The 93,103-nt window shown below is 48.7% G+C and carries 94 protein-coding genes and 8 tRNA genes; 11 read left to right on the plus strand and 91 right to left on the minus strand.

Features of this window, described 5'->3' with window-relative positions; genetic code table 11:
* Positions 1 to 693 (plus strand): GntT/GntP/DsdX family permease (locus tag IV54_RS10095; RefSeq protein WP_272947296.1); only part of this gene is annotated, 693 nt, incomplete at its 5' end.
* A gap of 150 nt (positions 694 to 843) precedes the next feature.
* Positions 844 to 2,169: an APC family permease gene (locus IV54_RS10100; protein ID WP_164479008.1), complete on the plus strand. Its 1,326-nt coding sequence runs from the start codon at positions 844 to 846 to the stop codon at positions 2,167 to 2,169.
* Positions 2,170 to 2,217: 48 nt separating this feature from the next.
* On the opposite strand, the gene IV54_RS10105 is transcribed toward IV54_RS10100, so the two are convergent.
* The 16 genes from IV54_RS10105 to IV54_RS10180 all read right to left on the minus strand — a co-directional run bounded on the left by IV54_RS10105 (position 2,218) and on the right by IV54_RS10180 (position 22,341).
* Positions 2,218 to 3,174 carry a substrate-binding domain-containing protein gene (locus IV54_RS10105; protein WP_057879207.1) on the minus strand — a complete coding sequence of 319 codons (957 nt, stop codon included), beginning with the start codon at positions 3,172 to 3,174 and terminating at the stop codon, positions 2,218 to 2,220.
* 14 nt (positions 3,175 to 3,188) lie between these two features.
* Positions 3,189 to 4,166, minus strand: a complete 978-nt coding sequence (locus IV54_RS10110) for an ABC transporter permease subunit (protein WP_057879208.1) — start codon at positions 4,164 to 4,166, stop codon at positions 3,189 to 3,191.
* On the minus strand, positions 4,163 to 5,647 hold the full coding sequence (locus IV54_RS10115) for a sugar ABC transporter ATP-binding protein (RefSeq protein WP_057879209.1): 1,485 nt from the start codon (positions 5,645 to 5,647) through the stop codon (positions 4,163 to 4,165). The genes IV54_RS10110 and IV54_RS10115 overlap by 4 nt, the downstream gene beginning before the upstream one ends.
* A gap of 31 nt (positions 5,648 to 5,678) precedes the next feature.
* Positions 5,679 to 6,074: a D-ribose pyranase gene (gene rbsD, locus IV54_RS10120; RefSeq protein ID WP_057879210.1), complete on the minus strand. Its 396-nt coding sequence runs from the start codon at positions 6,072 to 6,074 to the stop codon at positions 5,679 to 5,681.
* A 232-nt stretch (positions 6,075 to 6,306) separates the two neighbouring features.
* On the minus strand, positions 6,307 to 7,827 hold the full coding sequence (locus IV54_RS10125) for a gamma-glutamylcysteine synthetase (RefSeq protein ID WP_057879211.1): 1,521 nt from the start codon (positions 7,825 to 7,827) through the stop codon (positions 6,307 to 6,309).
* A 178-nt stretch (positions 7,828 to 8,005) separates the two neighbouring features.
* Complete coding sequence (gene rlmD, locus IV54_RS10130; RefSeq protein ID WP_057879212.1) at positions 8,006 to 9,373, minus strand: 23S rRNA (uracil(1939)-C(5))-methyltransferase RlmD; 1,368 nt, start codon at positions 9,371 to 9,373, stop codon at positions 8,006 to 8,008.
* 63 nt (positions 9,374 to 9,436) lie between these two features.
* Positions 9,437 to 10,453, minus strand: a complete 1,017-nt coding sequence (locus IV54_RS10135) for a diacylglycerol kinase (RefSeq protein ID WP_057879213.1) — start codon at positions 10,451 to 10,453, stop codon at positions 9,437 to 9,439.
* 18 nt (positions 10,454 to 10,471) lie between these two features.
* On the minus strand, positions 10,472 to 11,893 hold the full coding sequence (gatB, locus tag IV54_RS10140; RefSeq protein ID WP_057879214.1) for an Asp-tRNA(Asn)/Glu-tRNA(Gln) amidotransferase subunit GatB: 1,422 nt from the start codon (positions 11,891 to 11,893) through the stop codon (positions 10,472 to 10,474).
* A complete protein-coding gene (gene gatA / locus IV54_RS10145; protein WP_057879215.1) occupies positions 11,893 to 13,362 on the minus strand; it encodes an Asp-tRNA(Asn)/Glu-tRNA(Gln) amidotransferase subunit GatA in 1,470 nt (489 codons plus the stop codon). Before gatA ends, gatB begins: the two co-directional genes overlap by 1 nt.
* Positions 13,363 to 13,674 (minus strand): Asp-tRNA(Asn)/Glu-tRNA(Gln) amidotransferase subunit GatC, encoded by a 312-nt coding sequence (gatC, locus tag IV54_RS10150; RefSeq protein ID WP_057879216.1) that lies wholly within the window; start codon positions 13,672 to 13,674, stop codon positions 13,363 to 13,365.
* Positions 13,675 to 13,832: 158 nt separating this feature from the next.
* Entirely contained in the window at positions 13,833 to 15,005 is a 1,173-nt protein-coding gene (locus IV54_RS10155; RefSeq protein WP_057879217.1) for a CamS family sex pheromone protein, read from the minus strand.
* Entirely contained in the window at positions 15,002 to 17,035 is a 2,034-nt protein-coding gene (gene ligA / locus IV54_RS10160; protein ID WP_057879218.1) for an NAD-dependent DNA ligase LigA, read from the minus strand. Before ligA ends, IV54_RS10155 begins: the two co-directional genes overlap by 4 nt.
* Positions 17,036 to 17,057: 22 nt before the next feature.
* The gene (gene pcrA, locus IV54_RS10165) at positions 17,058 to 19,286 is read right to left on the minus strand and encodes a DNA helicase PcrA (RefSeq protein ID WP_057879219.1); all 2,229 of its coding nucleotides are present in this window, start codon (positions 19,284 to 19,286) and stop codon (positions 17,058 to 17,060) included.
* A 202-nt stretch (positions 19,287 to 19,488) separates the two neighbouring features.
* Positions 19,489 to 20,628, minus strand: a complete 1,140-nt coding sequence (locus tag IV54_RS10170) for an ATP-grasp domain-containing protein (RefSeq protein ID WP_057879220.1) — start codon at positions 20,626 to 20,628, stop codon at positions 19,489 to 19,491.
* A gap of 138 nt (positions 20,629 to 20,766) precedes the next feature.
* The gene (locus IV54_RS10175) at positions 20,767 to 21,342 is read right to left on the minus strand and encodes a xanthine phosphoribosyltransferase (RefSeq protein WP_057879221.1); all 576 of its coding nucleotides are present in this window, start codon (positions 21,340 to 21,342) and stop codon (positions 20,767 to 20,769) included.
* 90 nt (positions 21,343 to 21,432) lie between these two features.
* Entirely contained in the window at positions 21,433 to 22,341 is a 909-nt protein-coding gene (locus IV54_RS10180; RefSeq protein WP_057879222.1) for a 1,4-dihydroxy-2-naphthoate polyprenyltransferase, read from the minus strand.
* A gap of 106 nt (positions 22,342 to 22,447) precedes the next feature.
* Here IV54_RS10180 and IV54_RS10185 point away from each other — a divergent pair, with 106 nt between their 5' ends.
* Positions 22,448 to 23,425 (plus strand): polyprenyl synthetase family protein, encoded by a 978-nt coding sequence (locus tag IV54_RS10185; protein ID WP_057879223.1) that lies wholly within the window; start codon positions 22,448 to 22,450, stop codon positions 23,423 to 23,425.
* Between the two features lie 384 nt (positions 23,426 to 23,809).
* On the opposite strand, the gene cydC is transcribed toward IV54_RS10185, so the two are convergent.
* The 4 genes from cydC to IV54_RS10205 all read right to left on the minus strand — a co-directional run bounded on the left by cydC (position 23,810) and on the right by IV54_RS10205 (position 29,921).
* Positions 23,810 to 25,552 (minus strand): thiol reductant ABC exporter subunit CydC, encoded by a 1,743-nt coding sequence (gene cydC, locus IV54_RS10190; protein ID WP_057879224.1) that lies wholly within the window; start codon positions 25,550 to 25,552, stop codon positions 23,810 to 23,812.
* Positions 25,549 to 27,285, minus strand: a complete 1,737-nt coding sequence (gene cydD, locus IV54_RS10195; RefSeq protein WP_057879225.1) for a thiol reductant ABC exporter subunit CydD — start codon at positions 27,283 to 27,285, stop codon at positions 25,549 to 25,551. The genes cydC and cydD overlap by 4 nt, the downstream gene beginning before the upstream one ends.
* A 181-nt stretch (positions 27,286 to 27,466) precedes the next feature.
* Positions 27,467 to 28,477 carry a cytochrome d ubiquinol oxidase subunit II gene (gene cydB, locus IV54_RS10200; protein WP_057879226.1) on the minus strand — a complete coding sequence of 337 codons (1,011 nt, stop codon included), beginning with the start codon at positions 28,475 to 28,477 and terminating at the stop codon, positions 27,467 to 27,469.
* On the minus strand, positions 28,470 to 29,921 hold the full coding sequence (locus tag IV54_RS10205) for a cytochrome ubiquinol oxidase subunit I (RefSeq protein WP_057879227.1): 1,452 nt from the start codon (positions 29,919 to 29,921) through the stop codon (positions 28,470 to 28,472). The genes cydB and IV54_RS10205 overlap by 8 nt, the downstream gene beginning before the upstream one ends.
* Positions 29,922 to 30,208: 287 nt before the next feature.
* On the opposite strand from IV54_RS10205, the gene IV54_RS10210 reads away from it, so the two are divergent.
* Positions 30,209 to 31,156 carry an NAD(P)-dependent oxidoreductase gene (locus IV54_RS10210; protein ID WP_057879228.1) on the plus strand — a complete coding sequence of 316 codons (948 nt, stop codon included), beginning with the start codon at positions 30,209 to 30,211 and terminating at the stop codon, positions 31,154 to 31,156.
* A gap of 79 nt (positions 31,157 to 31,235) precedes the next feature.
* On the opposite strand, the gene IV54_RS10215 is transcribed toward IV54_RS10210, so the two are convergent.
* The 6 genes from IV54_RS10215 to IV54_RS10240 all read right to left on the minus strand — a co-directional run bounded on the left by IV54_RS10215 (position 31,236) and on the right by IV54_RS10240 (position 37,929).
* The gene (locus IV54_RS10215) at positions 31,236 to 32,312 is read right to left on the minus strand and encodes an LCP family protein (protein WP_057879229.1); all 1,077 of its coding nucleotides are present in this window, start codon (positions 32,310 to 32,312) and stop codon (positions 31,236 to 31,238) included.
* 188 nt (positions 32,313 to 32,500) lie between these two features.
* Positions 32,501 to 33,925: an APC family permease gene (locus tag IV54_RS10220; RefSeq protein WP_057879230.1), complete on the minus strand. Its 1,425-nt coding sequence runs from the start codon at positions 33,923 to 33,925 to the stop codon at positions 32,501 to 32,503.
* Between the two features lie 162 nt (positions 33,926 to 34,087).
* Positions 34,088 to 34,750 carry a potassium channel family protein gene (locus IV54_RS10225; RefSeq protein WP_057879231.1) on the minus strand — a complete coding sequence of 221 codons (663 nt, stop codon included), beginning with the start codon at positions 34,748 to 34,750 and terminating at the stop codon, positions 34,088 to 34,090.
* A 12-nt stretch (positions 34,751 to 34,762) separates the two neighbouring features.
* On the minus strand, positions 34,763 to 36,127 hold the full coding sequence (locus IV54_RS10230) for a TrkH family potassium uptake protein (RefSeq protein WP_057879232.1): 1,365 nt from the start codon (positions 36,125 to 36,127) through the stop codon (positions 34,763 to 34,765).
* A gap of 184 nt (positions 36,128 to 36,311) precedes the next feature.
* Positions 36,312 to 37,100 (minus strand): CAP domain-containing protein, encoded by a 789-nt coding sequence (locus IV54_RS10235; RefSeq protein ID WP_157054405.1) that lies wholly within the window; start codon positions 37,098 to 37,100, stop codon positions 36,312 to 36,314.
* Between the two features lie 40 nt (positions 37,101 to 37,140).
* Positions 37,141 to 37,929, minus strand: a complete 789-nt coding sequence (locus tag IV54_RS10240; protein WP_057879234.1) for a CAP domain-containing protein — start codon at positions 37,927 to 37,929, stop codon at positions 37,141 to 37,143.
* A gap of 429 nt (positions 37,930 to 38,358) precedes the next feature.
* Here IV54_RS10240 and IV54_RS10245 point away from each other — a divergent pair, with 429 nt between their 5' ends.
* Positions 38,359 to 38,670 carry a helix-turn-helix domain-containing protein gene (locus tag IV54_RS10245; protein WP_057879235.1) on the plus strand — a complete coding sequence of 104 codons (312 nt, stop codon included), beginning with the start codon at positions 38,359 to 38,361 and terminating at the stop codon, positions 38,668 to 38,670.
* A gap of 137 nt (positions 38,671 to 38,807) precedes the next feature.
* Here the strand turns inward: IV54_RS10245 and rpsI are convergent, their stop codons facing one another.
* The 39 genes from rpsI to rpsL form a co-directional block, all read right to left on the minus strand.
* The gene (rpsI, locus tag IV54_RS10250; protein ID WP_057879236.1) at positions 38,808 to 39,200 is read right to left on the minus strand and encodes a 30S ribosomal protein S9; all 393 of its coding nucleotides are present in this window, start codon (positions 39,198 to 39,200) and stop codon (positions 38,808 to 38,810) included.
* 13 nt (positions 39,201 to 39,213) lie between these two features.
* Positions 39,214 to 39,657, minus strand: a complete 444-nt coding sequence (gene rplM / locus IV54_RS10255) for a 50S ribosomal protein L13 (RefSeq protein ID WP_057879237.1) — start codon at positions 39,655 to 39,657, stop codon at positions 39,214 to 39,216.
* A gap of 137 nt (positions 39,658 to 39,794) precedes the next feature.
* A complete protein-coding gene (truA, locus tag IV54_RS10260; RefSeq protein WP_057879238.1) occupies positions 39,795 to 40,592 on the minus strand; it encodes a tRNA pseudouridine(38-40) synthase TruA in 798 nt (265 codons plus the stop codon).
* An 8-nt stretch (positions 40,593 to 40,600) separates the two neighbouring features.
* Complete coding sequence (locus tag IV54_RS10265) at positions 40,601 to 41,401, minus strand: energy-coupling factor transporter transmembrane component T family protein (protein WP_057879239.1); 801 nt, start codon at positions 41,399 to 41,401, stop codon at positions 40,601 to 40,603.
* The gene (locus IV54_RS10270) at positions 41,394 to 42,266 is read right to left on the minus strand and encodes an energy-coupling factor ABC transporter ATP-binding protein (protein ID WP_057879240.1); all 873 of its coding nucleotides are present in this window, start codon (positions 42,264 to 42,266) and stop codon (positions 41,394 to 41,396) included. Before IV54_RS10270 ends, IV54_RS10265 begins: the two co-directional genes overlap by 8 nt.
* Positions 42,242 to 43,081, minus strand: a complete 840-nt coding sequence (locus IV54_RS10275) for an energy-coupling factor ABC transporter ATP-binding protein (RefSeq protein WP_057879241.1) — start codon at positions 43,079 to 43,081, stop codon at positions 42,242 to 42,244. The genes IV54_RS10270 and IV54_RS10275 overlap by 25 nt, the downstream gene beginning before the upstream one ends.
* A gap of 324 nt (positions 43,082 to 43,405) precedes the next feature.
* A complete protein-coding gene (gene rplQ, locus IV54_RS10280) occupies positions 43,406 to 43,789 on the minus strand; it encodes a 50S ribosomal protein L17 (RefSeq protein ID WP_057879242.1) in 384 nt (127 codons plus the stop codon).
* Between the two features lie 30 nt (positions 43,790 to 43,819).
* Complete coding sequence (locus IV54_RS10285; protein WP_057879243.1) at positions 43,820 to 44,770, minus strand: DNA-directed RNA polymerase subunit alpha; 951 nt, start codon at positions 44,768 to 44,770, stop codon at positions 43,820 to 43,822.
* Positions 44,771 to 44,857: 87 nt separating this feature from the next.
* The gene (rpsK, locus tag IV54_RS10290; protein ID WP_057879244.1) at positions 44,858 to 45,247 is read right to left on the minus strand and encodes a 30S ribosomal protein S11; all 390 of its coding nucleotides are present in this window, start codon (positions 45,245 to 45,247) and stop codon (positions 44,858 to 44,860) included.
* A 17-nt stretch (positions 45,248 to 45,264) separates the two neighbouring features.
* A complete protein-coding gene (gene rpsM / locus IV54_RS10295) occupies positions 45,265 to 45,630 on the minus strand; it encodes a 30S ribosomal protein S13 (protein WP_057879245.1) in 366 nt (121 codons plus the stop codon).
* Positions 45,631 to 45,657: 27 nt separating this feature from the next.
* The gene (gene rpmJ / locus IV54_RS10300) at positions 45,658 to 45,777 is read right to left on the minus strand and encodes a 50S ribosomal protein L36 (RefSeq protein ID WP_008855781.1); all 120 of its coding nucleotides are present in this window, start codon (positions 45,775 to 45,777) and stop codon (positions 45,658 to 45,660) included.
* 30 nt (positions 45,778 to 45,807) lie between these two features.
* A complete protein-coding gene (infA, locus tag IV54_RS10305) occupies positions 45,808 to 46,026 on the minus strand; it encodes a translation initiation factor IF-1 (RefSeq protein WP_057879246.1) in 219 nt (72 codons plus the stop codon).
* Between the two features lie 162 nt (positions 46,027 to 46,188).
* Positions 46,189 to 46,839, minus strand: a complete 651-nt coding sequence (locus tag IV54_RS10310) for an adenylate kinase (RefSeq protein ID WP_309296920.1) — start codon at positions 46,837 to 46,839, stop codon at positions 46,189 to 46,191.
* 92 nt (positions 46,840 to 46,931) lie between these two features.
* Positions 46,932 to 48,242, minus strand: a complete 1,311-nt coding sequence (gene secY / locus IV54_RS10315; protein ID WP_057879248.1) for a preprotein translocase subunit SecY — start codon at positions 48,240 to 48,242, stop codon at positions 46,932 to 46,934.
* Entirely contained in the window at positions 48,242 to 48,676 is a 435-nt protein-coding gene (rplO, locus tag IV54_RS10320) for a 50S ribosomal protein L15 (RefSeq protein WP_057879249.1), read from the minus strand. The genes secY and rplO overlap by 1 nt, the downstream gene beginning before the upstream one ends.
* A 35-nt stretch (positions 48,677 to 48,711) precedes the next feature.
* Positions 48,712 to 48,894 (minus strand): 50S ribosomal protein L30, encoded by a 183-nt coding sequence (rpmD, locus tag IV54_RS10325; RefSeq protein WP_057879250.1) that lies wholly within the window; start codon positions 48,892 to 48,894, stop codon positions 48,712 to 48,714.
* A gap of 14 nt (positions 48,895 to 48,908) precedes the next feature.
* Positions 48,909 to 49,412 (minus strand): 30S ribosomal protein S5, encoded by a 504-nt coding sequence (gene rpsE, locus IV54_RS10330; protein WP_057879251.1) that lies wholly within the window; start codon positions 49,410 to 49,412, stop codon positions 48,909 to 48,911.
* A 22-nt stretch (positions 49,413 to 49,434) separates the two neighbouring features.
* Positions 49,435 to 49,800, minus strand: a complete 366-nt coding sequence (gene rplR, locus IV54_RS10335; protein WP_272947297.1) for a 50S ribosomal protein L18 — start codon at positions 49,798 to 49,800, stop codon at positions 49,435 to 49,437.
* A gap of 31 nt (positions 49,801 to 49,831) precedes the next feature.
* Positions 49,832 to 50,368: a 50S ribosomal protein L6 gene (gene rplF, locus IV54_RS10340; protein ID WP_057879253.1), complete on the minus strand. Its 537-nt coding sequence runs from the start codon at positions 50,366 to 50,368 to the stop codon at positions 49,832 to 49,834.
* A gap of 30 nt (positions 50,369 to 50,398) precedes the next feature.
* Entirely contained in the window at positions 50,399 to 50,797 is a 399-nt protein-coding gene (gene rpsH, locus IV54_RS10345) for a 30S ribosomal protein S8 (RefSeq protein ID WP_057879254.1), read from the minus strand.
* A gap of 33 nt (positions 50,798 to 50,830) precedes the next feature.
* Positions 50,831 to 51,016, minus strand: coding sequence for a type Z 30S ribosomal protein S14 (locus IV54_RS11635; RefSeq protein ID WP_083488579.1), 186 nt, complete (start codon positions 51,014 to 51,016; stop codon positions 50,831 to 50,833).
* A gap of 18 nt (positions 51,017 to 51,034) precedes the next feature.
* Positions 51,035 to 51,577 carry a 50S ribosomal protein L5 gene (rplE, locus tag IV54_RS10350; protein WP_057879255.1) on the minus strand — a complete coding sequence of 181 codons (543 nt, stop codon included), beginning with the start codon at positions 51,575 to 51,577 and terminating at the stop codon, positions 51,035 to 51,037.
* 25 nt (positions 51,578 to 51,602) lie between these two features.
* Complete coding sequence (gene rplX, locus IV54_RS10355; RefSeq protein ID WP_057879256.1) at positions 51,603 to 51,914, minus strand: 50S ribosomal protein L24; 312 nt, start codon at positions 51,912 to 51,914, stop codon at positions 51,603 to 51,605.
* Positions 51,915 to 51,948: 34 nt separating this feature from the next.
* Positions 51,949 to 52,317, minus strand: coding sequence for a 50S ribosomal protein L14 (gene rplN / locus IV54_RS10360; RefSeq protein ID WP_057879257.1), 369 nt, complete (start codon positions 52,315 to 52,317; stop codon positions 51,949 to 51,951).
* A gap of 50 nt (positions 52,318 to 52,367) precedes the next feature.
* Complete coding sequence (rpsQ, locus tag IV54_RS10365; RefSeq protein WP_057879258.1) at positions 52,368 to 52,634, minus strand: 30S ribosomal protein S17; 267 nt, start codon at positions 52,632 to 52,634, stop codon at positions 52,368 to 52,370.
* Between the two features lie 25 nt (positions 52,635 to 52,659).
* Entirely contained in the window at positions 52,660 to 52,854 is a 195-nt protein-coding gene (rpmC, locus tag IV54_RS10370; protein ID WP_057879259.1) for a 50S ribosomal protein L29, read from the minus strand.
* The gene (gene rplP, locus IV54_RS10375; RefSeq protein WP_057879260.1) at positions 52,844 to 53,278 is read right to left on the minus strand and encodes a 50S ribosomal protein L16; all 435 of its coding nucleotides are present in this window, start codon (positions 53,276 to 53,278) and stop codon (positions 52,844 to 52,846) included. The genes rpmC and rplP overlap by 11 nt, the downstream gene beginning before the upstream one ends.
* Position 53,279: 1 nt before the next feature.
* Positions 53,280 to 53,939 (minus strand): 30S ribosomal protein S3, encoded by a 660-nt coding sequence (rpsC, locus tag IV54_RS10380; RefSeq protein ID WP_057879261.1) that lies wholly within the window; start codon positions 53,937 to 53,939, stop codon positions 53,280 to 53,282.
* 3 nt (positions 53,940 to 53,942) lie between these two features.
* Positions 53,943 to 54,299, minus strand: a complete 357-nt coding sequence (rplV, locus tag IV54_RS10385) for a 50S ribosomal protein L22 (RefSeq protein WP_057879262.1) — start codon at positions 54,297 to 54,299, stop codon at positions 53,943 to 53,945.
* A gap of 17 nt (positions 54,300 to 54,316) precedes the next feature.
* Positions 54,317 to 54,598 (minus strand): 30S ribosomal protein S19, encoded by a 282-nt coding sequence (gene rpsS / locus IV54_RS10390; RefSeq protein WP_057879263.1) that lies wholly within the window; start codon positions 54,596 to 54,598, stop codon positions 54,317 to 54,319.
* Between the two features lie 78 nt (positions 54,599 to 54,676).
* Positions 54,677 to 55,525: a 50S ribosomal protein L2 gene (gene rplB, locus IV54_RS10395; protein WP_057879264.1), complete on the minus strand. Its 849-nt coding sequence runs from the start codon at positions 55,523 to 55,525 to the stop codon at positions 54,677 to 54,679.
* Positions 55,526 to 55,551: 26 nt separating this feature from the next.
* The gene (rplW, locus tag IV54_RS10400) at positions 55,552 to 55,839 is read right to left on the minus strand and encodes a 50S ribosomal protein L23 (protein WP_057879265.1); all 288 of its coding nucleotides are present in this window, start codon (positions 55,837 to 55,839) and stop codon (positions 55,552 to 55,554) included.
* Complete coding sequence (gene rplD / locus IV54_RS10405) at positions 55,839 to 56,462, minus strand: 50S ribosomal protein L4 (RefSeq protein WP_057879266.1); 624 nt, start codon at positions 56,460 to 56,462, stop codon at positions 55,839 to 55,841. The genes rplW and rplD overlap by 1 nt, the downstream gene beginning before the upstream one ends.
* 21 nt (positions 56,463 to 56,483) lie before the next feature.
* On the minus strand, positions 56,484 to 57,134 hold the full coding sequence (gene rplC / locus IV54_RS10410; RefSeq protein WP_057879267.1) for a 50S ribosomal protein L3: 651 nt from the start codon (positions 57,132 to 57,134) through the stop codon (positions 56,484 to 56,486).
* Positions 57,135 to 57,173: 39 nt separating this feature from the next.
* On the minus strand, positions 57,174 to 57,482 hold the full coding sequence (gene rpsJ, locus IV54_RS10415; protein WP_057879268.1) for a 30S ribosomal protein S10: 309 nt from the start codon (positions 57,480 to 57,482) through the stop codon (positions 57,174 to 57,176).
* A gap of 437 nt (positions 57,483 to 57,919) precedes the next feature.
* Positions 57,920 to 59,257 carry an MATE family efflux transporter gene (locus IV54_RS10420; protein WP_057879269.1) on the minus strand — a complete coding sequence of 446 codons (1,338 nt, stop codon included), beginning with the start codon at positions 59,255 to 59,257 and terminating at the stop codon, positions 57,920 to 57,922.
* Positions 59,258 to 59,369: 112 nt separating this feature from the next.
* Complete coding sequence (fusA, locus tag IV54_RS10425; protein WP_057879270.1) at positions 59,370 to 61,469, minus strand: elongation factor G; 2,100 nt, start codon at positions 61,467 to 61,469, stop codon at positions 59,370 to 59,372.
* Positions 61,470 to 61,659: 190 nt separating this feature from the next.
* Positions 61,660 to 62,130, minus strand: a complete 471-nt coding sequence (rpsG, locus tag IV54_RS10430) for a 30S ribosomal protein S7 (RefSeq protein ID WP_057879271.1) — start codon at positions 62,128 to 62,130, stop codon at positions 61,660 to 61,662.
* Positions 62,131 to 62,203: 73 nt separating this feature from the next.
* Positions 62,204 to 62,617: a 30S ribosomal protein S12 gene (rpsL, locus tag IV54_RS10435; RefSeq protein WP_057879272.1), complete on the minus strand. Its 414-nt coding sequence runs from the start codon at positions 62,615 to 62,617 to the stop codon at positions 62,204 to 62,206.
* Between the two features lie 274 nt (positions 62,618 to 62,891).
* Between rpsL and IV54_RS10440 the strand changes: the two genes are divergently transcribed.
* On the plus strand, positions 62,892 to 63,545 hold the full coding sequence (locus IV54_RS10440; protein ID WP_057879273.1) for a prepilin peptidase: 654 nt from the start codon (positions 62,892 to 62,894) through the stop codon (positions 63,543 to 63,545).
* Positions 63,546 to 63,556: 11 nt separating this feature from the next.
* Here IV54_RS10440 and IV54_RS10445 read toward each other — a convergent pair whose 3' ends face one another.
* The 18 genes from IV54_RS10445 to IV54_RS10530 form a co-directional block, all read right to left on the minus strand.
* On the minus strand, positions 63,557 to 64,543 hold the full coding sequence (locus IV54_RS10445) for an IS30 family transposase (protein WP_057879274.1): 987 nt from the start codon (positions 64,541 to 64,543) through the stop codon (positions 63,557 to 63,559).
* 155 nt (positions 64,544 to 64,698) lie between these two features.
* Positions 64,699 to 68,346: a DNA-directed RNA polymerase subunit beta' gene (gene rpoC / locus IV54_RS10450; protein WP_057879275.1), complete on the minus strand. Its 3,648-nt coding sequence runs from the start codon at positions 68,344 to 68,346 to the stop codon at positions 64,699 to 64,701.
* 21 nt (positions 68,347 to 68,367) lie between these two features.
* Positions 68,368 to 71,991: a DNA-directed RNA polymerase subunit beta gene (rpoB, locus tag IV54_RS10455; RefSeq protein ID WP_083488581.1), complete on the minus strand. Its 3,624-nt coding sequence runs from the start codon at positions 71,989 to 71,991 to the stop codon at positions 68,368 to 68,370.
* 228 nt (positions 71,992 to 72,219) lie between these two features.
* Positions 72,220 to 72,819, minus strand: coding sequence for a TetR/AcrR family transcriptional regulator (locus tag IV54_RS10460; protein ID WP_057879277.1), 600 nt, complete (start codon positions 72,817 to 72,819; stop codon positions 72,220 to 72,222).
* Positions 72,820 to 72,963: 144 nt separating this feature from the next.
* Positions 72,964 to 75,459 (minus strand): ATP-dependent Clp protease ATP-binding subunit, encoded by a 2,496-nt coding sequence (locus IV54_RS10465; RefSeq protein WP_057879278.1) that lies wholly within the window; start codon positions 75,457 to 75,459, stop codon positions 72,964 to 72,966.
* Positions 75,460 to 75,476: 17 nt separating this feature from the next.
* Positions 75,477 to 75,944: a CtsR family transcriptional regulator gene (locus IV54_RS10470; protein WP_057879279.1), complete on the minus strand. Its 468-nt coding sequence runs from the start codon at positions 75,942 to 75,944 to the stop codon at positions 75,477 to 75,479.
* Between the two features lie 199 nt (positions 75,945 to 76,143).
* Positions 76,144 to 76,217, minus strand: a tRNA-Pro gene (locus IV54_RS10475).
* 37 nt (positions 76,218 to 76,254) lie between these two features.
* Positions 76,255 to 76,328 (minus strand) — tRNA-Pro (locus IV54_RS10480).
* A gap of 31 nt (positions 76,329 to 76,359) precedes the next feature.
* Positions 76,360 to 76,433 (minus strand) — tRNA-Arg (locus tag IV54_RS10485).
* Between the two features lie 20 nt (positions 76,434 to 76,453).
* Positions 76,454 to 76,539, minus strand: a tRNA-Leu gene (locus tag IV54_RS10490).
* A gap of 12 nt (positions 76,540 to 76,551) precedes the next feature.
* Positions 76,552 to 76,623, minus strand: a tRNA-Gly gene (locus IV54_RS10495).
* Between the two features lie 27 nt (positions 76,624 to 76,650).
* A tRNA-Thr gene (locus IV54_RS10500) sits at positions 76,651 to 76,723 on the minus strand.
* Between the two features lie 38 nt (positions 76,724 to 76,761).
* Positions 76,762 to 76,843 (minus strand) — tRNA-Leu (locus IV54_RS10505).
* Between the two features lie 37 nt (positions 76,844 to 76,880).
* Positions 76,881 to 76,953, minus strand: a tRNA-Val gene (locus IV54_RS10510).
* 297 nt (positions 76,954 to 77,250) lie between these two features.
* Entirely contained in the window at positions 77,251 to 78,522 is a 1,272-nt protein-coding gene (serS, locus tag IV54_RS10515) for a serine--tRNA ligase (RefSeq protein ID WP_057879315.1), read from the minus strand.
* A gap of 276 nt (positions 78,523 to 78,798) precedes the next feature.
* Positions 78,799 to 79,431 carry a deoxynucleoside kinase gene (locus IV54_RS10520; protein ID WP_057879280.1) on the minus strand — a complete coding sequence of 211 codons (633 nt, stop codon included), beginning with the start codon at positions 79,429 to 79,431 and terminating at the stop codon, positions 78,799 to 78,801.
* 228 nt (positions 79,432 to 79,659) lie between these two features.
* Entirely contained in the window at positions 79,660 to 81,150 is a 1,491-nt protein-coding gene (locus tag IV54_RS10525; protein WP_057879281.1) for an amino acid permease, read from the minus strand.
* 328 nt (positions 81,151 to 81,478) lie between these two features.
* A complete protein-coding gene (locus tag IV54_RS10530; protein ID WP_057879282.1) occupies positions 81,479 to 82,009 on the minus strand; it encodes a GNAT family N-acetyltransferase in 531 nt (176 codons plus the stop codon).
* A gap of 128 nt (positions 82,010 to 82,137) precedes the next feature.
* Between IV54_RS10530 and IV54_RS10535 the strand changes: the two genes are divergently transcribed.
* Entirely contained in the window at positions 82,138 to 82,932 is a 795-nt protein-coding gene (locus tag IV54_RS10535) for a lp_1002 family arylesterase (protein WP_057879283.1), read from the plus strand.
* A gap of 524 nt (positions 82,933 to 83,456) precedes the next feature.
* Here IV54_RS10535 and IV54_RS10540 read toward each other — a convergent pair.
* From IV54_RS10540 to IV54_RS10570, 7 genes are all read right to left on the minus strand, one after another.
* The gene (locus IV54_RS10540) at positions 83,457 to 84,122 is read right to left on the minus strand and encodes a phosphatase PAP2 family protein (RefSeq protein ID WP_237756718.1); all 666 of its coding nucleotides are present in this window, start codon (positions 84,120 to 84,122) and stop codon (positions 83,457 to 83,459) included.
* A 99-nt stretch (positions 84,123 to 84,221) separates the two neighbouring features.
* Entirely contained in the window at positions 84,222 to 84,671 is a 450-nt protein-coding gene (locus IV54_RS10545) for a threonine/serine exporter family protein (RefSeq protein WP_057879285.1), read from the minus strand.
* Positions 84,672 to 84,683: 12 nt separating this feature from the next.
* On the minus strand, positions 84,684 to 85,475 hold the full coding sequence (locus IV54_RS10550; protein WP_237756719.1) for a threonine/serine exporter family protein: 792 nt from the start codon (positions 85,473 to 85,475) through the stop codon (positions 84,684 to 84,686).
* 79 nt (positions 85,476 to 85,554) lie between these two features.
* Entirely contained in the window at positions 85,555 to 86,202 is a 648-nt protein-coding gene (locus tag IV54_RS10555; RefSeq protein WP_057879286.1) for a metal-dependent transcriptional regulator, read from the minus strand.
* Positions 86,203 to 86,244: 42 nt separating this feature from the next.
* Positions 86,245 to 87,144: a cation diffusion facilitator family transporter gene (locus tag IV54_RS10560; RefSeq protein ID WP_057879287.1), complete on the minus strand. Its 900-nt coding sequence runs from the start codon at positions 87,142 to 87,144 to the stop codon at positions 86,245 to 86,247.
* A gap of 145 nt (positions 87,145 to 87,289) precedes the next feature.
* Positions 87,290 to 87,853: a GNAT family N-acetyltransferase gene (locus IV54_RS10565; RefSeq protein WP_057879288.1), complete on the minus strand. Its 564-nt coding sequence runs from the start codon at positions 87,851 to 87,853 to the stop codon at positions 87,290 to 87,292.
* Positions 87,854 to 88,382: 529 nt separating this feature from the next.
* On the minus strand, positions 88,383 to 88,784 hold the full coding sequence (locus tag IV54_RS10570) for a MerR family transcriptional regulator (RefSeq protein ID WP_237756720.1): 402 nt from the start codon (positions 88,782 to 88,784) through the stop codon (positions 88,383 to 88,385).
* A gap of 262 nt (positions 88,785 to 89,046) precedes the next feature.
* On the opposite strand from IV54_RS10570, the gene IV54_RS10575 reads away from it, so the two are divergent.
* Entirely contained in the window at positions 89,047 to 90,531 is a 1,485-nt protein-coding gene (locus IV54_RS10575; RefSeq protein WP_057879289.1) for an MDR family MFS transporter, read from the plus strand.
* Complete coding sequence (locus IV54_RS10580; RefSeq protein ID WP_057879290.1) at positions 90,531 to 91,256, plus strand: DUF4811 domain-containing protein; 726 nt, start codon at positions 90,531 to 90,533, stop codon at positions 91,254 to 91,256. The genes IV54_RS10575 and IV54_RS10580 overlap by 1 nt, the downstream gene beginning before the upstream one ends.
* A gap of 507 nt (positions 91,257 to 91,763) precedes the next feature.
* Here IV54_RS10580 and IV54_RS10585 read toward each other — a convergent pair.
* On the minus strand, positions 91,764 to 92,003 hold the full coding sequence (locus tag IV54_RS10585) for a MerR family transcriptional regulator (RefSeq protein ID WP_164479007.1): 240 nt from the start codon (positions 92,001 to 92,003) through the stop codon (positions 91,764 to 91,766).
* 179 nt (positions 92,004 to 92,182) lie between these two features.
* On the opposite strand from IV54_RS10585, the gene IV54_RS10590 reads away from it, so the two are divergent.
* Positions 92,183 to 92,887 carry an AzlC family ABC transporter permease gene (locus IV54_RS10590; protein ID WP_057879292.1) on the plus strand — a complete coding sequence of 235 codons (705 nt, stop codon included), beginning with the start codon at positions 92,183 to 92,185 and terminating at the stop codon, positions 92,885 to 92,887.
* The coding region (locus IV54_RS10595; RefSeq protein WP_083488582.1) for an AzlD domain-containing protein at positions 92,878 to 93,103 on the plus strand (226 nt) is incomplete at its 3' end. The genes IV54_RS10590 and IV54_RS10595, both read left to right, overlap by 10 nt.

Here is a 93,103-nt window from a genome sequence, read left to right on the forward strand (position 1 = left end):
TTTCTATACAATTCAGAAATCTTTTATGCATTTACACAAGATATTTTACGCTCTCTGATGGCCATCACGACTATCTACAAGATGACGGTGGATGGCGGTGCAACACCAACCAAGAACGCCAGCATGTTAGACCAAATTGTGGCTTTGATTGGTGACCCTGCGATTGCGATGTTAATCTCACTGATCGTGGCAATGTTCACGATGGGCTGGGGTCGGAAGCGTAAGACTGCCGACATCATGGCAACGTTGGAAAATGCCGTTAAGTCAATTGCAATGCTGCTGTTAGTTATCGGTGGTGGTGGGGCCTTCAAACAAGTCCTCATCGACGGTGGTGTTGGTAAAGAAGTTGCCAAGATCTTTATCGATTCCAACATGTCCCCACTGGTCTTAGGTTGGTTGGTCGCCGTGGTTCTGCGTGTCGCTTTAGGATCCGCTACCGTGGCTTCCTTGACTGCCGCCGGAATTGTGGCCCCATTGATGGCCCAAGCCGGTGTTGACCCTGCCCTGATGGTTCTGGCCATCGGTGCCGGTTCCTTAGCCGCATCTCACGTGAACGATGCTGGGTTCTGGATGTTCCGCGAATACTTCGATTTGACTGTTAAGCAAACCTTGAGTATTTGGACCGTCTTGGAAACCGTGATCGCCGTGGTTGGGTTGGTAATTGTTCTTCTCTTGAACATGGCCTTCCACTAAACTGATTTTTAATGAAAACACCGCTGAGAGCGATCTCAGCGGTGTTTTTTTGTAGCGTTTGACACCTCTCTCAGCCATTTTTAACCATCATGAAAAGGTCAACGTGCTATAATGTAAAAATCAGTCAGTCGCGAGTGTAAAGGAGTTTTGATATTGGCAAAGGAGTTACGCCGTGAAATCGGCACGTTTACTGCCCTAGCCACCGTCATGGGAACTGTGATCGGTGGTGGGGTATTCTTCAAGACGGCGAGTGTTGTCGCCGCCAACCATTCCGCAAATATGACCCTGGTCGCCTGGATTCTCGGGGGTCTATTGACCATCTGTGCCGGTCTGACCAGCGCAGAACTAGCTGCCGCCATTCCCCGGACTGGTGGTGCAATGCGCTACCTCGAGTACGCCTATGGCAAACCCGTGGGCTTCCTCATGGGATGGGCCCAGATGCTGGTCTACTACCCCGCGAATATCGCGGCTCTGTCGATTATCTTTGGCGTTCAGTTCGCCGCTCTCTTCCACCTCGATAGCAATTGGAAGCTACCGGTCGCTATCCTATGTGGTCTCAGTATCACCCTACTGAACTTTCTCGGCGCCCGAGTTGGTGGATCCGTCCAATCAATCGCTTTGGTCTTTAAGCTTATCCCCATCGCCGTTATCGTCATCTTCGGTCTGATGGCTCCGGCGCACACAGTCCTGCAATTCTGGCCCATTGCCACCGGAGACCACTTGAACTGGGGGAAGGCCTTTGCATCTAGCCTACTGGCAACGATGTTTGCCTACGATGGCTGGATCAGCATCGGGAATATTGCCGGCGAGATGAAACATCCCGAACGAGACCTGCCTCGGGCGATTGTACTAGGTCTGGCCCTCATTACTATCATCTACACCTTAATTAACTTTGTCTTCCTCAAAACCCTACCCGTCGACCTGATTGCGGGTAACCAAAACGCCGCAGCCGATGCATCTACGCGGTTGTTCGGTGAGTTCGGTGGCAAATTGGTCACCATTGGCATCCTTATCTCGGTTTATGGGGCCATCAACGGCTATACCCTAACTGGGATGCGCGTTCCTTTTGCCATGGCTGAGGAGGACAGTCTGCCCTTCTCAGGGCGTTTCCGTCAGCTCTCACGTACCACCTATGTCCCTTACTTTGCCGGGACTGTGCAGTTCCTGATCGCCCTCCTTATGATGTTCATGGGGAGCTTCGACATTCTGACCGACATGTTGGTCTTCGTCATGTGGGTCTTCAACTGTCTGATTTTCTTGGCCGTTTTCCGATTACGACGGACGGAGCCGGAACTCAACCGACCATATCGGGTCCCTTGGTTCCCGATTATCCCCATCATTGCCTTAATCGGGGGGATCTTCATTCTCGTCACGACCATGGTCACGGAAACTGGCCTAGCCGTCACTGGCCTAGGTCTGACCCTGATTGGTCTACCCGTTTACTTCTGGCATCAAAAGCACCGCAAACAAGTCTAAAAAAGCTCCCAGGATATTATCCTGAGAGCTTTTTTTAGTTATTAGAGACTATTCGAACTTGTCGACGTTCTTCTTAGTAACCAAGTGAATTGGTGAAGGCGTGGCCTTTTGAACCTTTTGGCCCTTAAAGTGCTTGTAAGCAGCCTTAACAGCTAATTCCCCTTCAACCTTTGGTGATTGGGCAATGATACCGGTAATCTTACCAGACTTAACGGCCTTGAGTCCTTGTTCCCCACCATCGATGGAGACCACAACCATATCTGGGTCGTTGATAGCCTTGATAGCACCTAAAGCCATTTCATCGTTTTGAGCGAAGACACCCTTAATCTTAGGGTGAGCTTGTAAGATGTTTTCAGTAGTAGACATCCCTTGCGCACGGTCAAAGTTGGCAGTTTGCTTAGTGACGATGTTTAAAGTACCCTTAACCGTGTTGTTGAAACCTTTCCCACGTTGGATAGCGGCATCGGCACCTGGGGTACCTTCAAGTTCGGCGATTTGGTCGTTCTTGTTTAACTGGCTCATCATAAACTTACCAGCCATCTTCCCGGCCAAAACGTTATCAGAAGCAACAGTCGTTAACAACTTACCACCGTTAGACCCACGGTCACAGGCGATAACTGGAATACCAGCGTTGTTAGCATCCTTAACAGCAGTAGCAATGGCGTCAGAGTCAACAGGGTTGATGATAATAACGTCAACCTTCTTTTGAATTAAATCTTCAACGTCGTTAGATTGCTTGGCACTGTCGTTTTGAGCATCGAAGATTTGAGTTGAGCTCCCGTTTTCCTTAGCAACCTTCGTAATCCCGTCACGGACGGAAACGAAGAATGGGTTACTCAAGGTTGACAGTGAAACCCCAATCTTTAAGTCTTTTTGACTCTTCTTGGCAGTTTTAGTTGTTCCGAAGGATGGTGGCGTCAAGGAGACGGCTTTACATCCGGCAAGGAACATTGAGAAGCCAGCAAATACGGTCAGTAGTACGACTAAATATTTTTTCCCTTTCATAAGGAACCTTCCCCCTAAGCTTTAGCTTGTTTTCTATCGAGTAAGACGGCAACTAAGATCACGATACCTTTTACGATTTGTTGGTAGAAACTGGAGATACCCAGTAAGTTCATCCCATTGTTCAGGACACCAATAATCAAAGCACCAATTAAGGTCCCAAACATACGACCTTTCCCACCGGCAAGACTAGTCCCACCTAAAACAACGGCGGCGATGGCATCCATTTCGTAGGCATTCCCGGCATCAGGTTGTGCGGAAGCTAAACGTGAAGTCAAGATAGCACCGGCAACGGCTGATAAGAAACCAGCAATCGTGTAGATTAAGATAATCATCTTGTTGTTCTTAACACCAGCAACGAAGGCAGCCTTAGGGTTACCACCTAAAGCATAAGTCTTACGACCGAACGTGGTCCGGTGTAACAGAATGTAAGCACAGATGTAGAAGATAGCCATAATGTAAACTGGAAATGGAATTCCGAATAAGTAACCTTGGCCAAAGAATTGGAAGCCGAAGTTGTTACTCATCTTAGTCCCAGTGATTGGGTTACCTTTGGTGAAGACGTAAGTAGCACCCCGCAAAATGGTTTGCGTTGCCAAAGTGGCGATGAATGGTGCAGCTTTCCCATAGGCGATGATAACACCGTTGATGGCACCGAAGATGGCACCGGTTAACATCCCGATTAAGAGAGATAAGAGCGTTGGCACACCGGCTAATACCAGTTGAGCAGTGAAGGCACCACTCAAGGCAACGATGGCCCCAACGGATAAATCAATCCCACCGGTTAAGATAACAAATTCCATCCCGAAGGCGATTAAAGCGTTAACTGAAACTTGACGTAATAAGTTCAGTAAGTTTAACGGATCCAAGAACGAGAAGTTAAGTACTGAAACTAAAACAATCAATACGATTAAGGCGACCATTGGTCCTAGTTTCTTGTAGAAGTCGCCAAAACTAAATTTTTTCTTTGCCTCTGCTTCTGTTTGATTACTCATTCGTTTTTCCCTCCTGTTGCTAACGTCATAATACTTTCTTGCGTAGCATCCTTAGTATCGACGACATCCATCAGGTGACCTTCGTAGACCACCGCGATCTTGTCAGAGAAACCAAGCACTTCATCCAAATCACTCGAAACCATAATAATAGCTGTTCCACGATCGGTTAATTCGTTCATGAGGTCATAGATTTCACGCTTGGCACCAACGTCGACACCACGAGTTGGTTCATCCAAAATCAGAACTTGCGAACCAGATCCAACCCACTTAGCCAAGACAACCTTTTGTTGGTTACCACCAGAGAGGCTACCTGCTTCATCATCACGACCGTTAGCCTTAACGTTCAGGCGTTTCAGTAACATGTCAACGAAGTCTTTGTCGGCCTTTTCGTCGATTAAACCGTGCTTGGAGAACCCGTCGATACTTGGTAAGTCAATGTTATCAGCTAACGTTGCATCGAGGATTAAACCTTCCGTTTTCCGGTCTTCAGTTAAGAATCCAACGTTATGACTGATAGCGTCGTTAGGATTCTTGATGACCAGTTCCTTACCGTCAACCTTGATGGTCCCGGCATCCAACTTATCAATTCCGAAGATCGCCCGCATAATTTCAGTACGACCGGCACCCATCAAACCTGAGAAGGCGAGGACTTCACCGGAACGAACTGAGAAGCTGACATCCTTGAACTTGTCATTCGTCAAACCAGAAACTTCCAACATGGTCTTGCCGTACTTAGGATGACGTTCTGGATAGAAGTCCCCCATGTCCCGACCAACCATGTCGTGGACGATTTGCTTAACGTTCGTATCAGCCGTGTTGTACGTATTAATGGTTAAACCATCACGCATTACAGTAACGCGGTCGGCGATTTCAAACAATTCTTCCATACGGTGAGAGATGTAAATCAACCCAACACCTTGGTCACGAAGCTTGCGGATAACGACGAATAACTTTTGAATTTCATCTTGAGTTAAAGCCGCCGTTGGTTCGTCCATGATGATGATTTTGGCATCGGTCATCAGTGACTTGGCAATTTCAATCATTTGTTGTTGTCCAACCGATAATTCACCAATTGGTTGAGAGAAGTCAACCTTCATGTCCAGTTGATCCAAGGCTTTTTGTGCAATCGTTTTCATTTTTGCATTGTCAATCAGGCCGAAACCCTTCTTGATTTCCTTGTTCAAGAACATGTTATCCAGAACCGGCATCTCACCGAAGTTGTTCATTTCTTGGTGAATGAATGCGATCCCGTGTTGTTCGGCTTCCAACGCGTTGTCAAAGTGGGTTTCTTTACCGTCAACCAAGATAGTCCCGCTATTTGGTTCCAGCAACCCGGTAAGAATGTTCATCATCGTCGACTTACCAGCACCGTTTTCGCCCATGAGCGCGTGAACCTCGCCGCCCTTCACGGAGAAATTGACATCTTTTAAAACTTCGTTAGAACCGAATGATTTTGAGATATGCTGCATATCAATTTGCATTTACGCCAAACCTCCTTTTGCAAGTCGCAGCTTAAAACGTTACGCCGCTTTCCAATATAATGTTTGAGAACGGTGTCATTTCGCCTGTACGGACGAATGCGTGACACTTACTCAAGTCTTGCTTCATTTGATCATGTGGGATGAACTTAACATCGACATCCGGTAATAATTGCTGAACCGCTGATAATTGGTCCGGATTTTCGGTCTTCATCTCTTCTGCCAAATAAATGCGTTGTACCTGTAACTCAGCTAAAACATTCTTTAGCACGTCTAAGAAACTTGGAAGTTGCTTAGTCACTGCTAAATCAATCTTTTCGGTTCCCTTAGGAACTGGCATTCCGGCATCACCGATAGCCAACGTGTCGAAGTGTCCCATTTGGGAGATGACCCGTGACAAATCAGAATTAATCACTGTTGTCTTTTTCATTCCTGCCTTATCCACCTTTCAGAACACTTGCAGATTCTTCATAAGGTAAATGGTTTTACCTACGCCACTAGAACACGCAGCTTGAACCGAGACACCATTCGTAAAACCGTTTACATTATTTCTACAAGACCTAAGATACAACAAAAGAAAAGCGCTTTCAATAAAAATTCATAAGTTTTTCAAAAAAAACGCGCATCACTTGGATGCGCGTTCTCATCATTCTAATACTATTCTAATAGTGTAAAGGCTCCGGTAACGCCGGTAGATCAGGGAACAGGCGCCGTAGCTTGTCCTCTGGATGAGTATCCTGAGTGTCGCGCTCCTGAAGAACCTGGGTGACGCCATTAAATGTAAACATCAGCAAATCTTCACCTTCCTCGTCGCGAACCTGAAAGAATTTCACGCCAAGTTGCAAGGCAGTCATGACAAAACGTTGCGTCTGATCACTAACCTGCTTCAGGCGAGGCAACAATGTCTTCGCCTCGACCCGTTGACGATACCAGTCGGCCGCAATCTCCTGACCATACGCCATGAGGCTCCCATCCTGCAAGTGACCTACCATCTTGGCAGATGGCGTTAACTCGGGGTGGGTCAGCACTTCTTCGAGATCGTCAATAACAGAGGTTTGCTCCGCATGAATCTGGAGCTGATCGGTCATCTCTCGTAATTCTCGGAAGACCCGTTCGCCATCGGCCTGATATTGCGTCGGTGCCAAAGGATTCTCCAAAGCCACCCGCTGATTTCGGGCCTGCGCCTCGGCGAGCTGTTGTTCCAGATCTTTAGCCGGCAAAGCCTGTGTTAAGAGATAAATCATGAAGACCTTTAAAAAGTACAGTGCGTGCCGACTGACCCCATTCGGTGTGAACGGCGTGTTATCGAAATCTCGTAATTCCAGATAGCGAATACCACCGGCAAGGTAGTCCCGCTGATTAGCCTGCCCTCTGAGCCGTACAGGCCCGTAGAACTCGTGGGCGGAGAAATAGGTGCCATTGTCTATCAAACGCTGGAGCTGGTTTAGATGCGCTTCTAGGGACGTGTACGTCACCTGCTCATCTGGCCGATTCACAAATCCGAAACGACTGTTGCGAATACTCCGCACTGGTTGGGTCAGTTCCGATGGCATCGGGTCAAAGAACCCCTCTTCAGCGACAGGACTAGCCCCAAAGAGATACGTCAGTAGCCATTGGTAGCGCACAAAGTTCTGGGCCAAACGGAAGTACAGGGCATTCTTGAAGGCCACAATGGACGTGAACTCCTGCGTATAGTGGCTGAATAGCCGATGTAAGACTGGATCCGGCAGACTGTAATTCACATGGACGCCGGTCAGACTACCATGCTGTAACCCATACTTCTTGACCAGATAAGACCGGTAAGGCCGAATGGCTGGTCGATCGAAGTGATCGGCTAAGAACTGCCAGTCGGTGTCATCCATCTTGGGTGGCGTACTAAACGGCCAGATACGGTCATCCCCTTCTAAGGAACGGTAAGCCACCGTTTGCAGGGTATCCAATTGGTCTAACGTTCCCCCAATGTTGGGATTGGGGTCCGTAATAATTTCCAGTTGGCTTTCAGTAAAGTCCGTTTGAAAGTACGGGTGGAAGGTCCGGGAACCTAAGGTACTGGGATGGGGACGACGACTCAGCCGACCATGCGGATCGATTCGTTGTTCTTCAACTTCCACACCAATTAAACTGTGATACAACTGTTCTGCTAAATTTTCTTCACGAATAACCGCTAATAGATTTTCTAACATGGCGGTAACATCCCCTGACCTTAGACTTGGTTTACTAAAGTGTAAACAAAAATTGCGACGCTGTCACTGATATTGTTCCTTTTTGCGAAATAAATTTTTGTGAACTTCCCTAACCCATGGTCAAGGATAAAAAAGGTGCCCGGACTCACGTCCAGACACCCTATAACAACTTAATCAATTACTTCTTAACTAAAACGGTGACACTTTCCACATGTGGCGTTTGTGGGAATTGGTCGACCGGCTGGATAGCCCCGTCGATGTCGTAGCCGAGTTCTTGGAAGCGAACCACGTCACGAACCAACGTTGCTGGGTTACAGCTGACGTAGACGACCTTCTTAGGCCCCATCTTGGCAGTGGAATCGATCAGGCTTTCGGCCAGACCCTTACGTGGCGGATCAACTACCACGACGTCGGGCTTGATGCCGTCTTCTTGCCACTTAGCCATTTGTGATTCAGCCTTAGCCACTTCAAAAGTGACATTGCTCAAGTGGTTCTTCTGCGCGTTAACCTTGGCGTCTTCGATGGCTTCAGGAACCACATCGACCCCGTAAACCTGCTTAGCGTGCTTAGCCAAAGCCAGTGAAATCGTCCCGATCCCACAGTAGGCATCGATCACGGTTTCTTCACCGGTTAAGCCAGCCTTGTCGATGGCCATTTGGTAAAGCTTTTCGGTCTGTTGGGGGTTCACTTGGTAGAATGACCGGGCCGAAATGGCGAAGGTCAAGCCTAACAGGCTATCCTCGATGGTTGGCTTGCCGTACAGCGTCCGCGTCACGTTACCCATGATGACATTCGTCTTCTTGGCGTTAACGTTTAGCACGATGCTGGTAACTTCTGGCAAGGCCTTGTGAATCTGATCGACCAGTTGAGCCTGACTAGGAATCTTTTGCGTCCGGCTAACCAGGACAATCATCATTTCATGACTGTAGTAACCCCGACGAACCATGATGGTCCGCAAGACACCCTTGTCACTAATTTCATCGTAGGCGGGAATCTCAAACTGGCGGAGCAAATCGCGAACCTTGACGATGGCCGCATCGATGGCTGGGTCCTGAATGTAGAAATCCGTCAATGGAATGAGGTCATGGCTGTGTTGCCGGTAGAAACCGGTCTCCAACTGTCCCTTAACCTTACGAACGGGCACTTGGGCCTTGTTCCGGTACTGGGTTGGGTTAGCCATCCCTAGCGTTGGGGCAACGTCAACATCGACGTGGGCCTTACTGAAGAGTTCCGCAATCTGGTGTTGCTTAAAAGTCAGTTGGGCTGGGTAAGCCAAGTGTTGCAGGGGCGCAATCCCAGTCTGACGGTATGTCTTGTCGACATCCTTAACCCGGTCAGGCGATTCCGTCTTCCAAGTCACGGCACGAGCAAAACCATAGTGGCTCTGCACCTTCGTCACTTGAATCGTGAGTTCTTCACCTGGTAAGGCATTTTCGATAAACAGAGGGAAATCATCAACCTTAGCGACACCCATTCCCTGATAAGTTAAATCGGCAATGGTGACGTCGAGGCGTTCGTTCTTTGTTACGGGTGCTTTAGTTTTCATTCGTTCTCCTTAATGAGAAAGGGATCTTGCCCTGAAAATGCCGTGCAAAATCCCTTCAGTATCTTAATCTTCCGTTGATGTCGTTGATCCGTCGGGTAAGCTTTCCACTTGCTTGACGAATTTTTCTTCGGCCTCAAGGATCTCCGGTGATTCATTGGTAACCGCCGCATCTGGAATGTCGTCGAGATTGGCGTACATTTCAATGTGTTGGGCCAAATTGGTGAATTTCATTGGCGCATCGCCACCATATTCACCGTCCAGGTTAATCATCATGCGGTCTTCAACCGGCCGTGCAATGACCTTACTGGTCTTCTTGTAAATAATGTGGGGATCGTTGATGTGCTTTCCGCCGTTTAAGACGAGACCCATCAACCGCAGGATTTCCGGCATGCTGGCGGTCTTCACGATAATCATCGTAAATTTACCATCGTCCAAGGCAGCGTCAGGCACAATCTGTTCAAAGCCCCCGATGGAGTTGGTCAGCGCCAAGAGAAACATCGACGCCTTCCCCCGGAAATGGCCGTCATCATAGGTCAAGTCCATATCAATCGGCTTAATCCGTGGCAACAACTCGGCCCCCTTCAGCAGGTAGGCCAAGTAGCCAAAGATCGACTTTAAGTTGGATGGCACATCGTAGGTTAACTCGGTCAGTAAGCCCCCACCGGCAATGTTAATAAAGTAGGTTTCGCCCGCCTGACCGATGTCCATCTTGATGGTTTGATTCTTCAGGACCACCTTGGCTGCCGCTAACGGATCCTCACGTGGAATGTGTAAGGCCCGCGCATAGTCATTGGTCGTTCCGGCCGGAATGATCGCCATCTTCGGACGATGGGGTAATCCCGCAATCCCGTTCACAACCTGGTTGATGGTCCCATCCCCACCGGCAGCCACAATGAGTTCAAACCCGGCCTTAGCGGCGCGCGTTGCCTCATTCTGTGCCGAATCCGGGGCAGCAGTTGTTGCATATGCACTGGTTTCATAACCGGCCTGTTCAAACACTGCCAGAATATCAATCAGATCTTTTTTTAATGCCTCACGCCCTGAGGTTGGATTGTAGATCACCCTTGCCCGTTTACGCATGTTGTGCCTCCATTGTTCTTATTGCTTTAAGGCTGTCATCAGTAACTGATTGACAACCTGCGGGTTAGCTTGTCCGTGGGTTTGCTTCATGATTTGACCAACCAGGTAACCAACGGCACGTTTCTTCCCGTTGTTAAAGTCTTCAATCGATTGTGGATTAGCGTCTAAGACGTCATCGATAATCGGTTGGAGCTTAGCTGGATCGGACAATTGAACCAGGCCATGTGCTTCGACGAAGGCCTTAGGTTCTTCACCGTTGGTAATGGCCTTGAAGACCTTCTTGGCCATCTTGCTAGAAATGGTCCCGTCGGAAATCAAGTTGATCATGCCGGCCAAGTTAGCTGGCGTCAGCTTCGTGGCTTGTAAATCGACATGGTTGTCATTCAGGAAGGCGTTAACGTCCCCTTGTAGGTAGTTAGCGGCCATCTTAGGGTCAGCCTTCAAGGCAACCGTTGCATCGAAGAAGTCTGACATTTCCTTGGTTTGGGTGATAACCATGGCGTCATAATCTGTCAAACCAAGCTCGTTAACGTAACGTTCCCGCCGCTTAGTTGGCATTTCTGGCATGGCATCCCCGAGTTCCTTGATCCACTCATCACTGATGTTCAGTGCTGGCAGATCGGGTTCTGGGAAGTACCGGTAGTCATCGGCACCGGCCTTGACCCGCATCAGGATCGTTTCGCCGGTCTTTTCGTCGAACCGCCGCGTTTCTTGTTGAACCGCGCCGCCAGACATTAAGACCTGCTGTTGCCGCTTTTCTTCGTACTCGAGCCCCCGTTGCACGTAGTTAAAGGAGTTCAAGTTCTTCAATTCGGTCTTAGTCCCAAACTTTTCTTGACCCACCGGACGGACAGAAATGTTAACGTCGACCCGCATGGATCCTTCTTCCATCTTCACATCGGAGATCCCAGTAAATTGGATCCGTTGACGTAAGGCTTCCAGGTAGGCATAGGCTTCAGCTGGTGAAGCGATGTCTGGCTTAGAAACGATTTCAATCAATGGCGTCCCTTGCCGATTTAAATCGACGTAAGAATAGTCGCGTTCGTGGGTGTTCTTCCCGGCATCTTCTTCGATATGCATCTCGGAGATCCCGATTTTCTTCTTCACACCATCCACGTCAACTTCAACCCAGCCATCGTGACCGATAGGCTTGTCGGATTGCGTGATTTGGTAGGCCTTCGGGTTATCCGGATAGAAGTAGTTCTTCCGGTCAAAGTGGGTGTGTTGTTCTACGGTCGCATGCAGTGCTAAAGCTGCGATGATTCCGTCGGCGACAACCCCCTTGTTGGTCGTTGGCAATACCCCAGGGTATCCCCAATCGATCACGTTGGTGTTGGCGTTCGTTTCGGCCCCATAGGCCACGGGTGATGGGCTAAAGATCTTTGAATGGGTCTTTAACTCGATGTGGACTTCAAGTCCAATAGTTGTTTCAAAGTTCATTAGTTTTGACCTCCTAACGTTGGCAGTTGGGTATGGAAGTCTGTGCTCTGTTCGAACGCGTACCCGGCCCGGTAAAGCGTGCTTTCGTCAAATGGACGGCCGATCAGTTGCATCCCAACCGGTAAGCCATTACTGAAGCCAGCTGGCAGGGAAAGACCTGGCAATCCAGCTAAGTTAACAGGGATCGTCAAAACGTCATTCATGTACATCGTGATTGGATCCTTGATTTCGTCACCCAAACCAAAGGCTGGTGTTGGGGCAACGGGACCCATGATGAAGTCATGATCCTTCAAGATTGCCTTGAAGTCATTCATGATCACCGTCCGGACTTTGGCAGCCTTCAAGAAGTAGGCGTCATAGAACCCAGCGGACAGTGAGAACGTCCCCAACATGATCCGGCGCTTAACTTCATCGCCAAAACCTTCGGAACGCGACTTCACGTAAACGTCTTCCAAGTTCTGAACATCCTTGGCCCGGTAACCATAACGAATACCATCGAAACGTTGCAGGTTAGAGGAAGCTTCGGAGGACGCAATGATGTAGTAGGCAGCAACGCCATACTTGTTGTGTGGTAACGAAACTTCGTCAACCGTGGCCCCTAACTTACGGTAGGTGTCGGCAGCGGCCAGAATTGCGGCCTTGACGTCATCGCTGACCCCGTCCGCCAGGTATTCCTTAGGCAAACCAATCCGCAAGCCCTTAACGCTCGTGGCATCGTTTAAGTCGGCGGCAAAGTCAGGAACGGCTTGCGTCGAACTGGTTAAATCGTGGTCGTCATGGCCGGCAATGGCACTCAAGACCGTGGCATTATCCTTAACACCATGAGTCAAAGGCCCGATTTGGTCCAAACTTGACCCGAAGGCAATCAGCCCCCAGCGAGACACCCGACCATACGTTGGCTTGATGCCGACGATCCCGTTAAAGGAAGCGGGTTGCCGAATCGAACCACCGGTATCTGAACCCAGGGCAACTGGCACTTGACCAGAAGCTACTGCGGCCGCAGAACCACCAGAAGACCCACCGGGAACCTTGGTTTGGTCCCAGGCATTCTTCGTTGGCTTGAAGGCTGAGTTTTCAGTTGAACCACCCATGGCAAATTCATCCAGGTTGGTCTTTCCGACTGTGATCATTTGTGCAGCGGCCAACTTTTCAGTAACCGTGGCATCATAGACCGGCTTGAAGTCCGCTAACATCTTAGAAGCAGCGGTTGTCGTCAGACCCTTGGTCACAATATTATCTTTTAAAGCCACAGGAATCCCGGCCAATGGCTGGTCATCACTGATACCGGCCTCATCAATCTTAGCGGCCTGAGCCAAGGCGGCGTCTTCATTGAGGTTTAAGAAGGCGTCAATCTTGGTATCCGTGTCCTTGATGTTGTCGAGTGTCGCTTGGGTTAATTCCTTGGCACTGACCTTTTTGGCAACCAGGTCGGCGTGGAGGCTAGCGAGATCTTGGTTAAAGTAGTTCATCTATTCATTATCCTCGCTTTCATCGATGATGGCTGGTACCTTGATGAAGCCGCGGGCAGCGTCCGGCGCGTTCTTTAACAACGCCTCACTTTGTCCCCAGTTATCGGCGACATCTTCACGCATCACATTTAATTGGTCAGAAACACTACTGGTTGCTTCGACACCGGTCGTATCGACTTCACTCAGTGTCTCAAACAGGCCAATAATGTCGTCAAGTTGGGGCGTAAACGCGTCCAACTGGGCATCCGTAAATTCAAGCTTTGCCAATCCGGCAACGTGTTGAACTTGTTCTCGAGTAATTCGATTAGCCATCAATTATCCCTCTTTCTAATTTATCCGCATTCACCATTTACCTTCTAAAATCCAAAGATAAACATACATTGCCATTTTACCATATATCCACGTCAGACAAAGGATAATGACAAAAAATCGGCAACCGTTCAACTGACGGCCACCGACTCGCAATCTGTTTAATAACTATTAAAGACGTGACTCGCAAATTTCTTTTCGCCACTTGCCCGTGACAAGTAACTCTGAACGCCGTCAGTTGAGGAAACCTTGACGTCGATCGGAACCCCCGTTGGCAGATATTTCTGTGCCGCCGTCTGGAGATATTGCGTGAAGCTAATGATTTCCGTTTGACTGTAGAACTGGGTGTTGATATTAACGTGCATCCCCTGTAACGTGTTCCCATCGTATTGGGCTTGCGCCGTCACCCCACTCAAGTTCGGGAAGAAGTTCTCGACCTGCGACTTAAAGTTAGTAAAGGAGCTGGCATCGTTACTGTTAGGGGCACTCTGTCCACTTTCAACTGGGAAGACCACGTTCTTCTGACCCAAAGCCGTCCAATCCTTAACCGTCGTTGCCCCGGCCTTATTCTGGGAGTAAGCCATGAAGGTTCCCCCAACCAGACTATCGTTAGAGGCTTGCCGGTAAATAGCAATCACAATCGGCACGTTCTTCAAAGCCGACTTCTGACGCATCCGTTGCAGGACGGTATTGGCGGCCTTCTTGGCATATGCCAGGCCGGCTGCCTTGCTGATCTTGGTCTCGTAAGTGGCCCCGTACTGTTCCTTCTTGTAGTAGTCCACAGAGTTCACGGCGATCCCAACAGTCACCCCACTAAGTGAGAGCTTGTTGTTCTTTTGCGTCATGTAGTCTTGTTCTTCCAACGCCTGGATGTAAACTGGATTTCGCTTATCAGGAGATTTTGAGCCATTGTCTTTGGGATTCAATCCCGTGTCATTAGACTTTGACTGACGGTCTAACCAGTTCTGAACCGTGGATGAACTCAGGTATTGCCCTTCCTGGAAGACGTACTTCTTGGTTGAGAAGACTTTCTTGGAGACGTTCAACATCCCCGATTCAAAGCTCTTCAAATTGTAGGTATTGCCGGAGTCCTGACTGTTCGTGACCCCCCGTGACTTACTGGTCTGGTAGTGGCCACTCTTAATGACCCCTTCGTAGTCGCCATCCGTCGACTGGCCGGTCAGTTGGGTACTCCCCGTCTTGCTGGAACCCGAACCAGAAGACATGTTGGAACTACTTAAATTACCACACGCAGCCAAAAATAACGGTACTGTGGCTAACGCAATCAAGATTCGTAACCGTTTCACGACTTGTTTCCTCCTAAAGGTCTTCATTTGTTTTCATTCATCGCTGCTAACAGCCGGGCCTCATCCCAAATGGGAATGTCGAGGCTCTGGGCCTTCGTGAGTTTGCTCCCAGCGGCTTCCCCCGCGATCAACAGGTCGGTCTTCTTCGAAACACTGCCGGTAACGGTCGCCCCGTGTTGTTCCAACCAGGCCGTGGCTTCTGGCCGCGTCAGCTCATTGAGCTTTCCCGTCAAAACCACGCGTTGATTGGCAAAGGTGCCCGTCGGATCGACTGGCTCGCTTGGACCACTGGTGTAGGTGAGGTTAACGCCGACCGCGGCCAGCTCGTGCATCAAAGCCTGAACGGGGGCACTGCTGAAGTAGGTCACGACGCCATCGGCAATGATGCCCCCGATGGTGTCAATGGCCGCAATCGTTTCACTATCGGCGGCCATCAGGCTGTCGAGATCGCCAAAATCTGCGGCCAAGGAACGCGCCGCCTTAGCACCCACGTGACGAATACCTAACCCAAATAGCAAACGTTCTAATGAATTATTGCGACTATTGTCAATGGCTGTCAAGAGGTTTTGGGCCGACTTCTCCCCAAATTTATCTAAAGTTAATAATTGGTCCGCCGTTAATCGGTAAAGACTGGCCACATTGGTCACCAGCTTCCGGTCGAATAATTGAGCCACGATCTGGGGACCTAGACCCGCGATGTTCATGGCATTTCGGGAGGCAAAGTGATTCATGCCTTCGGCCAATTGTGCCGGACAGTTCGGGTTGATACACCGTAAGGCGACTTCCTCGTCTAAGTGGACCAACTCGGCCCCACAGGAAGGACAGTGTGTTGGAATCGGATAGACTTCGGCATCTGCTGGCCGTTTATCCGCCACGACCTGTGAGATTTCTGGAATGATATCTCCGGCCTTGTGCAGCAGCACCGTATCGCCCAGGCGAATATCCTTAGCCTGCAAATAATCTGGATTGTGTAATGAGGCTCTGGCCACTGTACTTCCGGCCAAAACCACGGGATCCATGACAGCGGTTGGCGTCACAATCCCCGTCCGACCAACCGTCCATTCGATATCTTCGACAATCGTTTGGACCTCTTCGGGTGGAAACTTGTAGGCAATCGCCCAGCGAGGCACCTTCACCGTCGCCCCGATCGCTCGTTGAAGGGGTAACGAATTGGCCTTAATGACGATCCCATCGATCCCATATGGCAGATCAGAACGTTGGGCCTGGTAAGTGTCGATATAGGCATTCACCTCGTCCATGTTGTGGGCGACTCGATAGGCGGGATTGGTCGTAAAGCCCAACTCTGCCAACTCGTCGAGTAACCCACTCTGGGTCCGGGTATTCAGCGGTTCATAGTCGGCAATGTTGTACATAAAGGTCGCCAATTTACGGTCCGCCGTCACCTGGGTATCCAGTTGACGCAACGAACCCGCGGCGGCATTCCGTGGGTTGGCAAATGGCGCCTGCCCAGCGGCCTCACGACGTTCATTAAGCGCAAGAAAGGCCGCCTTAGGCATGTAACACTCACCGCGCACATCGATGGTCAACGGCCGACTCAGGGTCTGTGGGATGGACGGAATCATCTTGAGGTTGGCCGTAATGTCTTCCCCAATTTGCCCGTTTCCTCGCGTGGATCCCTGAATGAATTTTCCGTTCTCATAACGTAGGGAAATCGCCAGGCCATCAATCTTTAATTCACAATTATAGTCAAAGTCCTCGTCCACGTTGGACCGCAAGCGATCGTTAAACTCACTCAGTTCTTCCAAGGAGAAGACATCCCCCAGGGAGAGCATCGGAATCGCATGCGCCACCTTAGGTAAATCACCACGGGTGGTGCCACCCACGTGCTGTGTCGGCGACTCCGGGGTCACGATGGCCGGAAAGGCTTCTTCCAGGGCCACCAGCCGCGCATACACACGGTCGTAGACGTCATCTTCCACCGAGGGCGCGTCGGCGTCGTAGTACTGTTTTCCCCAGGCTAAGAGCTGAGGACGGAGATTAGCGGCCTCGGTGGCGGCCTGTTCTTTCGTTAAAGTATTAGTAGGTTTGTCAGTCATTGTTTTCCTCCCACGTTAACTTCTAGTCATCCACTCGTTTGATTGGGGCAAACGCTGCTAAGAGCCGCTTAACACCCTGTTCTGGAAAGGCAATATCGAGTTCGGCATCTTCACCGGTTCCGTTAACCTTAACCACGGTTCCGATACCCCACTTCTTGTGGCTGGCCTTGTCACCCACACCCCAAGAAACCTTACCAGCACCAGTTCCGCCAGATTCACTGACGCGACCGGTCTTCCCATGATAAGGCGTCGCAACGGCACTGGCCGTCCGCCGTTCAAATGGTAAGTCACGCCGACTTGGCGTCAAGCCGGACTTCGTTTCACTGTAATCCAGATGGAGCAGTTCTGGTTCGATTTCGGTCACAAAGCGCGACTGCGGATTCGTTTGCCGGCGACCGTAAAGCATTCTAGAATACGCATTCGTCAAATAAAGCTTGGTCTGAGCCCGCGTGATACCCACGTAAGCCAACCGCCGTTCTTCCTCGAGCTCATCGTCTTCGAGCATGGCTCTGGACAGGGGGAAGATTCCCTCTTCCAGTCCCATGAGGAAGATAACTGGAAATTCCAGTCCCTTAGCCGCATGCAACGTCATTAACGTGACCTCAGCGGGTTCTTCCTCTACGTCGTCTTGGGCAGAAACCAAGGCCAAATCAGCTAGGAATTCAACCAACCGGTCCTCATCCTCGTCGTGATCGGCGTTGTCCCAATCCGTATCAAACTTCTGGGTCACGGACAGGAATTCCTCAATATTTTCAATTCGGGTTTCGGCTTCCAGGGACTTAGAGGCTTTCAAAGCCTTCATGTAGCCCGTCTCATCTAGAATTTGGTTGGTAATATCGGAGACCCCACTGGTTGGCGCGGCCTCTTGAATGGCCTTGATGGTCAATCCAAACTTCTCCATCGAATTGCGAATTCGGGTCCCCAGGTTATTGGCCAGACTAATGTTCTGGGTGGCTTCGAGTTCCGTCCAATCGTTAAATTCGGCGAACTCCCGGAGTTTGGTCAGACTCGTGGCCCCAATCCCCCGTTTTGGTTCGTTAATAATCCGTTCGAGACTCATGGAGTCCGCGGGATTAGCCACTAACGTCAGGTAAGCCAGGACGTCTCTTATTTCCTTACGGTCGTAGAACTTGTGGCCCCCGACCATGGTGTAAGGGATATTCGCCTTGACCAACGTTTCTTCAATCACTCGTGACTGCGCGTTGGTTCGGTACAGAATCGCAAAGTCCCCATAATCGTGGTGATTCTGCGTTCGTTCTTCTTGAATCTTAGCCACGACATAGTGGGCTTCGTCGTTTTCATTTTGACCCCGGTAATAGGAGATCTTGTCCCCTTCGGGATTCTCGGTCCACAGATCCTTCTTCTTCCGGTTAACGTTCTTCTGAATCACATCGTTAGCGGCCTGTAAGATGGTCTTAGTTGACCGATAGTTCTGTTCCAACAGTGTCACGTGGGCACTGGGATAGTCATGTTCAAAGTTCAGGATGTTTTCCATGTTGGCACCCCGCCAACCGTAAATACTTTGATCGCCATCCCCAACAACACAGAGATTGCCATGCTTCTTAGCCAGCATATTTACCAGCGTGTACTGCGCATCGTTGGTATCTTGGTATTCGTCAACGTGAATGTACTGGAACTTTTCTTGGTAGTAGCCCAGCACATCGTCATTTTCCTTAAATAACTTGATGGTCAGCATGATCAGGTCATCGAAATCCATGGCCTGGTTTGCCTTAAGTTCACGCTGATAGTTCTCGTAAACATTCGACACCGTTTCCTCGAAAGGATTACCAGCGGCTGCACGCATCATGGCCGGTGTCTGTAAGGCATTTTTAGCGTTTGAAATGGCCCCTAAAACGGAACGGGGATCGAACTTCTTCACATCCAAATTCAAGTCTTGTAAGACTCGCTTAACCAAGGTCCGTTGTTCACCGGGATCGGCGATTGTAAACGCCCGATTGTACCCTAATTTATCGGCATCGCGACGCAAGATCCGGACACACAACGCATGGAACGTGGAAACCCACACGTCGCGGCCATCGGGGCCCAAGAGCTTGGCCACCCGCTCCCGCATTTCCTTAGCCGCCTTGTTCGTAAAGGTAATCGCCAGAATCCGCCAAGGCATCACACTATTGTGTTCAATGAGATACGCCACTCGGTGCGTCAATACTCGGGTCTTGCCACTACCGGCACCCGCCAATACCAACAGAGGGCCCTCCGTTTGGAGAACGGCCTCCGTCTGCTTATCATTCATGCCAGTTAACAATTCTTCTCCTGCCACCGTGAACACAATCCTCTCTGTAATTAGTCTTGACCATTATAGCAAAAAAACATACGTTCTGCGAGGTGAACTCCCCTAGTTTACCAGGTCGTTTTTGCCCATGAAAAAGGGTCGAGACCGCTGCCTCGACCCCCACTCCTTCGGGTCATTTGGCAACCCTTAAAGAAGTTCTAAATTAAGACTCCGCCGGCGTGTTCCAAATTCCGGTATCATCCAATTGATCTAAGATCGTTTTAACCGTTTCACCCTGAACCGAGATGTGACCCATGACTTCATCCGACGCCTGTTTCTTCAGGTGATAGAAGGTGAAGTGCCAGTTAGACTTCAACTGCCACTGCGTCCGAATGGCTGACAGCTGATCGGTGGTAAAGGCCGCCGTAACTGCTGGCGTCAAGATTTCTGGGGTGGCCAATGGTAAACCGGCGATTGCCCGCAGATGTTGTTCAAATTCATTGACCGTGGCAGAGGCATCAAAGATGTAGCCCGTCTCACTCGGCGCTGGCACGATCTTCTTCACGTAGATGGTGCCACTGCTGGTCAAGTAGAAGGAGACCTCAAAGACGCCCACATAACTAACGTGCTTGGCGACTTCGTTGGCAATCCGGTGAATCTCACTGGCAACCGCGTCGTCGACCTGCGCCGGCACCCAAGTCTTCACTGGCCGGTCGGACACAGAGGCTGTTTCCGTAATTGGAAAGTCCTGCTGGTTGCCGTCCTGATCACGGGCAACGATGATTGAATATTCCCGGTCATAGGCGATTTGGGATTCCAGGATGTAGGTTCCCCAGTCCAAGAGACCCGCTGCCTTCGCAATATCGGTCTGCGTCTTAATCACAAGTTCTCTGCCGTGCGACCATTCCTTTTGAATAGGCTTCAACACGCAAGGATACCCGATAGAGTTAACGGACTGGTAAACGTCATCCAGGTTGATGATCGTGGCATATGGCGCGATGTTGACATTGAGTTGTTCGAAGAAGGCCCGTTCAAGCAACCGGTCTTGCATCATTTCCAGCATATCTGTCCCCTGAGGAATCCGCGTATACTGAGACAAGAATTTCACAACATCGGTACTGACCTGTTCGGAATCATAGACGATAGCCGCACAGCTCTCGGCAAAGTGCTGAAGCTTGTCATGATCCTTGCGCGTCCCAACTGCCTTGAAATCAGCCAATTGGAGAGCTTCGCTAGTTTCGTCGGGACCGTAAGCCCCCACGCGTAACCCCATCTTTCGAGCCGTGGTCACCAACATTGCTGCGTTGGCGCTATTTCCAATCACGCCAATTGTATCTCCCGGATATAAGACCGTGTTCGCCAATTTGCTCCCTACTTTCTGACTTAATATTATCTAAACAATGATCACTGTCACTAAATCACAAGATCCAAGCGGACGCTCGTGTTCAGATCTTCACTATAAGTTTAAAGTTTGCCTGACAATTACACAAGTATCCGTCCCCTAATCTTGGGCGAACTGGACCTCGTTGTGGTCAAATGAAGCGATGCTCGCCAAGGCTTCCAACTGAATGCCAGCATCCACAACTAACTGATGTCCCTTTTGGAACCGCTTCTCGATCACGACACCAACCCCGGCGACCGAAATCTGAGCCGTTTCGGCAATATCCAAGAGACCCTGAACGGCCTGCCCATTGGCTAAAAAGTCATCGATAATCAGCACCCGATCCTTGGCATCCAGGAACCGCCGGTCAATTGAGATATCGTTGTTTACCCGCTTGGTGTAGGAGTAAACCTTGGCCGTGTACAGGTGATCCGTTAGCGTCAGACTCTTGTGTTTGCGGGCGAAGATGACCGGCACATTGAGATGTAACCCGGCCATGACAGCTGGCGCAATCCCAGACGATTCCACTGTTAGGATCTTGGTAATCCCGGCATCGGCGAACCGGCGCGCAAACTCCGCGCCCAATTCATTCATGAGTTGGGGGTCAATTTGATGATTTAAGAAATTATCCACCTTAAGAACGTCACCCGGCAACACTGTGCCGTCACGTCGAATTCGATCTTCTAAAATTTTCATGTCTTCGCGGCCTCCATCACTTTGTTTTGTTTATATTCTACCCGATTGAACCTTAAAAAAACAACGGTCGACCGCCACATTTTACCAGGCTTAACCGAAAAATAATCCAATGACCTCGGCTAAAACCGTCGTGGCAGCCAAAATTGCCAGATTTCGCACGGCTAAAATGAAGGTCTGCTTCTTCACCTGAACGGCAAAGAAAGCTCGGACATTGCGGTAAACTAAGGGAATACTGAGTAAGGCCAGTAGCGACCACTTCGGCAGATCACCGACAGCCACCGATCCCACGAGTGCCAAGTAACCCACAATATAAAAGGCAGCAAATAAAATGAGCGACCCCCGTTTTCCCAGATAATAAACGATCGTCCGACGGTTTAGGGCAAGGTCTTCCTGGGCATCACAGATGTTGTTAGCCAAGAGCAAGGCCGCAATCGCCGTCACCGCAATACCGGATGCTAGTAAGACTCGACCGGCGAGTGACCAAGACAATCCCCCACGCTGGTAGACGTTGAGGTACACCGTGATCAACGTGATCAGGTAACCCATGGTAAAGCCGGCAAAAAATTCTCCCGTTGGTGTCCCGGATAACGGCCGCGGTCCGCCGGCGTAAAGATACCCAACTAAGAAACACCCGACGCCCATGATCAGGAGTGGCCAACCCGTGGCCCAGACCAACCAAAGGCCCAGTGCCCCAGCGATGACCACGAAGGTTGCCATGAGGCCGAAGACTCGCGCCATCCGCAGGTGTTGGACGCCAATAATGTTGGTTTCACGTTTCCACCGTTCGGCTTGCGTCCCGGCATGACGGTAATCCTGATAGTTATCGTTAATATCAACCGCCATGTTAAAGAGAAACATGGCCACGAAAAAGACCCCGATCACGTCCCAATTCACGTGATTAAAGTTAAAGGCCACGAAGATCAGCCCCAATAAAAAGGGCCAAACCGATGCAATCTTAGCCTTAATTTCCACTAATTCTAAAAAGTTTTTGACCGTCACACAAATCCCCCCGAATATCTTTTCTAAATTCGATGATAACCTTTATTTGACAACGTTTCCACTTGTCGGTAAGATAAATTTTAACGGGTACATAGTGAGGTGCAGTATGGATCAACAACTTTGGCGGCGATTCCCTTCAGTGGCGCCGCAGTTAAATGACTTGCAGGCCTATTTATTGGCTGCCATTCAACTCGACAATCAACCGATTCATCACAAAATTATCAGTCTGTTAACATCCGGTGGCAAGCTTCTCCGCCCCGGATATTTTTACTTATTTAGTGCCTTCGGCCAACCAGTGGATCCACTGGCGCTTCAGGCTGGAGCGGCGGCACTCGAAATTCTCCACGTTGGGACCTTGATTCACGATGATGTGATCGATGAGTCTCCGACTCGGCGTGGGGTCCGCACCATTCAGATGAAATATGGCCAGCGGAACGCAATCTATGCCGGAGACTTCATGTTCACGGTCTACTTCAATCAGGTTCTAAAGTCTACTGGTGACCGGGCCCTGGTCCAGGACCACATTGATTCGATGCACCGCATCCTACAAGGTGAACTTCATCAAATGGCGCTGAACTACCGCGAAGACGTGACCCAGGAAAGCTACTTAGAAGAAATTGCTGGAAAAACGGCGGAACTCTTTGCTCTCAGTTGCTATCAAGGGGCGGCGCTGACCAATGCCCCACAGAGCGTGATCACTCATGCTCGCAAGATTGGGTTGGCCATCGGGAGCGCCTACCAAATCTTGGACGATATTCTGGATTACACTGGTGATCCCCATAAGACCCGCAAACCCGTACTCGAGGATCTGCGGTCAGGGGTCTACTCACTACCCTTGATTCTGGCGATGCCCCTGGCGCGCAAAGATTTCCATCAGCTCCTAAAGAAGCGTCATGACATGACCGCGGCCGACATCATTGCCGTTCAACAGCTGGTCACCCAACACGGTGGCGTCACCGCGGCTAAGGCGTTGGCAACTCAGTTCACAGAACAGGCACTTGACGATATTCAGGCATTACCGGCCGGAACGGCTCGCGATGATCTCGCCAAACTGACGACACTATTGTTGCAGCGCGACCATTAGTGAGTTGTCGTAGCCCTCAACTTGGATTTAAAAGGCCGCCTGCGGCTGCCAGGGATTGCGCCTGCTGTGGGGACGCTTCAGCCCCTTGGGCTTCTCGCTCGATTTGAAGCCTCGCCAAGAACGCGAGTCTTCAAAATCGCCCGTGGTGTAAGGCCGAGAGAACCACTCGGTCTAACTCCACCTCCACGGCCGGCTCCATCCCTGGCCTCCTCCGGCTTTGATCGACCGGTGCCGCAACGTAACAGTACCGCATGCTAATCACGGTTAACCTTAAACAATTTGTGATTAGCTTACACAGGCCCACCATCCATCTAGATAATTAAACAAAAATCCTGCTTGACCTAACCGTTACTGGTTAAATCAAGCAGGATTTTTTCATTTCACTTAATCGTTATGTCCTCGGTCCAAGTCATAGAGCGACCGGAAGCGCGCGTTATCGCGGTAAAGTTCCGCCGGTGTCCCTTGCATATCAAACGACCCATCTTCGATGAAACGAACCTGATCGACATGGTTGATTCCAGCCAGATGGTGGGTCACCCAGATAATCGTCTTGTCCTTAAGAACATCGAAGACCGTGTCTAAGAGATGCTGTTCCGTGATTGGATCTAGACTCACAGTTGGTTCATCTAAAATAATAATTGGTGCATCTTGCAGTAGGATCCGGGCCAGCGATAACCGTTGCTGTTCCCCACCAGAGAACCGGCTACCGGCTTCTTGAACCTGCGTCTCGTAGCCCATCGGCAGGCGAGAAATCAGATCATCCAATTCAACCGCCTTGATGGCCGCGCGAACTTGTTCATCGGTCGCGTTGAGGTTCCCCAAACGAACATTATTCATGACCGTCGTATTGAAGAGGTATGGCTGTTGGTCCAGGACACCAAAGAGTTGGGCGCGCTGTTGTTGTAATCGTGCGATAGGTACCTCGTTTAGATGCACCGTCCCACGCGTTGGGGCCTCATCCCCGAGAATTAATTTCAATAACGTACTCTTCCCGGTTCCACTCGGCCCCAGTAAGGCCAATTTTTCACCAGCATGGACCGTCAATGACAGATCGCGCAAGACCTGGCGCTGAGCACCCTGATACTGAAAATCAACGTGATCAATAGCCAACGTTTCAAAGTCGCCGATCGTCGTCTGTGCCACCTGCTTAGGTTCCGATTCATCCAAGGCATTCACCCGTTGAATCGAATCCCGGTAGACTGGCCACTCACTGACCCCCTGGCTCATATCGGCAAAGGGTTCCACCGTTGGAAAGAGGGCTAACCCGAAGGCCGCGACCCAGTTAGCCTGCGCCTGACTCCCAGTAAAGGTCAACCCGGCCCACCACACAATGAGGATCACAGCGGCCCCGAAGATCACCTGAATGGCAAAGTTACGCCACCACTGGAAATGATGGTCACTACGCCGTAAGGTCGCAATCTGGTCGATGGGAGCGTCTTGTTGGTCTAGGAAATCTTGACGCCGACCGGAAATCAGCCAGTCACCTAACCCTAATACGGAATCGGTCAGTTGTGTGTAGAATCGCCGCTGAATCTGACGCGCCTGAAATTCTCGCCGACCATTAGCGGCGACCGACAAGAGTTGCATCACGATGACGATGACGCCCAACAAGACCAGCATTAACAAGCCAAAGGCCCAGTTGAAATACCCAATGCCTAACACCACAAATAGATACAGTAACCACCCAATAACTAGTGGAAACACGGTCCGTAGGTAGAGATTCTCAATATGATCGATATCCTCGGCCAGGATACTCAGGACATCCCCGGTCTGGTGCGTCTGACGAATCGCCACCGCTTGTTTTTCCACGGCCTGATACAGTCGCTTACGAAAATCAGAGACGATGCGGAGAACCCAGTTGTGACTGGTCAAGCGTTCCGCATAACGGAAGGCTGGCCGACCAATCCCAAAGGCCCGTGCCAACACAATTGGCACGTAAATCATGAGAATGTTGTAAGGATGAGTCGCCGCTCGGCTAATCAGGTAGCCAGAGTTAAACATCAACGCTCCACCACAGAAGAACGTCATGAATCCTAGGAAGAGCACTAATCCCAGCAACTTCCGGTAGCGACGGAGGTATGGCATGACCCAGTGATCGTGCTTAAATGTCTCGAAGAATCCTTTCATTTCACCGTCGCCCCTTCCATCTCTGACCGCAATCTGACGTAGGCCCCATTCTTCTCCTGCAGTTCAGCAGGGGTCCCCTGTTCCACAATCTGGCCGTGATCCATGACCAGAATATAATCCATTTCATTCATCCAATGTAATCGGTGCGTGGCAAAGAAGACCAGATGGTGGTCAAAGACCGGCATCATCGTTTGCTTCAGACCGACTTCGGTTTCAATATCCAAGTGCGCCGTGGGTTCATCGAACAACAATACGCGACGCGAATCGTCCAGAAAGGCCCGAGCCAACGCAATTCGTTGGGCTTGGCCCCCACTGACGCCTCGTGAACCTTCACCAATCGCCGTCTCAAGTCCTTCAGGCAACGTGGCAATCCAGTCACTCAGCCCGGCCTTAGCTACCGCCGACTGAACGGCTGTCTCACTGGCCTGAGGATCGTAAAAGGTAATATTTTCTCGCAGACTCGCATGGAACAGATAAGGGGCTTGTGGTATGTACACAAAACTCCGCTGCCAGGCCTTTTGATCCAGATGAGGCACCGCAGTCCCCCGAACCGTAATCTGGCCGTCCTGGGGGCTGAGAAAGCCACCTAGGGTGTTAATCAGCGTCGACTTGCCGGAACCCGAGGCACCTATGATGCCGACCTTTTGAAACCCTTTGATTTTAAAATTAAGATCCTGTAGAGTCGCCTGCTTCGAATCCCCATATTTAACGTTCACGTGATCGAAGGTCAGCGTATCCTGGTCTTCCCAAACCGGATCACGCAATGGCAATTGTTCGCGATCCTTTGGTGTCGGTCGCTGTAGAATATCAAGCACTGCGGTCAACGCGTTCTTCCCGTTCAACGTTGCATGATAATCGTTGGCAAAGTTACGAATTGGCGCAAAGTAATCTGGTGCTAGGGTCAAAATAATTAAGGCTGGCAACAGTTGAATCGTGCTATTCATCAACCCAAATCCTAGAAATACCGCAATAATGGCAATTGATAAGGTGGTAAAAAAGTCCAAGGCAAAGGTCGAGGTCATCGCGATCACCAGCGTTGCCATGGTTTTCTTCCGATAGTCCTCACTGACCTGATAGACGTTATCCGCATACGCCTTATTCAAACCCAGTTGTTTCAGTGTTGGCAAGCCCCGTAAGGTATCCACAAAGTGATTAGATAGCCGTTGGTAACCGGCATATTGTCGGTCGGCCTTGGCCTGCGCCGCCAAGCCCAGGATAATCATGAAGAAGATAATTAAAGGATAGATGGCCAGTAGGAACAAGGCTTCTTCCCATTTGATAAACCCAATATAAATCAGAATCAGCCACGGGGTAATCCCGAGATCCAAGACCTTACCGATAATCATCATGAGATAGGTCTGAATCTTATCGATCCCTTCCAGTCCCATGGTGACCACATTTCCAGTCCCCTTCTGAGCCACCACACTGGGTCCCAGATCGAAGAGCTTCGCCATGAATTGCTTACGCAACGTTTTGGTGGTGGTCTCTACAAACGGATACAGCAGCCAATTTTTTGATAGCGTTAACAAATGACGGGCTAAGAAAACGACTCCAAAAACAGCCAAGGGCATCACAATCGTGTGAATTCCCTTCAGCTGCCAGAGATTGACGATGGCTAGCGATAGGTACTTGGCTTGCAGGATAATCATCCCCGCCTGAATCAGGGTCAAAACGGCCATAATCAGTGCGGCCGGCTTCACCCCCGGAAACTTAAAAACCCGTTGATCAATCAATAAAAGCGCCCCCTTGTAACAAGTGATCTCTCTTACTGCCATGATACAGCTTTCATGCTTATTAATCGAGTTCGGCGTGCGCCAGAAAGCGTTAAGCTAACCCACGTTTCGCCAATAGACCCTCAGAGATAACAAAAAGGATGTGACCGAGATCACATCCCCTTAAAATTAACTGTTAGACTTAAGCATTTTGCTTTGGTGAAGCCAACCGTTTGTAGAAGACCCAGTAACTCCAGATGAAGTAAACCAGGACAATTGGCAGGATACTAAAGGCCAAAATGGTCATCAGCTTTAACGTGTATGGTGAACTTGACGAGTTCTTAATGAGCAATGAGTAAGCCGAGTTATTGGCAATCATGACCCGTGGGAACAAGCCATTAAAGATGAGCACCACAACACTGATTAAGGACAACCCACTACCGATAAATGACAGCCACTCGTGGTTCCCCAGAACGCCCCAGTAAGCCAGGACGGTGAAGATCACCAAGGCCACGACAATCGCGGTCGTTGACAATGGCTTCTTATCAAAGAAATCGGTGGAGAAGAACAGTAAGATGGCAAAGACCACTTCACCAGCGAACAACACTGGATACAGAATCTTATTCCAAGATAAGGCCCGTTCTCGCAATTCGCCAGACGTCTTCAACCGCATAAAGTTCAATCCATGAACCAGGCAGAGTACCGTGACAGCCACCCCACCAACCACAGAGAACAGGTTGACGTAATCCAGGAAGTGCGCAGTCATGTCGCCATTCTTGTCAATTGGCATCCCGGCGATCATTGACGTAAACAGCATCCCGAAGAGAAACGCCGCACAGAGACTCCCGATGGTGCCGGCCCAGCCCCAGAAATTCCGCCATTTAGCGGTTTCCATGTTAGCCCGGAACTCAAATGAAACGCCACGGAAGATCAGCGAAGCCAAGATGAGGAACAGAACCAAGTAATAACCTGAGAATAATGTGGCGTACCACATTGGAAATGAGGCAAACATTGCCCCACCAGCCGTAATTAACCAAACTTCGTTACCATCCCAGTGAGGCCCAATGGTCCGAATGACCACGTCCTCTTCAGCATCGTTACGTGCAAAGCTCTTGATCAGCATTCCCACACCGAAGTCAAAGCCTTCAAGGAAGAAGAACCCACTGAAGAGCACCCCGATGAGGATGAACCAGATTAATTGAAAGTTAGTCATGGTTGAACGCCCCCTTCGAATATGGGTCAATCTCCTTGTCACCTGCTGCATAACCATCGATGTTGGCGGCATCAGGGCCAGCCTTCAACGTCCGGTGACACAAGACAACCATGACAAGTCCCATACCGGCAAACATCAGGAAGTAAACAATATTAGACGTCAGCAGCGAGGCTACTGAAACGTTTGGTGAGACGGCATCCGCAATCGTTAACAGCCCATAAACAACCCATGGGTAACGACCAAATTCGGTGACAAACCAACCCGCAGTGTTAACCACGAATGGTAACCACAGACACAGCCCCAAGATGTACAGGAACCAACGTTGCTTCATAATGGCCTGCGACTTCTTACGGTTCATAATCAAACCGACAACCGCCAACAGGGCAAATAAGGCGCCGGCACCGGCCATGATCCGGAAGCTCCAGAACAAGGTCTTGGTAGGCACGTAATAGTTAATGTCATTACCAAATTTCTTATCATATTTGGCATGTAATTCTTTGTTAACCTTATTCATGCCTTTAACGGTCCCAGTCGTCTTGTGGTAACTCAATAAGTTCAAGACATAAGGCACATCGACTGACCAAGTGGATTTATGATTCTTCGTATCAAATCCCCCAACGGCCGTCCATTCCCCTTTGTTCGTGGAATCCTTGTACAACCCTTCCATGGCAGCAAATGTCATCGGGTGGTTGTTAATTAAGTAACGGGTCTGTAAGTCCCCACTGGCAATGGAACCCAGGGAGAAGATGAGACCAATAATCAAGGCGACGTTCAGTGACTTCCGGTAGAAGGTCACATGGTCACGCTTGAGTAACCGCCAAGCTGAACAGCCGGCAATCACGAACGCTGCGGTGACGAAGGCCCCAAAGATCACGTGAGGAAATTCGTTCCACAGTTGTGGGTTACTCAACACCTTCGAGAAGCTAACCATTTGAACGTGGCCAGTTTGCTTGTTAATGATGTAACCCAATGGGTTTTGCATAAAGCTATTGGCTGCCAGAATCCATAAAGCGGAAAGTGAAGACCCGAACATGACTAACCAAATAAAGAGTGTGTGGACCCACTTGTTAAAGCGGTCCCAGGTAAACATCCACATTCCGATGAACGTGGATTCAATGAAGAATGCTGCAAGGGCTTCGATGGCCAGTGGTGCACCGAAGATGTCCCCCATGAACCGTGAGTACTCCGACCAATTCATCCCGAATTGGAATTCTTGAATAATCCCAGTCACAACCCCAACGGCAAAACTATAGAGGAACATCTTGCCCCAGAACTGTGCCATGCGTTTGTAATCCTGGTCACCCTTGATGGCATACATGGTTTCCATGACTGCCACAACAAAGGCCAACCCGATTGAAAATGGAACGAAGAAGAAGTGAAAGACAGTGGTCATTCCAAATTGAAATCGCGCGAGGCCCAGGATATCCAGACCTAGATTTAGCATTTTTCCAACCTCCCCAAACGTTTTTGGTGTGAATAAATAATTGCTATCCTGGTTTCATTATATCGAGTGATAAGTCAACTTTCAATGATTGACCACTAATATACTGAAAGTTAATGGCTAATATTCGAAATTACTATGGGGATTGTTCGTTAACTTTCGTAACACTTTCTGGAATGTGTGCTATTTGTTGTCAGATTTTTATTGCTAGTTCGTGAAATTATGTTCAAAAACTATCAGATCTCGTGCTAGAATGAAAGTAAGTACAAGGTATGAGGAGGTTTTTCACTATGACAGAACGAATTCTTGCCTTACAACCATTAACCACGGAACAACGGGAACGCCTGGCCAAAGCAAACGTCGAAATTGTTGACGCCGCCGACTGGAAGTCCGCCGAACCAATCACAGTCATCTTTGGTTGGGACCCTGAAGTGGGCCCTGCCGCTCTGATGGCACCTAATAATCAGGTTCGCTGGATTCAAACAACCAGCGCCGGGATCGATTACCTGCCATTGGACTGGATTCGCGCACATGACATCGCCGTCACCAACGCCAGCGGGGCCTTTTCACCGGCCATCGCTGAATCCACCATTGGCTACCTGCTTTACTTCTTACGGGGCTTCAATGAAGCCGTTAAGAACCAAGCCGGTCACTTCTGGCAGCGTCCCCTTCGTAGTGACTTGGCCATGATCGGTAGCCAAACTATCGTTATTTACGGGACTGGTAGCATCGGTCAGGCAATTGCTAAGCTCCTAAATGGCTTTGGCAATCAACCAATTGGGGTTAACCGGACCGGTCATGATGTGCCTGGTTTCCAATCAGCCGTCTCCCTGGATGATGACAGCTCAGTTATTAAAGATGCTGACATCATCATTAACGCAATGCCGGCAACCACTAAGACGGTCGGTTACTTCAATGAGCGTTTCTTCAAACAACTCGATGGTCTCCGCATCTTCGTTAACGTGGGCCGGGGGAAGTCCGTCGATGAAAAGGCACTGATGAACGCATTGCTCTACCAAAACGTGCTTCACGTTGCCTTAGACGTCTTCGAGACGGAGCCCCTTCCAAAGACCTCACGTCTCTGGGACTACCCGAATGTCTTGATTACGCCACACCAAACCGGATTCGCCAAGGACGATGAAAAGCCAATCTTCGACATGTTCATGAAGAACCTGCAAGGTTGGTTGGCTGATGGCAAGCTTACCGTCAACGTCACCAATCCAACGCAAGGCTACTAAAAACATTAACAACTAAAATAAGCGCCCCCTTCACCAATTGGTGGAGGAGGCGCTTTTCAGTTAGCTCTTTATTTCGCAACTATTCTTTAGTACCCGTACCACCAGCGTTATTGCTGTCGGTATTCGATCCATCGGAAGAGTTTGACGTGGTGCTCGTCGTACTGGTTGTGCCCGTCGTCGAATCAATCTGGGCAATCGTTCCAGTCGCCTTATGCTCCAAGCTCAGGCCAGCGCGGATGTAGTCCGTCACCCGCTGAAGTTCGGTCCTCGTCATCACTTCCATACTCTGACCGTCTAAAGTTTCACCGGTCCCCTGCAAGTGTGTCGTCTTGATGTGCTTCGTCGCCGACAGATAGTCCTTGGCCAACGCCGTCAAGTCATTAAAGGTCAAGTCAGTTTGCGTTTGCTTGGTTAATGAACTGACGAAATCCTGATTCAAGAGAGTTGAAACGGAGCCGGACTTGTGAAGTAAGGCCATGATGACCTTTCGTTGACGCGTCTGACGGCCGTAGTCACCTTGCGGATCATCGTCACGCATCCGTGAGTAAGCCAAGGCTTTCTTCCCATTCATGTGGGTCTTAACACCCTTTTCAAACGTATAGCCACCGTAGCTGAAGCTCAACGTTGGCGTCAGCGTCACCCCGCCAACCTCATCAATAATCTTCTTCATGCCACCCATGTTGATGATCGCGTAGAAATCAATCGGCACATTTAACATCTTTTGAACTGATGTAATCGCCGTCTTGGACTTCCCATAAGCATAGGCCGCATTAATCTTGGAAAGACCATAGCTTTCGTAGCCGGGAATGGTCAAGGCCGTATCACGTGGAATGCTGGTAATCGTGGTCTTATCGGTCTTCGGATTAATCGTGACAACCATCATGCTATCGGTTCGGCCAGCAAAGGTCCGGCCCAGGGCGCCGGTATCAGTACCCATCAACAGAATCGAAATAGGTTTCTTGTTCTTCAATTGCTCATCAACATTACGAAGCTTGGTCACACCGGAGGGCTTGTAGGCACTCTTGACGGTGTTTTTTAGGTTCTGGTAACGATGCATGCCATATGCGGTACCCCCGACGAGCAGGGCTAGAATCAACGTTAAAATAATATTTCGGATTGGATGATGCTTTCTAATCGGTCGTTGTCGTTTCTCCATGGTATTGGTTAAACCACCTTTCGTCCACCGGCTTAGTTACCAGATGGGGTTAATTTGTTCTCGTATTAATCGACTTAACTATTATAGTGGGCTTTTCTTAACGCTACCTAAGCCGGCCCTAATCTTTACCAAAAAGCAAGGGGTCATCGGCCAAGCCGTAACACCCCTTGCTGTCTAATGTTGCGTCATTAAGCTTGTGAGTCTTGTTCGGCGAGCGCCCGCACTCGGCTGTGACGATAACCATAGGCCGCGTACACGACCATCCCGATGGCGACCCAGATACCAAATGCTTGCCACGTGAATGGCTGTAGCTGCGTCATCAGGTATACGCAGGCCAGAAATGACACAATGGGTAGGACAGGATAACCAGGCACCTTAAACGACGTGTCAAGGCCCTTAAATCGCTCGTCATGTCTAAGGAAGACAATCCCTAGGGAAACCATGGCAAAAGCAGACAACGTCCCGATATTCACCAACTCGGCAATCTTGTCGATGGGGATGAAAGCAGCGAAGACACTCGCGATGATCCCGAAAATCCAGGTATTGGCTACGGGCACGTGCGTCTTCGGATTGAGCTTCCGCAAGGATTGGGGTAACAGACCATCACGACTAATCGCAAAGAGCAACCGCGTCCCCCCGTAAGACATCACAATGAGCACCGTGGTCATCCCCACAATTGCGCCAAATGAGATGACCCCGGCCGCCCAATTCTGGTGAATCAGACTGAGCGCTAAGGCCACGGGATCGGCCACGCCTAATTTGCTATAGTGAACGACGCCCACCAAGACGGCTGAGAGACTGATATAGAGCACGGCAGCCACCAATAGTGACGAGATAATCCCAATTGGCATATTCCTTTTAGGATTCTTCACTTCTTCACTGGCGGTGGAAACGGCATCGAACCCGATGTAGGCGTAGAACGCCACCGCGGCCCCCTTGAAGATCCCATGAACCCCGAACGGTAAGAATGGCCGGTAGTTCGCTGGTTTAACATAGAAAACGGCAATCCCGATGAACAGCAGGATCACGAGAATTTTAACAATAACCATGATGTTGTTGATACGAGCGGATTCCCGAATCCCCTTTGAGAGGAGCCAGGCAACGAGTAGCGTAATCGCTAGCGCCACAATGTCGACGCCCCCGCCCTTAACGCCAACCGTCCCCGCAGCCGCTTGTAAGTACGGTGGTAGGTTCAAGCCGAAGCCCGCTAAGAGATTCTGAAAGTACGACGACCAACTCACGGCCACCGAGGAGACCGCAAAGAGGTACTCGGAAATCAACGCCCACCCGAGGATCCAGGCCAAGAATTCGCCAAAAACCGCGTAGACATACGTGTAGGCACTTCCAGCCAGTGGAATCGTCGAGGAGAACTCGGAATAACACAGGGCAGCCATGGCACAGACTATGACGGCGATCAGGTAGGAAAGCATCACTCCTGGTCCCGTGTAGTTGGCGGCAATCAGTCCCGGTGTGATGAAAATCCCGGACCCGACAATGGCGCCAATCCCCATTGTTGTCAGACTAAACGCCGTGAGCGTCTTTTCTAGTCCTGTTTTCTTATACAGGTCGGTCTGGACCTGTTTCTTGATAAATAGGTGCATGGGCTTAGCCATGGCGCAGCCTCATTTTATGAGTAAATGATGAGATTTCGATTAATCCAATTGTAATAGTGTAATTTTTTTTGGCCCGAATGTCAATAGAAAATTGCCCAAGACAACCGATTCGGCCCACATTAAAGGGGCCCCACATTGTGAGGCCCCTTCGCGTAAACTTTCTTATTTTTTAAGGGTGGCGTCGAGTTCTTCAACACTGTCGATTGGTCCCACCACCGTTAACACATCATGGAGCCGGACGACATCCGTTGGTTGTGGTGAAATGTTAATGTCCTGCCCATGCTGAATGGCAATCACGGTCAGGTCAAAACGTTGCCGCAGGTTTAGCTTGATCAGATCCTGGTCCACGAAGGTGGGATCGGTAATCACCAGTTCGGCCAGCGTGTATTTATCACTCAGATCGATAAAATTCAAAATGTGATTCGACAGGAGCTTGCGGACAATGCCGTGGCCCATGTCGCGTTCTGGAAAGACCACCTGATCGGCCCCAACTCGTTTTAAGACGCGACCGTGGTCGTTGGTTTCGGCCTTAGCAATGACCTTCTTCGCCCCGAGTTCCTTGGTCAACATGGTCGTCAGGATACTGGCCTCCATGTTATTCCCAATTCCCACGATGACATAGTCAAAGGTATCGATGTTGAGGCCACGCAGGACGTCCTCATCACGGGTATCCGCAATCAACGTCTGAGTGGCAATATCCATCACCTCATTGACGGGCTCCTCGCGAACATCGACGGCCAATACATCTTGATTGGTCTCTGCCAACGTTTCAACCACGCTCTGACCAAAACGGCCGAGACCCAGCACTGCAAAACTCTTCTTCATCGTTTCGACTCCTTAACCAATTAGAATATTTTCTTCCGGATAGCGAATTAGATTCTGTTTAACTTGTCGCTTCGACAGTGAGTACAGCGTGGTGAAGATGCCGACTCGGCCGATGAACATCAGCAACATGATCACAACTTTGCCAATGACCGTGAGATGTGGCGTCAGGCCGAGACTGAGGCCCACGGTCCCAAAGGCCGACAAGACTTCAAAGACAATGTACTCCAACCCATAACGAGACGGAATCGTTTCCGTCTGCGTCAGAATCAGCGTTGCTATCGAGATGACGACACTCGCCATAAAGATCAGGAGAAGTGCCCGACTCACGTTGGATTGGCTGAAACGCCGATGGGCGAACTCCGCATCTTTTTTCCCCCGCAGTTGTGCGATACTTTGAATCATCAGAACCCCAAAAGTCGTGGTCTTAATCCCCCCGGCCGTCGACCCAGGCGTCCCCCCAATAAACATCAGAATCATAATCAGGAAGATACTCCCAGCATGTAGACTGTCGGTCGGCAGTGAAATCAGCCCCGCCGTTCGGGGTGTCACACTGAGGAACAACGTGTTAACGGTCCGATTAAACCAGGATGTCCCCGCTGGTAACCAGTGGAGGTTACGCTCCGTGACCAGCAACATCAGAAAACCTACAATAAAAAGTGAAATCGTCGTTGTTAGGGTCAGCTTGGAATTTAGCGTTAAACGATGCCGTTCATGATAAAGTAAGAGATCCCGCCAAACCAAGAACCCCAATCCACCGGCGATAATCAGAACCGTCGTCACCAGGAGTAGGTAGGAATCATTGCGAAAGCTCATGAGGCTATTTCCGAAAACGTCAAAACCCGCGTTACAAAAGGACATCACCGAATGGTACCCAGAGACGTACAACCCCCGGCCCCAACCAAAACGTGGCACCAGATCGAAGGCAAACAACGCCATCCCTAGTAACTGAAACAAGGCGGACAACCCGATCACGTAGCGCATCACACTCTTCGTGTCGTGTAAATTTTCCAAGTTCAAGGATTCCTTGACCATGATCTGCGTCGACAAATTCAGATTGCGGCGCATCACGTTAAAGAGCAGGACGGCGAAGGTCATGTAACCCAACGCCCCGATCTCTGCAATGACCATGATGACGACTTGACCGAACGTGGTCCAGTTGGCCGCCGTGTTCACCACCGTTAGCCCCGTAATACAGGTTGCCGAGGTGGCCGTAAAGAGCACGTCAATAAATGCCGTCCCCTGCCCGCTACGCGTCGCAATCGGTAAGCTAAGGAGTACCGTCCCGATTAAAATAATCAGTAGGAACCCCGCCACCATTTTCTTCGACAAGGTATCAAAGAAAATCGAATAGAATTTTGAATGTTGTATTTTGTCCATAACCGCCCTTATCCCGTCTAACTATACTTATCCTTAAGTCTAAGACATCCCCAGAGGGAACACAACACCCATTCCGGAGAATTCTAGAGTTAGCGGTGACACTAAAAAAAGCACCGCTAATTCAGTTACAGAATTAGCGGTGCTTCGGATGTCACCATCCCGTTAATTAACATCATTGTTGAAATTAGTCTTTATGGGAAAACAGAACAAACTCGTAGACGGCTTCACCGTGTTGCGTTCCGCCCAAACCGATTGACGTGTGTTTGGCACTCATCAGATACGGAACAGCAAAGGCCGGACGGTCAATGTCACTTCGATGCATCCAAGAGTTTTCAGACCCAATTCCCCATTCTCGGCCATTTTTGTAGTGCACGATTGGATTGGATTTAGGCGCAATATAGTGGTCTTGAATCCAGCCAGCATGCGGGGTGCCCTCAGGGTCTCGCTTAAACTTACTGCCATCCTTGAGCATCCGATCACTGTTCTTTTGCGCAATTTTGTCCAACTTAGGATCTTCCTTATAGGGTTTTAGGCCTTGGGCGACACGATCCTCGTTGATAGCTGCGACAGCGCTCTTCCAGTAAGCCTTCACACTGTACTTACCATAGCCCCACTTGTTCCAAACATAGGTCGAAGCCACGTAACCTTTGACCTTGCCATCCTTAGATTTCAAGTAATTGTACGTGGCCACTTTCCCATTGGCCTTGCGCAAGGTAACCTTCTTAGTCGCATAGAATTTAGTGTAAAGGTATTTGGTCATGTGGTGAGTCTTGTGGGTGAGAGTTGTATTTGAATACATCCAGCTCCCACGGACGTGGACCTTACGCTTGGACTTGTAAGTTGTGGTCTTAACCATCTTGGCAGCCTTAGCCTTGGCTAACGCCGTGTCAGCTGGTGTCGTAATCGCCGACAACCCCATGACAGCTATTCCCAGTACAGTTAAGGTCGAGAAAATTATTTTTTGAGCTTTCATGACTGCTTCCTCCAAATTATGTCCTTATCGAAACCGATGCTTAGTCTTTATGCGACAGGATAGCGAAATCATAGAGTTCTTGACCATGCTGCATCCCACCAAAACCAACCTTGGTTTGCTTAGGATTCATCAAATGAGGGATGGCGCCAATGTCACGCCATCTGTCGGTAATCCGCATCCATGAAAGAATCTCCCCTTGACCCCACTGCGATCCATTCTCATACGCAATAATTGGGATCGATCTAGGCGCAACATAGGCATCTTGAATCCAACCAGCGTGTGGCGTATCTTCGACATTGCCCTTAAAAGACTTCCCTTCCTTGCGCATCCGGTCCGCATTCTTCTGGGCAATTTTGTCCAGCTTAGCGTCTTCCTTTAGCGGTGCGGCGCCATTCTCGGCCCGAAACTTATTGAGCTCCTTCACAGCGCTTTTCCGGTAAGCTTTCACGCTATACTTACCATACCCCCACTGACTATAAACATATTTTGTCGAGACGTAGCCCTTCGTCTTACCGTCCTTGGACTTCAGGTAATTGTATGTAACTTTCTTGCCATTGGCCTGACGAATCTGAACTTTCTTCGTTGCATAGAACTTAGTGTAGAGGAACTTCGTCATGTGGTGATTCTTACGCGTCAACTTCGTGTTTGAATACATCCAACTGCCAGTGACGTGCACTTTTTTCTTCGATTTATAAGTGGTCGTCTTCAAAACCTTTGCCGCTTTAGACTTGGCAAAAGCCATGTTCGCGCCAGTCGTTACGGTGGTGAGCCCCATGGCAGTCACACTGAGAACCGTGAGTGCCGAAATCATCATCTTTTTCGCTTTCATCCTTGATACCCTCCATTTATGTTATCTGAATCAAAATTAGCAATGCCTACATCCGAACAAAAAAGTTAGCTATCACTTTGCTTTCTGTGGCCGCGAACTGGGTTCCACTAGGATTCTAGGACTCACTCTCGACTTAGGTTGGATCGCTTCTTTGGCCCGTCGCTGCGCGCTAAACACCAACGTTTAGCAAACTTATCGTCAAAGAAAGTCACCCATTAATAGAGTACATCCCCTTAAATATAAAATACAACGAGCAAACAAGTTGACTCGGTAATCCATCAAAATGTTTTCGGGTTAAAAATATATCTCAGGATGATACTTCATATGTCCAATATTATCAATAAATCACGGAAAAATCAATATTACATATACCTAATGCGTGTAATTCTGTTACAAGTTTTTGCTACCCTAAACGGAGGGTGAAAACTCATGACTGTACAATTCTTTGGCGAGAGGTTAAAAGCCGTTCGCAAACACAAGCGTTTAACGCAACTCGAACTATCTCAAAGGCTTGAAGTCAGCAAGGGAACGATTTCGGCTTACGAACAAGGCCTGTCCTATCCCTCGATTGAAACACTGACCAAGATCTGTGATGTCTTGGACACCTCATCAGATTACCTACTTGGCAGAACCGATGATTTACCCTTTAGTCTCGGGGGGCTGACTGATGAACAAGTCGAAAGTGTGTTACGGTTCGTTGCCTTAATTGAACGTGCCAATGAGATTATCGACAAAGCATAGATCAATGTAACAGGCTGTCTTCTACAGGAAGGCTGGCCTGTTTTTTTATGGTTTGTTCCAGCCCCAATCCCTGATTGCACAAAAAAAGCCCCCACCATAATGGTGAGAGCTTTCCCCAAATAGATAATATCGAAATATTAACGCTTTGAGAATTGGGAAGCTTTCCGGGCCTTCTTGAGACCTGGCTTCTTCCGTTCCTTCATCCGTGGGTCACGAGTCAAAAGACCCGCACGCTTCAGCGGACCACGGAAGTCTGGGTCAACTTCGAGCAATGCCCGAGCGATCCCATGACGAGTTGCACCGGCTTGACCGGAGAAACCGCCACCGTGAACAGTAACTAATGCATCGTAGTTACCGAGCGTTTCCGTAACGTTGAATGGTTGTAAAACAACTTCACGAATGCTAGCAAATGGGATGTAATCCTCAATTGCCTTCTTGTTCATAACAATCTTACCTGAGCCTGGTACTAAACGCACCCGAGCAGAGGAGTTTTTACGACGGCCAGTGCCGCGATATTGAACTTGTGCCATTTTGGTTTCCTCCTTAGATTAGGTTAGTGATGTCTAATACTTCCGGCTTTTGGGCTTCGTGCTTGTGGTCTTCACCAGCATACACATGAAGCTTCAATGCCATCTGATGACCTAAGGAGTTCTTAGGAAGCATACCTTGGACAGAAGTTTCGATCAATTTTTCTGGGTTTTGGGCCCGGAAGTTACCAGCAGTACGGGACTTTAAACCACCTGGGAAACCAGTGTGGTGGTAGTAAATCTTGCCCGAAGCCTTACGGCCAGTCAAAGCAATCTTGCTTGCGTTGATAACAATTACGTTGTCACCAGTGTCCACGTTAGGGGTGAACGTTGGCTTGTTCTTGCCACGTAATACAGAAGCAACGACTGAAGCAAGACGTCCTAAACTAACGTCGGTTGCATCAACGATGTACCATTTGCGGTTAATATCGTTGGGTTTTGCCATATAAGTTGTACGCACGTTATATTCCTCCATAAATCTGAGTTTGTCTGACACCAAGTAAACTTTCCGGGGCTTATCGTGGGGCAAACAATACCAATGACCATAATACAAAGTTTTCACCCTAAAGTCAATGATTGTTTATGCCCTCAGCGAAATTAGCGCTGTCTTTGCGGTAATTTTGTCGGATGTTCGGGGTCTTCCCCCTGGTAATACACATGTTTTAAGTAAAGTCCAGCTGCGGGTACCGTTCGCCGGGCCTGCTTGCGATCCTTGACCTGATAGAGGCGAAGGATATCATGAACGGGTCGGGTTCCGGAACCAATTTCGACCAATACCCCAACCATAATCCGGACCTGATTGTACATAAAGCCATTTCCATAAAATTCGAAGACGAGCTCGTGGTTCGCCTCGTCAATATGGCAGGTTGCCTCATAGATGGTCCGCACGAAGGTCCGAGTCTGGGCTCCAGAGGCCACGAAACTGGTAAAATCGTGTTCTCCGACGAGATCACCCAAGGCCTGATTAATCTTATCTAAGTCAACTGGGAACTTCCAGTGGCCCGTATAGTTGCGTTTAAAGGGATTACGGAATTCCCCCATGTCCATGCGATACAAATACCGTTTGCCGGACACGTCGTAACGGGCATGAAAAGTTGCCGGAACAATCTCAACGCGTCGAATCTCCATATCCATGGGTAACATGCTATTAAGGCCCTTGCGCATACTCTCTTCCGGAATCGTAAAGGGAAAGTCGAAGTGGACCACCTGAGCCAAGGCGTGCACGCCGGCATCCGTTCTCCCCGACCCATACACAAGAATCTTGGGATCTGGATTCTTAGCCATTTTGTTAATGACCTGAGTCAAGACACTTTCGACGGTCCGGCGATCCGGTTGGCGTTGAAAGCCCGCAAAGTTTGTTCCATCATACATCAAAGTAATTTTATAACGTGGCATGTTTCCTCCTACCAACGACGTGTTGCTAACATGGCCGCTACGACCATGAGAAAGACAATCCAGGTCATCGTATCCCGCCGTTGCCAAGTTAAAATACGATATTGACTGCGATGCTCGCTGTCGCGATAACCGCGAGCCTCCATGGCTGTCGATAAATCTTCTGCCCGGTTAAAGGCACTCATAAATAGTGGCACCATTAAGGGAATGAAGGACTTGGCCTGCTTGATCAGACCACCTTCACCAAAGTCCACGCCCCGTGCACGTTGGGCATTCATAATTTTAGTTGCTTCATCCATCAACGTGGGCACAAACCGTAGCGCGATCGCCAGCATCATTGCCAGCGTATCTACAGGAATGCGCACCCAACGTAGCGGTCTCATCAGCGAGGACAGCCCCGTGGCAATATCCAGAGGTTGCGTTGACAAGGTCAAGAGTGTGGACATCATGATAATTAATAAAAACCGAATGAAAATCACACCCGAATTCACCAGACCCGCTTGAGTAATGTTAAGAATTGTCCAGTGAAAGTAGACGTGGCCCCCCGCCGGACTGAATAGCAGCTGAACCACCACGGTAAAGGCGATCAGCCACAACATGGGCCGGAGTCCCTTGAGAAAGAATCCCAAACTGATTTTAGACGACAAAATAGCCGCCAAGGTAAACCCAATCAGGATGGCATAGCTCAACCAAGAGTTGGCGAGAAATACCACAATGAGATAGCAGAAACTCAATAGGAGCTTTGACCGCGGATCCAGGCGATGGACAGTGGAGTTCAAGGGTAAGTAACGCCCAAAGATAAAATTACTCATGTTGGGCCCCCATTCCTGGCCAATGTTGCACCAATTGATCGGCCAACTGATCGGCGGTTAGGGGTAACTGATCCCACTTGACGCCTCGCTTGTCGAGTTGTTGCGCAAACTTCGCTGCCCGAGGAACCGCAATGTCACTGCTCTGAACCCATGCTGGGTCATTAAAGACCTCCTGAGGGGTCGCACAGGTCAGGAGCTTACCAGCCTGCATCACCGCCACCTCATCGGCATAGGCGGCCACATCCTCCATCTGATGCGTGACCAAGATGATGGTGAGTCCCTGTTCCTGGTGCAACCGATTGAAGAGCGTCATCATTTCTTGACGTCCCTGGGGGTCCAGTCCCGCGGTCGGTTCATCGAGAACCAAGACCTTAGGCTGCATGGCCAATACGCCAGCGATCGCCACCCGACGCATCTGTCCCCCGGACAGTTCGAATGGTGAGCGGTCAGCAAAACTCTCGTCTAACCCTACCGTTTTTAACATGTCCAAGGCGCGTTGATTTGCTTCTTCCTCACTCAAACCAAAATTCTGTGGTCCAAACGCGATGTCCCGCTGAATCGTCTCCTCAAACAATTGGCTTTCCGGAAATTGGAAAACCATACCTACATGGCGGCGCAAGGGTTTCAAATCGGCATTCGTCGTCTGGGGAGTAATCGTGAAGTCATCGACGGTAATTTTTCCCGTAGTTGGCTTCAAGAGGGCATTGATCTGTTGAATCAGCGTGGACTTACCACTCCCGGTATGACCGATAATCGCCAGGTAGCCATGGTCGGGAACGGTAAAGGAAATATCACTCAGTGCAGGGGTCGCCATCGGCGTGCCGGCCTGGTAGGTATACCCTACGTGTTCGAAAGTGATTGCCACAACCATTCCTCCATTTCTGTCGTCGTTTGATAACCCGTAGGAACCGTAATTCCCCGGTCTTGTAAGGCTTGTTTTAATTTAGCAGTGAATGGCACGTCTAAGCCCAAATGAATTAGCCGCTCACCCTGAGCAAAGATTTCGGCCGGTTGCGCTTCTTCCACGAGCTTGCCATCATCAATCACCAGGACACGGTCGGCACTGGCGGCTTCGTCAATGTCATGGGTAATGGAAATGACCGTCAGATGCTTCTCTTCGCGGAGACGTTGCACCAAGGCCAACATATCTCGCCGCCCTTGTGGGTCCAGCATGCTGGTCGCCTCGTCCAAGATCAGAATGTCAGGGGCAATCGCCACAATTCCGGCTAAAGCCACCCGCTGCTTCTGCCCACCGGACAAGGCCCCTGGTTCGCGCTGTGCGAACGTCTGCATGCCAACCTCATCGAGGGCCGCTTTAACACGTGGAACCATCTCAGCACGCGAAATTTGCCGATTCTCGAGACCAAAGGCGACATCGTCCTCAACCGTGGCCCCAACGAACTGATTATCGGGATTCTGGAAGATCATACCAATCTTCTCGCGAACTTCCCAAACCGTTTCCGGGGTTAACTTAATCCCCCCTACGGTGACCGTCCCCTCACTGAATGGGAGAAGACCATCAACGGCTCTCGCCAATGTAGACTTACCACTACCGTTATGACCGACCAGCGCCAACCACTCCCCCGCCTTCACGGTGAAGCTAATATCATCCAAAGCCGGCCGGCCATCAGTATCCTGATAACGGTAACTCAAGTGTTGTACATCAATAATATTTTCCATTAGCGCTGTCGATTCTCCTTTTGAAAAGTCACCGGTAATTATACCAAATATCTCGACATTTACGAAACTTTCGGGTCCTTTAGCCACCAGGAGAAACAGGTAGCCGCCAACCAGTCAACGGCCTATGTAATCGGCCCATCTCAAATTTTGGGCACAAAAAAAATCACTAACAAACCAGCGGCGCTGAGGCGATTGCCCCCATTCAAGCTAGACTCGGAAAAAATCCATCATCATAACGCTCTATACCACATGATCCTAGTGATTAATTTGTAACCGTGAGTCGTTTAAGGGACGACCCACCCTTTGACCATTGCCTAATTAAAATTAGTCAACGAATTCTAAGATAGCCATTGCGGCACCATCACCACGACGAGGCATCGTCTTCAAGATACGCGTGTAACCACCTTTACGGTCTGCGTACTTAGGTGCTAATTCGCTGAATACCTTTTGTAATGCACTGGTAACAACAACATCGTCGTCATCTTCTTTAACATCTGCAACAACGTTACGGATGAAAGCAGCAGCTTGCCGACGAGCATGTAAATCGCCTTGCTTACCTAAAGTAATCATTTGGTCAGCCGTCTTGCGAACTTCTTTAGCACGTGCTTCAGTCGTTTCGATGCGGCCGTTTAAGATTAAACTAGTGGTCAAATCACGTAATAATGCGCGACGTTGTGAACTAGTCCGTTGTAATTTACGGTAACTCATAACCAGAAACCCTCCTTTGAGTGTCTAAAATTAGTCTTCCTTCCGAAGTGACAAACCTAAGTCAGCTAACTTAGCTTTAACTTCTTCGAGGGACTTGCGACCCAAGTTACGAACCTTCATCATGTCTGCTTCAGTCTTATTAGTCAATTCTTGAACCGTGTTGATACCAGCACGCTTCAAACAGTTGTAAGAACGTACGGACAAGTCGAGCTCTTCGATGGTCATCTCAAGCATCTTTTCCTTGTGCGTCTCTTCTTTTTCAACCATGATTTCCGCATTCTTAGCTTCGTCAGTCAAGTCGACAAACATTGCCAAATGTTCGGTTAAGATCTTTGCAGCCAGAGCAATGGCTTCGCTTGGATTAATTGAACCGTTTGTCCAAACATCCAGGGTCAATTTATCGTAGTCAGCCCGTTGGCCAACCCGTGCATTCTCTACTTGGTAGTTAACCCGTTCGATAGGGGTATAAATGGAATCAACGGCTAAGACACCAATTGGCATGTCCGTGTTGCGAGTCTTATTCTCGTCAGCAGAAACATAACCCCGGCCCTTATCCGCCGTCATCCGCATATGGAACGTTGCCCCATCGGCAACCGTAGCAATGTACAGATCTGGGTTTAAAACGTCAACGTCCGCACCTGCAACAATGTCACCGGCAGTGACCTGTGCTGGTCCTTTAACGTTGATTTCCATGGATTCTTCTTGTTCGTCAGAACCGTTGAGTTTCAGCGCAATCTTCTTAACATTCAAGATGATTTGCGTGACGTCTTCAACAACACCTTCGATAGTTGAAAATTCATGTAAAACCCCGTCGATTTGAATGCTGGTAATAGCTGCACCAGGTAATGATGAAAGCAGAATCCGACGTAAGGAATTACCAAGCGTTGTCCCGTAACCACGTTCCAACGGTTCGACAATGAACTTACCGTAGTTACTGCTTTCGTCAATTTTATGAATGTTAGGCTTTTCAAATTCAATCATTCTTATCGTTTACCCCTTTCAAACCGCGTTGAGCTTCTATAAGTCAATCCCATCATGAAGGTTGCCCTCATTAATGAAACGCTCACGTTAAACCCGACGGCGCTTTGGAGGACGAGTCCCATTATGAGGCACTGGCGTAACATCGCGAATAGCGGTGATTTCGATACCAGCAGCTTGGATGGCCCGGATAGCAGCTTCACGTCCTGAACCAGGACCCTTAACAGCAACTTCTACGGACTTAACACCGTGTTCCATTGATGACTTAGCAGCGGCTTCAGCAGCCATTTGCGCAGCAAATGGTGTTGACTTCCGACTACCCTTAAAGCCCAAGGCACCAGCAGATGACCAAGCAATAGCATTCCCTTGAACGTCAGTGATCATAACTAATGTATTGTTAAACGTAGCATGAATGTGTGCAACACCGGATTCAATGTTCTTCTTGACCCGACGCTTGCGACTAGTTTTTCTAGTAGCCATAAAGTGATAACCCTCCTTTACTTCTTCTTACCGGCAACGGAAACGGCTTTACCCTTCCGAGTGCGGGCATTGTTTTTAGTGTGTTGACCGCGAACAGGTAATCCGCGACGGTGACGCATTCCACGGTAAGAACCAATTTCTTGTAAGTTCTTGATGTTCAGCGTAACCTCACGCCGTAAGTCACCTTCAACTTTGTAGTTGTCGACTTCGGCACGGATCTTGTCTTCTTGGTCGGGAGTTAAATCACGAACCCGAACGTCTTCAGAGACACCGGCAGCAGCAACGATCTTGTGAGCCGTGTTGATACCAATCCCAAAAATGTAAGTTAAACCATAAGCGATACGCTTATCACGTGGTAAATCCACTCCAGCAATACGTGGCATTGAATGTACACCTCCTATAAATTGAAATTACTTACCCTGGCGTTGTTTATGCTTAGGGTTGGCTGAGCAAATAATCATAACTCGGCCCTTACGCTTGATAACCTTGCAGTGTTCGCACATTGGCTTAACTGATGGTCTTACTTTCATGAATATCCCTCCTACATCTGTCCAAACCGATTACTTGAAACGATAAGTAATCCGGCCTTTAGACAAGTCATACGGTGACATTTCAACAGTTACTCGGTCACCAGGCAGAATCCGGATGTAATGCATCCGAATCTTACCGGAGACATGAGCAAGAATCTCATGACCGTTTTCTAATTCGACTCGAAACATTGCATTAGGTAATGTTTCGGTAACTTTACCTTCGATTTCGATGACATCGCTTTTCGCCACGAAAGTACCTCCCTTTTAATTGCGTGCATACACACGTAAAAGCGGTCGGGCCGCGGATGCGGCACCCACCTAGCACCTGTGAATTGCGACAGCGCGCCATTTACAGGCTAAACCTGAATAAGTCTACCATAATTCTTACGTTGACGCAAGAATTACCTCGACTTACAGGGCCTTCAAGATCTTTTCAATGTCGACGTAAACGTCATCGATATCTCGATTACCATCCACCGTAAACAAGAGGTTCTTCTTCGTGTAGTAATCAACCAAAGGCGTGTTGGCCTTTAAGTTAACTGCTAAACGATTCTTAACCGTTTCCGGCTTGTCGTCTTCACGTTGGTAAAAGTCATGGTGACCACAAACATCACAAGTTCCTTCAACCTTAGGGTTGTTGTAGAGCTTGTGGTAAGTTGCCCCACAATTCCGGCAAATGTAACGACCCGAGAGTCGTTCGATTAGAACATCCGGTTCGACGTGAATATTAATCACGGCGTTGATGGTCCGATCCAGTTCTGGGCCAAAGCTATCTAAAGCTTCGGCTTGAACAATGGAACGGGGGAACCCATCCAACATGAACCCCTTAGCCGTATCGGCTTCGGCTAACCGTTCCTTAACAATGCCATTAGTGACTTCGTCAGGAACCAATTCACCTTTGTCGATGTAGGTCTTAGCGGCCAAGCCCATCTTCGTTTCATTCTTCATTGCCGCGCGGAAGATATCTCCCGTTGAAATATGTGGCAAGTGGAACTCATCGATGATCTTTTGGGCTTGTGTCCCCTTACCGGCACCCGGTAAGCCCATGAGAATTAAATTCATTGCTGTCATGTTCATGCTCCTTACTTCGAAATTATTCGCCTTAAAAACACAAGCAGGTGTGCTAAGAGATCAACACACCCGCTGGAAACTCATTAAGCTGGTTCTGGATCTTGGATAAAGCCAACGTATTCGCGCTTCATCATCAATCCGTCAACTTGGCGCATGGTTTCAATGGCAACCCCAACCACGATTAGGAGGCTGGTACCACCCAAACCAATTGACTCATCTAAGTCCCAAAGGTTTTGGGCTAATAACGGAATTAAGGAAATGAATCCAAGGAACAAGGCCCCAACAGTGCTGAGACGCATAAGTAATTTGGAAACATATGACTGCGTTTCATGTCCTGGCCAAACGCCTGGAATGTAGCTTCCCTGCTTTTGCAGGTTCTCAGCTAACTTTTCAGGGTTAACCTGAACAAACGCATAGAAGAACGTGAACACAACGATCAGAACGGTGTACAAAATGGCACCATCCAAGGTTTGCATGTTAAAGATGTTCGAGAGCGTTTGATACCAACCATCCGTTGAGTGCGTATTTTGGAACGCCATCAAAATAGTTTGAGGCGTCGCAATAAACGAACTTGCGAAGATAACTGGAATAACACCAGCAACGTTAACCTTCAAAGGAAGGTAGCTGCTATCCGGCGAACCAGATACTCGACGTGTGTATTGCATCGGTACTCGACGTTCAGCCTGTTGAACCCACGTCGTAAACGTGACGATCATCAGAACCAAAACAATCAAGCCCAAGATGAACAAAACACTCTTCCACATGTCACCTGATGCAATGTCGACAAAATAAGTTTTGTAAAGTTTGTAGACGGAGTTAGGGGTCCGAGCAATGATACCCGCAAAGATAATCATTGAGATCCCATTACCTAACCCACGGTCGGTAATCATGTCACCCATCCAGGTGGTCAACATCGTCCCACCGGTCAGGATTAACCCAATCGAGAGGTACGTTGTGACACTCGGGTTCTGGACCAGCTTCAGTGAACTTAAAGCACTGAAACCAGCCGTGATCCCGATAGACTGAACGAAAGCGAGAAAAATCGCCAAATATCGTGTGGCTTGGTTTAACTTCCGACGACCAACATCACCCTGCTTACTCCATTCAACGAAGCGCGGTACGATGTCCATTTGTAACAATTGAATAACGATTTGTGCCGTGATGTAAGGTGAGACCCCCATCGCAAAGATGGAGTAGTTACTCAACCCACCACCACTAAAAGTATCTAGAATACTAACCAACCCAGAAGACGCGACGCTTTGAAGTGCCTTCGCGTTAATGCCGGGGACAGTAATGTAGGTACCCAACCGAAAGACAATCAAAACCAGAAGAGTAAAGAGTATCTTATTACGAATGTCTTTAATCTTAAAGGCGTTTTTCAAGCTTGATAGCATTAGATCACCTCAGTCTTACCACCAGCAGCTTCGATAGCTTGTACAGCTGACTTGGAGAACTTAGCGGCCTTTACCGTCAACTTCTTCGTTAACTCACCGTTACCCAAGACCTTGATACCGGCCTTTTCGTTCTTCACGATACCAGCTTCTACCAAGTTAACTGGAGTTACTTCGGCGCCGTCATCGAAGACGTTCAAAGCGGATACGTTTACGACAGCAAATTCCTTACGGTTAATGTTGGTAAACCCACGCTTTGGAATACGACGGTAAAGAGGCATTTGGCCCCCTTCAAAACCCAAACGAGTCTTGCTACGAGCCTTCTGACCCTTTTGGCCACGACCAGAGGTCTTACCATTACCAGAAGAATCACCACGGCCAACTCGGTTACGAACCTTCCGTGAGCCTTCAGCAGGTTTTAATTCATTCAACTTCATGCTATTGCGCACCTCCTTATTTAATGATATGAGTACTACTTAACTTCTTCAACCTTAATCAAATGTGCGATTTGGAAAAGCGCACCGCGAGTTGCTTCGTTATCAGGCTGTACCACTGAGCTGTTAACTCGGTGTAAGCCCATAGCTTCCACAATCTTCCGCTGTTTAGGGAGGCGGTGAGCGACACTATGAATTAAAGTAACTTTTAATTGAGCCATTTTAATACCCCTCCTTATTCAGCTAAGTGTTGAAGAGAGACACCACGGAGAGCGGCAACTTCTTCAGCACGCTTCAATTCAGTCAGGCCAGCAAAAGTGGCACGAACTGCATTGACCGGCGTGTTAGAACCTAAACGCTTTGAAGTAACGTCAGCGATACCTGCAAGTTCCATGACGGAACGAACGGCACCACCGGCCGTAACTCCAGAACCTTCAGCGGCTGGCTTGAGCATAATCTTGCCACCACCAAATGTTCCCAGTACTTCGTGAGGAATGGTCGTTCCCACGACTGGAACTTCGATCAAGTTCTTACGAGCGGCTTCAACAGCCTTACGAATGGCTTCTGGGACTTCTTGTGCTTTACCAGTACCAAAGCCAACGTGGCCGTTCTTATCACCAACGATTACTAAAGCAGAGAACCGAAGACGACGGCCACCCTTAACAACTTTGGTAATTCGGTTGATAGCAACAACGTTGTCTTCAAGTTCTAACTTGTCGGGATCAATAAATTTTGCCATGTGTGGTTATTCCTCCTTACTGTTAAAATTTCAACCCGTTTTCACGAGCAGCTTCTGCTAATGCTTGTACCCGGCCATGATATAAGTATCCGCCACGGTCAAACACAACATTGCTAATCTTCTTTTCGACAGCGCGCTTAGCAACTAAAACACCGACAGCCTTAGCTTGTTCAGTCTTGTTGTCACCAGTCACTTCGCTATCTAACGTCGAGGCACTAACAAGCGTGACACCCGCTACGTCATCAATGACTTGAGCGTAGATGTTTTTGTTAGAGCGGAAAACGTTTAAGCGTGGGCGTACTGCATCTCCAGAAATTTTGTTGCGGACACGCATATGACGCTTTTGACGTGTCTTGTTCTTATCTGGTTTCGTAATCAAAATAGTCACCTCTTTGTAGAATTATCAGCATTAAGCTGCTTTACTTACCAGTTTTACCTTCACGAATGCGAACAAATTCGTTTTCGTAACGGATACCCTTACCTTTGTAAGGTTCTGGTGAACGGACGGCACGGATTTCAGCAGCGAAGTCACCGACTTCTTGCTTACTAATGCCTGAAATGTTGATAGTGGTGTTGTCAGGAACCTTAACTTCTAAAGTTTCTGGAATAGCCATTTCAACAGGGTTAGAATAACCAACGCTCAATACCAAGGTCTTACCCTTAGCCTGAACACGGTAACCAACACCGACTAACTTCAAGGTCTTTGCGAAGCCATTGACAACACCTTCAACCATGTTGTTCAAGTTAGCTCGTTGCGTACCATGAAGGGCCCGCGTCTTGTTGTTGTTATCTGGACGGTCGAAATCAACGGCACCGTCACTGATCTTCATCGTAATGAAGTCAGAGAAAGTACGGGTTAAAGAACCCTTAGGACCTTTAACCGTAACTTGATCGCCATCGCGCTTAACATCAACGCCAGCTGGGACTTTGACAGTTTTATAACCAATACGACTCACTGTAAGGCACCTCCTATCTTCTTAAAAGTTTTACCAAACGTAGGCGAGTACTTCGCCACCGATTTTCTTGGCACGCGCTTCTTTATCAGTAACTACCCCTTCAGAGGTGGAGATAATAGCGATACCTAAACCGTTTAATACCTTTGGAACAGCATCGGCCTTAACGTATGAACGTAAGCCGGGCTTTGAAATACGCTTCAAACCACTGATAACACGTTGGTTGTCTTTACCGTACTTGAGGAATACGCGGATGATACCTTGCTTGTCATCATCGATGTATTCAACGTTACGGATGAAACCTTCGCGCTTCAGGATTTCAGCGATGTCACGTTTAATTGTTGATGCAGGTACTTCGAGTGATTCGTGGCGAACCATGTTCGCGTTACGGATCCGAGTCAAGAAGTCTGCAATAGGATCAGTCATGGACATTAACGATTTCCCTCCCTTTGTTTAAAATTCGTATTACCAGCTAGCCTTCTTCATACCAGGAATTTGACCCTTGTGGGCAAGTTCGCGTAGGCATAAACGGCAAAGGTGGAATTTTTGATAAACAGAGTGTGGACGTCCACAACGTTCGCAACGAGTATATTCCTGAGTAGAGAACTTCGCAGGACGCTTGTTCTTAGCAATTTGTGATTTCTTAGCCAATTTGTGTGAACCTCCTTTTTAGTGTGTAAACGGCATACCGAATTGAGTCAACAATTCACGTGATTCTTCATCGGTGTTAGCCGTCGTCACGATAACAATGTCCAAACCACGAACACGGTTAACGTTATCAAAGTTAATTTCTGGGAAGATCAATTGTTCCTTGATCCCCAAAGTGTAGTTACCACGGCCATCAAAGGCACGGGAACTAACACCATGGAAGTCACGAACACGTGGCAATGACACGTTGATCAATTTATCCAGGAATTCGTACATGCGGTCCCCGCGGAGGGTAACCTTAGCACCAATTGACATGCCTTCACGAAGACGGAAGGTTGCGATTGACTTCTTGGCCTTAGTAACCAATGGCTTTTGACCAGAAATCAAACCAAGCTCTTCAACGGCTTCATCAAGGTTCTTAGCGTTGGTAACGGCGTCACCAACACCCATGTTCAAAACGATCTTGTCGATCTTTGGTGTTTGCATAACAGAACTGTAGCTGAACTTTTCCACCAATGATGGGGTAATTTCATTAACGTACTTTTCTTTTAAACGAGCTGACATGAAATTATGTTCCTCCTTTCAGTGATTATTTGTCGATGGTTTCGCCGGACTTTTTAGCGAACCGGACTTTGTGACCATCTTCAACTCGAACGCCAAGCCGGGTTGGTTCGTTGTTCGAAGGATCAATGAGCATTACGTTGGATGCATGAATTGGTGCTTCAATATCAATGATCCCGCCTTGTGGGCTAGCTTGAGAAGCCTTTTGGTGCTTCTTGATCATATTGACGCCTTTAACGATCACGCGGTTCTTGGCGTTCAGAATCTTAGATACAGTTCCTTCTTTGCCTTTGTCTTTCCCAGCGATCACGCGGACCTTGTCACCAGTTTTAATAAGCATTCTGTGGGCACCTCCTTGTTTACACGATTCTTAATTACAGTACTTCGGGTGCTAATGAGATAATCTTCATGTAGTCGTTGTCTCGTAATTCACGAGCAACTGGCCCAAAGATACGAGTCCCTTGTGGGCTCTTGTCATCTTTAATCAGCACAGCAGCATTTTCATCAAAACTGATGTATGAACCGTCGTTACGACGTACACGAGACTTCGTACGAACAACGACCGCCTTAACAACATCACCCTTTTTGACAACGCCACCTGGTGTTGCTTGTTTGACAGTAGCAACGATGACATCACCGATTCCGGCGTAGCGACGCTTTGAGCCACCCAGAACCTTGATTGTCAGAATTTCACGGGCGCCAGAGTTATCGGCTACCTTTAAGCGACTTTCTTGTTGGATCACGGCTAGTGTCCTCCCTTCAGTTCTAGTTCAGAATACGATAAAAACGACACTTAAATGATTACTGCTTTTTCAACAACGTCGACTAAGCGGAACCGCTTGGTAGCAGACATTGGCCGCGTTTCCATGATTTCAACAATGTCGCCGGTTTGGGCTTCATTCTTTTCATCATGTGCCTTGTACTTCTTAGAGTACTTGACACGCTTACCGTATCGTGCATCCGTTTTTGTCGTTTCAACGACAACAGTGATCGTCTTGTCCATCTTGTCAGACACGACACGACCACGGTATACCTTGCGGTGATTACGTACATCACTCATGTATTGTGACCTCCTTTATCGTATTCTAGTTGTTCAGTTCTTGTTGGCGAAGAGCGGTTTTAATCCGCGCAATGTTCTTACGAACTTGCTTCAACCGAGCAGTGTTTTCCAGTTGGCCAGTGGCTAATTGGAAGCGCAAGTTGAATAATTCGTCCTTATAGCTCTTTTCTTTATCGAGCATTTCGGCAGTGGTCAATTCGTTAATTTCCTTAGCCTTCATTAGATTCGCCACCTACTTCCTCTCGGGTAATAACTTTCGTACGAACGGGAAGTTTCATAGCAGCAAGGCGTAATGCTTCGCGAGCGACTTCTTCAGAGACGCCACCGACTTCGAACATTACTTTACCACGCTTAACTGGGGCTACCCAGCCAGCAGGCGTACCTTTACCATTACCCATCCGGACCCCAACACCTTTTTCAGTGTAGGATTTGTGAGGGAAAATCTTAATCCAAACTCTCCCACCACGCTTCATGTAACGAGTGATTGCAACACGGGCTGCTTCGATTTGACGGTTAGAGATCCACTTGGAATCTAATGACTGCAAACCGTAGTCGCCGAAAGCAACACTCTTGCCACCCTTGGCTTCGCCACGTAGCTTACCACGGTGGACACGACGGAACTTTACTCGCTTAGGTACCAGCATGTTATTTCCCTCCTTGTCCGTTAGTTTGTTTCTTTTCAGGCAAGATCTCACCACGGTAGATCCAGGTCTTAACACCCAGAGAACCGTATGAAGTGTGAGCTTCTACCCAAGCATAATCGATATCGGCACGCAACGTGTGCAGAGGAACCGTACCTTCAGCGTAACTTTCAGTACGAGACATATCAGCACCGTTCAAACGACCAGCGACTTGCGTCTTGATACCCTTGGCACCAGAACGCATAGTCCGTTGCATCGTTCCACGCATAGCCCGACGGAAGGCAACACGACCCTCCAATTGACGAGCGATGTTTTCGCCGACCAATTTTGCATCTAAATCTGGCTTCTTGATTTCAACAATGTTGATGTGAACCCGCTTGCCAGTTAAGTCGTTCAATTCCTTACGGAGATTTTCGACTTCAGAACCACCCTTACCAATAACCATCCCTGGTTTAGCAGTGTGGATTGAGATGTTGACGCGGTTTGCAGCACGCTCGATCTCAACAGTTGAGACAGAGGCGTCAACGAGACGCTTTTCAATGAATTTACGAATTGCAAGGTCTTCCTTGAGGTAAGCAGCAAAGTCTTTTTCAGCATACCACTTTGCTTCCCAGTCGCGAATGATACCGACCCGTAATCCAGTTGGATTTACTTTTTGTCCCACGCGTTATCCCTCCTTCTTTTCAGATACAACAACCGTAATGTGACTCGTACGCTTGTTGATTGGTGAAGCAGAACCCTTGGCACGAGGACGGAACCGCTTGAGGGTTGGTCCTTCGTTAACGAAGGCTTCGCTGACAACTAGATCTTGACGATCTAAGTCAAAATTGTTTTCTGCATTAGCAATCGCAGAGTTTAAAACTTTTGCCACAACCGGTGAACCACCACGCGGTGTGAACTTTAGAATAGCTAGCGCTTCAGCTACGCTCTTGCCGCGGATAAGATCGATGACAAGGCGGAGTTTGCGAGCAGCAACTCGAACCGTTTTGGCGGTTGCTTGCGCTGATGTAACTTGTTCAGCCATTTAGTTAATCCTCCTTATCAAAGAGTTGTTTTCTTATCGTCACTGCTACCATGACCACGGAACAATCTAGTCGGTACGAATTCACCGAGCTTGTGGCCAACCATATCTTCTTGCACGTAAACTGGGACATGCTTCCGTCCGTCATAAACTGCAATGGTGTAACCTACGAAGCTAGGGAAAATAGTAGACCGACGTGACCAGGTCTTGATGACGGTCTTCTTGTCTTGATCCTTTTGCGCATCAATCTTCTTGAGCAAATGCGCATCGGCAAAAGGTCCTTTTTTCAAACTACGACCCATTATGAAACCTCCTCTACTTGTGGCGCATCGTTATACACGATGATCACCAGGTCTCTTAACATCCGGATTACCGGATGATTACATCTTGGAACCCTTACGACGACGAACGATGAACTTGCTAGTCTTGTTCTTCTTCTTCCGCGTCTTCTTACCAACGGTCTTCTTACCCCATGGAGAAAGAGGAGATGGTAAACCAACAGGTGCTTTACCTTCACCACCACCATGTGGGTGATCGTTAGGGTTCATTACAGAACCACGAACATGTGGACGTTGACCAGCCCAACGATTACGGCCAGCCTTACCGACAACAATCAATTCGTGTTCTTCGTTACCTACGGCACCGATAGTAGCACGGTTAACGTTCAAGATCATCCGAACTTCACCAGATGATAAACGAACCAGTACGTACTTTTCATCGTTGGCCTTACCTAATAATTGAGCTGAAGTCCCAGCAGAACGGACCAATTGGCCACCCTTACCAGTTTTCAATTCAATATTGTGAATAACAGTTCCGAATGGAATGTTCTTCAATGGTAATGCATTACCAACTTTGATATCAGCATCTGGACCTGACTGAACCTGAGCACCAACCTTCAAGCCCTTAGGTGCAATGATGTAAGACTTTACACCATCAGCATATACTAATAAGGCAATGTTGGCAGTCCGGTTTGGGTCATATTCGATAGCCTTAACGGTTGCAGGAACGTCATCCTTAATCCGCTTGAAGTCGATGATCCGGTATTGACGCTTGTTACCACCGCCACGATGACGGACAGTCATCTTACCAGCGTTGTTACGGCCGGCTGAGTGACTTTGTGAATCAAGCAATGACTTTTCAGGAGTCGTCTTAGTGATGACGTCTTTGTAAACCATGCTGGTCATGTTACGACGACCATTGCTTGTTGGTTTGTATTTCTTAATCGCCACGTTATTTCCCTCCTATATCTGAGATTTTATTCTTCGTTGAATAACTTGATTTCTTTAGAGTCGGCAGATAAGCTGACAATGGCCTTACGACGCTTCTTAGTTAAGCCTTCGTAACGACCTTGACGCTTCTTCTTACCCTTCAAGTTCATGATGTTGACCTTAACAACCTTAACGTCAAAGATGTCTTCAATGGCATGCTTGACTTGAGTCTTGGTTGCTCGTACGTCAACGTCGAACGTGTAACGCTTGTCATCCATAGTAGCCATTGATGCTTCAGTGACAACTGGACGTAAAATAATATCGCGTGATTCCATTATGCGAGTACCTCCTCTACTTGAGAAAGTGCTGGTTGGGTAATCACTAACTTGTCGGCGTTAGCAATATCAAGGACGTTCAAGCTCTTGGCAGGAATTACCTTAACATTTGCTAAGTTCCGGGCTGCTAATGCGGCCTTAACGTTGTCGTCTTCAAGGACAACCAGCGTCTTAGTTGTGACGTTCAAACCAGCCAGCATATCAGCGAATTCTTTCGTCTTAGGGGTGTCGAATGATAATCCGTCAACTACGACGAAACTGTCATCGAGAACCTTCTGGGAAAGAACGGACTTCAATGCTAAACGGCTAACCTTCTTAGGAAGGTGGTAACTGTATGAGCGAGGGGTTGGTCCAAAGACCACACCACCACCGACCCATTGTGGTGAACGGATGGAACCTTGACGTGCACGACCAGTTCCTTTTTGACGCCATGGCTTCTTCCCACCACCACGGACAGCACTCCGGTTTTTAACGGCGTGAGTTCCTTGGCGCATGGATGCCCGTTGCATCAAAATCGTGTCGAACACGACGTTTTCGTTAGGTTCAATACCGAAGATATCGGCATTCAACGTTACGTCGCCGTTTTGGCTACCATTTTGTTTGTATAATGCTACGCTTGTCATTTAATTATCCTCCCTTCCTAATTAGTTATCTGAATGCTTTTCACGTGGTGGGCGAACAGCACTCTTAACAGTAACGAGTGACTTGTTGGCACCTGGCACGTTACCCTTAATCAACAGAACGTTGTTTTCAACATCTGCCTTAACAATTTCAAGGTTTAAGATAGTAACTTGCTTGTTACCCATCCGGCCTGGAAGCTTCATACCAGGGAATACCCGGTTAATGATAGCACCCAGAGAACCTGGACGACGGTGGTAACGAGAACCGTGAGCCATAGGACCACGACGTTGACCATCTTTATGAATGTTACCTTGGTAACCATGACCTTTAGTCACACCAGTGACATCAACGATGTCTCCTGCTTGGAAGGTATCAACTTTAACTTCGTCTGCTACCTTGTAATCTCCCAGCTCAACATCTCTGAATTCACGAATGAAGCGCTTAGGAGTCGTGTTTGCTTTTGCTACATGACCTTGTTCGGGCTTGTTGCTGAGTACTTCACGCTTGTCTTGGTAACCAAGTTGAATGGCATCGTAACCGTCGTTTTCCATTGTCTTAACTTGCAACACTACGTTTGGGGTTGCTTCGACAACAGTAACGGGGATTAATTCGCCAGCATCAGTGAAGACCTGCGTCATCCCGACCTTTTTCCCTAAGATTCCTTTTGTGGTCATGAGTACACCTCCGATTATATTGTATTTATTTTGAAGAAATTATAACTTGATTTCGATGTCCACACCACTAGGCAAGTCGAGCTTCATTAATGAGTCAACTGTCTTTGGCGTTGGGTTAACGATATCGATCAAACGCTTGTGAGTCCGCATTTCGAACTGTTCACGTGAGTCCTTAAACTTATGTGGTGAACGTAATACGGTGTAGATCGTCCGTTCTGTTGGTAATGGAATAGGACCTGAGATGCCGGCACCAGTTCTCTTAGCAGTTTCAACGATCTTCTCTGCTGATTGGTCGAGGATACGATGTTCGTAAGCCTTCAACCGAATCCGAATTTTTTGTTTTGCCATTGTGTTCCCTCCTTCGTCTATTTTAAAAATAAGACTAACTCCGTGGAAATTCCCGCCACGCCCTCATGGCAAAGCGGCCGGGCGTGTCGCAATCTCCCACATCATCGCTTAAACTTTTTGGCGATCCCCAGGGGGCGCAAATGTCCCCTCAGAAATTCAGCACTTAACTATCATACTAAATAAAGTGCCATATGGCAAGGGTTTTCGCGAAATTGCTTGCGATTTGTCTTAAATAATTATTGGCTATTCCTAGCATAACCTGGAAGTTTTAATCAACTTTCTTCTAATTAAATACAATTTAACTGAATTCAATGAAAAAGAACGACTGGTCATCCAGTTTTTCCCAATTAAGGCCAACGCGTGTTATTATACCTTATCTTTGACAATTTTCCTAATGAATTTACCGCAATTCTCTTAAATAGTCTGTGCTGTGGTGACTAGTCCTTCTCCTCACCCCACTGTTGCTTAAAGGCTGCCCGGGCCAGGAGCCAGCCTAGTAGACAGGTCACCACATCAGCAGCCGGTTGGGCCCAAATAATCCCGTGATAACCCAGTAGTCCCGCCCCAACAACAATGAATAAGTAGAAAGCAACTCCCTGCCGTGAGATAGACATCAAGAGAGCCGCTAGAGCCTTCCCTGTGCTCTGGAAGACCGTCGTGTACACTAACACTGCGCCTACGAACGGTGTCGTCGCGAGGAAGACGCGAAGCATATAGGTCCCCGCTGTGATGACGGCCTGGTCATGAAGAAAGAGGCCGATGATTTGTGGCGCGAAGACCATCAGGAGAACAGCAAAGACTAAGGCGTATCCGACCTCTACCAGAAGATCAAAGCGGAGCACTTGTTTGAACCGTTTCTGATTTCTCGCCCCATAGGTATAACCAATCAACGGCTGGGCACCGAAGGCAAAACCAATCATGACCAGCATGATAATCATATAAACCTTGAGGACAATTCCCATCGCCGCCACCCGTGTCGGGCCAAAACTCACCAGATAGCGATTCAAAACGGCCGTTCCGAATGCCTGCATTAGATTAGTAATTGAACCTGGAATCCCAATCAAGAGCACTTGTCCTAAAAGTTGTCGGTTAATCCGACTCTGTCGCACATCAATCGTCACGACCTGGCAATAGTGCCCGGTAAGCCAGACCAATAGGATGGCCGATATGCTATAACCAATCATCGTTGCCAAGGCAGCTCCGGCAGCCCCCATGCCGGCGGAAAAAATCAAAATAGGATCAAGAACAATGGTAACCACCGTTCCCACCATCGTTCCTATCATTGACTGGGTCGCAAACCCTTCAGTTCGAATCAGATTCCCTGGGACCATTGACACCATGATTGGCATGGCACCGAAGGTCATGAGATGGTAAAACTGCTCAGCATAGTGGTAAGTGGCCGGTGTTGCCCCGAACATCACCAGAATGGGGCGGGTAAAGGCTAGCAGAAGAACCGTCACCAGTAGTCCTACCACAATCGCCCCGTAGAGACAAAAACTACTGACCCGCCTGGCCGTCTGATAGTCCTTTTCCCCAAGCAGTCGCGAAATCAGGGAACTTCCCCCTAAACCGAAGATATCGCCGATCGCAATCAGAAGTGAAAATAATGGTGTGCAGAGTGCCACCCCGGCTACCAACGCCGTATTCTGCGTCTGTGAGACAAAGTATGTATCCGCCAAATTGTAAATCATACTAGCCACCATGCCCAGTACGACAGGCAATGCCAGCTTAAAGTAGGCCCGCGGAACCGGTGCTTTTTCAAACAATTCTTCCATTATATGGTCACTTCTCTCTTTTAAACTTATGCCTCACAAATTATAACACGCTACCAAGGTACAAAAAAACGCCCCACCGTGAGGTAGGACGTTCCTTTAAAGAAGAGTCGGACTAGTCTTCGACTGGAGTACCGCCGTTCTTCTTGATAATATCAGCTTGAACACTCTTTGGCGTTGGTTCGTAGTGGTCAAACGTCATGGTAAAGGTACCACGACCTTGAGAAGCAGAACGTAACGTCGTAGCGTAACCGAACATTTCGGATAACGGAACGAAGGAGTGAATCATTTGTGCGTTCCCACGAGCTTCCATACCATCGACCTTACCACGACGTGCGGTAACTTGGCCCATGATATCACCCATGTAGTCTTCTGGTACTAAAATATCAACCTTCATGATTGGTTCAAGGATGACAGGACCAGCAGACTTAACAGCGTTACGTAAAGCCAATGATGCGGCAACCTTGAAGGCTGCTTCACTAGAATCGACTTCATGGTAACTACCATCGTATAACTTGGCCTTAACATCAACCAATGGGTAACCGGCTAACACACCGTTTGCCATGGCTTCTTGCAGACCTTGGTCAACTGAAGGGATAAATTCACGAGGAACAACCCCACCAACGATAGCGTCTTCGAATTCGTAACCCTTACCACGTTCGTTAGGTGTGAATTCGATCCAAACGTCACCATATTGACCTTTACCACCAGATTGACGAACGAACTTACCTTGGACCTTAGTTGGCTTCGTGAAGGCTTCACGGTAAGCAACTTGAGGAGCACCAATGTCCGCTTCAACCTTGAATTCACGCTTCATACGGTCAATGATGATGTCCAAGTGAAGTTCACCCATCCCAGCAATCAGAGTTTCACCAGTTTCAGGGTTAGTTTCAGCCTTGAAAGTAGGGTCTTCTTCAGAAAGCTTTTGTAAGGCGTTGTTCATCTTGTCTTGGTCAGCCTTCGTCTTAGGTTCCACGGCAACCTGGATAACTGGATCTGGGAAGTTCATGGATTCCAAGTGAAGTGGGTGATCAGGATCAGTCAAAGAGTCACCAGTAGTGGTGTTCTTCAAACCAATGGCCCCGGCAATATCACCAGAGAAGACTTCTGGAATTTCTTGACGGTGATTGGAGTGCATTTGCAGCAGACGTCCAACACGTTCACGCTTGTCTTTAGTGGCGTTCAAGACATATGAACCACCTTCCAAGGTACCGGAGTAAACCCGGATGTAAGTCAAACGACCAACGAATGGGTCGGTGGCAACCTTGAATGCTAAGGCAGCGAATGGCGCGTCATCATCGGCACGCAACGTAACGGCTTCATCAGTGTCAGGAACAGTAGCGTTGTATGGCTTAACATCCAATGGAGATGGTAAGTAGTCCACAACGGCGTCCATCAACATTTGAACACCCTTATCCTTGAAAGCAGAACCAGCGAAGACTGGGAACATTTCCAGCTTCAAAGTAGCACGCCGGATAGCGGCCTTTAATTCTGCCTTGGTGATTTCTTCACCTTCAAGGTACTTTTCCATGATTTCATCATCAACGTCAGCGACGCTTTCGATGATGCCTTCATGGCGCTTTTCAGCTTCTTCCTTCATGTCGGCAGGAATTTCAACAGTGTCCCATGAGGAACCCAGTTCATCCTTGTCGTACACGTAGGCTTTCATTTCGATTAAGTCAACAACACCGGCGAAATCATCTTCGGCACCGATTGCCATTTGTAAAGCAACCGCGTTGGCTTGTAACCGGTCGTGAATGGAGTTAACTGAGAAGTCAAAGTCGGCACCCAGCTTATCCATCTTGTTCACGAACACGATACGAGGAACATCGAAATCTGAGGCTTGACGCCAAACAGTTTCGGTTTGTGGTTCAACACCGGCTTGACCGTCTAAGACGGTTACGGCACCATCAAGCACACGCAGAGAACGTTCAACTTCAACAGTGAAGTCCACGTGCCCTGGAGTATCGATGATGTTGATCCGGTGACCCTTCCATTCCGCAGTCGTAGCGGCAGAAGTGATCGTGATACCACGTTCTTGTTCTTGTTCCATCCAGTCCATTTGTGAAGCCCCATCGTGGGTTTCACCAATCTTGTGGATCTTACCAGTGTAATACAGGATACGCTCAGTGGTGGTCGTCTTACCAGCATCGATGTGGGCCATGATACCGATATTACGAGTCTTATCAAGCGGGAATTCACGAGTATTAGCCATGATTAATGTGTAACTCCTCTCAAAATTGATCGTAGATTGTGCCAAAAAGTGACTACTAACATCGCAAATGATTTTAGTAGCCACCTCTGGATTAAAGGATTACTCCCTTAAGTTAGAGGCAAGAGAGTCATGAGACACTCCGCTCTAACATTTTATCACACCGCGATTAAAAACAGTGCGATGGCTGCTCCTACCAACGGTAGTGGGCGAAGGCACGGTTAGCATCTGCCATCCGGTGAGTGTCTTCACGCTTCTTAACAGCAGCACCCGTGTTGTTGGCAGCATCCATGATTTCACGCGCTAAGCGTTCAACCATCGTGTGTTCACCACGTAAACGAGAGTACTGTACCATCCAACGAAGACCAAGAGTCGTCCGACGATCTGGACGAACTTCGATTGGGACTTGGTAGTTTGATCCACCAACCCGGCGAGCCTTGACTTCCAAGACTGGCATAACATTCTTCATTGCTTCTTCGAAGACTTCCACTGGATCGTTACCAGTTTCGTTCTTAATGATGTCGAAGGCACCATAAATGATTTTAGTTGAAGTTCCGCGTTTCCCATCCATCATCGTGTGGTTAATCAAACGAGTAACCAACTTTGAGTTGTAAATTGGATCAGGAAGGACTTCACGCTTTTGTACAATTCCTTTTCTAGGCATTATATTATCCTCCTTGAATATTGTTTAGTAACTGCTTGACGGCATCCGTGCAAGTCAGTTAATGTCGTGATTCTTAATCCTTAGGCTTCTTGGTACCGTACTTAGAACGACTTTGACGACGGTCGGTAACACCGGCAGTATCAAGCGCACCACGGATGATGTGGTAACGAACCCCAGGTAAATCCTTCACCCGGCCACCACGAATTAAGACAACACTATGTTCTTGAAGGTTATGACCAATACCAGGAATGTAAGCAGTCACTTCAATTAAGTTTGACAACCGTACACGTGCATATTTCCGTAAAGCTGCGTTAGGCTTCTTAGGTGTCATGGTACCGACACGGGTAGCAACCCCACGCTTTTGAGGAGCAGGATTCTTAACTTGAGCTTTTTTGTAACTGTTATACCCGTAGTTTAAAGCTGGGGCATCTGATTTAGAACTATTAGATTTACGACCTTTACGCACCAATTGGTTGATAGTAGGCATCTAACTAGTCCTCCTTTCTGTATTCTGATAGAGTTTAAGTCCACACATCCAGGTGGTTCATTTTTTTGAAAGAAAAAAGCCACCTAGACGGGGGATCTAATTGAAGTGTCCCTCCCGCCGTCAGTCAGCATGTCTGGTAAGTTACCCGAGACCTGTCTGCGAAAAGCACCTTGAATAGAATACCATGCCAGAAAACCAATGTCAATAAGGGTTGCCACAATTCTCTGGAAACAATCTGGCATTTTTCACGGAGGTATCTAAGAGGTGATCACAAATGTCGACTTTTCTCCTATTCTGTTATGGCTGTTGCTTTGGGTCTTTGATCTGTGCCACCAGCGATCGCTATGCCCGTCACGAATCCCCCTACTTTCCACGCTCACACTGTGACACCTGCCAAATGCCACTCCGGCCCTGGCAACTCATTCCCATTCTAAGCTACCTCTACCAACGAGGCCACTGCCACACTTGTGGTGCAGTGATCCCGTTGCAAGTCCTGGTCGTCGAAGTCGCCGGCGGCTGGTTAGCCACCACCATTACTGGCCCAGCCACCCTACTTGCTGTGGCCTGGCTCTACCTGTGGACCTACGCCGCATTGTGTGACGCGGCCACCCAAACTTTTCCTGGTATTATCAGTTGGTTAAGCCTTCCCGTGCTGTTCTGGTCAGCTGGCCCACTTGTCTGGGGACTCGGCGCTCTCTGGCTCCTTGGTATCCACTTCATTTGGCTACACCTTTCCCGACCACTTATCGGTGACGGCGACCTGGAGTTTATCGGCCTCTATGCTCTGGCTTTTGGCGTACAAACGACGGCCTGGTGGCTACTCACCGCCTGTCTCTTGGCACTGCTGCACCATCGCCAGTTTTCTGGGCGGATTGCCCTTCTCCCCTATCTAACCATTAGTGCCTTAGGCTGGTGGCTCTGGTCCTAGACGACGAATTGTCAAACCAAGTGCAACACTTTATCAAATAAAACTTCTTCAGGGGTACAGTAGTCTAGAACCTTTCTCGGACGGTGGTTTAGCTGCCATTGGCAACTCTTAACTTCCTCGTCCGTTCGCGGTTCCAGACTTTTATTTTTAGGGAAGTATTCTCGAATCAAACCATTCGTATTCTCGTTTGTGCCTCGTTGCTGAGGTGCATATGGATCTGGCCAGTAGATAGTAACACCAAGTTTTTCACGGATTTCCGCTAAGTTCAAAAACTCTGTTCCATGGTCCGGAGTAAGTGAAAGAACAAATTCCTTAGGAATTTGATCAAACATTGTTGTGAGGGCTTCATTCACTGATTGACCATTCTTTCGTTTGGCCTTTTGAATCAAAGTGTATCGAATTAGTCGCTCTACCGCAGTCACTAGAACGGACTCACCGACGTTACCAAGAATGGTATCTATCTCCCAATCACCAATTCTAGTACGGTTGTTAACAAAATTAGGTCGTTCTTGAATAGGAATATAGTCCACCTTAGGTTCTCGATGTTTACGGTCTCCGGGGTGATGCCGCTTTCGACCCTTGTGTCTGAGATTCCGTCGAATCCCTGTATCTCCATGTGAAGAGAACGGTAAATTCAAATTGTGGTTTTCAATGTGTCGATAAATCGTGTTGTAACTAACTGTCACTTTGTTTTCTAACTTCAGGCGTTGAGAGATCTGTTGCGGGGACCAGTGATGTTCACGAATCATTTCAATTACTTGAGCACATACTTCTGGGAGCTGTTCTAGAAGTCTTGGTTTATGACTGTGCTGTCTCCTGGAGTGATAAGATGCTTGGGCTTCAGAAGGAGAATAATGCCGTGGTATTCGGCGAATTTCCCTAGAGATAGTGCTTGGTGAACGGTGTAGCCGTAAGGCTACACCTCGGATAGATAGACCTCTTGCCAATAATTCCAGAATACTTTCTCGTTCTTTTATAGTAAGATGGTGATAGCCCATAGCGAGCACTCCTTTACTTTTCTTGGTCGTTAAGTAATTGTACCCGCTATGGGTCTTTTTATTCAATTAGTGTTGCACTTCAATTGTAAATTCGTCACAAACAAAAAGGACCCGCCATCTATGACGAGTCCCCCGACTAAGTCGCTTAACCGAAGTTAGGCTTGAGAGTCTTCTTGCATTTGCTTTTCCAAATCGCTGATCGAGTAGACGCCTTCGGTTGACGAACCGCCAACTTCCTTGGGCTTGATCTGACGGTAATCTGGCATCCCAGTACCGGCAGGAATAATCTTCCCAATAATAACGTTTTCCTTCAAACCAACTAATGGGTCGTTCTTGCCTCGAATAGCAGCATCGGTCAAGACACGCGTCGTTTCTTGGAAGGAAGCGGCTGATAAGAAACTGTTCGTTTCCAGGGCAGCCTTGGTGATCCCCAAGATAACTGGACGAGCCGTAGCGGCGATCCCACCAGAGATTAACGTCTGGTAGTTAGCGCGCCGGAAGTCTTGAATATCCATCAAAGTCCCAGGTAAGACATCGGTATCGCCCGGATCCATGATCCGAACCTTCCGAAGCATCTGACGAACAATGATTTCAACGTGCTTATCACTGATGGCCACACCTTGCATCCGGTAAACACGTTGTACTTCGCCTAAGATATAGGTTTCAGTAGACAACACGTCACGAACACGCAGAAGTTCCTTAGGATCAACAGACCCATAGTTCAAGGCAGCACCACGGTGGATAAAGTCGCCTTCAGAAACCCGCATGCGGGCAGTGATTGGTAACTTGTAACTCCGAGTGTCAGCCTCACCCTTAATCGTAACTTCCTTGACACGGTCAGCTGGGTTTTCTTCGATTGATTCAACCGTCCCAGTAACTTCAGTGATCTCAGCTTTACCTTTAGGGTTCCGAGATTCAAACAATTCTTGAACACGAGGAAGCCCTTGGGTGATATCTTCGTTCCCGGCAACACCACCGGTATGGAAGTTACGCATGGTTAATTGCGTCCCTGGTTCACCGATAGATTGTGCGGCAACAGTTCCGACTGCTTCACCAACTTCAACTTCGTCACCGGTAGCCATGTTACGGCCATAACAGTGTTCACAAACACCGTGTTCAGTGTTACAAGTGAAGGCGGAGCGAATCGTGACCTCTTCAACACCGGCATCAACAATCTTTTGTGCCGTGTCTTCAACGATCATTTGGTTCTTTGGCACGATGACGTCACCGGTCTTAGGATCGATAACTGACTTCTGCGTGTAACGGCCGAGAATTCGGTCGTACAGAGGTTCGATCATTTCGTTACCATCAGTGATGGCCCGAATCTTCAAACCACGGTCAGTCCCACAGTCCTTTTCCCGAATGATAACATCTTGCGCCACATCGACCAGACGCCGAGTCAGGTAACCTGAGTTGGCGGTCTTGAGGGCCGTATCGGTCATCCCTTTACGAGCACCATGGGTCGAAATGAACATTTCCATAACCGTCAGGCCTTCACGGAAGTTAGACGTGATAGGCAGTTCCATGATGTCCCCACTAGGTGCGGCCATCAATCCACGCATACCAGCTAATTGCGTAAAGTTAGAAATGTTACCACGGGCACCAGAATCACTCATCATAAAGATAGGGTTCTGTTGGTCGAAACTGTGGATCAGTGCGTTTTGAATGTCATCCTTGGCATCGTTCCAGATCCCAATGACTCGTTCGTAACGTTCGTGGTCCGTAATCAACCCACGCCGGAATTGCTTCGTTACCGTCGCAACCTGTTTGTGGGCAGCTTCGATAATTTCTGGCTTTTCCTTCAAGTCGGTAACGTCGACCATCCCAACCGTTAACCCAGACTTCGTAGATTCGTCGTAACCCAAATCCTTGATCCGGTCCAACAACTTAGAGGTTTCAGTAACCTTGTATTGTTGGTAAACGGCCGCGATAATGTCGGACAAGAAGCCCTTCTTGAACGGTCCGATTAATTCGGCATTTTGCAAGTAGTCATGAATGTCTTCGCCCGGTGCCAAGAAGTACTTGTCAGGGACGTAACCATTCAAGTTTGTATTAGTAGGTTCATTCAAGTATGGGAACGACTGTGGCAGGATGTTGTTAAAGATCAACTTCCCAACAGTCGTTACCATGATCTTGGTGCGTTGATCATCGGTGAATGGCTTGTCTGGCATGGAAGAAACCTGAACACCGACACGACTGTGCCAGTGAACCAAACCGTTCCGGTAAGCCAGAACAGCTTCGTTGAGGTCGGTAAAGATCATACCTTCCCCTTCACGGTTGTCTTCTTCCATCGTCAGGTAGTAGTTCCCGATAACCATATCTTGTGAAGGCGCAACGACTGGCTTACCACTGGCAGGTGCCAGGATATGGTGAGCAGCCAACATCAGCAGACGTGCTTCAGCTTGTGCTTCGTCGGATAAAGGCACGTGGATGGCCATTTGGTCCCCATCGAAATCGGCATTGTAAGCTTCACAAGCCAATGGGTGAAGACGCATTGCCTTACCACTAACCAAGACTGGTTCAAACGCTTGAATCCCTAAACGGTGAAGCGTAGGGGCCCGGTTCAACAGAACAGGGTGTTCCTTGATAACATCTTCAAGAACATTGAAGACATCGTCATCTTCACGGTCAATCTGGCGCTTGGCATTCTTAATGTTAGAAGCCAAGCCACGCGCAACGAGTTCCTTCATGATGAATGGCCGGAATAATTCCAAAGCCATTGGCACTGGGAGACCCATTTGGTTGAACTTGAGGGAAGGACCAACGTCAATAACGGAACGACCAGAGTAGTCAACCCGCTTCCCTAACAAGTTTTGACGGAAACGCCCTTGCTTCCCTTTCAACATGTGTGAAAGAGACTTCAATGGACGGTTACCAGGACCAGCAACTGGACGGCCACGACGACCGTTATCGATCAAGGCGTCAACGGCTTCTTGAAGCATCCGCTTTTCGTTTTGAACGATAATACCAGGTGCATTTAAGTCTAACAAACGCTTCAACCGGCTATTCCGGTTGATAACCCGCCGGTACAAGTCATTAAGGTCAGACGTTGCGAAACGTCCCCCTTCGAGTTGTACCATTGGCCGTAAGTCAGGTGGGATTACCGGAATAGCATCCATTACCATCCATTCAGGACGGTTATCAGATGTCACGAAGGCTTCCAAGATGTCCAAACGACGAACGGCACGCGTCCGCTTTTGGCCAGTAGCATCCTTCAATTGTTCCTTTAATTCCGTGACTTCTTTATCTAAATCGACGGCCATCAATAACTTCTTGATGGCTTCGGCACCCATTTCAGCCTTGAAGGCTTGGCTACCGTATTCTACGAGCTTGTCACGGTAATCACGTTCGGAAAGGAGTTGTTTCTTTTCCAAAGGTGTATCACCGGGATCAAGAACAACGTAGGATGCGAAGTAGATGATTTCTTCCAGGGCACGGGGGCTCATGTCTAAGACAAGACCCATCCGACTTGGAATACCCTTGAAGTACCAGATGTGGGTTACAGGAGCTGCTAATTCAATATGGCCCATCCGTTCACGACGAACCTTAGAACGCGTAACTTCAACCCCACAACGGTCACAAACGACACCCTTGTAACGGATCCGTTTGTACTTCCCACAGGCACATTCCCAGTCCTTAGTAGGACCGAAAATCCGCTCGTCGAAAAGTCCATCTTTTTCAGGCTTTAACGTCCGGTAGTTGATGGTTTCAGGCTTTTTAACTTCCCCGTAAGACCAGCTACGGATCTTATCAGGTGAAGCCAGCCCGATCTGCATGCTTTCGAACTTATTGACATCGACCAAAGAAGCGACCTCCCTTATTAATTAGTCTTGTGTGTTCGGTTGACTTTCATTTTTAGTGGTTTCTGGTGCTGCTTTGGCACTTTCAGCCTGAGCTTGCGCCTTACGTTGTTCTTCTTGCTGTTGGGCAAGCTTACTCAACGCATCAACGTTCACAACATCATCGTCATCGTCGTCCATATCACGGAGTTCGATTTCTTCGTTGTTCCCGTTTAAGACCTTCATGTCCAGCCCCAAGGATTGTAATTCCTTGACCAGAACACGGAAGGATTCAGGCACACCAGGCTTTGGAATTGGATCGCCCTTAACGATGGCTTCGTAGGTCTTAACCCGTCCAACCACGTCATCAGACTTGTACGTTAAGATTTCTTGTAACGTATAAGCGGCACCATAAGCTTCCAAGGCCCAAACTTCCATTTCACCGAAACGTTGGCCACCAAATTGCGCTTTACCACCAAGTGGTTGTTGCGTAACCAGTGAGTAAGGTCCGATGGAACGGGCGTGCATCTTGTCGTCGACCATGTGGGCCAGCTTCAAGTAGTTCATAACACCAACGGCAACTCGCTTGTCGAATGGTTCACCGGTCCGACCATCGTATAAGACAGTCTTAGCATCGGCAGCCATACCGGCTTCCTTAACAGCGTCCGCAATATCAGTATCTTGGGCACCATCAAAGACAGGCGTTGCCACGTGGATACCCAGCTTACGAGCAGCCATCCCTAAATGCAATTCGAGCACTTGCCCGATATTCATACGAGAAGGCACACCCATTGGGCTCAACATGATGTCAATTGGGGTCCCATCTGGCATGTACGGCATATCTTCTTCAGGGATAACGACGGAAACCGTCCCCTTGTTACCGTGACGACCAGACATCTTGTCCCCAACTTGGATCTTCCGCTTTTGTGCGATGTAGACCCGAACCATCATGTTAACACCAGGAGAAAGTTCATCCCCGTTTTCACGCGTAAAGATCTTTACGTCCTGGATAATCCCGCCACCACCATGAGGAACCTTCAGGGAAGTATCCCGAACTTCACGGGCCTTTTCACCAAAGATGGCATGGAGTAAACGTTCTTCGGCTGATAATTCAGTCACACCCTTAGGCGTTACCTTACCAACCAGGATGTCACCGTCTTGAACTTCGGCACCAATCCGGATAATTCCGTCTTCGTCCAAGTTCTTCAAGGCGTCTTCACCCACGTTAGGAATTTCGCGAGTCATTTCTTCAGGTCCGAGCTTCGTATCACGTGCTTCTGATTCGTATTCTTCAATATGAATCGACGTGTAAACGTCATCGCGAACCAACCGTTCGTTGATCCCGATGGCATCTTCGAAGTTGTACCCTTGCCAAGTCATGAAGGCAACTAATGGGTTTTGACCTAAGGCCAGTTCCCCATTTTCCATTGAAGGACCATCAGCCAAGATTTCGTCGTTGTCGACGTGATCGCCAACCTTAACGATTGGACGTTGGTTGTAGTTCTTCCCACCGTTAGAACGGCGGAACTTCATCAGCTTGTAAGTGTCCAGCGCATCGTCAGCACGACGTACACGGATTTCACGTGCATCGACGTATTCAACAGTACCTTCGTGTTGGCTAATTAAAGCAACCCCGGAGTCATGCGCTGCTTTGTATTCGATACCAGTTCCAACCAATGGTGCATGAGGGTCAAGCAATGGCACAGCTTGCCGTTGCATGTTGGCACCCATCAAGGCACGGTTGGAGTCATCGTTTTCCAAGAAAGGAATACATGCCGTGGCCACAGCAACAACTTGCTTAGGCGAAACGTCCATGTAGTCAATCCGGTCAGCCGTCGTTTCGATGTTATCGGCTTCGGAACGGGCCATGATGGTATCCGTATCGAATGAACCGTCATCTTTCAATGGCGTGTTGGCTTGGGCAACGACGTAGTTATCTTCTTCGTCGGCCGTCAGGTAATCGATCTTGTCGGTAACCTTGTGTGTGTCCCATGAGACACGACGGTATGGCGTTTCGATGAACCCGTACTTGTTAACCCGAGCGTAACTGGAAAGACTGTTAATCAACCCAATGTTAGGACCTTCAGGGGTTTCAATTGGACACATACGGCCATAGTGGGTGTAGTGAACGTCCCGGACTTCATATCCGGCACGGTCACGCGTCAAACCACCAGGTCCAAGGGCAGATAACCGACGCTTATGCGTTAATTCGCCAAGTGGGTTGGTCTGGTCCATGAATTGTGACAATTGAGATGACCCAAAGAATTCCTTGATTGAGGCAACCACTGGACGAATGTTAATCAGTTGTTGTGGCGTTACCGTCGCAGCATCCTGAATGGACATCCGTTCACGCACAACCCGTTCCATCCGAGATAACCCGATCCGGAATTGGTTTTGCAAGAGTTCACCCACGGAACGAATCCGTCGGTTACCCAAGTGGTCAATGTCATCGACGTTCCCAATTCCAACTTGGAGATCGAAGAAGTAGTTCATGGAAGCAATGATGTCGGCTGGGCGAATGTGCTTCAGCTTGATATCAATGTTTCCATTCCCAATAACAGGAACTTCTTGTTCGGGATCGTCTGGTGATTGTACCTTAATAATTTGTAATTTAAGTGGTTCAGTGACAACGGCTTCGTCTGAAGGTTGGAAAGTCACCATCTTGAAGTCATCTTGGTCCAGGTATGGCGCCAAGGTCTTCATGACGTCTTTATCAACAACCGTGCCCTTTTGGGCGATAACTTCACCAGTATCTGGGTCGGCTAACGTTTCGGCTAAGGTTAAGCCAAGTAAACGGGTCTTCAGGCTAAGCTTCTTGTTGGTCTTGTACCGACCAACAGGGGCCATGTCGTAACGCTTTGGATCGAAGAACCGTGCAGTCAGTAAACTCCGTGAAGAGTCCGCCGTCTTAGGTTCACCTGGACGTAGACGTTCGTAGATGTCCTTTAAGGACTCTTCGACACGTGAATCGTCACTGTTCTTGTGAATATCCTTTTCCAACGTCTGTGAAAGACTTTCGTTGTCACCCAAGATATCCAAGATTTCATCGTCAGAACCGAATCCTAATGCCCGAACTAATTCAGTCATTGGGATCTTACGAGTCCGGTCGATCCGAACGTAAGAAACGTTCTTAGCGTCCGTTTCAAATTCAAGCCAAGCACCCCGGTTAGGGATAACAGTGGCACCGAAGATGGTCCGACCGTTCTTATCAGTATCGTCATTGAAGTAAACGCCTGGTGACCGGACTAATTGGGAAACAATTACCCGTTCTGCCCCGTTAATAATGAAGGTCCCTTGGGCCGTCATTAATGGGAAATCACCGAAGAAGACGTCTTGTGACTTAATTTCGCCCGTTTCATGGTTCGTCAAGCGAAGGGTTACGTGCAGTGGTGCAGAATAGTTCGCATCATGCTCCCGTGCTTCATCGACCGTATATTTGGGTTCTAGTAATTGATAATCAACAAACTCTAACGAAAGGTTTCCTTGAAAATCTTCGATTGGCATGATGTCGTCGAACATATCGCGTAAACCTTCGTCAAGGAACCAGTTATACGAATTGGTCTGAATCTCGATTAAGTTAGGGAGATCAAGGACTTCCTTGATCCGCGAATAGCTACGGCGAGTACGGTGTTTCCCGTATTTCACTAAGTGTCCTGCCAAGTTGTTCACCTCTCCTATTTATTCTGTCAACTGGCCAATCCGGAATGTTACATTTTGATTACAATTGCATTTAGACCCGGATTTTTGGCAAAAAAAATCCAAAAACAAACCCAAAGTTTGCTTTTGGCTTCTTATAGTGATAGCTCCGGACAATATATCGGCGCTACCAATTTCAGTTCACAGTTGCATACGAATAATATAGTACTAAATCTAGCACCAAATGTCAATACATTGACTTTACTTTCTAGTGGCAACGCCAAACAAGATTAGCCGGACTAACGCGACCGTTTGCTCATGCTGCGTCGCATCCTTAGGACCCACGTGATGGAACGTATTAAAGAGCGGGCTCAGACTAGTCAGATAGAAGGAAGCCGCGTCTTGTGGTTGAACCTCGTCCTGTAACTGAACCGCATCCGTGGCGAAGAAGGTCGTCAGTGGGACCAGGTAATCCTGTTGAAAGATCATCCCCAGCTGCCGCTGGTTTTCGGGCTTCAGGAAGCGAAAACTCCCGTGAATCACCGTGAAGATGTCTCTAGGATGCGCCGACGTTAGAACCTCGGTTACCGCCGTTAGGGCCGCAACTGAGTCAACATCCGGCGTCAACTGGGCAACGCCCTGTGTGATGCCCTCACGAATCTCCTCGCCGACTGTCCGAATCACCTCTAAGAAGATGACTTCCTTATCACTAAAATGGTGATATAAGGCAGGTTGCGTGATACCTACCTGGCGCGCTATCTCACGCGTTGACGTTGCTTGATAACCCTGTGACAAAAATTGTTCCCGGGCCGCCGTCAAAATAGCCGCGTGCGTCCGAGTCAATTGTTCTTCTCTCTTCATTTACAGGCCGTCGTCCTTTCTCAAATTAAATTTCCTAACTAGTGTACCACATTTCATTTATCACTAGGTAGACCGACCGGACGCCCTGTCAAAAAAGGTAGCCATCCTTAAATTGGAATGACTACCTCAGTGTTTATTTTACTTTTAGTGACTAACGATTGCCGTTGGTTCCTGGCTCTTGCTGGGTTTGATGGCCATAGTCATCTTGCCGTGAGAAGCCCCCATGGTTACTTGATCATGGGTCTTGACCTCACCGCTTAGCAAAGCCTCACTCAACCGGTCTTCAACCTGAGTCTGTAAGGCCCGCCGAATTGGTCGTGCCCCATACTCGGGATCGAACCCAGCCTTAGCAATCACGTCAATTGCGGCTGGCGTAATCTTCAGCTTGATGGACTGGTCAGCAACTCGTAAGACGATTTGCTTAGCCATCAACTTCACGATCTCATGGAGTTCATCCTTCTTCAAGGAGTGGAAGATGACCGTCTCATCAATCCGGTTCAAGAATTCTGGCCGGAATGACTGTTTGAGTGTCTCCCGAATGGTCTGAGCCATCGCCTTGTAGTTGTTGGCCTGATCTTCAGCACCAAAGCCGACGGTCTTTTCATCCCGCAACTTCGTGGCTCCTAAGTTAGAGGTCATGATTAAGATGGTATTTCTGAAGTCCACCTTACGCCCCTTTGAATCGGTCAGATACCCGTCGTCCAACACCTGTAAGAGGATGTTGAAGACATCGGGATGGGCCTTTTCCACTTCATCGAATAGAACGACGGAATATGGTTTTTGGCGAACCTTTTCGGTTAATTGGCCACCTTCATCATAGCCGACGTAACCAGGAGCAGACCCAATCAAACGACTCGTGGAGTACTTCTCCATGTATTCGCTCATGTCGACACGAATCATGTTGTTTTCGGACCCAAACATGGCTTCGGCCAAGGCCTTAGCTAATTCGGTCTTCCCCACACCAGTTGGTCCTAAGAACATAAAGGATCCGATTGGCCGGTTAGGATCTTTCAATCCGGAACGTGCCCGCCGAATAGCTCGAGAAACCGCAGAAACGGCTTCCTCTTGGCCAACGACTCGTTGGTGCAGAATCTTCTCGAGGTTAACCAAACGGTCAGCATCAGTTTGCTTCAACTGCGTAATTGGCACCCCGGTCCATTCAGCCACAACTTCCGCCACATCTTCACCCGTGACATCCGTCGTGTACTGTTGGTCGCTGGCAGCCGCCGCTGCGGCCGCCTTAGCTTTACGTGCGTCTAACTTCTCCCGTAAAGCCATCTCTTGGGTCCGCAACTTAGCGGCCCGTTCGAAGTCCTGCTGTTCGATAGCGGCTTCCTTCTCATCGGCGAGGTTAGCCAACTCTTGCGCCTGCTTAGAGGCTGGCGTTGGTTTACCCATCTGGTCAATGCGGACTTTAGCCGACGCTTCATCCATCAGATCAATAGCCTTGTCTGGTAAGAAACGGTCACTGATGTAGCGTGTTGACAACTTAACGGCTTGGTCCAACGCATCATCCGTAATGTTCACATGATGGTGGTCTTCATAACGTGACCGTAAGCCCTTCAAAATTTCCAAGGCTTCGTCTGGCGTTGGTTCATTAACCTGAACGGTGGCAAAACGACGTTCCAGAGCGGCATCGGATTCAATGTACTTCTGGTATTCGTCCAACGTTGTGGCCCCAATGGTCTGGAGTTCACCACGAGCCAAGGCTGGCTTCAAGATGTTAGAGGCATCAATCGCCCCTTCTGCCCCACCGGCCCCAATCAGGGTGTGGAGTTCATCGATAAACAGGATAACCTGTCCATCATTGTAGATTTCTTCGATAACTTTCTTCAAGCGATCTTCAAACTCACCACGGTATTTAGTCCCCGCCACGAGTGACCCCATGTCGAGCATCATTAACCGCTTATTTTGCATATCTTCTGGCACATCGCCGGCGACAATCCGTTGGGCCAAGCCCTCGGCAATCGCCGTCTTCCCAACACCGGGTTCCCCGATAAGAACCGGGTTGTTCTTCGTCCGCCGACTCAGAATTTGAATGACCCGTTTAACTTCTTTTTCACGACCGACCGTGGGGTCCATCCGACCTTCCTTAGCCGCTTCGGTTAAGTTACGAGCCAGAGAATCCAGCGTGGGCGTCCCACCTTGGGCAGCTCGACGTTGTGACCGGTTGTCGTTGCGACGCTTTGGCGTATCGGTAATCCCAAGCTTCCGCAAAACAACCTTACGGGCGTCCGTTAATTCGACACTCAGGTTCTTTAGGATCCGGGAGGACAGAATCGTTTCGTCGCTAAGCAACGCCAACAGAATGTGTTCCGTCCCAATCTTCGTGGCCCCTAACCGTTTGGCTTCGTCGCCAGCCAACGTTAGCATCGTTTTGGCCTTGGGCGAATATGGTAGGTAACTGTCCTTGTCCGTGTTGGCTAACGTGCCATAGCCCGTGAACCGTTCGATTTCCTCACGAACATCGTCTTCAGTAATCGAAAACTGCTGCAAAACCTTGTTGGCAATGCCATTCTTTTCAATTGTAAGGGCGAGTAGCAGGTGTTCCGTTCCCACCGCTTGGTGCTTAAAATACTTTGCTTGTTCCTGTGCCAATACCAAGACACTCTTAGCACTCGGTGTAAATAGGTTATCCATTGCAGCTCCTCGCTTTCCTAACTCTCATAACGTAAATGGTCCAGAATTGAATTCAAGACCGCCGCGCGTACGCGTTCATCCATTTCACGGCTACCCGTATTAATCGCATCCTTATTAATGGCTGCTAGAATAATATTGGCTTCGCGCCGGTTAATGGTCCCTGCCTCAAAGAGGTTACGCACCACTGCCAGGCTATCATGCCGTGAAATTTGGTCCCCAACAGCGCTCACCAACGAATCAATGAAGTCTAAGTTATCCAGTAACTTAACCTTTTCAATCCGAATGTAGCCCCCGCCACCACGCTTACTGCGAACGACATAGCCGTCCTGAATGGTGAAACGGGTCTTAATCACGTAATTAATCTGTGAAGGCACCACATTAAACTGATCGGCAATCTCCGCTCTGCGGATCTCAACCTGTTGGGATTCCGCCAGAATCTGCTTCAGGTAAGACTCAATAATATCCGAAATATTATGATTCTCCATTATCGTCCCCCCTTCGCCACAGTTATCTGACTAATGTTGACTAATATTATACGAAATTCCACCGAAAAAGCAACGGATTAGCCCGTCCCTTCCGGAGAAGTTCTGGTAAACTATCATAACAAAAAAACGACCAGCTTCCAAACAATTAGTAAGGAATCCGGTCGTTATTATCATAATATGTATTCGAGAGATAAAAAAATCGGGAAGACAAGATTTGAACTTGCGACCCCCACGTCCCGAACGTGGTGCTCTACCAAGCTGAGCTACTTCCCGAAGAAAGCTCACCAGCAAAATATTAAGCTAGTAAAAATCGGGAAGACAGGATTCGAACCTGCGACCCCCTGGTCCCAAACCAGGTGCTCTACCAAGCTGAGCTACTTCCCGAAAATTGCTTATGAGACATAAGCAACAAAAATGCACCCAGTAGGAGTCGAACCTACAACCTTCTGATTCGTAGTCAGACACTCTATCCAATTGCGCTATGGGTGCATAATTATTATTAAGTTAAATGCCGAGGACCGGGATCGAACCGGTATGGTCATCACTGACCGCAGGATTTTAAGTCCTGTGCGTCTGCCAATTCCGCCACCCCGGCAAAGGGTTAAAAAGCGGAAGACGGGATTCGAACCCGCGACCCCCACCATGGCAAGGTGATGTTCTACCACTGAACTACTTCCGCAAATTGGCTATAAAATTAATGGAACCATGCCGACTAGAGGATTCGAACCTCCGACCTCCTCATTACTAGTGAGATGCTCTGCCAACTGAGCTAAGTCGGCAAAATATTTTCAAACAAATATTTTGCAATATTTAGTTATGCAGGTGAAGGGACTCGAACCCCCACGTCATAAGACACTAGAACCTAAATCTAGCGCGTCTGCCAGTTCCGCCACACCTGCAACGTTGGCGAACTAACGCCAGGGATTTTATTCCCAATGGAGGATACAGGGCTCGAACCTGTGACCCTCTGCTTGTAAGGCAGACGCTCTCCCAACTGAGCTAATCCTCCATGTGCTTTCAAACAAAATATCTCGTTCGAAACAACTATTATAATTTACCATGCCGGGAAGATGATGTCAACAACAATTTTAAATTATTTTGAATAAATATTCGCTGACTGAATAACTACTCCCGTAACAACATTTAATATTGTAGCGTATCCCAAATAAAAAAGCCAGCCTTTTTTTGAATTTTTTTACAAGAAACTGTGCTGGACGCTCACTCCCCTCTTGAAAACGCAAAAAGAGCCCGACCACTGGGTCGAACTCTTCGCTGAAGCCTGTCGTGTAATTATCCAAAAAACGAGTTACTTGGTGATCCGAGTGACGCCACCCATGTAAGGAACCAAGACATCTGGAACTGTCACGGAACCATCGGCATTTTGGTAATTTTCCAAAATTGCAGCGACTGCCCGGCCAACGGCCAAACCAGATCCGTTCAGGGCATGGACGTATTGTAACTTGCCCTTGTCATCGCGGTACTGGATGTGAGCGCGCCGTGCTTGGAAGTCGGTGGTGTTAGAACAGCTAGAGATTTCACGGTAGGTGTTCTGGTTCGGGAACCAGACCTCTAAATCATGCGTCATCGCGGCTGTGAAGCTCATGTCGCTGGTTGTAAGCGTAATAACGTGGTAGGCCAGTCCAAGCTTCTGTAAGAGCATCTCAGCGTGCTTAGTCAGAGCCTCCAGTTCATCCCAAGAGTTTTCTGGCTTACAGAACTTCACCATTTCAACCTTGTTAAATTGGTGAAGCCGGATTAATCCACGAGTATCGCGCCCGGCACTCCCGGCTTCGGAACGAAAGGCTGGCGTCAAGGCCGTGAACCAGACTGGCAGCTTTTCTTCAGGAATGACTTCGTTGCGGTAGTAGTTCACCAAAGGCACTTCGGCCGTTGGAATCAACGTCATGTCTTCATCCCGTAACTGGTAGACATCTTCCTTAAACTTAGGGAATTGGCCCGTCCCGTACATGGAGTCATCGTTGACGATGTATGGAGGCAGGACTTCGGTGAAGCCAGCTTCCGTGTTTTGGTCTAAGAAGAAGTTGTAAACGGCCCGTTCCAAACGCGCCCCGAGACCCATGTAATACAGGTAACGGCTACCGGAGACCTTAGCCCCACGTTCAAAGTCGAGGATGCCCAGGTCTTCCCCAATCTCCCAGTGGGCCTTAGGTTCGAAGTCTAAGTTAGGCTTCTCGCCCCATTGCCGTAATTCAACACTGCCATCTTCATCCAAACCAACTGGCACGTTGTCATTCGGAATGTTTGGCAGGTGAGCGGCGGCATCGTGAACTTGGTCCTTCAAGGTATCGAGTTCAGCGTCTAAAGCCTTGATGTCCGCGCTAACTTGGCGCATTTCCTTAATCTTATCGTCGGCATCTTCCTTGTTACGCTTCAACTGGGAAATCTCATCGGACACCGTGTTGCGTTGGGCCTTCATGGTTTCACTCTTAACGATCAGCTCCCGCCGTTTGGCATCTAAGGCCAGTAAGGCATCGATGTCGGCTGGATCAACGTTTCTCGTGGCCAACTTTTCTTTAATGAAGTCTGGTTCTTGGCGAATTAACTTTAAATCTAACATGGTTAAACTCCCTTCGATTTGCTGGATGGTACAAAAAAAGCCTCCGTCACATGGGACGAAGACCTTCGCGGTACCACCCAAGTTCATGGCATAGCCATACACTTGAACATGATAACGGTCTGCACCGTGCGGCATTACCCGCCCACTATTTAATCGTGCTGGAAGTTTCGATGTGGCGGTTTTCAGCTACCCCGCTTCTCTGGCCATCTACTTAATAGGCACGTCGTGTTTACTAATTGCCATAATCATACCGCATTTTAACGGATTAGACAACGCTTAGAGCGTGGCAATCTTTTCATCAATTAATTGCAGAACTTGACGACGGGCGTCGGCATCTTCAACAAAGTCCAACTTGTCCCCATCAATTTGCATCTTAGGTGATTTGTCGTAGCTGTTGTACCAGTCAACGTAACGTTGATCAAGTTCCTTGTAGTATTCATATAGGCTTGGATCGTGGTCGATTTGTTCGAAAGAACGGCCACGCTTTTGAATCCGGGCCAACATCGTTTCAAAGGAGATGTTGATGTGAATCAACAAGTCAGGGTTCTTCTTATGCGTTGCGTCAGGTAGTTCTTCCATCATGTTAGCCAGTAAGGAGTCATAGATATCAACTTCAGTAGCCGTAGCCCGGCCTAAGTCGGCATTCAAATGAAAGAGTAAGGAATCTTCGAAGATGGACCGATCGAGCACGCTCTCGTCGTCGGCGTTGGCTGCCTTGATGCTGTCTAACCGCTTGTTTAGGAAATAGATCTGTAACAGAAAGGCATACTTCTGTGGATTTTTGTAAAACAACGGTAAGATCTTGTTGTCATCCACTGATTCATAAAAAGCTGGTTTGTGAAGGTGGTCGGCAAGCAGACTAGTCAGACTAGTCTTGCCGGCGCCAATGGTTCCTGATAGTACGAGCATGCAATCTCTCCTTTATTTACTGACGCACCGGGGACCTGCCCCGGGAATTTTACAACACTACATATTGTACCAACCTCACCCTAAAAAGACAATATGTCGTGGGAATTTTGTTTCAGCAAGTGACGTCATTTGTCCCCTTGTGGGATACAAAACGGCGCCTAGTCAAGATTTACTCGACTGGGCGCCGCAGAAAATTTAATTTTAATTGTTGATGATCAAGTCAGACTATTAATCTTTGTTTTTCAGTGTTCCCTCTTCGTGGATTGGCGAAACGTCAACCTCGTCCAAAGGAATCAACTTCGTGTGGTGCCGAATCTTGTACACCGTGTAGAGTACCAAAACTAATGGCACACTGATGTAGGTGATCAGGACTTGTTCCCAGTTACCCGTAAAGAACGATTGTGGATCTTGACCAACAATCACGGCGACACAGAGAACCAAAGCCAAGAGTGGACCCACTGGGAACCACTTAGCATGGTACTTCAACTCGCTGAGCTTGTGACCCTGACGAACGAATGCCCGCCGGAAACGGAAGTGTGATAAGGCAATCCCGAACCAAGCAATGAACCCGGTTAACCCACTAGCAGCCACTAACCACAGGTAAATCTGTGGTCCGGCAATACTCGTGAAGAAGGTTACAGCGGCAACGACAGTCGTTGCAATCAATGCTGGATAAGGAATCCCGTTCTTCCAAGTCCGTTCGAAGAGCTTTGGTGCGTAGCCTTCCTTGGACAGGGAGTAGAGCATCCGCGTTGACGCGTATATCCCAGAGTTAGCAGATGAGATGACGGAGGTTAAGATAACCGCGTTCATCACACTCGCTGCTGCAGCCAATCCGGCACGCCGGAAGACCAGCGTGAAGGGACTGATGGCAACGTCACTAGCGGAAGACCCAAGTAAGTCAGGACTCGTGTAAGGTAAGACGGCGGCAATAACGAAAATAGCTAAGATATAGAATAAAATAATCCGCCAAAATACCTGGTTAATTGCCTTTGGCACATCATGTTCAGGATCTTCTGATTCACCGGCCGTGATCCCGACTAATTCGGTCCCTTGGAAGGAGAATCCAGCAACCACGAACACACTCAGAATGGCTGGGAAGCCACCCACGAATGGTGCCTTTTTGTAAGTAAAGTTGTCTAAGCCCGTTGCGTGACCACCCATGATACCCACGATAGTCATAAACCCAACGGCTAAGAAGACGAATATCGTGATGACCTTGATTAAGGACATCCAAAATTCGGTTTCACCGAAGGCCTGAACTGACATGGCATTGATAAAGACAATCAAGACCAGTGCAATCAGACTCCAGATCCAACCCGGAACGCCTGGTAACCAGAACTTCATGACCAATGCTGCCGTCGAAATATCCACGGCAACCGTGATAGCCCAGTTAAACCAGTAATTCCAACCCATTGCGAATCCAAGTGCTGGATCCACATACTTGGAAGAATAAGCCGCGAACGACCCTGAAATTGGCATGTTTGTTGCCATTTCTCCCAAACTTGTCATTAGGAAGTAGACCATCAGACCCATCCCAATGTATGCTACTAACGCCCCACCGGGTCCAGCTGTAGAAATGGCAGAACCACTTGCTACGAAAAGCCCGGTACCAATGCACCCACCTAAGGCAATCATGGAAACGTGACGGGTCTTTAGACCACGCTTAACGGATTCCGTGACTTCTGGTGTGGATGACTTTGTAATATCCTGCTTCATGTTCTTTTCCTCCTTCTTGCTCGAAGGACCTTCTCAACATAGCCCCATAACTTTTCACCATGGTGAAGAAATGCACATGACTAAACCATTGAAAGCACTTCATAACGCTTTACGTTGCTATGGCGGTCTCAGAACTTTGAATGCGGTCACCCCACCGAATCACAGACTGCGATTGGTTTTGCTCCCAACATTCGCCACCGTAAAAACCGCCTTTTTACGGATGAATAAATATTATTAGCGGTACCCTTTTCATCAACACATTGTAGTATAGCTACCGCTATCTGATTTTGCAAGGTTAATTTGGTGTGAGCGCAAATTGTTTTTCTTCTTACAAATCGAGGCTAAATGCCAATAAAACTTGTGGTTTTGGGGTCAAGCTCTCCCCCACGGGCAAGCTAACCTCCGGATCCACCACTCGGAAATTTAGTTTTTCCAAAACATGTAAAGATCGCGTATTACTTTTCAGAACAGAGGCCTGGATTTCCCGTATTCCTGCATAATGTTCACGAACACCCTGTATACTGCCTCGCAAAGCTTCCGTCATCAGACCTTGCCCCCAGTACTCTGGTAACATCAGGTAGCCTAATTCACGCCGCGTTTCATCTGGTTCGCCTTTTTCATTTACGACCGGATACCACACGATTGACCCAATATAGCGGTTTGTGGCCTTATCTACCATGGCAAACGCCATGCCCGTGGCCTTCTCACTTTGAAACCAGCTATCTAGTTGTTTGGCGGGTGGGGCCATACTCTGCCCGGCCGGTGACGCAACCTCAGGTGTTGAGAGAAGTTCACCATATGCTTGACGGTCGCTGTCGGTTACCGGTCTAACGATCAAACGTTTCGTTTCTACAATCATGCTTGCACCCTCCTCATTTCCGTCACTCGTTGAAGTGCGTTACAATAAATGCAATTAGCTTCGCAAGCCCGGCCTAAGACAGGCTCGGTTTGTTGTCCCTATCATGACTGAAAACAGGAGGTTTCGCAATGAAAATTATCAAACAAGCCTTGTCATCGGACTCCAACGCCTATCTACAGGGGTATTTACGCCAGGACGCGGGGACACCCCAGCATTATCCGGCCATGATTATCGTTCCCGGTGGGTCCTACACCCACATCCCCGAACAACAGGCTGAAGACTTAGCACTGGCCTGGTCGGCTCGTGGCTATCAGACCTTCTTTCTCCGCTATAGTTTCGTCGCCGAAAAGCACCCTCTCTTGCCAGCCCCTGTGATCGAACTGGCTCAGACGGTGGCCAGCTTGCGAGAATACGCGACTGACTGGCAGATTGACACCAAGCGCATTGCAATTGCTGGCTTCTCAGTTGGGGGCCACATTGTCGCCCTCTACAATGATCTCTGGCATATGGCTGATTTTGCAAAACGAGTTGGCGTCCCAACAGCGGCACTAAAACCACAGGCGGTCATCTTAGGCTACCCGGTTATCACGCCTAAGGCAGGATTCCCAACCGATCCCACCATGCTAGATGCTTGGACCGACGACCCGGAAAAGATTGCGGCTGACCAACAAGTCACCGCACAGAATGCGCCGACTTTTGTCTGGGCCACTGCGGCTGACCCGTTAGTACCCGTTCAGAACGCCCTAGCCTACGCTCAGGCCTCTATTGCCCAAGGTGTGGACACCGAGCTCCATCTTTTCCACCACGGCCCACACGGCCTCGCACTGGCGAATTCAGTGACGGCTTGGAAACCAGGAACTGCCTTACCTCACGTGGCCCACTGGATGGACCTGGCTCAAGAATGGTTGGACGAACTCGACTAACATTATCTACTGTTGCGCTAATGGCCGCCTTACCGGCTTGTAGATATGGGCTGGAACGGTGCGAGCACAACTTGAAGCCTCGAAAAACACGAGTCTATAAGCTTGGCTTTGACTGTCGCTTTATAGTCATATTGCCGACAACACCTAACTGAAACAGAGATAACAAAAAATGATCAACACCACACGGTGTCGATTATTTTTTACTTCACTTGATTCATACACATGAGCGACGAACCACTACCCTAGCCGGAGGAAGTCAGGGATGGTGGTGTTAACTAGCGTTTTAGGCTAGTATACAGCACGGGCGACTTTGAAGACACGTGGTCTTCGTGGCTTCAAATCGAGCGAGAAGCCCACCGGGCTGAAGCGTCCCACAGCAAGCGGAATCCCTGGCAGCCGCAGGCGGCCAATTCAAAATCATCAACAAATTAAAGAGCACACCAACAACCAAAATAACTAGTTGTTGATGTGCTCTATTTTTAGTTTATTCAGTCATTAACCCACCTGACCATCTGGTAGAAGGGTTAGATCTCGGAACGCTTCAGTAACGGCCATCCCTGCATCATCGGTGCAAACCGAATGTAGAGTCCTTCAGCCACCTGTAACCACAGGTAAGCCAGCAGAACTGCTCCAATCGTATCTGTTGGGTAATGGGCATTGAGATAAACCCGTGAGATCATCACGATAGCCATCCAAATAATCAAGACCAGCCGGAGCAACCAAGCCTTCCAGGCCTTGCCAATCATCGGAATGAGAATCACCCAAATCATTGCGATGACCAGGAACGTGCCAAACACGTGGCCACTAGGAAAACTAAACCCATCATCAATGGCCAGATGCGCGGCGGGTCTTGGTCGTGCCACAACTTTTTTGATAAGTGATGCGATGACATCCCCACCAGCCAACGTTGCCAAGCACCAGAGTGCTGGAATCTTAAATTTAAAGCCCCAAAGGAAGAATGCCAACACCAAGACCCAAATAATAGCTAACTTGGGTTCCGCTAGGCTGGTCACTCCCCGATAAAGTAGCGTTTTCCAACCTGGTTGGTTCTTCTGGATGACATCGACAATCGATGAATCCAAGAAGCTCACATAGGCATTCTGCGCCTTTACGAAAAACGCAACGACCAGGAAGAGGACGGTGGCAAGTGTGAACTTCCACGGCCGATCCCGGTCTCGATCAAATAGCATCATGTTTGTAATTCCTTTCGTCTTACCCGATTCTGGGAAACCCCTAGCAATGAGTATACCACCTCCCGTCTAGATTTCTAGAGGGGGCTAGGGATTTGCCTAGCGCCGATGCCGCCAAGCACGTTGTTGGACCCGGTTCACCAGTTCCGATAAGAGGAACCCAAACGCGATAGAACCGGAGATCATCACCACTTGCATCATGAAGACAAAAGCGGTGGCATTCTGACCCAGGGCGAAATTCTTAATCATTTGATAAGCTTGGCCCCCAGGAACCAGCGGTACCAACGCCGGAATATTGAAGAGAATCATTGGCATTTTTTTAATCCGGGCTGCCTGCAAGGAAGCCACCCCAATGGCAAAGGCTCCTAGCAGGTTGCCGACCACGTAGCCGCCACCACTCAACACGGTGAACCGGTACAGTAAAAACCCGAGAACGCCGATCCAACCGCCAAAGTTTAACGCCCGTCTAGGGATGTTGATTAAGACCCCAAAGGCCAGTGTCGACACATAAGTCCCGGCGACCTCGATAAAAAACTCTAATAATGTCATGTCGATCGCTCCTTATAAGAACTGCAGGACCATGGCGATCCCAAATCCAATGGCGGCGGCACTCACCAAGGCTTCCACTGCTCGGGCTGGTCCACTCACCAGGTTACCGGCCAGAACATCTCGCACCGAGTTGGTGATCGGTACCCCGGGAACCAGCGGCATGACCCCACCGATAATGATGTCATCGACACTGAGTCCCAAACCAAGATGGACGGCAAAGACCGCCAAGATCCCAATCGTGGCAGCGCCAGCAAATTCTGACAAAAACCGAATCTGAATGAACTTATTCAGCAGGTAGAAGACTAGCCAGCCAATCATCCCCACGAAACATGAGATCCAAAAATCATGAAGGTTGTGCCGAAAGACCACTTCCAAGGGACCACTGACCATTGCGGCAGCCAGTAACTGCGCCCACATTGGGAAGTACTTCGTTTCACTGTCAAGGTGGTCCAACTTGTCGGCAAACTGCCGCAACGTGATGTCGTGGGCCGCAAATTCTCTAGAGAGCTGGTTGACGACGGCAATCTTTTCCAAATCAAACGTGCGCCGTTTGACCGGTTGAATCTGCGCACCGACCTCACCGTTGATGGCCATGAGAATTCCGGTAATCATCACGAAGAGTTGACTCGTCTCGGCCCCCGCATTGTGGGCAATTCGAGTCATGGTATCTTCAACTCGTTCAATTTCCGATCCATTCTCGATCATGATGCGGCCTGCCGTTAGCGCCGTATGTAAGATTAATTGGTCCCTTTTCTTCTGGCTACTCAACGCAGACCCTCCTGTCGATGACATTGTCTCATTCATTATACGACACTCCGCGCCCCGCGAGAATATCTGAGTGACAAAAAAAGGAGTCGAAGATGGCCTCTTCGCTCCCAAATGTTTATTTCACAAAAATGTAGTGGGCCGCCTTGTAGCTCACGATGAGTTCGGCATTGTCCGTGAGGTTCTGGACCGTCACGGGACCTTCAAATGGATCGTGTTTGAGCACCTTCAGTTGGTCACCGATATCCAACTTCAGATCCCCCAGGTAAGTCAGGAGATCATGGTTGTCGATGAACCGGTCCACCGTTACCACGCTGCCGTCTTCGGCATCGTTGAGCACCGTGTGGCTGTCCTCGTGATAGTGACCCAGGCGATCGGGAATAACCCCACCATGCGGACAATGCGTCGGATTACCCAACATGTCGTCCAGGGCATTGATAAGTTTAGGACTCGTCACGTGTTCCAAGACCTCGGCCTCGTCGTGCACATCAGGCAGGGCATAGCCTAATTTTTCCACCAGAAAGTCTTCCCAAATCCGGTGTTTTCTGACCAAGTCCTCGGCTAAACGAATGCCACGGCTAGTCAATGAAATCCCAGCATAAGGTGTGTGTTCAGCCAATCCTTCGGCTGCCATCTTATTCACCATTTCGGTCACGGAACCGGCCGCAATGTTCAAACTAATTGCGATCTGCTTGTTGGAAACTTTCTTTTGCCGACCACCTAGTTCGAAAATAATTTTTAAATAATCCTCCTTCATCGGAGTCATACTGTTCACCTCATCTAATTTACGTTCCGAACAACAACTGCCCTACTCATGGCGCCAATCATTTGTTTTATGAATCAGGTCCGTTCCCATCCCCCGGCGGCATTCAGCCTGCACAGTGACATGGTTAATCCCGTATCGATGACAGAGGAGCTTCTCAATCTGCCGGTACGTGGGTTCAATCTTGGCTAAAGGGAGATTATCCATGTTCACGTGGACGGAGAAAACGATATTGTTTTCGTCGATCAACCACGCGTGAATATGATGGACCCCTTCAACTTCGGGTAACTGGAGAATATCATGGGCGATGGCCTCATAGTCCAAGTCTGGTGCAGCTTCCATCAGAATCTTAAAGGTCTGTTTGATAATTGGCCATGACTCACACGTGATGTACCCAGCCACGATAATCGTAATCACCGGATCTACCCAACTGATTTGCCAAATGGTAATCAGGATAGCCCCGACAATCACCCCGACTGAAGCTAAGGCATCACTCAACAGGTGCAAGTACGTTGCGCGAATATTGAGATTGTGCTTGGCACCCTTGTTCAGGAGCAGTGTTGACAGTAAGTTAGCCGCAAAGCTAATCACCGCCACCAACAACATGATATCCCCTTTGACGGGTTCTGGATGCAAGAGCCGCCGAACGGCCTCGATTGCCAAAACCAGTGAGACGATAATCAAAATTCCTGAGTTCAACAGAGCCGCTAAGATTTCTGCCCGACGATAACCGAAGGTGTTGGTCCGACTCTGTTGTCGCCCGCCGATCCGATGTGCCACGTAACTCAGGACCACGGACAACGCATCTCCCAGGTTATGAAAGGCGTCAGACAATAGCGAAAGACTGCCGGAGAATAGTCCGCCAATGAGTTCAAAAACCGTAATGACCACGTTGAGTACGGTGACCAGCAAGAAACGGCCACCCGTCAATCCATTTTGTGTCACTTCTTGTCACCCCAATTTACCTCTGCTACGTCTTATTATCGCAGAGTTTAGGGAGAATGAAAAGGTCCTTTTGGCGCGACCCGACTATGTAAAAAGGATTGCCCCAAGATTAACTTGGTAACAATCCTTCTATATATAATATGATTTATTTAGTAAAGACTGCTTGGTTCAAGTGAGCTGGCTTTACATTGGCAGTCAGACGTTCGTAAGCGAAGTCCTTCACCCCCTGCAAGTCCATCCCCTTCAGTTCCACCTTACCGGTTTCAGTGAAGCCATTCTTCTTGATAACGTGTTGCATGCCTCGGTTATCAGGATGCGTGTCAATCCGAATGCTTTCGATGTCCGCTGACTGGTCAGCCTGAGCAAAGAGCCGTTGGAAGAGTTCCCCGGCGAGGCCGCGACCATGATGGTGGCTGGATACTGCGACACGATGAATAGCCAAGTATGGCGAATCTTGGGTCAACCAAGCCCCTTCAATCTGTTCGTAGCTCACATCAATTCCGGGAATGACGGCGGCAGTTCCTAAAATCTCGTCATTCTCTTCCAAGACGACCGTCCACCCCTGGTGAATGTCGTCGACCATAACGGCCGTGTTGGGATAAGTTCCCTGCCACTGATCAATGGATTGCGCCGCCAATAACTCACGGCCATCACGGATAATCGATTCAATTTGTGGTAAGTCAGCCATAGTAGCTTGTCGTAACAGCATGTATAACACCATCCTTCATAGTTTTGGTTTAAAGCGATTTTGTTATATTACCATGCTAAAAATAAATTACAACAATCTTGATTCACATTTTTTAGAATTATTTTGCCTGACCGTAACCGTCGCGAGAAATCCCTTGTGGCGCCCGACTTTACCATTTTAATAATTTCGCCATGTTCTCAGAGATTTTTCACCACACAAAAACGACTAGTCAAGAACTTTCTAAACTTGACTAGCCGTCACGGGAGCCGCTCCGGGCGAGCGAAAAATCAAAATACATCAATTTTCCAAAAACACGTCGTTTTAGTTTCACGATCGCTTACGTTAACATTCATTAACGTAGTCTAGGCGCGAGATAAACGCGCTATTACTCATGGTTATTCGCCTGGTTTCACAACACGTCAACAACATGATTGACCACCAATCCAGCCAGAAGATCGATTGGTATCGAAAGTTTTTTCTGCCCGGGGCCTTAAGTTCCTCCCGTGCCTTCAGATTACCATTGTTAACGGTGAGACACAACGGTTTGCCCCTACTTCTCGTGCGCAATCAGCTTAAAATGCCACTTGCCTGCAATTCGCTCCGCCACCAGGTCCTTCGTAGGTTCCGGATCAAAGACTCCCAGATTAATCTGAATGTCATCGTCCACTAACTCAATATGAACGAAGCGTTCTTCAAAGAAGGAACGTAGACCATCGAGGAATGTCCCGCGTTGTTTGGCCTGCTTAACCGCCGCCACTAGGGTGTAGCCATCATCCATGTACATCTTAATCTGTTGCACCTTGAGCAGTGTCTTATAGGAAAACTTGCGATTCTTGCCGTCTTCTACGACCTGGCTTTCAATATAGCCTTTCCGTTCCCAATAGCGGATCTGACTCTGTGAGACCCCTGTTGCCTTGGCAACATCACCAATTCCTAAAACAATTTGTTCCATTGGAATTTTTTTAAATAATTTTGCCGCATCCTCGTGAATCATGCTTATCGCCCACTTTCTTCTGTTAGCCTTGCTTCCGTGAAAATAGCCTGCTGATCACGATGAAAGCGCTTGTGATTTTTGTGAAGTAATCTTATCCCAATGTTCTCTTTTCTCCAAACAGTATATATATTCTGAAATGTATGTCAAGCTAGTTGACAAAGAATGTTTTCATGAGTATAGTAGTTCTCAGACTTAATTTTAGAAAAAAGAGGGAATTCACTTGGGTAATGCACTTGATACCAACGGCAAACCTTATAACCGCTCACTGCTGGTTATCCTCCTATTAGTGGGGACGTTTTGTACCGTTTTAAACCAAACAATTTTAACCACCGCTTTTCCAACTCTGATGAAGACGTTTGATATTTCGACATCAACGGTTCAATGGTTGACGACCGGTTTCTTACTGGTCAATGGGATTATGATTCCAATTAGTGCGTGGTTACTCACGACTTTCAGTTCCAAATGGCTGTACATCTCAGCCATGTCAACATTCTTAATCGGTACGATCACGTGTTGGTCCGCCGTTAACTTCCCCATGCTGCTGACGGGCCGTCTGATTCAAGCCGTCGGTGTTGGGGTTTCCATGCCACTGCTGCAAACGATGATGCTGACCATCTTCCCTGCTAACAAGCGTGGGACTGCCATGGGCCTGGCCGGAATCGTTATCGGTCTGGCACCAGCTATTGGACCGACCCTTTCCGGTTGGGTGATCGACAACTGGTCTTGGCGTGACCTCTTTGGGATGATTATTCCTATCGTAGCCATCGTCATTCTTGCCAGCTTCTGGATCATGCGAAGCGTGCTGGAAACGCACAAGTCTCCACTCGATGTGCTGTCCGCCATTCTCTCAACGATTGGTTTCGGGAGTATGCTTTACGGCTTCTCATCCGTTGGGGACGACGGTTGGGGAAGTCTCACCGTCCTCTCAACCTTAATTATCGGTTTTGTTTTCGTGGGATTATTTGTCTGGCGTCAACTCGTCATGGACGAACCATTCTTAAACTTCCGCGTTTACAAGTCTAAAGAATTTACGATCGCCGCTATCCTGAGTTCCGTGGTTAACATGGCCATGGTTGGGGTCGAAATGGTTATCCCACTTTACCTTCAAATGGTTAAGGGAATGTCCGCCTTCCACTCTGGCCTGACACTGTTAGCTGGGGCCTTAATGATGGGGATCATGAGCCCAATTACTGGCCGGGCCTTTGACCGTTTCGGGGCCAAGCACCTGGCAACGCTGGGGATGTTCCTCCTAACTGTCGGGACCTTACCATTCGTTTGGATTACCAAGGATACTTCGACGGTTTACATCGTGGTCCTCTATGCTATCCGGATGTTCGGGATTGCCATGGTGATGATGCCATCCACAACTGCTGGGATGAATGCCTTACCTGCTAACATGATTAGTCATGGGACCGCTGTGAACAACACGCAACGGCAAGTGGCTAGTTCCGTGGGGACGGCCATCCTGGTCAGTGTCTTGACCAACGTCACCAAGAACAGTATGCCTGCTAAGCACGTCTTGACAACGAACCCTCTGAGCTATGCCAAGGGTGCCATCGACGCCACGTTATCCGGTTACCATGCCGCATTCGGAATCGCCATTGGCTTTAGTGTTGTCGCGCTCTTTGTTGCTTTCTTCTTAAAGGGGAGTAACCGCTCCGTTCGCTTAGCGGACGAGGATACTAAACAAGGAGGTGCCGCCTAATGATTTTAGTCACGCTCGCATTATCCGCGGTTCTCGCGTTTATCTTCTTTATCTATATCGACAATCGAACCGTCAGCAACCTCTTAACTGGCCTCGCCATCTTATCGTTACTGACCAGTATTTTCTTCATGATTCGCAATGACCATTACCACTTCGGTCTGCATAACGAATCGACCACAAGTACGCAAAAGATTTACTCTGCCTCACCTTCTAAGCAGATGCCCATGATGATTTACCAATCAGTCGGAACGGCTGACAAGCACCGGGTCTACGTTTACAAGACGAGTGCTAACGCCAAGAAAGCCACTCACACCGCCGCTAAAGTGACGACAACCAACATCGTCAAGCGGACTTCCGGAACCAACCGGATTGTGACGAAAAAGGTCTACCGTGAGTTCAAGAACGGCTCTAGCCGCTTCTGGTTCGGTCTGACCGGTAATGGTCACAAGTACGTGAAGGAAACGAACACGATCTACCTGAACAAGTCCTGGACGGTTCTCAGTACCACTCAGGCTAAGCAGCTTCAGAAGATGGCCAGCTCCAAGAGTTTCCAAGCCAAGCAAAAGGCCGCCGCAACGACCTACGTGAAAACTAAGGTGATGGCCGCTATGACCAAGAACCCAACGATGTCCGCAGCAGAACAGAAGAAGGTTACCCAAGCCGCAGCAGCTGAATACAAAGCGCAAGCAATGCAGCAGCTGATCAAGCAAGTTAAGGCTAACTAGGATAACCGCAAAAAGTCGCCATTCCAGAGAGGATGGCGATTTTTTTATGGTCTAAATTGGCGTTCAAAACAAGAGCGTCTACCAGAATAATTATGTACAAGGCGTGTGCTACCACTGCCCAACTCCAGTAGCATTAGCTAACCCGGAGAACGCAAATGCTGGACCCCGGCCAGTAACTCGTCATTAGCAATTATTGACCGCCACCAGTATTGCCATGTCACCACCTAGCCGGAGGAGGCCAGAGATGGAGCCGGCCGTGGAGGTGGCGTTGGACCGAGTGGGTTTCTCGGCCCTACACCACGGGCGACTTTGAAGACACGCGACCTTCGTGGCTTCAAATCGAGCGAGAAGCCCAAGGGGCTGAAGCGTCCCCACAGCAGGTGGAATCTCTGGCAGCCGCAGGCAGCCTTCTGACCTACGACACTACCTTCTCAACCCACAAAAAAATTGCAGTCCACGAGGGCTGCAATTTCAGGGGTACTCCTATGCCGAATACCAAGCTTAGATTTAGTTCACTTGTGTTAACCGCGTCTGTGCCTTGCGACACCGTGGCATTAATCCGGATAGGTCTTCTAAAGACGTCCCGTTATCCTGAAAACATTGAATCATATCGATCCAATACATGTCCGAATCATCGAATGCCGTTGTGGAATGGTCAGCGCCTAAGAGCCCCATGGCAACGTATTCTTGAATTCGACTGGCGTCCACATTCGTGGTCCGAGCCAGTTCAGTTAAGTTCATCTCCATCATCTTTCCCCCCGCTTTCCTCGTGGTTGATGAGAGTATCATACAACCGCCAATCCTAAAAAGCAACCTTTTGTTTCCGCCACTGATCATTTGCCCGGGATTAGTGGTTTACGGGCCCGCGTCACAGCGCTAAAATAGAGAAATCAACTTATTTTTAATGACGAAAGGCAAGTGTTTGGATGGATTCTTCGTTAACTTTTAGGACTGGAATCAAGGACGTCCTCCCGACTGTCTTTGGGTATATCGGTGTGGGCCTAGCCTTTGGCATCGTGGCCCACACCAGCCACCTGGGACTCTGGATGGTCGCCGGACTTTCCTTTATTGTCTATGCCGGGTCCGCCCAGTTCATTATTACGAGTATGTTGCTGGCCCAGGATCCCATTACTTCAATCATCCTCTCCACTTTCCTGGTTAACTCCCGGATGATTCTCATGAGTACCAGTCTGGCTCAATATTTTCGACACGAGTCACTGACCCGCAATATTATCTTGGGGTCATTGGTGACCGACGAAACCTTTGCCCTGGCCATGAACAAACAAAACCACACCGCGGGTAAACTCAGCTTTGCCTGGCAGTCGGCCGCCAACCTCATTGCCTACTTAGTCTGGGGGGGCGCAACCCTAGTAGGTGCCTACTTAGGCGGCTTGATTAAGAACCCTGACCAATTCGGGTTCGACTTCGCTCTTACAGCCATGTTCATTGGGCTGGTCTATCTCCAACTCATCAGTGATCGTAAGTTGGGAGTCCGCCTGCAACTCTTGGTAATGGCCTTCGTCGCCCTCATTTACTACTTCGCGATTGGCCTGATCAGTGAAAATATGGCTCTGCTTGTCGCCACCGCGGCCGGTTGCCTCTTTGGAATGGAGATGAAGAAATGTCGTTAACGGAACTCTGGATCATTCTCGGTTGTGCCGCGGTAACGCTCTTGTCCCGGGTCCTGCCGTTCGTCTTCGTTAAACAGCTCCAGATGCCCGACTGGCTACTGAGCTTCCTCACCTTTGTCCCGATTACCATCATGACCGCTCTCACCTGTCAGGGCCTCTTCGTTGCCCATCCTGGCCACCTGGCGACTGTGAACTGGGAAAATCTCTGGGCTGCCA

The sequence above is a fragment of the Levilactobacillus paucivorans genome, from assembly GCF_001437125.1.
Taxonomy (GTDB): Bacteria; Bacillota; Bacilli; order Lactobacillales; family Lactobacillaceae; genus Levilactobacillus; species Levilactobacillus paucivorans.

Coding starts and splice junctions, on each gene's coding strand:
- IV54_RS10585 (WP_164479007.1), bottom strand. CDS start 92,003: ATGGAGATGAACTTAACTGAACTGGCTCGGACCACGAATGTGGACGCC.
- rplW (WP_057879265.1), bottom strand. CDS start 55,839: ATGGAATCACGCGATATTATTTTACGTCCAGTTGTCACTGAAGCATCA.
- IV54_RS10550 (WP_237756719.1), bottom strand. CDS start 85,475: ATGAATGAGACAATGTCATCGACAGGAGGGTCTGCGTTGAGTAGCCAG.
- rplV (WP_057879262.1), bottom strand. CDS start 54,299: ATGGCTGAACAAGTTACATCAGCGCAAGCAACCGCCAAAACGGTTCGA.
- IV54_RS10570 (WP_237756720.1), bottom strand. CDS start 88,784: ATGGAACAAATTGTTTTAGGAATTGGTGATGTTGCCAAGGCAACAGGG.
- IV54_RS10265 (WP_057879239.1), bottom strand. CDS start 41,401: ATGAGTAATTTTATCTTTGGGCGTTACTTACCCTTGAACTCCACTGTC.
- ligA (WP_057879218.1), bottom strand. CDS start 17,035: ATGACTGACAAACCTACTAATACTTTAACGAAAGAACAGGCCGCCACC.
- IV54_RS10470 (WP_057879279.1), bottom strand. CDS start 75,944: ATGGAGAATCATAATATTTCGGATATTATTGAGTCTTACCTGAAGCAG.
- rpsK (WP_057879244.1), bottom strand. CDS start 45,247: ATGGCTACTAGAAAAACTAGTCGCAAGCGTCGGGTCAAGAAGAACATT.
- IV54_RS10105 (WP_057879207.1), bottom strand. CDS start 3,174: ATGAAAGGGAAAAAATATTTAGTCGTACTACTGACCGTATTTGCTGGC.
- IV54_RS10225 (WP_057879231.1), bottom strand. CDS start 34,750: ATGAAGAAGAGTTTTGCAGTGCTGGGTCTCGGCCGTTTTGGTCAGAGC.
- IV54_RS10285 (WP_057879243.1), bottom strand. CDS start 44,770: ATGATTGAATTTGAAAAGCCTAACATTCATAAAATTGACGAAAGCAGT.
- IV54_RS10240 (WP_057879234.1), bottom strand. CDS start 37,929: ATGAAAGCGAAAAAGATGATGATTTCGGCACTCACGGTTCTCAGTGTG.
- IV54_RS10525 (WP_057879281.1), bottom strand. CDS start 81,150: ATGAAGCAGGATATTACAAAGTCATCCACACCAGAAGTCACGGAATCC.
- IV54_RS10590 (WP_057879292.1), top strand. CDS start 92,183: ATGGATTCTTCGTTAACTTTTAGGACTGGAATCAAGGACGTCCTCCCG.
- rplE (WP_057879255.1), bottom strand. CDS start 51,577: ATGTCAGCTCGTTTAAAAGAAAAGTACGTTAATGAAATTACCCCATCA.
- rpsH (WP_057879254.1), bottom strand. CDS start 50,797: ATGTCCATGACTGATCCTATTGCAGACTTCTTGACTCGGATCCGTAAC.
- IV54_RS10545 (WP_057879285.1), bottom strand. CDS start 84,671: ATGACATTATTAGAGTTTTTTATCGAGGTCGCCGGGACTTATGTGTCG.
- rbsD (WP_057879210.1), bottom strand. CDS start 6,074: ATGAAAAAGACAACAGTGATTAATTCTGATTTGTCACGGGTCATCTCC.
- cydC (WP_057879224.1), bottom strand. CDS start 25,552: ATGAAAGGATTCTTCGAGACATTTAAGCACGATCACTGGGTCATGCCA.
- IV54_RS10465 (WP_057879278.1), bottom strand. CDS start 75,459: ATGGATAACCTATTTACACCGAGTGCTAAGAGTGTCTTGGTATTGGCA.
- gatB (WP_057879214.1), bottom strand. CDS start 11,893: ATGAACTTTGAAACAACTATTGGACTTGAAGTCCACATCGAGTTAAAG.
- rpmJ (WP_008855781.1), bottom strand. CDS start 45,777: ATGAAAGTAAGACCATCAGTTAAGCCAATGTGCGAACACTGCAAGGTT.
- IV54_RS10275 (WP_057879241.1), bottom strand. CDS start 43,081: ATGGAAAATATTATTGATGTACAACACTTGAGTTACCGTTATCAGGAT.
- IV54_RS10110 (WP_057879208.1), bottom strand. CDS start 4,166: ATGAGTAATCAAACAGAAGCAGAGGCAAAGAAAAAATTTAGTTTTGGC.
- IV54_RS10420 (WP_057879269.1), bottom strand. CDS start 59,257: ATGGAAGAATTGTTTGAAAAAGCACCGGTTCCGCGGGCCTACTTTAAG.
- rpsQ (WP_057879258.1), bottom strand. CDS start 52,634: ATGAGTGATGTACGTAATCACCGCAAGGTATACCGTGGTCGTGTCGTG.
- rplD (WP_057879266.1), bottom strand. CDS start 56,462: ATGACAAGCGTAGCATTATACAAACAAAATGGTAGCCAAAACGGCGAC.
- IV54_RS10540 (WP_237756718.1), bottom strand. CDS start 84,122: ATGCTATTTGATCGAGACCGGGATCGGCCGTGGAAGTTCACACTTGCC.
- IV54_RS10535 (WP_057879283.1), top strand. CDS start 82,138: ATGAAAATTATCAAACAAGCCTTGTCATCGGACTCCAACGCCTATCTA.
- rpsS (WP_057879263.1), bottom strand. CDS start 54,598: ATGGGTCGTAGTTTGAAAAAAGGACCTTTTGCCGATGCGCATTTGCTC.
- rpsL (WP_057879272.1), bottom strand. CDS start 62,617: ATGCCTACTATCAACCAATTGGTGCGTAAAGGTCGTAAATCTAATAGT.
- IV54_RS10460 (WP_057879277.1), bottom strand. CDS start 72,819: ATGAAGAGAGAAGAACAATTGACTCGGACGCACGCGGCTATTTTGACG.
- rplO (WP_057879249.1), bottom strand. CDS start 48,676: ATGAAGTTGAATGAATTAAAACCTGCTGAAGGCTCACGGAAGGTTCGT.
- IV54_RS10235 (WP_157054405.1), bottom strand. CDS start 37,100: ATGAAAGCTCAAAAAATAATTTTCTCGACCTTAACTGTACTGGGAATA.
- serS (WP_057879315.1), bottom strand. CDS start 78,522: ATGTTAGATTTAAAGTTAATTCGCCAAGAACCAGACTTCATTAAAGAA.
- rplC (WP_057879267.1), bottom strand. CDS start 57,134: ATGACCACAAAAGGAATCTTAGGGAAAAAGGTCGGGATGACGCAGGTC.
- IV54_RS10220 (WP_057879230.1), bottom strand. CDS start 33,925: ATGGCTAAGCCCATGCACCTATTTATCAAGAAACAGGTCCAGACCGAC.
- IV54_RS10205 (WP_057879227.1), bottom strand. CDS start 29,921: ATGCTAAATCTAGGTCTGGATATCCTGGGCCTCGCGCGATTTCAATTT.
- rpsG (WP_057879271.1), bottom strand. CDS start 62,130: ATGCCTAGAAAAGGAATTGTACAAAAGCGTGAAGTCCTTCCTGATCCA.
- IV54_RS10230 (WP_057879232.1), bottom strand. CDS start 36,127: ATGGACAAAATACAACATTCAAAATTCTATTCGATTTTCTTTGATACC.
- rplP (WP_057879260.1), bottom strand. CDS start 53,278: ATGCTGGTACCTAAGCGAGTAAAGTTCCGTCGTGTCCACCGTGGTAAG.
- rlmD (WP_057879212.1), bottom strand. CDS start 9,373: ATGAAAACTAAAGCACCCGTAACAAAGAACGAACGCCTCGACGTCACC.
- rpmC (WP_057879259.1), bottom strand. CDS start 52,854: ATGAAGGCTAAGGAAATTAACGAATTGACCACTGCCGAAATGCTCGAT.
- gatC (WP_057879216.1), bottom strand. CDS start 13,674: ATGGCTAATCGAATTACTCGAGAACAAGTTCAACACGTTGCCGGATTG.
- IV54_RS10135 (WP_057879213.1), bottom strand. CDS start 10,453: ATGCGTAAACGGGCAAGGGTGATCTACAATCCAACCTCAGGGCGTGAG.
- secY (WP_057879248.1), bottom strand. CDS start 48,242: ATGCTATCAAGCTTGAAAAACGCCTTTAAGATTAAAGACATTCGTAAT.
- gatA (WP_057879215.1), bottom strand. CDS start 13,362: ATGAACTACTTTAACCAAGATCTCGCTAGCCTCCACGCCGACCTGGTT.
- IV54_RS10175 (WP_057879221.1), bottom strand. CDS start 21,342: ATGAAAATTTTAGAAGATCGAATTCGACGTGACGGCACAGTGTTGCCG.
- rpsE (WP_057879251.1), bottom strand. CDS start 49,412: ATGGCAAAATTTATTGATCCCGACAAGTTAGAACTTGAAGACAACGTT.
- IV54_RS10565 (WP_057879288.1), bottom strand. CDS start 87,853: ATGCTGTTACGACAAGCTACTATGGCTGACTTACCACAAATTGAATCG.
- IV54_RS10580 (WP_057879290.1), top strand. CDS start 90,531: ATGATTTTAGTCACGCTCGCATTATCCGCGGTTCTCGCGTTTATCTTC.
- IV54_RS10445 (WP_057879274.1), bottom strand. CDS start 64,543: ATGGGCTATCACCATCTTACTATAAAAGAACGAGAAAGTATTCTGGAA.
- IV54_RS10215 (WP_057879229.1), bottom strand. CDS start 32,312: ATGGAGAAACGACAACGACCGATTAGAAAGCATCATCCAATCCGAAAT.
- truA (WP_057879238.1), bottom strand. CDS start 40,592: ATGCCACGTTATAAAATTACTTTGATGTATGATGGAACAAACTTTGCG.
- IV54_RS10210 (WP_057879228.1), top strand. CDS start 30,209: ATGACAGAACGAATTCTTGCCTTACAACCATTAACCACGGAACAACGG.
- IV54_RS10555 (WP_057879286.1), bottom strand. CDS start 86,202: ATGACTCCGATGAAGGAGGATTATTTAAAAATTATTTTCGAACTAGGT.
- IV54_RS10115 (WP_057879209.1), bottom strand. CDS start 5,647: ATGCAAATTGATATGCAGCATATCTCAAAATCATTCGGTTCTAACGAA.
- IV54_RS10530 (WP_057879282.1), bottom strand. CDS start 82,009: ATGATTGTAGAAACGAAACGTTTGATCGTTAGACCGGTAACCGACAGC.
- IV54_RS10245 (WP_057879235.1), top strand. CDS start 38,359: ATGACTGTACAATTCTTTGGCGAGAGGTTAAAAGCCGTTCGCAAACAC.
- rplX (WP_057879256.1), bottom strand. CDS start 51,914: ATGCTTATTAAAACTGGTGACAAGGTCCGCGTGATCGCTGGGAAAGAC.
- IV54_RS10155 (WP_057879217.1), bottom strand. CDS start 15,005: ATGAAGACCTTTAGGAGGAAACAAGTCGTGAAACGGTTACGAATCTTG.
- fusA (WP_057879270.1), bottom strand. CDS start 61,469: ATGGCTAATACTCGTGAATTCCCGCTTGATAAGACTCGTAATATCGGT.
- IV54_RS10520 (WP_057879280.1), bottom strand. CDS start 79,431: ATGCTCGTACTATCAGGAACCATTGGCGCCGGCAAGACTAGTCTGACT.
- IV54_RS10310 (WP_309296920.1), bottom strand. CDS start 46,839: ATGAATTTAATTCTCATGGGCTTACCGGGTGCCGGTAAGGGGACACAA.
- rpsJ (WP_057879268.1), bottom strand. CDS start 57,482: ATGGCAAAACAAAAAATTCGGATTCGGTTGAAGGCTTACGAACATCGT.
- rpsI (WP_057879236.1), bottom strand. CDS start 39,200: ATGGCACAAGTTCAATATCGCGGCACTGGCCGTCGTAAAAACTCCTCT.
- rplQ (WP_057879242.1), bottom strand. CDS start 43,789: ATGAGTTACCGTAAATTACAACGGACTAGTTCACAACGTCGCGCATTA.
- IV54_RS10125 (WP_057879211.1), bottom strand. CDS start 7,827: ATGTTAGAAAATCTATTAGCGGTTATTCGTGAAGAAAATTTAGCAGAA.
- rpsM (WP_057879245.1), bottom strand. CDS start 45,630: ATGCCACGTATTGCTGGAGTGGATTTACCACGTGATAAGCGTATCGCT.
- cydB (WP_057879226.1), bottom strand. CDS start 28,477: ATGACTAACTTTCAATTAATCTGGTTCATCCTCATCGGGGTGCTCTTC.
- rpmD (WP_057879250.1), bottom strand. CDS start 48,894: ATGGCTCAATTAAAAGTTACTTTAATTCATAGTGTCGCTCACCGCCTC.
- IV54_RS10440 (WP_057879273.1), top strand. CDS start 62,892: ATGTCGACTTTTCTCCTATTCTGTTATGGCTGTTGCTTTGGGTCTTTG.
- pcrA (WP_057879219.1), bottom strand. CDS start 19,286: ATGAATGATAAGCAGACGGAGGCCGTTCTCCAAACGGAGGGCCCTCTG.
- IV54_RS10185 (WP_057879223.1), top strand. CDS start 22,448: ATGGATCAACAACTTTGGCGGCGATTCCCTTCAGTGGCGCCGCAGTTA.